At 71.1% G+C, this 111,612-nt stretch carries 115 protein-coding genes and 4 tRNA genes (2 of these 119 cut by a window edge); 74 read left to right on the forward strand and 45 right to left on the reverse strand.

The genetic code is table 11. The features are described from left to right. Positions 1–746, reverse strand: the 5' end (the start) of a protein-coding gene (locus D0Z08_RS08125; protein ID WP_182481226.1) for an HNH endonuclease signature motif containing protein. The gene continues 748 nt to the left of window position 1, outside the view; 746 of the gene's 1,494 nt are visible here — the first part of the coding sequence; its start codon is at positions 744–746; the stop codon falls past the left edge of the window. 98 nt (positions 747–844) lie between these two features. Between D0Z08_RS08125 and D0Z08_RS08130 the strand changes: the two genes are divergently transcribed. Then, on the forward strand, positions 845–1,459 hold the full coding sequence (locus D0Z08_RS08130; RefSeq protein ID WP_220454102.1) for a histidine phosphatase family protein: 615 nt from the start codon (positions 845–847) through the stop codon (positions 1,457–1,459). A gap of 25 nt (positions 1,460–1,484) precedes the next feature. Here D0Z08_RS08130 and D0Z08_RS08135 read toward each other — a convergent pair whose 3' ends face one another. Further along, positions 1,485–2,171, reverse strand: a complete 687-nt coding sequence (locus D0Z08_RS08135; protein WP_245993761.1) for a TetR/AcrR family transcriptional regulator — start codon at positions 2,169–2,171, stop codon at positions 1,485–1,487. Between the two features lie 336 nt (positions 2,172–2,507). Here D0Z08_RS08135 and D0Z08_RS08140 point away from each other — a divergent pair, with 336 nt between their 5' ends. The 7 genes from D0Z08_RS08140 to D0Z08_RS08170 all read left to right on the forward strand — a co-directional run bounded on the left by D0Z08_RS08140 (position 2,508) and on the right by D0Z08_RS08170 (position 9,933). Beyond that, the gene (locus tag D0Z08_RS08140; protein ID WP_118924484.1) at positions 2,508–3,044 is read left to right on the forward strand and encodes a hypothetical protein; all 537 of its coding nucleotides are present in this window, start codon (positions 2,508–2,510) and stop codon (positions 3,042–3,044) included. Positions 3,045–3,163: 119 nt separating this feature from the next. Next, positions 3,164–3,733 (forward strand): YqgE/AlgH family protein, encoded by a 570-nt coding sequence (locus D0Z08_RS08145; RefSeq protein ID WP_342772337.1) that lies wholly within the window; start codon positions 3,164–3,166, stop codon positions 3,731–3,733. 31 nt (positions 3,734–3,764) lie between these two features. After that, complete coding sequence (locus D0Z08_RS08150) at positions 3,765–4,031, forward strand: DUF3039 domain-containing protein (protein WP_220454110.1); 267 nt, start codon at positions 3,765–3,767, stop codon at positions 4,029–4,031. A 23-nt stretch (positions 4,032–4,054) separates the two neighbouring features. Then, complete coding sequence (locus D0Z08_RS08155; RefSeq protein ID WP_118924725.1) at positions 4,055–5,815, forward strand: DEAD/DEAH box helicase; 1,761 nt, start codon at positions 4,055–4,057, stop codon at positions 5,813–5,815. Positions 5,816–5,913: 98 nt separating this feature from the next. Further along, entirely contained in the window at positions 5,914–6,726 is an 813-nt protein-coding gene (locus D0Z08_RS08160; RefSeq protein WP_118924727.1) for an ABC transporter ATP-binding protein, read from the forward strand. A 40-nt stretch (positions 6,727–6,766) separates the two neighbouring features. After that, the gene (locus D0Z08_RS08165; RefSeq protein WP_118924486.1) at positions 6,767–7,792 is read left to right on the forward strand and encodes an ABC transporter substrate-binding protein; all 1,026 of its coding nucleotides are present in this window, start codon (positions 6,767–6,769) and stop codon (positions 7,790–7,792) included. A gap of 26 nt (positions 7,793–7,818) precedes the next feature. Next, the gene (locus D0Z08_RS08170; protein WP_118924488.1) at positions 7,819–9,933 is read left to right on the forward strand and encodes an iron ABC transporter permease; all 2,115 of its coding nucleotides are present in this window, start codon (positions 7,819–7,821) and stop codon (positions 9,931–9,933) included. On the opposite strand, the gene D0Z08_RS08175 is transcribed toward D0Z08_RS08170, so the two are convergent. Next, positions 9,906–10,424, reverse strand: coding sequence for a winged helix-turn-helix transcriptional regulator (locus D0Z08_RS08175; RefSeq protein WP_245993764.1), 519 nt, complete (start codon positions 10,422–10,424; stop codon positions 9,906–9,908). The two genes, D0Z08_RS08170 and D0Z08_RS08175, sit on opposite strands and share 28 nt — an antisense overlap. 65 nt (positions 10,425–10,489) lie before the next feature. Between D0Z08_RS08175 and D0Z08_RS08180 the strand changes: the two genes are divergently transcribed. The 3 genes from D0Z08_RS08180 (at position 10,490) to D0Z08_RS08190 (ending at position 13,087) form a co-directional block, all read left to right on the forward strand. Beyond that, positions 10,490–10,954 carry a PaaI family thioesterase gene (locus D0Z08_RS08180; protein ID WP_118924492.1) on the forward strand — a complete coding sequence of 155 codons (465 nt, stop codon included), beginning with the start codon at positions 10,490–10,492 and terminating at the stop codon, positions 10,952–10,954. 98 nt (positions 10,955–11,052) lie between these two features. Then, positions 11,053–12,537, forward strand: a complete 1,485-nt coding sequence (locus tag D0Z08_RS08185; protein WP_118924494.1) for a S28 family serine protease — start codon at positions 11,053–11,055, stop codon at positions 12,535–12,537. A gap of 13 nt (positions 12,538–12,550) precedes the next feature. Further along, the gene (locus tag D0Z08_RS08190) at positions 12,551–13,087 is read left to right on the forward strand and encodes a DUF1697 domain-containing protein (protein WP_118924496.1); all 537 of its coding nucleotides are present in this window, start codon (positions 12,551–12,553) and stop codon (positions 13,085–13,087) included. On the opposite strand, the gene D0Z08_RS08195 is transcribed toward D0Z08_RS08190, so the two are convergent. Together D0Z08_RS08195 and D0Z08_RS08200 are read right to left on the reverse strand one after the other, a co-directional pair. Continuing rightward, positions 13,056–14,300 carry an MFS transporter gene (locus D0Z08_RS08195; protein ID WP_118924497.1) on the reverse strand — a complete coding sequence of 415 codons (1,245 nt, stop codon included), beginning with the start codon at positions 14,298–14,300 and terminating at the stop codon, positions 13,056–13,058. The genes D0Z08_RS08190 and D0Z08_RS08195 overlap by 32 nt on opposite strands. Continuing rightward, a complete protein-coding gene (locus D0Z08_RS08200; protein WP_118924499.1) occupies positions 14,297–14,803 on the reverse strand; it encodes an ArsR/SmtB family transcription factor in 507 nt (168 codons plus the stop codon). The genes D0Z08_RS08195 and D0Z08_RS08200 overlap by 4 nt, the downstream gene beginning before the upstream one ends. Before the next feature lie 406 nt (positions 14,804–15,209). Here D0Z08_RS08200 and D0Z08_RS08205 point away from each other — a divergent pair, with 406 nt between their 5' ends. The 3 genes from D0Z08_RS08205 to D0Z08_RS08215 all read left to right on the forward strand — a co-directional run bounded on the left by D0Z08_RS08205 (position 15,210) and on the right by D0Z08_RS08215 (position 17,136). Then, positions 15,210–16,079, forward strand: a complete 870-nt coding sequence (locus D0Z08_RS08205; protein WP_245993766.1) for a hypothetical protein — start codon at positions 15,210–15,212, stop codon at positions 16,077–16,079. 137 nt (positions 16,080–16,216) lie between these two features. Continuing rightward, positions 16,217–16,525 (forward strand): ATP-dependent Clp protease adapter ClpS, encoded by a 309-nt coding sequence (gene clpS / locus D0Z08_RS08210; RefSeq protein ID WP_118924503.1) that lies wholly within the window; start codon positions 16,217–16,219, stop codon positions 16,523–16,525. Then, positions 16,522–17,136: a DUF2017 domain-containing protein gene (locus tag D0Z08_RS08215; RefSeq protein ID WP_245993767.1), complete on the forward strand. Its 615-nt coding sequence runs from the start codon at positions 16,522–16,524 to the stop codon at positions 17,134–17,136. Before clpS ends, D0Z08_RS08215 begins: the two co-directional genes overlap by 4 nt. A 3-nt stretch (positions 17,137–17,139) precedes the next feature. Here the strand turns inward: D0Z08_RS08215 and D0Z08_RS08220 are convergent, their stop codons facing one another. The 4 genes from D0Z08_RS08220 to D0Z08_RS08235 are packed head-to-tail and all read right to left on the reverse strand — an operon-like array spanning position 17,140 to position 20,577. Continuing rightward, on the reverse strand, positions 17,140–17,532 hold the full coding sequence (locus D0Z08_RS08220) for a universal stress protein (RefSeq protein ID WP_118924505.1): 393 nt from the start codon (positions 17,530–17,532) through the stop codon (positions 17,140–17,142). After that, positions 17,529–19,043, reverse strand: a complete 1,515-nt coding sequence (locus tag D0Z08_RS08225) for a tripartite tricarboxylate transporter permease (RefSeq protein WP_118924507.1) — start codon at positions 19,041–19,043, stop codon at positions 17,529–17,531. The genes D0Z08_RS08220 and D0Z08_RS08225 overlap by 4 nt, the downstream gene beginning before the upstream one ends. Next, positions 19,043–19,579 (reverse strand): tripartite tricarboxylate transporter TctB family protein, encoded by a 537-nt coding sequence (locus D0Z08_RS08230; RefSeq protein WP_118924509.1) that lies wholly within the window; start codon positions 19,577–19,579, stop codon positions 19,043–19,045. Before D0Z08_RS08230 ends, D0Z08_RS08225 begins: the two co-directional genes overlap by 1 nt. Then, complete coding sequence (locus D0Z08_RS08235; RefSeq protein WP_118924511.1) at positions 19,576–20,577, reverse strand: Bug family tripartite tricarboxylate transporter substrate binding protein; 1,002 nt, start codon at positions 20,575–20,577, stop codon at positions 19,576–19,578. The genes D0Z08_RS08230 and D0Z08_RS08235 overlap by 4 nt, the downstream gene beginning before the upstream one ends. A gap of 114 nt (positions 20,578–20,691) precedes the next feature. On the opposite strand from D0Z08_RS08235, the gene D0Z08_RS08240 reads away from it, so the two are divergent. Genes D0Z08_RS08240 through D0Z08_RS08270 form a run of 7 tightly spaced genes read left to right on the forward strand, consistent with a single transcriptional unit; the run spans position 20,692 to position 26,392 of the window. Next, on the forward strand, positions 20,692–22,383 hold the full coding sequence (locus D0Z08_RS08240) for a sensor histidine kinase (protein WP_220454103.1): 1,692 nt from the start codon (positions 20,692–20,694) through the stop codon (positions 22,381–22,383). Continuing rightward, positions 22,380–23,066, forward strand: a complete 687-nt coding sequence (locus D0Z08_RS08245) for a response regulator (protein WP_118924514.1) — start codon at positions 22,380–22,382, stop codon at positions 23,064–23,066. Before D0Z08_RS08240 ends, D0Z08_RS08245 begins: the two co-directional genes overlap by 4 nt. Further along, on the forward strand, positions 23,063–23,632 hold the full coding sequence (locus D0Z08_RS08250) for a sugar O-acetyltransferase (RefSeq protein WP_220454104.1): 570 nt from the start codon (positions 23,063–23,065) through the stop codon (positions 23,630–23,632). Before D0Z08_RS08245 ends, D0Z08_RS08250 begins: the two co-directional genes overlap by 4 nt. Before the next feature lie 60 nt (positions 23,633–23,692). Then, positions 23,693–24,652, forward strand: coding sequence for an acyl-CoA desaturase (locus D0Z08_RS08255; RefSeq protein ID WP_118924516.1), 960 nt, complete (start codon positions 23,693–23,695; stop codon positions 24,650–24,652). Positions 24,653–24,712: 60 nt separating this feature from the next. Then, positions 24,713–25,153, forward strand: coding sequence for a M67 family metallopeptidase (locus D0Z08_RS08260; RefSeq protein WP_118924517.1), 441 nt, complete (start codon positions 24,713–24,715; stop codon positions 25,151–25,153). 1 nt (position 25,154) lies between these two features. Next, positions 25,155–25,427 (forward strand): MoaD/ThiS family protein, encoded by a 273-nt coding sequence (locus tag D0Z08_RS08265; protein ID WP_118924519.1) that lies wholly within the window; start codon positions 25,155–25,157, stop codon positions 25,425–25,427. Then, entirely contained in the window at positions 25,427–26,392 is a 966-nt protein-coding gene (locus D0Z08_RS08270; protein ID WP_118924521.1) for a PLP-dependent cysteine synthase family protein, read from the forward strand. Before D0Z08_RS08265 ends, D0Z08_RS08270 begins: the two co-directional genes overlap by 1 nt. A 16-nt stretch (positions 26,393–26,408) precedes the next feature. Here D0Z08_RS08270 and D0Z08_RS08275 read toward each other — a convergent pair whose 3' ends face one another. After that, on the reverse strand, positions 26,409–27,482 hold the full coding sequence (locus D0Z08_RS08275) for an alkaline phosphatase family protein (protein WP_118924523.1): 1,074 nt from the start codon (positions 27,480–27,482) through the stop codon (positions 26,409–26,411). A 79-nt stretch (positions 27,483–27,561) separates the two neighbouring features. On the opposite strand from D0Z08_RS08275, the gene murI reads away from it, so the two are divergent. From murI to rdgB, 8 genes are all read left to right on the forward strand, one after another. Beyond that, entirely contained in the window at positions 27,562–28,383 is an 822-nt protein-coding gene (gene murI, locus D0Z08_RS08280) for a glutamate racemase (RefSeq protein WP_245993770.1), read from the forward strand. 8 nt (positions 28,384–28,391) lie between these two features. Then, a complete protein-coding gene (locus D0Z08_RS08285; RefSeq protein ID WP_118924527.1) occupies positions 28,392–29,186 on the forward strand; it encodes an MBL fold metallo-hydrolase in 795 nt (264 codons plus the stop codon). 48 nt (positions 29,187–29,234) lie between these two features. Next, on the forward strand, positions 29,235–30,239 hold the full coding sequence (locus tag D0Z08_RS08290) for an ABC transporter ATP-binding protein (RefSeq protein WP_182481227.1): 1,005 nt from the start codon (positions 29,235–29,237) through the stop codon (positions 30,237–30,239). Beyond that, positions 30,236–31,039, forward strand: coding sequence for an ABC transporter permease (locus D0Z08_RS08295; RefSeq protein ID WP_118924529.1), 804 nt, complete (start codon positions 30,236–30,238; stop codon positions 31,037–31,039). Before D0Z08_RS08290 ends, D0Z08_RS08295 begins: the two co-directional genes overlap by 4 nt. Before the next feature lie 94 nt (positions 31,040–31,133). After that, a complete protein-coding gene (locus tag D0Z08_RS08300; RefSeq protein ID WP_118924735.1) occupies positions 31,134–31,979 on the forward strand; it encodes an SGNH/GDSL hydrolase family protein in 846 nt (281 codons plus the stop codon). Positions 31,980–32,088: 109 nt separating this feature from the next. Then, positions 32,089–32,283, forward strand: a complete 195-nt coding sequence (locus D0Z08_RS33705; RefSeq protein WP_182481228.1) for a sulfotransferase — start codon at positions 32,089–32,091, stop codon at positions 32,281–32,283. Continuing rightward, a complete protein-coding gene (gene rph, locus D0Z08_RS08305) occupies positions 32,270–32,974 on the forward strand; it encodes a ribonuclease PH (protein WP_118924531.1) in 705 nt (234 codons plus the stop codon). The genes D0Z08_RS33705 and rph overlap by 14 nt, the downstream gene beginning before the upstream one ends. Further along, entirely contained in the window at positions 32,971–33,588 is a 618-nt protein-coding gene (rdgB, locus tag D0Z08_RS08310; protein WP_118924533.1) for an RdgB/HAM1 family non-canonical purine NTP pyrophosphatase, read from the forward strand. The genes rph and rdgB overlap by 4 nt, the downstream gene beginning before the upstream one ends. Positions 33,589–33,601: 13 nt before the next feature. Here rdgB and D0Z08_RS08315 read toward each other — a convergent pair. From D0Z08_RS08315 to bcp, 3 genes are all read right to left on the reverse strand, one after another. After that, positions 33,602–33,675, reverse strand: a tRNA-Leu gene (locus D0Z08_RS08315). A gap of 25 nt (positions 33,676–33,700) precedes the next feature. Continuing rightward, the gene (locus tag D0Z08_RS08320; RefSeq protein ID WP_118924535.1) at positions 33,701–34,990 is read right to left on the reverse strand and encodes a hypothetical protein; all 1,290 of its coding nucleotides are present in this window, start codon (positions 34,988–34,990) and stop codon (positions 33,701–33,703) included. A gap of 30 nt (positions 34,991–35,020) precedes the next feature. Beyond that, positions 35,021–35,503 (reverse strand): thioredoxin-dependent thiol peroxidase, encoded by a 483-nt coding sequence (bcp, locus tag D0Z08_RS08325; protein WP_118924537.1) that lies wholly within the window; start codon positions 35,501–35,503, stop codon positions 35,021–35,023. Between the two features lie 76 nt (positions 35,504–35,579). Here bcp and D0Z08_RS08330 point away from each other — a divergent pair, with 76 nt between their 5' ends. The 7 genes from D0Z08_RS08330 (at position 35,580) to D0Z08_RS08360 (ending at position 42,399) form a co-directional block, all read left to right on the forward strand. Next, on the forward strand, positions 35,580–36,698 hold the full coding sequence (locus tag D0Z08_RS08330) for a HoxN/HupN/NixA family nickel/cobalt transporter (protein WP_245993772.1): 1,119 nt from the start codon (positions 35,580–35,582) through the stop codon (positions 36,696–36,698). After that, entirely contained in the window at positions 36,695–36,943 is a 249-nt protein-coding gene (locus D0Z08_RS08335; RefSeq protein WP_118924539.1) for a DUF3618 domain-containing protein, read from the forward strand. Before D0Z08_RS08330 ends, D0Z08_RS08335 begins: the two co-directional genes overlap by 4 nt. Beyond that, the gene (locus tag D0Z08_RS08340; RefSeq protein WP_118924541.1) at positions 36,940–37,272 is read left to right on the forward strand and encodes a GroES family chaperonin; all 333 of its coding nucleotides are present in this window, start codon (positions 36,940–36,942) and stop codon (positions 37,270–37,272) included. Before D0Z08_RS08335 ends, D0Z08_RS08340 begins: the two co-directional genes overlap by 4 nt. Positions 37,273–37,323: 51 nt before the next feature. Next, positions 37,324–39,750, forward strand: coding sequence for a penicillin acylase family protein (locus tag D0Z08_RS08345; RefSeq protein ID WP_118924543.1), 2,427 nt, complete (start codon positions 37,324–37,326; stop codon positions 39,748–39,750). 134 nt (positions 39,751–39,884) lie between these two features. Beyond that, positions 39,885–40,850, forward strand: coding sequence for a helix-turn-helix transcriptional regulator (locus D0Z08_RS08350; protein WP_147381366.1), 966 nt, complete (start codon positions 39,885–39,887; stop codon positions 40,848–40,850). Between the two features lies 1 nt (position 40,851). Then, entirely contained in the window at positions 40,852–41,853 is a 1,002-nt protein-coding gene (locus D0Z08_RS08355; protein ID WP_118924547.1) for a helix-turn-helix transcriptional regulator, read from the forward strand. A 129-nt stretch (positions 41,854–41,982) separates the two neighbouring features. Continuing rightward, on the forward strand, positions 41,983–42,399 hold the full coding sequence (locus D0Z08_RS08360) for a limonene-1,2-epoxide hydrolase family protein (protein ID WP_118924549.1): 417 nt from the start codon (positions 41,983–41,985) through the stop codon (positions 42,397–42,399). A 9-nt stretch (positions 42,400–42,408) separates the two neighbouring features. Here the strand turns inward: D0Z08_RS08360 and D0Z08_RS08365 are convergent, their stop codons facing one another. Next, positions 42,409–43,722: a DUF2786 domain-containing protein gene (locus D0Z08_RS08365; protein ID WP_118924551.1), complete on the reverse strand. Its 1,314-nt coding sequence runs from the start codon at positions 43,720–43,722 to the stop codon at positions 42,409–42,411. Positions 43,723–43,797: 75 nt separating this feature from the next. Next, positions 43,798–46,449, reverse strand: a complete 2,652-nt coding sequence (locus tag D0Z08_RS08370; RefSeq protein ID WP_118924553.1) for a DEAD/DEAH box helicase — start codon at positions 46,447–46,449, stop codon at positions 43,798–43,800. A gap of 220 nt (positions 46,450–46,669) precedes the next feature. Between D0Z08_RS08370 and D0Z08_RS08375 the strand changes: the two genes are divergently transcribed. Next, positions 46,670–47,323, forward strand: a complete 654-nt coding sequence (locus D0Z08_RS08375) for a hypothetical protein (protein ID WP_118924555.1) — start codon at positions 46,670–46,672, stop codon at positions 47,321–47,323. Between the two features lie 296 nt (positions 47,324–47,619). Beyond that, complete coding sequence (locus D0Z08_RS31635) at positions 47,620–48,108, forward strand: hypothetical protein (RefSeq protein WP_147381367.1); 489 nt, start codon at positions 47,620–47,622, stop codon at positions 48,106–48,108. A gap of 170 nt (positions 48,109–48,278) precedes the next feature. On the opposite strand, the gene D0Z08_RS08390 is transcribed toward D0Z08_RS31635, so the two are convergent. The 4 genes from D0Z08_RS08390 to D0Z08_RS08405 all read right to left on the reverse strand — a co-directional run bounded on the left by D0Z08_RS08390 (position 48,279) and on the right by D0Z08_RS08405 (position 51,611). Continuing rightward, positions 48,279–49,250: a calcium-binding protein gene (locus D0Z08_RS08390; RefSeq protein ID WP_118924561.1), complete on the reverse strand. Its 972-nt coding sequence runs from the start codon at positions 49,248–49,250 to the stop codon at positions 48,279–48,281. Positions 49,251–49,354: 104 nt separating this feature from the next. Beyond that, positions 49,355–49,741 (reverse strand): hypothetical protein, encoded by a 387-nt coding sequence (locus D0Z08_RS08395; RefSeq protein ID WP_118924563.1) that lies wholly within the window; start codon positions 49,739–49,741, stop codon positions 49,355–49,357. Positions 49,742–49,845: 104 nt separating this feature from the next. Next, positions 49,846–49,918 (reverse strand) — tRNA-Lys (locus D0Z08_RS08400). Between the two features lie 103 nt (positions 49,919–50,021). Next, positions 50,022–51,611 (reverse strand): phytoene desaturase family protein, encoded by a 1,590-nt coding sequence (locus tag D0Z08_RS08405; protein ID WP_281271711.1) that lies wholly within the window; start codon positions 51,609–51,611, stop codon positions 50,022–50,024. Positions 51,612–51,684: 73 nt separating this feature from the next. Here D0Z08_RS08405 and D0Z08_RS08410 point away from each other — a divergent pair, with 73 nt between their 5' ends. Both D0Z08_RS08410 and D0Z08_RS08415 read left to right on the forward strand, forming a co-directional pair. Next, positions 51,685–52,632, forward strand: coding sequence for a pirin family protein (locus tag D0Z08_RS08410; RefSeq protein WP_118924739.1), 948 nt, complete (start codon positions 51,685–51,687; stop codon positions 52,630–52,632). Positions 52,633–52,650: 18 nt separating this feature from the next. Then, on the forward strand, positions 52,651–54,615 hold the full coding sequence (locus D0Z08_RS08415) for a penicillin acylase family protein (protein ID WP_118924567.1): 1,965 nt from the start codon (positions 52,651–52,653) through the stop codon (positions 54,613–54,615). Here D0Z08_RS08415 and D0Z08_RS08420 read toward each other — a convergent pair. The 4 genes from D0Z08_RS08420 to orn all read right to left on the reverse strand — a co-directional run bounded on the left by D0Z08_RS08420 (position 54,602) and on the right by orn (position 56,918). Further along, positions 54,602–55,501 carry a helix-turn-helix domain-containing GNAT family N-acetyltransferase gene (locus tag D0Z08_RS08420; RefSeq protein WP_118924569.1) on the reverse strand — a complete coding sequence of 300 codons (900 nt, stop codon included), beginning with the start codon at positions 55,499–55,501 and terminating at the stop codon, positions 54,602–54,604. The genes D0Z08_RS08415 and D0Z08_RS08420 overlap by 14 nt on opposite strands. Before the next feature lie 15 nt (positions 55,502–55,516). After that, the gene (locus tag D0Z08_RS08425; RefSeq protein WP_147381368.1) at positions 55,517–56,092 is read right to left on the reverse strand and encodes a histone deacetylase; all 576 of its coding nucleotides are present in this window, start codon (positions 56,090–56,092) and stop codon (positions 55,517–55,519) included. A gap of 67 nt (positions 56,093–56,159) precedes the next feature. Next, a tRNA-His gene (locus D0Z08_RS08430) sits at positions 56,160–56,235 on the reverse strand. Between the two features lie 35 nt (positions 56,236–56,270). After that, complete coding sequence (orn, locus tag D0Z08_RS08435) at positions 56,271–56,918, reverse strand: oligoribonuclease (protein WP_118924741.1); 648 nt, start codon at positions 56,916–56,918, stop codon at positions 56,271–56,273. A gap of 72 nt (positions 56,919–56,990) precedes the next feature. Between orn and D0Z08_RS08440 the strand changes: the two genes are divergently transcribed. From D0Z08_RS08440 to D0Z08_RS32910, 5 genes are all read left to right on the forward strand, one after another. After that, complete coding sequence (locus tag D0Z08_RS08440; protein WP_118924573.1) at positions 56,991–57,515, forward strand: MauE/DoxX family redox-associated membrane protein; 525 nt, start codon at positions 56,991–56,993, stop codon at positions 57,513–57,515. After that, positions 57,516–58,259: a DsbA family protein gene (locus D0Z08_RS08445; RefSeq protein WP_118924575.1), complete on the forward strand. Its 744-nt coding sequence runs from the start codon at positions 57,516–57,518 to the stop codon at positions 58,257–58,259. It abuts the gene before it with no gap. Continuing rightward, positions 58,256–59,287 (forward strand): adenosine deaminase, encoded by a 1,032-nt coding sequence (locus D0Z08_RS08450; protein WP_118924577.1) that lies wholly within the window; start codon positions 58,256–58,258, stop codon positions 59,285–59,287. The genes D0Z08_RS08445 and D0Z08_RS08450 overlap by 4 nt, the downstream gene beginning before the upstream one ends. A gap of 58 nt (positions 59,288–59,345) precedes the next feature. Further along, entirely contained in the window at positions 59,346–59,897 is a 552-nt protein-coding gene (locus tag D0Z08_RS32035; RefSeq protein ID WP_182481229.1) for a hypothetical protein, read from the forward strand. Positions 59,898–60,028: 131 nt separating this feature from the next. Continuing rightward, on the forward strand, positions 60,029–60,196 hold the full coding sequence (locus D0Z08_RS32910; protein WP_245993776.1) for a DUF805 domain-containing protein: 168 nt from the start codon (positions 60,029–60,031) through the stop codon (positions 60,194–60,196). Positions 60,197–60,298: 102 nt separating this feature from the next. On the opposite strand, the gene D0Z08_RS08470 is transcribed toward D0Z08_RS32910, so the two are convergent. Next, positions 60,299–60,374: transfer RNA gene (locus tag D0Z08_RS08470), tRNA-Arg, on the reverse strand. A gap of 90 nt (positions 60,375–60,464) precedes the next feature. Between D0Z08_RS08470 and D0Z08_RS08475 the strand changes: the two genes are divergently transcribed. Continuing rightward, complete coding sequence (locus D0Z08_RS08475; RefSeq protein ID WP_147381369.1) at positions 60,465–61,283, forward strand: hypothetical protein; 819 nt, start codon at positions 60,465–60,467, stop codon at positions 61,281–61,283. A 74-nt stretch (positions 61,284–61,357) separates the two neighbouring features. Here D0Z08_RS08475 and D0Z08_RS08480 read toward each other — a convergent pair whose 3' ends face one another. Further along, positions 61,358–62,770: an aminopeptidase P family protein gene (locus D0Z08_RS08480; protein WP_245993778.1), complete on the reverse strand. Its 1,413-nt coding sequence runs from the start codon at positions 62,768–62,770 to the stop codon at positions 61,358–61,360. A 71-nt stretch (positions 62,771–62,841) separates the two neighbouring features. On the opposite strand from D0Z08_RS08480, the gene D0Z08_RS08485 reads away from it, so the two are divergent. The 5 genes from D0Z08_RS08485 (at position 62,842) to ettA (ending at position 69,945) form a co-directional block, all read left to right on the forward strand. Beyond that, complete coding sequence (locus D0Z08_RS08485) at positions 62,842–63,963, forward strand: PrsW family intramembrane metalloprotease (protein ID WP_118924587.1); 1,122 nt, start codon at positions 62,842–62,844, stop codon at positions 63,961–63,963. Next, on the forward strand, positions 63,960–65,708 hold the full coding sequence (locus tag D0Z08_RS08490) for a dynamin family protein (protein WP_245993780.1): 1,749 nt from the start codon (positions 63,960–63,962) through the stop codon (positions 65,706–65,708). The genes D0Z08_RS08485 and D0Z08_RS08490 overlap by 4 nt, the downstream gene beginning before the upstream one ends. After that, positions 65,705–67,327 (forward strand): GTPase, encoded by a 1,623-nt coding sequence (locus D0Z08_RS08495; RefSeq protein ID WP_245993782.1) that lies wholly within the window; start codon positions 65,705–65,707, stop codon positions 67,325–67,327. The genes D0Z08_RS08490 and D0Z08_RS08495 overlap by 4 nt, the downstream gene beginning before the upstream one ends. 368 nt (positions 67,328–67,695) lie before the next feature. Continuing rightward, complete coding sequence (locus D0Z08_RS08500; protein ID WP_118924589.1) at positions 67,696–68,175, forward strand: single-stranded DNA-binding protein; 480 nt, start codon at positions 67,696–67,698, stop codon at positions 68,173–68,175. 87 nt (positions 68,176–68,262) lie between these two features. Continuing rightward, entirely contained in the window at positions 68,263–69,945 is a 1,683-nt protein-coding gene (ettA, locus tag D0Z08_RS08505) for an energy-dependent translational throttle protein EttA (RefSeq protein WP_118924591.1), read from the forward strand. A gap of 70 nt (positions 69,946–70,015) precedes the next feature. Here the strand turns inward: ettA and D0Z08_RS08510 are convergent, their stop codons facing one another. Genes D0Z08_RS08510 through D0Z08_RS08520 form a run of 3 tightly spaced genes read right to left on the reverse strand, consistent with a single transcriptional unit; the run spans position 70,016 to position 72,405 of the window. Beyond that, positions 70,016–70,555 (reverse strand): MarR family winged helix-turn-helix transcriptional regulator, encoded by a 540-nt coding sequence (locus D0Z08_RS08510; protein ID WP_245993784.1) that lies wholly within the window; start codon positions 70,553–70,555, stop codon positions 70,016–70,018. Between the two features lie 40 nt (positions 70,556–70,595). Further along, complete coding sequence (locus tag D0Z08_RS08515; protein ID WP_118924593.1) at positions 70,596–71,168, reverse strand: GNAT family N-acetyltransferase; 573 nt, start codon at positions 71,166–71,168, stop codon at positions 70,596–70,598. Positions 71,169–71,190: 22 nt separating this feature from the next. Then, on the reverse strand, positions 71,191–72,405 hold the full coding sequence (locus tag D0Z08_RS08520; protein ID WP_118924595.1) for an acetyl-CoA C-acetyltransferase: 1,215 nt from the start codon (positions 72,403–72,405) through the stop codon (positions 71,191–71,193). Between the two features lie 94 nt (positions 72,406–72,499). On the opposite strand from D0Z08_RS08520, the gene D0Z08_RS08525 reads away from it, so the two are divergent. Next, positions 72,500–73,375, forward strand: a complete 876-nt coding sequence (locus D0Z08_RS08525; RefSeq protein WP_118924597.1) for an acyl-CoA thioesterase — start codon at positions 72,500–72,502, stop codon at positions 73,373–73,375. Positions 73,376–73,386: 11 nt separating this feature from the next. On the opposite strand, the gene D0Z08_RS08530 is transcribed toward D0Z08_RS08525, so the two are convergent. The 4 genes from D0Z08_RS08530 to D0Z08_RS08545 form a co-directional block, all read right to left on the reverse strand. Beyond that, positions 73,387–73,950 carry an RNA polymerase sigma factor gene (locus D0Z08_RS08530; protein WP_118924599.1) on the reverse strand — a complete coding sequence of 188 codons (564 nt, stop codon included), beginning with the start codon at positions 73,948–73,950 and terminating at the stop codon, positions 73,387–73,389. 169 nt (positions 73,951–74,119) lie between these two features. Then, the gene (locus D0Z08_RS08535) at positions 74,120–74,482 is read right to left on the reverse strand and encodes a hypothetical protein (protein WP_118924601.1); all 363 of its coding nucleotides are present in this window, start codon (positions 74,480–74,482) and stop codon (positions 74,120–74,122) included. 479 nt (positions 74,483–74,961) lie between these two features. After that, positions 74,962–75,345, reverse strand: a complete 384-nt coding sequence (locus D0Z08_RS08540) for a globin (protein WP_118924603.1) — start codon at positions 75,343–75,345, stop codon at positions 74,962–74,964. A 7-nt stretch (positions 75,346–75,352) separates the two neighbouring features. Further along, positions 75,353–76,348, reverse strand: coding sequence for a mechanosensitive ion channel family protein (locus D0Z08_RS08545; protein WP_118924605.1), 996 nt, complete (start codon positions 76,346–76,348; stop codon positions 75,353–75,355). 82 nt (positions 76,349–76,430) lie between these two features. Here D0Z08_RS08545 and D0Z08_RS08550 point away from each other — a divergent pair, with 82 nt between their 5' ends. Both D0Z08_RS08550 and D0Z08_RS08555 read left to right on the forward strand, forming a co-directional pair. Continuing rightward, on the forward strand, positions 76,431–76,787 hold the full coding sequence (locus D0Z08_RS08550; RefSeq protein WP_118924607.1) for a hypothetical protein: 357 nt from the start codon (positions 76,431–76,433) through the stop codon (positions 76,785–76,787). A 6-nt stretch (positions 76,788–76,793) separates the two neighbouring features. Further along, positions 76,794–77,156, forward strand: coding sequence for a TPM domain-containing protein (locus tag D0Z08_RS08555; protein ID WP_118924608.1), 363 nt, complete (start codon positions 76,794–76,796; stop codon positions 77,154–77,156). A 24-nt stretch (positions 77,157–77,180) separates the two neighbouring features. On the opposite strand, the gene pepN is transcribed toward D0Z08_RS08555, so the two are convergent. Beyond that, entirely contained in the window at positions 77,181–79,781 is a 2,601-nt protein-coding gene (pepN, locus tag D0Z08_RS08560) for an aminopeptidase N (protein ID WP_118924610.1), read from the reverse strand. Positions 79,782–79,969: 188 nt separating this feature from the next. Between pepN and D0Z08_RS08565 the strand changes: the two genes are divergently transcribed. From D0Z08_RS08565 to D0Z08_RS08590, 6 genes are read left to right on the forward strand one after another with little or no spacing between them, the layout of a single operon-like run. Next, the gene (locus D0Z08_RS08565) at positions 79,970–81,631 is read left to right on the forward strand and encodes a CHAP domain-containing protein (protein ID WP_147381370.1); all 1,662 of its coding nucleotides are present in this window, start codon (positions 79,970–79,972) and stop codon (positions 81,629–81,631) included. A 39-nt stretch (positions 81,632–81,670) separates the two neighbouring features. After that, a complete protein-coding gene (locus D0Z08_RS08570) occupies positions 81,671–82,309 on the forward strand; it encodes a mycothiol-dependent nitroreductase Rv2466c family protein (protein ID WP_118924614.1) in 639 nt (212 codons plus the stop codon). 21 nt (positions 82,310–82,330) lie between these two features. Continuing rightward, positions 82,331–82,873: a TIGR03086 family metal-binding protein gene (locus tag D0Z08_RS08575; protein WP_118924616.1), complete on the forward strand. Its 543-nt coding sequence runs from the start codon at positions 82,331–82,333 to the stop codon at positions 82,871–82,873. 59 nt (positions 82,874–82,932) lie between these two features. Next, complete coding sequence (locus D0Z08_RS08580; protein ID WP_118924618.1) at positions 82,933–84,099, forward strand: N-acetylmuramoyl-L-alanine amidase; 1,167 nt, start codon at positions 82,933–82,935, stop codon at positions 84,097–84,099. A gap of 59 nt (positions 84,100–84,158) precedes the next feature. Then, the gene (gene metG, locus D0Z08_RS08585; protein ID WP_118924620.1) at positions 84,159–85,976 is read left to right on the forward strand and encodes a methionine--tRNA ligase; all 1,818 of its coding nucleotides are present in this window, start codon (positions 84,159–84,161) and stop codon (positions 85,974–85,976) included. Positions 85,977–86,034: 58 nt separating this feature from the next. Then, a complete protein-coding gene (locus D0Z08_RS08590) occupies positions 86,035–86,649 on the forward strand; it encodes a LysE family translocator (protein ID WP_118924621.1) in 615 nt (204 codons plus the stop codon). Positions 86,650–86,652: 3 nt separating this feature from the next. Here the strand turns inward: D0Z08_RS08590 and D0Z08_RS08595 are convergent, their stop codons facing one another. Then, positions 86,653–88,755, reverse strand: a complete 2,103-nt coding sequence (locus tag D0Z08_RS08595) for an AfsR/SARP family transcriptional regulator (protein WP_118924623.1) — start codon at positions 88,753–88,755, stop codon at positions 86,653–86,655. A gap of 111 nt (positions 88,756–88,866) precedes the next feature. On the opposite strand from D0Z08_RS08595, the gene D0Z08_RS08600 reads away from it, so the two are divergent. From D0Z08_RS08600 to secA, 4 genes are all read left to right on the forward strand, one after another. Next, positions 88,867–89,760, forward strand: a complete 894-nt coding sequence (locus D0Z08_RS08600) for a GNAT family N-acetyltransferase (protein WP_118924625.1) — start codon at positions 88,867–88,869, stop codon at positions 89,758–89,760. Positions 89,761–89,953: 193 nt separating this feature from the next. Next, positions 89,954–91,327, forward strand: coding sequence for a bifunctional folylpolyglutamate synthase/dihydrofolate synthase (locus D0Z08_RS08605; protein ID WP_118924627.1), 1,374 nt, complete (start codon positions 89,954–89,956; stop codon positions 91,325–91,327). Then, positions 91,324–91,701: a DUF4233 domain-containing protein gene (locus D0Z08_RS08610; RefSeq protein WP_118924629.1), complete on the forward strand. Its 378-nt coding sequence runs from the start codon at positions 91,324–91,326 to the stop codon at positions 91,699–91,701. Before D0Z08_RS08605 ends, D0Z08_RS08610 begins: the two co-directional genes overlap by 4 nt. Before the next feature lie 24 nt (positions 91,702–91,725). Continuing rightward, the gene (gene secA / locus D0Z08_RS08615; RefSeq protein WP_118924631.1) at positions 91,726–94,653 is read left to right on the forward strand and encodes a preprotein translocase subunit SecA; all 2,928 of its coding nucleotides are present in this window, start codon (positions 91,726–91,728) and stop codon (positions 94,651–94,653) included. A 5-nt stretch (positions 94,654–94,658) separates the two neighbouring features. Here secA and D0Z08_RS08620 read toward each other — a convergent pair whose 3' ends face one another. From D0Z08_RS08620 to D0Z08_RS08630, 3 genes are all read right to left on the reverse strand, one after another. Next, the gene (locus tag D0Z08_RS08620) at positions 94,659–95,861 is read right to left on the reverse strand and encodes an SGNH/GDSL hydrolase family protein (RefSeq protein WP_245993786.1); all 1,203 of its coding nucleotides are present in this window, start codon (positions 95,859–95,861) and stop codon (positions 94,659–94,661) included. 107 nt (positions 95,862–95,968) lie between these two features. Further along, the gene (locus D0Z08_RS08625; protein ID WP_118924633.1) at positions 95,969–96,475 is read right to left on the reverse strand and encodes an Rv3235 family protein; all 507 of its coding nucleotides are present in this window, start codon (positions 96,473–96,475) and stop codon (positions 95,969–95,971) included. Between the two features lie 39 nt (positions 96,476–96,514). Further along, positions 96,515–97,153 (reverse strand): LysM peptidoglycan-binding domain-containing protein, encoded by a 639-nt coding sequence (locus D0Z08_RS08630; protein WP_118924635.1) that lies wholly within the window; start codon positions 97,151–97,153, stop codon positions 96,515–96,517. Between the two features lie 101 nt (positions 97,154–97,254). Between D0Z08_RS08630 and D0Z08_RS08635 the strand changes: the two genes are divergently transcribed. Then, complete coding sequence (locus D0Z08_RS08635) at positions 97,255–97,791, forward strand: hypothetical protein (RefSeq protein ID WP_118924637.1); 537 nt, start codon at positions 97,255–97,257, stop codon at positions 97,789–97,791. 11 nt (positions 97,792–97,802) lie between these two features. Here the strand turns inward: D0Z08_RS08635 and D0Z08_RS08640 are convergent, their stop codons facing one another. From D0Z08_RS08640 to D0Z08_RS08665, 6 genes are all read right to left on the reverse strand, one after another. After that, positions 97,803–98,138: a sec-independent translocase gene (locus tag D0Z08_RS08640; RefSeq protein ID WP_118924639.1), complete on the reverse strand. Its 336-nt coding sequence runs from the start codon at positions 98,136–98,138 to the stop codon at positions 97,803–97,805. A 29-nt stretch (positions 98,139–98,167) separates the two neighbouring features. After that, complete coding sequence (locus D0Z08_RS08645) at positions 98,168–99,343, reverse strand: Mrp/NBP35 family ATP-binding protein (protein ID WP_118924753.1); 1,176 nt, start codon at positions 99,341–99,343, stop codon at positions 98,168–98,170. Between the two features lie 34 nt (positions 99,344–99,377). Further along, positions 99,378–99,926, reverse strand: coding sequence for a DUF1003 domain-containing protein (locus D0Z08_RS08650; protein ID WP_118924641.1), 549 nt, complete (start codon positions 99,924–99,926; stop codon positions 99,378–99,380). Next, entirely contained in the window at positions 99,919–101,169 is a 1,251-nt protein-coding gene (locus D0Z08_RS08655; RefSeq protein ID WP_118924643.1) for a magnesium transporter MgtE N-terminal domain-containing protein, read from the reverse strand. The genes D0Z08_RS08650 and D0Z08_RS08655 overlap by 8 nt, the downstream gene beginning before the upstream one ends. 78 nt (positions 101,170–101,247) lie before the next feature. After that, the gene (locus tag D0Z08_RS08660; protein ID WP_118924644.1) at positions 101,248–102,447 is read right to left on the reverse strand and encodes an acyl-CoA dehydrogenase family protein; all 1,200 of its coding nucleotides are present in this window, start codon (positions 102,445–102,447) and stop codon (positions 101,248–101,250) included. Positions 102,448–102,580: 133 nt separating this feature from the next. After that, positions 102,581–103,633, reverse strand: a complete 1,053-nt coding sequence (locus D0Z08_RS08665) for a hypothetical protein (RefSeq protein ID WP_147381371.1) — start codon at positions 103,631–103,633, stop codon at positions 102,581–102,583. A 52-nt stretch (positions 103,634–103,685) separates the two neighbouring features. On the opposite strand from D0Z08_RS08665, the gene D0Z08_RS08670 reads away from it, so the two are divergent. From D0Z08_RS08670 to D0Z08_RS08685, 4 genes are read left to right on the forward strand one after another with little or no spacing between them, the layout of a single operon-like run. Continuing rightward, positions 103,686–104,576, forward strand: coding sequence for a glycosyltransferase family 2 protein (locus tag D0Z08_RS08670; RefSeq protein ID WP_118924648.1), 891 nt, complete (start codon positions 103,686–103,688; stop codon positions 104,574–104,576). Positions 104,577–104,605: 29 nt separating this feature from the next. After that, positions 104,606–105,712 carry a hypothetical protein gene (locus D0Z08_RS08675; protein ID WP_118924650.1) on the forward strand — a complete coding sequence of 369 codons (1,107 nt, stop codon included), beginning with the start codon at positions 104,606–104,608 and terminating at the stop codon, positions 105,710–105,712. Between the two features lie 41 nt (positions 105,713–105,753). Further along, on the forward strand, positions 105,754–105,936 hold the full coding sequence (locus D0Z08_RS08680; RefSeq protein ID WP_118924652.1) for a DUF5302 domain-containing protein: 183 nt from the start codon (positions 105,754–105,756) through the stop codon (positions 105,934–105,936). A gap of 13 nt (positions 105,937–105,949) precedes the next feature. Continuing rightward, positions 105,950–107,029: a MaoC family dehydratase gene (locus D0Z08_RS08685; protein WP_118924654.1), complete on the forward strand. Its 1,080-nt coding sequence runs from the start codon at positions 105,950–105,952 to the stop codon at positions 107,027–107,029. Here D0Z08_RS08685 and D0Z08_RS08690 read toward each other — a convergent pair. Then, complete coding sequence (locus tag D0Z08_RS08690; RefSeq protein WP_118924656.1) at positions 107,016–107,507, reverse strand: DUF6174 domain-containing protein; 492 nt, start codon at positions 107,505–107,507, stop codon at positions 107,016–107,018. The two genes, D0Z08_RS08685 and D0Z08_RS08690, sit on opposite strands and share 14 nt — an antisense overlap. Before the next feature lie 62 nt (positions 107,508–107,569). Here D0Z08_RS08690 and D0Z08_RS08695 point away from each other — a divergent pair, with 62 nt between their 5' ends. From D0Z08_RS08695 to D0Z08_RS08710, 4 genes are all read left to right on the forward strand, one after another. Further along, positions 107,570–108,148 carry a histidine phosphatase family protein gene (locus tag D0Z08_RS08695; RefSeq protein WP_245993790.1) on the forward strand — a complete coding sequence of 193 codons (579 nt, stop codon included), beginning with the start codon at positions 107,570–107,572 and terminating at the stop codon, positions 108,146–108,148. Between the two features lie 76 nt (positions 108,149–108,224). Next, positions 108,225–108,872 (forward strand): DUF6758 family protein, encoded by a 648-nt coding sequence (locus D0Z08_RS08700; protein ID WP_182481230.1) that lies wholly within the window; start codon positions 108,225–108,227, stop codon positions 108,870–108,872. Between the two features lie 5 nt (positions 108,873–108,877). After that, positions 108,878–109,756: a PHP domain-containing protein gene (locus D0Z08_RS08705; RefSeq protein ID WP_118924757.1), complete on the forward strand. Its 879-nt coding sequence runs from the start codon at positions 108,878–108,880 to the stop codon at positions 109,754–109,756. Continuing rightward, on the forward strand, positions 109,753–110,370 hold the full coding sequence (locus D0Z08_RS08710) for a MarC family protein (RefSeq protein ID WP_118924659.1): 618 nt from the start codon (positions 109,753–109,755) through the stop codon (positions 110,368–110,370). Before D0Z08_RS08705 ends, D0Z08_RS08710 begins: the two co-directional genes overlap by 4 nt. A gap of 133 nt (positions 110,371–110,503) precedes the next feature. Here D0Z08_RS08710 and D0Z08_RS08715 read toward each other — a convergent pair whose 3' ends face one another. Further along, entirely contained in the window at positions 110,504–111,283 is a 780-nt protein-coding gene (locus D0Z08_RS08715; RefSeq protein WP_118924661.1) for an SDR family NAD(P)-dependent oxidoreductase, read from the reverse strand. 61 nt (positions 111,284–111,344) lie between these two features. Here D0Z08_RS08715 and D0Z08_RS08720 point away from each other — a divergent pair, with 61 nt between their 5' ends. Continuing rightward, positions 111,345–111,612 carry the 5' portion of a ParA family protein gene (locus D0Z08_RS08720; protein WP_118924663.1) on the forward strand. The gene runs 524 nt beyond the window's last position, so only the first 268 of its 792 coding nucleotides appear in the window; the start codon lies at positions 111,345–111,347; the stop codon falls past the right edge of the window.

Here is a 111,612-nt window from a genome sequence, read left to right on the forward strand (position 1 = left end):
GTCTCGTCGCGGCTGGACGGGTGGGCCGGGTCGCCGCCGCAGGCACCGGGAACGGTGGTCACCGGTGCGGCCAGCGGCATCAGGACGGTCTTGATCAGCTCGGCCTCCTCCACGGTGCCGTAGCCCTTGATCCGCACCCCGCCCAGGGTGTCGGTGGTGAAGGACAGGTGCCGGGCGCCGTGGGCGCCGCGTTCGGTCTTCTCCTTGTCCCCCTCGGCGCCCAACAGCGACCCGTCGGGGTCCAGGTTACGGACCACGGCGGGGAAGGACCGGTCCAGGTCGGTGGCGTCATAGCCGTGCTCGGCCACCAGGCCGAGCAGCTTGTCGGCGGCCTGGGTGCGCAGCTCGGGGTCCCGGGGCAGGGTGGTGACCCGGCCGGTGATCACCCCGGCCTGCGCCAACGAGATCTCCCCCGCCGCCAACGCGGCCCGGACCGCGGGCAGGTCGGTGGTCCGCTCAGCGACCCGGACGAACCCAGCCCCGGCACCCTTGCGACCACCCAGCACATGGGTCAGCAGGTCCTTGGTCGAGGCCCACCCCGCCGCGTCCGCGGCACCGGTCTCCTCCAGCCGCTCGGCGACCGCGACCAGGGCGCCGTCCACGACCGCCTTCAACCGGCCCAGCTCAACGACGGTCGCCAACGCGTCCGGACCATCCAGGCCATCCCAGTCCACGTCGGCGAGCGCCGCGGCAGCCTGGACGGCGGTGGCCGCCGTCAGCGGCTGGGGTGGATTGCATGCGCTCATCCTATCGAACATCTGTTCGAATAACAACCTCCGGAAGAGATCTTCCTTGGCTTCGAGCCTCCTGTCGGCCGTCAATGGCTCGTGGTGGAATGCCGGGCATGTCAGTGCGACACCTCTATCTCACGCGCCACGCTGAGCCGGACGACGACGGCAGGCTGACCGAGCGAGGTGTTCAGCAGGCCGTGCTGCTTGGGCGACGCCTGTCGAGTGTGCCCTTCGCATCGGTTCAGCACGGCCCGTCGACGAGGGCGACGGAAACCGCACGACTCATCTCACGGCAACTCGGCAGTCAGGTGCCGGTTACCGAGCTCGAGGCTGCCGGGGACTACGTCCCGCACGTGCCATCTCCGGGCGAGGTCGACCCAGAGCACCGCGCCGGTGTGATGGCATTCCTGGCTGGCGTTTCGTCGGAGGAGGCGGCACGGGGAGCGGAGTTCGCGGCCGAAGCCATCCGGCTGCTGACTGCGACGGGGCAGGTCGATAACGACAGCCACCATCTCGTCGTGACTCACGCTTTCACCATCGGGTGGCTGGTTCGCCATGCGTGCGCTGCTCCGCCGTGGCGTTGGCTGGGGCTCGACAACGGCCACGCCGCTCTGACGGTGCTTCGGTATTTCACGGACCGGCCTCCGACCGTAGTGGTGTTCAACGACATGTCGCACCTGCCCGCCGAGCTCCGGTGGACGGGCTTTCCAGCCCACATGAGGCTCTGACTCGCGCCAGCAGCTTGGAGACTCCTCAGTCGTCGCTGGTCCTGCTGCCACCTGACGTGGGTACGGCGGCAAGTGCGGTCGGCATCTCGACCCCGGACTCGACCATCAGCTGCACGCCGGAGAGCAGGAAGGCGATCGCGCCCTCCACCCGTTCCGCGGCCTGCTCGGTGTCCTCGGCGGTCGCGACGGACTCGCCGGCCGACGACATGGCGCCGAAGAAGATCCGGGCATAGGTCTGCAGCATCGGCTCGTCGAGCTCCCAGTCGCCGGCCTCGAGCACCGAACGCACGATGTCGAGCACGTTGGCGAAGGTCGAGCGCTCCTCCTGCTCGCGGTAGCGCTCGTAGCCGAGCACGGCCGGGCCCTCCTGGATCACGATCCGGCGGTAGCCGGGCTCCTGCACGACTGCGAGGAACGCCCGCAGGCCGGCCAGCGCCTTCACCCAGGGGTCCTTCTGCCCCTTGAGCGCCTTCTGGATCCGCTTCGAAGCATCGTCCTCGACGCGCTCGAAGACCGCCTCGAAGAGCGCCTGCTTGCCGGAGAAGTGGTGGTACAGCGCCCCCTTCGTCACCCGCGCGCCGGCGACGATCGCATCGAGCGACGCCGCGGCGTAGCCGGCGGCGGTGAAGCGCTCCTCGGCGACGTCGATCAGCGCGCGCTTCGTCGAGGCGGAGTACGCCGCCCTGCGCGTCGCCCCCGGGACATTGGGCACCTTCGGCACCTTGGGGACCAGTTTCGACACTGAAGCCTTGGCCACGGGGGCCAGCATATGTCGTGCGTCACTCCGAATCCTCAGGGCTGTGACGGGCATCAGTGGCGCGCGCCACACGAATTGCGGGAACCCCGCACCTACGGGCAATTCGCCGAATTTCAGGTGTTGGGGATCACGCGTGTGGGTGTTTGGCGTACTCGAATTCGGACGCATACTGTCAGTACGTACCAACGGTATGTCGGTGGTCCGGAACCGATTCCGAACGCGCACCACGCCGACGCAGGTCTGTTCCATCGGGGGGACTGGCTGCCGTTCACACCAGTTAAGGAGCTGACCATGACCTGGACGGCCTTTCACAACCGGGGCGAGACCCTTCGCTCCGTGATCGCCACCGCGGCGGTCCGTCGGGACGGAATCCTCCCGATGGACGTTCCCGGTGTTGCCGAGCGGTTCCACGACGAACTGGACCTCCTCGGTGCCCTGCAGCTGAAGTGGCGCACGCGCCTCGCGGGCCACATCGAGAGCGAGCTCTCCGTGCAGCCGATGGACCTCGAGTCCGCGGTCACCGCCGGTTGGGCCCGCACCGCCGAGCAGCTTCCCGGCGTGCGCATGATTCTCGACCACTACCGCGCTCACCCGACCGACGACGCCATGGCCCAGGCCGTGGTGCGGTCCACGTCGAAGGAGCACCACTACCTCGCAGCGATGGCCGGGCTTGCCGGTGTCGGGAAGGAGGAGGGCCAGCAGGTCGGCGCCGCCATCGAGGAGCGCGCCCGGACCACCGTGCCCGGAATCCCCGCGATCGACCGCGTCGAGGACGACGCGCCGCGGCTCCCTTTCATGGAGCGCCTGCGCGCGATCGTCGCCGCCTGACACACCCGGCGCTCCTCCCAGCGCCGGGTCTTCCCAGCAACGGCCCCGGGAACGACACCTCCCTCCCTCCCGTGTCGTCCCGGGGCTGTTGCCTGTTCCGGATCGGGGATGATGGGTCCGTGAACAACGTGGTCGGCGATCTCGAGGCAGGGATGCTCCTGCTGGCCAGCCCCGACCTGCTCGACCCGAACTTCGTCGACTCGGTCGTCCTCCTGCTCGACGTCAACGCCGAGGGCGCGCTCGGCGTGGTCCTGAACCGGCCCAGCGCCCTGCCCGTCTCCGAGGTGCTGGGGGAGTGGGGCGACGTCGTCGACGAGCCGGAGGTGCTGTTCCAGGGTGGCCCGGTGTCGACCGACGGAGCCCTGGCAGTCGCGCTGGCCGCCCCGGGCGGTGAGGACGCCGTCGGGTTCCGGTCGGTCACGGACCGGCTGGGGCTGCTCGACCTCGACACGCCGACGGAGCTGGTCGTCGGCACCGTGGAGAGGCTGCGGATCTTCGCCGGCTACGCCGGCTGGGGCGCCGGACAGCTCCAGGGGGAGATCGAGGAGGGCAGCTGGTACGCCGTACCCGGCCGCGCCGACGACGTCTTCCGGCTCGACACCCGCGACCTCTGGCGCGACGTGATGCGTCGTCAGCCGGGAGATCTCGCACTGCACGCCACCCGGCCTGCCGACCCCGAGCTCAACTGATCTCTGAACTAGAGTGGGACTCGTGACCACGATCGGCTTCTCGACAGAAACGGACGTCCGTGAGGACCGCCGTACCGTCCCGACCGACGAGGGTGACCACGAGCGCTTCTCGCACTACGTCGACAAGCACAAGCTCACCGAGGCGACCGTGATGGGGACGCCGGTGGTGGCACTCTGCGGCAAGGTCTGGGTGCCGAGCCGCGCGCCGGAGAAGTTCCCGGTCTGCCCGGAGTGCAAGGAGATCTTCGAGGGTCTCTCCGACGGCCCGTCCGACCCGGGCTCGGGCTCCGGCGAGTGACGGGCGGCGAATCCGCCGCCCCTCTGACGTCCCTCGGTCCGGCCTGGCCGGAGCGGGCGGCCTGGGGTACGGCGCCCTCGCTCCGCGCGTGGCAGGCAGCAGCCATGCGCGACTACCTCGACCGCACGCCGCGTGACTACCTCGCGGTCGCGACGCCCGGGGCCGGCAAGACGACCTTCGCCCTCTCGGTGGCCGCGGAGCTGCTGGGTCGCCGCATGGTCGACCGGCTGATCATCGTCGCGCCGACCGAGCACCTGAAGATGCAGTGGGCCGAGGCGGCCGCCAAGGCCGGACTGCCGATCGATCCGACGTACTCCGCAGGCAAGGGCAAGATCAGCAGCGACTACGTCGGCGTCGCCGTGACGTACGCCGGCGTCGGGGTCAACCCGCTCGCGCTGCGGATCCGCACCGAGCGCTTCAAGACCCTCGTCATCCTCGACGAGATCCACCACGCCGGTGACGCGCTCAGCTGGGGCGAGGGGGTGCGCGAGGCGTTCGAGCCGGCGGCGCGACGGCTGGCGCTGACCGGCACGCCGTTCCGCTCCGACGTCAACCCGATCCCGTTCGTCACCTACGCGCCCGGGCCGGACGGCGTCCCCCGGTCCGTCGCGGACTACACCTACGGCTACGCGCAGGCGCTCGCCGACCACGTGGTGCGGCCGGTGCTCTTCCTCGCCTACTCCGGCGAGATGCAGTGGCGCACCCGCGCGGGCGACGAGGTCGCGGCGAGCCTCGGCGAACCGCTGACGAAGGACCTGACGGCGCAGGCGCTGCGCACCGCGCTCGATCCCGAGGGCTCGTGGATGCCGTCCGTGCTCCAGGCCGCCGACAAGCGGTTGTCAGAGGTACGACGCCACGTGCCGGATGCCGGGGGTCTGGTCATCGCGACCGACCAGGACTCGGCCCGCGCCTACGCGAAGCTGCTCAAGGCGATCTCGGGGGAGTCCGCGACGATCGTGCTCTCGGACGAGAAGGCCGCGTCCAGGCGGATCTCGGAGTTCAGCGCGAACGACAGCCGCTGGCTGGTCGCCGTACGGATGGTGTCGGAGGGTGTCGACGTGCCCCGGCTCGCCGTCGGCGTCTACGCGACGACCACCGCCACGCCGCTCTTCTTCGCCCAGGCTGTCGGCCGCTTCGTGCGCGCCCGCACCCGTGGCGAGATCGCGTCGGTCTTCCTGCCGTCGGTGCCCAGGCTGCTCGGGTTCGCGGCGGAGCTCGAGGTCGAGCGCGACCACGTGCTCGGCCGGAAGATCACCGACGAGGGCGACATCTTCGCTGCGGAGGACGACCTGCTGGCCCGCGCCCAGGCGGGGGAGGCGGCGTCTGCGGACGAGCAGTCGGTGCCGTTCGAGGCGCTCGGTTCCCAGGCCCGCTTCGACCACGCCTTGTACGACGGCGCCGCGTTCGGGCACGAGGGCGAGGTGCACGTCGGGTCGGACGAGGAGATGGACTTCCTCGGCATCCCCGGCCTGCTCGAGCCGTCCCAGATGAAGGAGCTCCTGCAGCAGCGCCAGGCCAGCCGGTCGAAGCCCCGCAAGCCCGCTGCGGCTGCCGCGCCCGACACGGTCGAGCAGGTCGCGACCCATGAGCAGCTGGCCGTCATGCGGCGTGAGCTCAACGGCCTGGTCTCGGCGTGGAACCACCGGACCGGCCAGCCGCACGCGATCACCCATGCCGCGCTCCGCAAGGAGTGCGGCGGTCCGGCCGCGGCGATCGCCAACGCCGAGCAGCTGCGGGCGCGGATCGACCGGATCCGGGAGTGGGCGGTCCGCAAGTCGTCGTAGGTCTCGAGACAGTCGCTGCGCGACTTCCTCGACCAACGAAGTGACCCACCCCACAGGGAAGCCTTGCCTAACTTAGGTTAGGCTCACTCGCTGTGAACATGGCTGTGATGGACGCTGGCGCCCTGGCCGGGCACGACCTCGTCCTCGGCTACCAGCGGACGACCGTCGTGCACGGCGTCTCGGTGCGGCTCCAGGCCGGTGCCGTGACCGCGCTCATCGGCCCCAACGGCAGCGGCAAGTCGACCGTGCTGCGGTCGCTCGCCCGGCTCCAGCCGGTCGCCTCCGGTCGGGTCACGGTCGGTGCCGACGACGCGGCGCCGCTCAACGCCAAGGAGTTCGCGCGCCGGGTCACCCTGCTCTCGCAGTCGCGTCCGCACCCGTCCGGTGTGTCGGTGCGCGACGTCGTCGCGTTCGGCCGGCACCCGCACCGGAGCCGGTTCGCCGGCCTGTCCGACGCCGACCGCGCGGCGATCGACCACGCGATGAGCGTCACCGGCGTGGCGACGATGGCCGAACGATCGGTCGACCAGCTCTCGGGCGGTGAGCTGCAGCGGGTCTGGCTGGCCTCCTGCCTCGCCCAGGACACCGGGGTGCTCCTGCTCGACGAGCCGACCAACCACCTCGACCTGCGCTACCAGGTCGAGACCCTTGATCTGGTCCGCGACCTCGCGGACCACCACGGGACGGCGCTCGGCGTCGTTCTCCACGACCTGAACCACGCCGCCACCGTGGCGGACCGGGTCGTGCTGCTGCACCAGGGCCGCGTCCGAGCCGTCGGCGCACCCGTCGACGTACTGACGCCCGATCACCTGTCGGAGGTCTACGGACTTCCGATCCGCGTGCTGGTCGACCCCGAGACGGGCGCCGTACGGGTGGAGGCGCAGGGCAGGCATCACGAGCGGCGTCGCTGACAAACGGTCACGGCGCCCGCACCACAACAGTGAGGAACCGATGAAGACACGATCGATCGCGGCTGCCATGACGGCACCGCTCGCTCTGCTGCTGGTCGCCTGCGGCACCACCGAGTCCGGCGGGGACGACCAGCCGGCACCGAAGGCGAACGACTCGGCGGACTGCGCGGACGACCAGACCGCGACCGCCGAGGGCCCGGTGAGCCTCACCGACTCCTACGGCCGGAAGGTCGAGCTCGACCAGCCCGCCGAGCGGGTCGCCGTCCTGGAGTGGCAGCAGGTCGAGGACGTGCTGAGCCTGTGCCTCACGCCGGTCGCCGTCGCGGACGCCGAGGGCTACGCGACGTGGAACACCGCCGAGGAGCTGCCCGAGGGCGTCACCGACGTCGGTACCCGCGGTGAGCCGAACCTGGAGACCCTCTTCGCCACGGACCCCGACCTGGTGGTGGTCGAGGCCTACACCGCCGACGACGAGATCATCAAGCAGCTCGAGGAGTACGACGTCCCGGTGCTCGCCACCAAGGGCGCCGACGCTGCCGACCCCATCCAGAACATGCTCGACACCTTCGACCTGATCGCGACCGCGACCGGTCGCGAGGAGCGCGCCGACGTCGTGGTCGACGAGTTCAACACGTCGCTCGAGGAGGCCAAGCAGACCGTCGCGGACGCCGACGTCGCATCGGACTCGTTCGTCTACTTCGACGGGTGGATCCAGGGCGGCAACGTCGCGATCCGGCCGTTCGGCCAGGGGTCGCTGATGGGTGAGCTGGGCGAGGAGCTCGGCCTGACCAACGCCTGGAAGGGCGAGGTCGACCCGGCGTACGGCCTCGGCCAGACCGACATCGAGGGCATGAGCGAGGTCGGCGACGCGAACTTCTTCTACACCGGCACGACCGACCCTGCGGGTGACGTCAACGCCGAGCTGGCCAAGAACCGGGTCTGGAAGCAGATCCCGGCTGTCGAGGAGGGCCGCTCGTACGCCTTCCCCGAGGGCATCTGGACCTTCGGCGGCCCGCGTTCGGCCGAGCAGGTGCTCGACGCCTACGTCGACCTGCTGACCAGCTAGTCCACGAGCAGGAGCGGGGACGAGGGATGGCGGTCGAGCAGCAGCTGCGGGAGACCCGGCCAGGAGCCGGGACTCCCGCGGCTGAGCAGCCAGGGCTGGGGCGCGTCGGCGTCCTCACCGGGACCAGTGCCCTGGTGCTGCTCGCCACCTCCCTCGTCCTCGTCTCCGGCTGGCACCTGACCCAGGGCACGTCGGCCGTCGGTGCCGGCGACCTGCTCCGGTGGGCGATCGGGGACGACACCTCTCGGACGGGCGACATCCTGCTCGGGTCGCGCGTCCCGCGGCTCGCGGCGGGCATCGCGGTCGGGTTCGCGCTCGGCGTCGCGGGAGCTCTCTTCCAGTCCCTGGCGCGCAACGCGCTGGCGTCGCCCGACACGCTCGCGGTCACCGGCGGCGCCTACCTGGCCGTCACGGCCGTTGCGGCGTTCGGGCTCGCGGTGCCGCTGTGGGCGTCCGGCCTGACCGCCTTCGTCGGCGGCATCACCGCAGCCGCGCTGGTCCTCGGCCTCGCCGGCGGCGCCGGTACGTCGACCACCCGGCTGGTCCTCGCCGGGTCCGCGGTCGCCCTCGCCCTGCAGGCGGCGACCTCGACCCTTCTCATCCTCTTCGCCGAGGAGACCACCAGCCTCTTCGCGTGGGGCAGCGGCTCGCTGAGCCAGCTCGGGCTCGACGCCTTCCAGCAGGCGGCGCCGGTCGTGGTCGTTGCGACCGGCGGCGCGCTCCTGATGGCGCGGCGGCTCGATCTGCTCGGAATGGGTGACGACACCGCCGCGGTGCTCGGCGTGCCCGTCCGTACGACGCGTGCGGTGGGCACCGTCCTCGCCGTACTCCTGACGGCCGCGAGCGTCACCCTCGCCGGCCCGATCGGGTTCGTCGGCCTGTTCGCCCCAGTCGTCGTGCGGCTGGTCGGGGGAGTGGTGCCGGCGCTGAACCGGCACGCGGTCCTGATCCCCGCGGCGGGCCTGATGGGCGCGTTCGTCGTCGTACTGGCCGACGCTCTGCTGCGCGCGTTCCTCGGCGCGGACGAGGCGATCTCGATTCCCACGGGCATCACCACGACGATCGCCGGTGCGCTGGTGATGATCGTGCTGGCCCGGCGGAGCCGTGACTCCGGTCCGGCCAAGGAGCCGCCCGCAGCCCGGATCGGCGTCCGCAGCCGGCTGCGCTTCGTCGTCGTCCTCGCCATCGTCGTCGTGGCCGCAGCCGGCGTCACCCTGCTCGGGCTGCTCGGTGGCGACACGTGGCTCCGGACCGGCGACATCGGACTCTGGCTGAGCGACGAGGGCTCGCCGCTGGTCCGGTTCGCCCTCGACGAGCGCGCGCCGCGGGTCGCCGCGGCGGTCCTCGGCGGCGCCGCCCTCGCGCTGTCCGGGTCGCTCGTGCAGGCGACCTGTCGCAACCCCCTCGCCGAGCCCGGCATCCTCGGGATCACCGGCGGGGCCGGCGTCGGCGCGGTGTTCGTCGTGACCGGCAGCGTGACCGCGGCGCCGTCTGGCAACGCGGTCCTGCTCGGCGCGATCGTCGGAGCGCTGGTCTCGTTCGGCCTCGTCTACGGCCTGGCCTGGCGCCACGGCCTGGACGCCGACCGGCTGCTCCTCATCGGCATCGGCACCTGGTACGGCGCCGCCTCGCTGACGACGTACCTGCTCGTCCGCTCCAACCCGTGGGACACGCCGCGGATCTACACCTGGCTGTCCGGTACGACGTACGGGCGCACCTTCGACTCGGTGGTGCCGGTCGCGATCGTGCTGGTCCTCGCCCTGCCGCTCGCCTGGCTGGTACGGCGCGAGCTCGACCTCCTCGCGCTCGACGAGGACACCCCGCGCCTGGTCGGCGTCGGGCTCGAGCGGGTGCGGCTGCTCGTCCTGCTCGTAGGCGCGCTGCTGGCGGCGACCAGCGTCGCCGCCGTCGGGGTCGTCGGGTTCGTCGGCCTGGTGGCGCCGCACATGGCACGGGCGCTCGTCGGTGGCCGGCACGCGCGCTCGGTGCCGGTCGCCGTGCTCCTCGGGGCCGTGCTGCTCGGTGCCGCCGACCTGATCGGCCGCACGGTGATCGCACCCGCGCAGGTGCCGGCCGGCCTGGTCGTGGCGCTGATCGGGGCGCCGTACTTCGTCTACCTGCTGGCCCGCTCCCGCGCCTGACTCTCGACGAACGGCCGCGCACCGGGGCCCGGCCGGGTTGCGACCTCGCGCGGGCTCGCCACCCGGTGACCACCTGCGCAGCAGACCTGGAGCTGCAACGGCTCCTCGCAGTCGCGGTGCACGAACACCGTGGACGGGCCCTGCGGGTCGGCGAGGTGCCGGTCGCCCCACTGGGTGATCGCGAGCAGGATCGGCTGCAGCTCGAGGCCCCGGTCGGTGAGCCGGTACTCGTGACGCGTGCGCGTCCCCTCCTCGCGGTAGGGGACCTTGTGCAGCAGTCCCTGGTTGACCAGTGTCGCCAGCCGGTTGGTCAGCACCTGGCGCGGGATGCCGGCGTGCCGTCGGATGTCGTCGAAGCGGCGGACGCCGAAGAAGACCTCGCGGAGCACCACGACCGTCCATCGCTCTCCGAGGATCTCCATCGTCCTGCCGAGGGTGCAGTTGTCGACCGACCAGTCGAGGGCGGGCGGACGGGGCTGCTGTGACGGCACGCTCTCAGCATAGAGCGATCTAAGTCTCATTGACAGACCCAGCGTCCGACTGGTGTCATGGTTCCATGACTGAGTCCGCGATCCAGACCCAGGTGGACCCGACGGTCCTCGACGGGTTCGAGCAGCTCCAAGCCATGCGTCACGGTCTCCTGCCTCCGGCCCCGATCGCGGAGACGCTGGGATTCGTCGGGTTCGAGGTGCCCGAGCGGGGGACCGCGGTCTTCGAGCTCGACCCCGAGCTGCGCCACTACAACCCGATCGGCAGTGTCCACGGGGGCGTCTTCGCCACGCTCCTCGACTCTGCGTGCGGCTGCGCTGTCCACTCGATCATGGCCGTCGGCGAGACGTACACGTCGCTGGACCTGACGGTGAAGTTCTTGAAGCCCGTCACCGTCGACTCCGGGCGGTTGCGCGCGGTCGGGACGGTCATCCAGCGGGGCCGGCGCACCGCCCTCGCCGAGGCGAAGCTGTATGACGGCCGCGACCGGCTGGTCGCCTACGCCACGTCCTCCTGCATGATCCTCAGCTGACACGGGATTCCCGCGTCCGAGGCGACCGGTGCGTGACGCAACTCGCCGTTCTCCGTTGAGTCCTGAGACCTATGTCCAGTGATCAACATGGGGGATGAATGGCCGGCAGGGTGCGCGCGCTCGTCTGTGCCACGGCCAGTGTTCTCGGCCTCTCGCTCCTCGTCGCTCCGCCGGCTCCGGCGGAGGTCGCGACGACCTCGACCACTACGGGCAGCGCGATCGCCGCGGAGGCCTCGCCCCTGCTCGAGCGGATCCGCCGGATGGGCATCGTCACGCGTGCCACCGAGCTGCGCGCACCGCGGGGGACCCGGTTCTTCCGGATCACGGTCGCGGTGCCGGTCGACCATGCGCAGCCGGACGGCCCGACGTTCGAGCTGAGGGTCAACCTCCTGCACCGCGGGTTCGCGCGGCCGATGGTCGTCGAGACGTCCGGCTACCGGCTCTGGGACGCGCCCTACCGGTCCGAGGTCACCCACATCGTCGACGGCAACCAGCTCGACATCGAGCACCGGTTCTTCGCCCCGTCGTTGCCGGAGCAGCCGGACTGGGAGACCCAGCTGACGATCCGGCAGGTCGCCGACGACCACCACCGGGTGATCACGGCGTTCAAGCACCTCTACGAGGGCCGGTGGCTGAGCACCGGCGACTCCAAGGGCGGGATGGCGGCGACGTACCACCGCCGCTTCTACCCGGGCGACGTCGCGGCGACGATCGCCTACGTCGCGCCCAACGACGCCGTGGACGACCGGGACGCCTATCCCGCCTTCCTGGCCCGGGTCGGCGGACCGCGCCTCGCCGACTGTCGTGATCGGCTGGTCGCCCTCCAGCGGCGGGTGCTGCAGAGGCGCGGCTGGTTCCGCGACCGGCTTTCGGCCCACTCCTCGGAGCACGTGCTGAGCTGGAGCTACATCGGCGGGGTTGATGTCGGGCTCGAAGCCTCGGTGATCGACTTCTACTTCGGGTTCTGGCAGTACTGGGGCGCCGCGGCGTGCCGGACGGTGCCGGTCGCGCGGCGGATCTCGAACGCCCAGGTCTGGCGCTACATCGACAGCGTGAACCCCTGGAGCAACCTGTCCGACCAGCGGCGCTTCTACTCGCTGCCGTACCACTACCAGGCCGCCGCCCAGATCGGCGGGCCACAGCCGTTCGAGGGACGGCTCCGCGACCTGTTGAAGCATCCCGGCACCGACACCCCCGCGAACATCTTGCCGAAGGCGATGAAGCCGGTGCCGAACGACCCGAGCGCCATGGCCGACATCGACGCGTGGGTGCGGACCTCTGCACGCCGGATGCTCTTCGTCGACGGGCAGTTCGACCCGTGGGCGGCCGAGCCGTTCCGGTGCGGCGCCGATGCCGCGGAGCGTGAGTGCCGGCGGGTCGTCGTACCGCGCGGCACGCACGGTGCCGTCATCGCCGACCTGCCGCGGCGGGCGCGGGTCCGCACCTTGCGGGTGATCCGCGGGTGGGCGGGGGTCCGGTCGGTCCGCGGCCGGACCACGTCGTCGTACGACGACGCGCGGTGGATCCCGGAGCTCGACGGGCGCTACCTGGAGTACGTGCGCAGCGGCCGGCGTTCCGGCTGACACACTGGCCGCCATGCCGACGTACGTGGCTTTCCTGAGGGCGATCAACCTCGGCCCCAACCGCAAGTTCCCCAAGGCCGACATCGTCACCGCGACAGAGGCGGCGGGCGCCACCGACGTCGCGACCTACATCAACACTGGCAACGTGCTGCTGACGACGCCGCTGCGTTCGCGGGCGCGGGTCGAGGCCGCGCTCGAGGAGGCCTACCTCGCGCAGACCGGGTTCGCCGTACCCACGATCGTGTTCAAGCCGGCCGACCTGGCCGCGGTCGCTGCGGACGCTCAAGAGCTGACCCGGCCCGACCTGGAGCGGCACTACCTCTACCTGCTCAAGGACGAGCCCGATCCGGAGCGGGTCGAGGCGCTGCTCGCGCGCGACGGTGCGGCGGATCAGGTCGTGGTGCGCGGGCGGGCGGCCCACATCCTGCTGGGGGAGGGCTACCAAGCCGGCAGCGTCGACCCGTGGGGCGTGGAGAAGGCGCTCGGGGTGGTCGCGACCAACCGCAACCTCAACGTCGTCAGGACACTGGCGCAGAAGTGGTGCTCGTAGCGTCGGCACGCTCCATCGTCCGCACCGACCGCGATGCCAGGGTCGCCAGCGCGATCACGAAGTAGGCGACGCCCGCGGCGAGGATCATGTGCTGCAGGCCGAAGGCCGCGCCGAGCGGGCCGAACGCGAGCTGACCGGCCGGGATCGCGATGAACGAGCCGAGCATGTCGTAGGAGTAGACCCGCGACAGCATGTCCGCCGGCACGTGCTCCTGCATGGCGAGGTCCCAGCCGAGCCCGAAGATCTCGATCCCGGCGCCGCCGGCGAAGGCCGCGACCACGACGATCCACAGCTGGTCGGTGGTGCCGAGCGCGATCATCGGCGCGCCGTGCAGGGAGCAGCCGAGCATGCCCCACAGGAGCGGACGGCGCAGCGGCACGTGCAGCAGGACCAGGGAGGTCAGCACCAGTCCGCAAGCGCCGGCAGAGACGATCAGGGCCCAGCCACCGACGCCGATGGCGCTGGCTTTCGCGTACGCCGGGCCCAGGGTGCCGTTGCCGCCGCTCGAGAGCGCGTTGAGCACGCCGAAGGCGAGCACGATCACCCAGAGCCAGGTCGTGCCTCGGAAGAACGCCCAGCCGATGCGCAGGTCCTTCAGCACACCGGTTCGGTCGGCGCGGGCCGGCGGCGGCGGGAGCTTGATCGGGACCAGGAGCGCGGCCGCGACCAGGTAGGTGACGCCGTTGATCGCGATCGCCCAGCCGGCGCCGACGGTGACGACCAGGGCGCCGCCGAGCGCCGGGGCGAAGACCAGCGCGATGTTGCGGAGCAGTCCGTTGAGGACGTTGGCCTGCTGCAGCGAGTCCTTGGGGGCGAGCTGGGGGAGCAGACCGGCGAGGGCGGGCTGGTTCGCGGCCGCCGCGACGCCGTTGACGGCGGTGAGGACGACGAGCTGCCAGATCTCGGCGTGGCCGCTGAGGATGAGCGCGGCGATCGCGAGCTGGGTGACGCCGGCCGTCACGTTGCTGAGCTGGATGATCAGGGTCCGGCCGAACCGGTCGGCGAGCACGCCGCCGATCAGCAGGAAAGCGACCATCGGGATGCTGTGGGCCGCGAGCACCGCGCCGAGCGCACTCGGGGAGTCGCTGACCTCCAGTACGGCGAACGCGAGCGCGATCCCGCCCATGAAGTCACCGACCATGTCGACCGCGCGGGAGCCGAAGTACCAGCGGAACCGGCGGTCCCGGAGCGGGGCGAGAGCGGAGCCGGTCATGGCTTCTCCATCCGGAACCCCGCCACGGTGAGGTTGACCGGGATCGTGCCCTTGGTCCGCGGGCGCTGCGCCTGCTCGTGGATGAGCATCGAGCCCCGGGTGACCAGGTCGAGTGCCTGCTGCCAGATCTCCGGGGTCACCCAGAGCTCGGCGTCGGTGAAGTTGCCCTTGCCCGGCTGGCGGAGCTGGAAGCGGCGCAGCAGCTCGCTGCACATCGCCTCGACCTGCGCGCTCAGGTCGTTGTCGCTCGGGTCCGGCTCGGGCCGGTCGACGGGGTAGCGGTAGCGCTTCGCCACGCCGCCCCGGATCCGCTCCTCGCCCTCGACCACCACCAGGTCGGCGTCGAGGAGCTGACGGAGGTGGTACGACGCGTTCGCGTGGCTGATGTCCAGCTCCCGCGCCACCTCGGCCGCGCTCATCGCGCTGCCGGTCAGCAGCGACAGCATCCGCAGCCGCAGCGGGTGCGCCGTCGCCCTGAGCGAGGTGATCCGCTCGTCCGTCATCCTGTGCTCCTGCTACTGCCAAAGGCTCGTTGGGGAGTCGTCTGGCGGTAGTAGATCACCCCGGTCGCCGTACTGTCAAAGGGTTATTGGGCAGTGCTCGTAGCCGCGGGAGGTTCTTGTGCGCGAGTCGGCTCATCTCGGGTGCCGTACGGCGCCGAGTCGGCTCGTCTCCGGTGCCATACGGCGCCGAGTCGGTCCGTTCTGAGATGCGCCGACTCGGCGTGTTGCGCCTTCGTCAGGCTCGTTTCCACAGGGCCAGAAGAGCCAGGTGTCGAGGAAGCATCCGTCCGGGCAACCGACCAGGATGAATCGCTTATCCCTGATCGGCCAGCCCTTCTTGCCCGCCGACTTTCCGCTCCCTCTTGATCGCCCCTTCACCTATCGCCTTGCGCAGCGAGAAGCCGGGTTGGACAGCAAGGATCTGCAGTGGCTGGTGACCAACGGCTTCCTGGTCCGTCCGATCAAGGGCGTGTACGTCGCAGCGCAGGTTCCCGACTCGGTGGACCTTCGCTGCGCTTGCCTTCGCCTGGTCGTGCCGCCCGATGCCGTCGTCTGCGATCGGCATGCGGGGTGGTTGCACGGCGCGGAGATGGTGCTGGCGCCGGGCGAGCACCTCGCCCTCGCCCCGATTCGCATCTTCCTGCCGGCAGGTCGCGGGCGACTCCGCAATGGCCTCGCCGACAGCGGAGAGCGCTTCTTCCGCCGCGATGACATCGTCGAGATCAACGGGCTCCGGATAACGACGCCGCTCCGCACGGCTTGGGACCTGGGCCGGAACCGATGGACCGAGCGATCGCTCGCGGGTCTGGACCAGATGCTCCGACTCGATGTCTTCAGCAAGGAGGAGCTGGTCGCCGGAGTTGAACGATTCCGTGGCATGCGGTGGGTCCGGGTTCTTCGAGTGATGGTGTCGATCGCCGATGGCCGAGCCGAGTCGCCGCCGGAGTCGGTCCTGAGGCTCCGGTGGATCGAGGTGCTCGTGTTCGCGCCGATCCCTCAGTTCGAGGTCTGGGCGGGTGGCGAGTTCCTTGCCCGACTGGACCTCGCTTGCGAGGAGCTTCGTTGGGGCGCCGAGTACGACGGCGTCGAGTGGCACCACACTCCCGAGCAGCGGGCCCACGACCGGAAGCGTCGGAAGCTGTGCCGAGAGCGCGCGGACTGGCTTATCACGCCGTTCCAGAAGGAGAACCTCTTCGGGCCCAAGCAGGATGCCGAACGGCTTCTCCGCGTGGGCGTCGCCGAGGCGCGCTCCAGGTTCGGGATCCGCTTGCCCTGACCTTGTCGCCGAGTCGTCGCATCTCAGGATCGGCCGACTCGGCGTCCTACGGCACCTGAGATGAGCCGACTCGGCGTCGTGCGAGACCAGAGACGGGCCGGGTCGGCGCCGTACGGGCGCTGTGCCACCATGGGCGGGTGACGACCGCGAGCCCTGTCGAGGTGGATCCGGGAGTCGAGAAGGACCTGACCCCGGACGAGGTCACGCTTGCCGACACACCGTGGGTGACCGTGGTCTGGAACGACCCGGTCAACCTGATGTCCTACGTCAGCTACGTGTTCCAGAAGTACTTCGGCTACTCGAAGAAGAAGGCGGAGAAGCTGATGCTCGAGGTGCACGAGGACGGCAAGTCGGCCGTGAGCAGCGGGTCCCGCGAGGAGATGGAGCGCGACGTCCAGGCGATGCACGAGTACGGCCTGTGGGCCACGCTCTCGAAGAGCGAGTGACGGGGGCCGACGACACCATGGCGGGATTCGTCCGACACCGCCGGAGCAAGCGCATCATCGCGACCCTGTCCGGGTTCGAGGCCGACCTGCTGCGCTCGCTCGCAGCCCAGCTGGTCGAGCTGCTGCGCAACGAGGCCGCGGTGCCGAGCGAGAGCGCGGACCCGCTGGAGGCGATGTTCTCCGGCGGCGAGTTCTCCGGGCCGACCACGGAGCCCGACGACCCGGTGCTCGCCCGGCTCTTCCCCAACGCCTACCGCGAGGACGGCGAGGCGGCGGCGGAGTTCCGTCGCTACACGGAGGGCTCGCTCCGCGACGGGAAGGCCCGGGCCGCGGGGACGATCATCGACACCCTCGAGGAGGCCGGTCTGCCGGCCGAGCCCGGTGCCGACGAGCTGACCATCGACGTCGACCTCGACCCCGCGACCGCGGAGGTGTGGATGCGGGCGCTCACCGACCTGCGGCTCGCGCTCGGCACCCGGCTCGAGGTCGAGGAGGGCGACGAGGAGTACTGGTACTCCCTTCCCGACGACGACCCCCGCGGGCAGGCCCACCACATCTACGAGTGGCTCGGCTACCTGCAGGAGACGCTGGTCCACGCCGTCGCCGGCTGACCATCACCGCGGAGGCTTGACCGCCAGCACCGGGCACAGCGCATCGAGGATGACGCGCTGCGTGACGCTGCCGAGGAGGAGCTTCCCGACCGGGCTGCGGTGCCGGACGCCGACCACGATCAACGTGCCCTGCTCCTCGTCGGCGGCGGCGAGCACCGCGTCGGCGACGTCGGGTACGACGTCGTGCCGTACGGCGACCTCGAGCCCCTCGCCGGCCAGCTTGTCGCGGACGGCGACGACCTCCTCGTCCGCCGCGAAGTGCGTGTCGACGTAGCTGTCGCCACGGGTGGCGTTGACGATGACCAGCCTCGTCCCCGCGCTGCGCGCGGCTGCCGCCGCGTGCTCGAGCGCGGCCCGGCCGTACTTGTCGGGGGTGTAGGCGGCGATGACGCTCATCGGTTGACCAGCTCCTCGGTGTTCTCGGTGGTGTCTTCGGTGGCGGCATCGGGCCGCCGGATGCCCCGGACGCCCATCGCCACCAGGAGCAGGGCCATGACGGCGTAGACCACGACCGCGACCGGCTCGCCCCACAGCGTGCTGACGTCACCTTGCGAGAGCGCGAGTGCCTGGGTGAGCTGCTCCTCGATCTTCGGGCCGAGGATCACGCCCACGATCAGGGGCAGCACCGGCACTCCGAACCGTCGCATCGCCAGGCCGAGCACACCGAACACCAGCAGCAGTGCGACGTCGAACGCCTGGAAGTTGACGGTGTAGGCGCCGAGTGAGGCGAAGAACAGGATGCCCGCGTAGAGGTAGGGCCGCGGGATCTGCAGGATCTTCGCCCACAGCGGGGCCATCGGCAGGTTGATCACGAGCAGCAGCGTGTTCGCGACGATGAGGCTGGCGAGCAGCGCCCAGACCAGGTCGGGCTCGTTCTCCAGCAGCAGCGGTCCGGGCTGGATGCCGAAGCTCGTGATGGCGACCAGGATGATCGCGGCCGTCGCGGTGGTGGGCAGGCCCAGCGTGAGCAGCGGCAGCAGGGTGCCCGCGGCGGACGCGTTGTTGGCGGCCTCCGGTCCGGCGACGCCCTCGATCGCACCCTTGCCGAACTCCTCGGGGTGCTTGCTCAGCTTCTTCTCCGTGATGTAGGAGAGGACGGTCGGCACCTCGGCACCGCCGGCCGGCAGCGCGCCGAACGGGAAGCCGAACGCCGTGCCGCGCAGCCACGGCTTCCAGGAGCGACCCCAGTCCGTCTTGCTCATCCACGGCTGTCCGACCGGGATGACGTCCAGCGGCTTGCGGCGCAGGTGCGCCGCAACCCAGAGCGCCTCACCGATCGCGAAGATCGCGACGGCGACGACGACGATGTCGATGCCGTCGGCCAGGAGCGGCTGGTCGAAGGTCAGGCGCGCCTGGCCCGTGGTGGTGCCGACCAGGCCGATCGCCAGGCCGAGGAAGAGGGCGATGAAGCCGCGCAGCTTCGACGATCCGAGCACGGCGCTGACCGCGAACAGCGCCAGCAGCATGATGGCGAAGTACGACGGCGCGCCGAGCTTGACGACGACGTCGGCGACCGTGGGGACGAGCACCCACAGCAGCACGGTGCCGATCGTGCCGGCCACGAACGAGCCGATCGCGGCGGTTGCGAGCGCTTGGGCGGCCCGGCCGGACTTGGCCATCTTGTTGCCCTCGATGGCCGTGACCACCGACGAGGACTCACCTGGAGTGTTGAGGAGGATCGACGTGGTGGATCCGCCGTACATGCCGCCGTAGTAGATGCCGGCGAACATGATGATCGCGCTGTCCGGGCCCATGGTGAGGGCGACCGGGAGCAGCAGGGCGAGGGTCATCGCGGGGCCGATGCCGGGCAGTACGCCGACAGCGGTGCCGAGCAGCACGCCCAGTGTCGCGAAGAGCAGGTTCTCGGGGGTCAGTGCGGCCTGGAAGCCGCTGAGCAGCAGGTCCATCAGAGCACTCCGTCCAGGATGCCGGCGGGGATCGGGATCGCGAGGACGACGTAGAAGAAGTACCAGCTGCCGACCGAGAGCGCGGTCCCGACCGCCAGGTCCCGGATGTGGGACCGGCTGCCGAGCACGCCGGCGCAGCCCGCGAAGAGCAGCGCGCCCGTGATCGCCCAGCCGAGCCAGTCGATGAGCAGGATGTTGGCGATCAGGACCGCGGCCAGCAGGCCGACGGTGCGGACGTCCGTGCCCTGGGTGAGGTCGATGTCCTCGCCCTCCTCGGCCTCCGGCTGGTCGCCCCGGGCGGTGGCGACCGCCAGCAGGACGCCGAGGAGCAGCAGCACGGCCCCGACGACGTACGGGAGGGCGTAGGGCTGGACGGGCTGGTCGGCGAAGCCGTCCTCGAGCCCGACGGCGTCGTACAGGACGTAGCCGCCGGTCAGGACCAGAAAGGCGGCGAGGCCGTACTGGGCCTTGTCGACGACCGGGCGGCTGCCCGGCTCGTGCCCCGATGCGGGGTGGGGTTCGGTGGTGGTGCTCATGCCAGTCCCAGCTCCTTGAGGGTGTCTGCCACGCGGGTGTCCTGCTCGACGAGGAAGTCCTCGAACTCCTCGCCGGTGGCGAAGTTGTCGGTCCAGCCGTTGCTCTCGAGCGCGGCCTGCCAGTCATCGGTCTCGTGCATCTCGGTGAACAGGTCGACGAGGTACTCGCGCTGCTCGTCGGTGATTCCCGGGGGCGCGAGCACGCCGCGCCAGTTGGTGAAGACCAGGTCGACACCCTCCTCGGTCAGGGTCGGGGCATCGACGCCGTCGAGCCGCTCGTCACCCGAGACCGCGAGCACGCGGAGCGTGCCCTCCGCGATCTGGCCCTCGAACTCGCCGAGGCCCGACATCCCGACGTCGACCTTCTCGCCGAGCAGCGCGGTCGTCAGGGGACCGCCGCCGTCGTACGAGATGTAGTTGACGTCCGTGGGGTCGATCCCGACCTCGTCCGCGAGCTGCATGGGGAACAGGTGGTCGGGTCCGCCCGGGCTGGAGCCACCGCCGACCGAGACCGACCCGGGGTCCGCCTTCCAGGCCTCGACCAGGTCGTCGACCGTCTTGAAGGGCGAGTCGGCGGGCACCAGGATGCCCTCCTGCTCCTCGACCAGGCGGGCGATCGGCGTCATCTCCCGCGGCGTCGCCTCCGACTTGTTCGTGTAGACGGCACCCACGACGCCGAGCCCCATCACCATCACCAGGTCGTCGGCGCCCTCCTCGTTGAGGAGGCGCTGCATGGCCACGGTGCCGCTGGCGCCGAGGACGTTCGTGATCTCGAAGCGACCGGTGAGCTCGTTGTCCTCCAGGGCCGTCGCAGCGGCGCGACCGGTGAGGTCGTAGCCGCCGCCGGGGCTGTTGGGGATCATCATCCGCAGCCGGCGGTTGTTCGGGTCGTCCGATCCGCGGGTGACCCCGCAGCCAGTGGCGACGCCGATGAGGGCCAGCGCGGTGACGAGCACGACCAGGACGCGGCGGGCGCGTGCCAGGCGACTCGGATGCATGGAGAACCTCCAGGAGACTCAGGTGTTCGTGGTCGTGACAGGCGTCACGCTCGATCCGTGCCAGCATGTCTGCCACCTGTGGCGGCCGTCACTCTTGCGAACGCAAAGGAGGTTGTGGACGTTGTGGTCGCACTGACGCACACCCTCCGGGATCGCATCGGCTGGCACCGTGGCGAGCTCACGCTCGCCGCGAAGGTGCTGCTGCTGCAGCTCGTGGTGATCGCCGTCCTGCTCACGGCCGTCGGGGTGCTGAGCATCCGGCAGTCCAACGCCGACTTCGCCGACGACCAGGGCGCACAGATGCGATCGGTGGCCGAGTACGTCGCGACCCTGCCGGAGGTCCGCGGCGCGTTGGAGCGCGTGCGCGACGGTGAGGACCCGGCGAGCGGCCTGCCGCGCGGCCTCGCGCCGTACGCCGACCGTGGCGTCGCTCTGTCGTCGAGCGCGACCGACGTGATGATCGTGTCGCCGGAGGGCAGCGTGCTGGCCGCGACCGACCCGAGCCGGGTGGGTGACCGCGCCGACCTCGGCGACAGCGACGGGCTCGAGGGACGTGGCTGGACCGGCGACGTCGAGCCGGACGGCGAGCGGGCCGTGGCCCACCACGCGCCGATCATCTCCGAGGACGACGGTTCCCTGCTGGGGATCGTGGCGGCCGAGGAGACCTACCCGTCCGTCGGCGACCAGGTCGCGAACGCGGCGCCGGAGCTGGCGCTTTTCCTGGGACTGGGTGCGCTGCTCGGGCTCGCCGGGACCTGGGTCGTTTCCCGGATGGTGCGCCGCTCGACCCGCGGCCTCGGCACCACCGAGCTCGCAAACCTCGCTGACCACCGCGAGGCGCTGCTGCACGCGATCCGGGAGGGCGTCGTCGGCGTCGGCAACGACGGCCGGGTCACCGCCATGAACGACGCTGCCCGCGCCACGCTCGGGCTCGACCACATCCCCGACCCGGTCGGCCGCCCCGTGGCGGACCTCGGCCTTGATCCGCACGTGGTCGCGCTGCTGACGGGGGAGGGCGACGACGTACGGGATGCGTTGGCACTGGTCGGCACCCGTGCCGTTGTCTTCAACCGCGGCCGTGCGTCGACCGGCGGGCGCGGCATCGGCACCGTGACCACGCTGCGCGACCGCACCGAGCTGGTGTCCCTGCAGAGCCAGCTCAGCTCGAACCTCTCGATCACCGACACCCTCCGTGCGCAGACCCACGAGTTCGACAACCGGCTGCACACGATCTCGGGCCTCGTCCAGCTGGGGGAGTACGACGAGGTGGCCGCCCTGGTCGGCACGCTGACCCGGCATCGCGCGGACGTGAGCGAGCGGGTGTCGAAGCGGTTGCTCGACCCGGCCGTGGCGGCTCTCGTCATCGCCAAGGACGCGGTGGCCGACGAGCGCGGCGTCACCCTGGAGCTCGACCCGGGCTCGCGGCTCCCCGCGCTCGCACCGGACGAGGTGGCCGACCTGACGGCGGTGCTCGGCAACCTCGTCGACAACGCGATCGACGCGACGTCGGGCAGACCGGACCCGCTGGTCGAGCTGTGGGTGCTGGCCGACGACGACACGGTGCGGGTGCGGGTGCGTGACAACGGGCCCGGGGTGCCCGCGGACCTGCGGGAAGCGATCTTCGTGCGCGGCTTCTCGACCAAGCCCGACGTGCTCGGCGGCCGGGGGATCGGCCTCCCCCTGGTGCGGCTGATCTGCGCCCAGCGGGGTGGCTCCGTGACTGTCGACGAGGCCGACACGGGTGGCGCGGAGTTCCTGGTGACGATGCCGATCACCGGATCAGTCAGCCAGGATGGTGAGTCATGATCCGGGTGCTGGTCGTCGACGACGACTTCATGGTGGCGCGGATCCACACCGCCTTCGTCGAGCGCACCGAGGGCTTCGAGGTCGTCGGCACCGCCCGGACCGGCGCCGAGGCGCTCGACCTGGCGGCCGCGCTCGCGCCCGACCTGGTGTTGCTCGACGTCCACCTCCCGGACCTGTCCGGGCTCGAGGTGCTCGAGCGCCTCCGGAGCACCGGCCGGGAGGTCGCGGTGGTGATGGTGACCGCGGAGCGTGGCGCGGCCGCGGTCCGGGCCGCCCTGCACGGCGGCGCGATGCAGTACCTCGTCAAGCCCTTCGAGTACGACGACCTCGCCGACCGGCTGCGCCAGGTCGCCGCCGCGCTGGCCAGCCTCCCGGCGGGGGACGCCGAGGAGCACGTCGACCAGGCCGCGATCGACCAGGCGTTCGGCGCCGGACGGGCCGCGGTCGACGTACCGGTGCTGCCGAAGGGCCTCAGCCCCGAGACCGCCGAGCTCGTCCTCGCCGCCGCCCGGGCGGCCGAGGAGATCTCGGCGTCGGAGGCCGCCGACGCGGTCGGGCTGTCCCGGGTGACGGCGCGGCGCTACCTCGAGCACTTCGTCGACACCGGAGCGGCCGAGGTCCGGCTGCGGTACGGCGGGACCGGGCGACCCGAGCGTCGCTATCGGGTAGGAAGGGGACGATGACCACCGACGCGCGGACCATGAAGCAGCGGATGCTCGCGGGCGAGCCGTACATCACCGACGCCGAGCTCCTCGGTGACCAGGCGCGCTCGCAGGAGCTGATGGCGGCCTACAACGCGGCCGCACCCGGGGACGCGGACCAGCGCCGGCGGCTGCTCGAGGAGCTGCTCGGCTCGGTCGGGGAGGAGACCGAGATCCGGCCGCCGTTCTACGTCGACTACGGAACCCACATCACGATCGGTGAGCGTTGCTTCGCCAACTTCGGGCTGACCGCGCTCGACGTCGCGGCGATCACGATCGGCGACGATGTCCAGATCGGGCCCTACGTCCAGCTGCTCACGCCGACCCACCCGGTCGACCCCGAGCAACGCAAGGCGAAGTGGGAGTCCGCCCTGCCCATCACCATCGGCGACAACGTCTGGCTCGGCGGCGGTGTGATCGTGCTGGCCGGCGTCACCATCGGCGCGGACACCGTCGTCGGCGCCGGGGCGGTCGTCACCAAGGACCTCCCCGCGGGTGTGCTGGCGCTCGGCAACCCGGCCCGCGTCGTGAGGTCGTTGCACGGTTGACCGTCCACGTTAACGTCGCGGGCCTGTCGCGGGTTCTTGCCGTGGCTTAGGCTCGACTTGATGAGCGCGATCGACCAGGCAGACCAAGCCCCATCCCAGCCCGAGCGGGCGACCCTCGGCGGTGACACGCAGTCGCGATGGGAGCAGTTCGCACTCGCGCTCTTCATCGTCGTCCCGTTCGTCGCCTTCCTCGCCGCCATCCCCGTCGCGTGGGGCGGCTGGCTGGGGTGGAGCGACGTCCTGATCACCTTCGTGATGTACGCGATCACGCTCCACGGCGTCACTGTCGGCTACCACCGGCTGTTCACCCACAAGGCGTTCAAGCCGAACCGCGCCGTCAAGATCACGCTCGCGATCCTCGGGTCGATGGCGATCGAGGGCCCGGTCGCGCGCTGGGTCGCCGACCACCGCAAGCACCACAAGTACTCCGACCGTGACGGTGACCCGCACTCGCCGTGGCGCTACGGCAACAGCCTCGGCGGGCTCGTCAAGGGCTTCGTGTGGGCGCACTTCGGGTGGCTCTTCGACCCGGAGCAGACGCCGCAGCAGAAGTACGCCCCCGACCTGCTCAAGGACCGTGACCTGGTCCGGATCTCACGGCTGTTCTGGATGTGGGTGCTGGTCTCGATCCTGCTCCCGCCCGCCGCGGGCTTCCTGCTCACCTGGTCGTGGCAGGGCGCGGCGACCGCCTTCTTCTGGGGCACCGTCGTCCGGATCGGCCTCCTCCACCACGTCACCTGGTCGATCAACTCGATCTGCCACACCCTCGGCGAGCGACCGTTCACCTCGCGCGACTTCTCCGGCAACGTCTGGTGGCTCGCGATCCCGTCCGGCGGTGAGTCGTGGCACAACCTCCACCACGCCGACCCGACCAGCGCCCGGCACGGGGTGAAGCGCTGGCAGTTCGACACGTCAGCCCGCGTGATCTGGATCATGGAGAAGTTCGGCTGGGTGCGCGACGTGCGCTGGCCGACCCCCGAGCGGATCGCTGCCAAGACCGCACCGCGCCAGCCCGCCTGAGTCCCGTCCGGGAGGCGGGAGGATTCCGGCCGCCGGAGCCGCAGCCCCTACGCTGGAGCGGTGCTGACCATCGCCCAGGCGACGTACGACGCCATCGTCGCCCATGCCAAGCGGGACCACCCCGTCGAGGCGTGCGGCATCGTCGCGGGCCCGGAGGGCAGCGACCGGCCCGAGCGGTTCGTCGAGATGGTGAACGCGGCCGGCAGCCCGACTTTCTACGAGTACGACTCCACCGACCTGCTCGAGCTGTACAAGGACCTCGACCAGCGCGACGAGGAGCCGGTGGTGATCTACCACTCCCACTCGGCCACCGAGGCCTACCCGAGCGTCACCGACATCAACCTGGCGAGCGAGCCGGGCGCCCACTACGTGCTCGTCAGCACTCGCGAGCACGGGAATAACGACGGCCCGGTGGAGTTCAGGTCCTATCGAATCGTCGACGGCGTCGTGACCGAGGAAGAGGTCACTATCGTCCCCACTCTCACGAGGAGCGAGTCCTAGCATGGCCATCGAGGTCCGGATCCCGACCATCCTGCGCACCTACACCGACGGGGAGAAGGCGGTCACCGCCGACGGGGGCAGCCTGGGCGCGCTGATCGACTCGCTCGAGGCCGACCACCCGGGCATCAAGGAGAGGCTCGTCGAGAACGGCGACCTGCGCCGGTTCATCAACATCTACGTCAACGACGAGGACGTCCGGTTCATCGGCGGCCTCGAGGCCGAGCTGAGCGACGGGGACCAGGTCGTCGTACTGCCCGCAGTGGCCGGCGGCTGATGGCCCGCTACGACAACCTCCTGGCCTCCGTCGGCAACACGCCGTTGGTGGGGCTGCCGAGGCTGTCGCCCGGTGTCCAGCAGAACGGGACTGAGGTGCGGCTCTGGGCCAAGCTCGAGGACCGCAACCCGACCGGGTCGATCAAGGACCGCCCGGCGCTGCGGATGATCGAGGAGGCCGAGAAGAACGGCACCCTCCGTCCCGGCTGCACGATCCTCGAGCCCACCTCCGGCAACACCGGGATCTCGATCGCGATGGCGGCCCAGCTCAAGGGCTACCGCACCGTCTTCGTGATGCCGGAGAACACCAGCGACGAGCGCCGCCAGATCCTGCGGATGTGGGGCGCCGAGATCTTCTCCAGCCCCGCTGCCGGCGGTTCCAACGAGGCGGTCCGGGTCGCGAAGCAGATGGCGGCCGAGCACCCCGACTGGGTGATGCTCTACCAGTACGGCAACGACGCCAACGCCCTCGCGCACGAGGAGGGCACCGGGCCGGAGATCCTCGCCGACCTCCCGTCGATCACGCACTTCGTCGCCGGCCTCGGCACCACCGGCACCCTGATGGGTGTCTCCCGCTTCTTCCGCAAGGCCAAGCCGGACGTCAAGATCGTCGCCGCCGAGCCGCGCTACGGCGAGCTCGTCTACGGCCTGCGCAACCTCGACGAGGGCTTCGTCCCCGAGCTGTACGACGCCTCGCTGATCGACTCCCGCTTCTCCGTGGGCCCGCGCGACGCCGTACGGCGGGTGCGCGAGCTGCTCGAGCTCGAGGGCATCTTCGCCGGCATCTCGACCGGCGCGATCCTGCACGCCGCGCTCGGCCAGGCGGCCAAGGCGATCAAGGCCGGCGAGTCCGCCGACATCGCCTTCGTGATCGCCGACGGCGGCTGGAAGTACCTCTCCACCGGCGCCTACGAGGGCACCATCGACGAGGCCGAGGACCGGCTCGAGGGCCAGCTCTGGGCCTGAGCGGCTTGCGGCCGCGTCAGCGGTGCCAGGTGAGCGTCTGGTCGAAGCCCCACAGGCTGTCGGGGACGGGCCCCAGCCCCAGGATGTCGGCGCTCAGGTTGGCGAGGTCGCCGTTGCGGATCGGCTGGGTGCCCGCGAACGAGATCTGTGCCCGACCGGGGTCGGCGTACGTCGGGTTCATCGCGTAGAGGTCGCCGCGGTCGACGCCGCGGCCCCAGACCAGGAACGGCACCCGGTAGTTGCACAGGCAGGTCTCGTCGTTGTGGAGCCGGGTACGGGGCTTGCCCCCGTGGTCGGCGGTCAGCACGATCACCACGTCCCCGAGCCGCCGGGGGTGGTCGCGGATCGTGCGCCACAGCTCGCCGATCAGCCCGTCGACCTTCTTGACGGCGTTCAGGTACGGCCGGCTGAGCCACCCGTGCGCGTGACCGGCCTCGTCAGGGGCACCGAGGTGGAGAAAAGTGAACGCCCGGCTGCGGCGCAGCAGGTCGCGCCGTACGGCGTCGGCGACGGCCTCGTCGCCGTCCTGCACGATCGTCGACCGGTTGATCGAGCGCGGCCATGACCGCTCGAAGAGCGAGAACTTCGACTCGGTGGCGAACAGGGCGGTGCTGCCGCCGGCACGGTGGACCCGCGTGAAGATCGATCCGACCTCCTCACCCGCGGCCTCCTGCACGGTCACGCGGGCGCGGTCGTAGTTCCAGACGACGCCGTGGCCACCCTCGACCGCATCGATCCGGCGGCCCGTCAGCATGCTCGTGTGGTTGGGGAGCGTCACCGTCATCTCGACCTGGGTCCGTGCGTTGCGGGTGCTCGCGCCCTGACGGAGCAGCCGCAGCAGGTTCGGCGCACCCGCGCGCTTGAGCCTGCGGAGTGCGCGCACGTGGAGCCCGTCGACCGAGATCGCGAGCACCTGGCGGTGCGCGAGACGCGCCTCGACAGGCTCGGCGAGACGCGCCGCAGCAGGCTCGGCGGGCGTGGGCTCGGCGTGGGTCGAGGCGGTCGGGGTGGCCGACAGGGTGACGGCCAGCGCGAGGCCGGCGACAACCGCCGCGAGCCGCCGACCCCGGACGTGGGCGGTGATGGTCACGGCCGGTCACGCTATCCCGCGACGTGACCTCCATCGCGAATCCGGCGCTAAGAGCGGGCGAACGCTTACGCTGTCAGTCGTGCCACCGCTGACCGCCCGCGACGTCGACGCGCCCATCGGGATCTTCGACTCCGGGTTCGGTGGACTCACCGTGGCCCGATCGGTCATCGACCAGCTGCCGCACGAGTCGCTGCTCTACGTCGGCGACACCGCGCGCCAGCCCTACGGGCCGAAGCCGATCGGGGAGGTGCGCGAGTACGCCCTCGAGTGCCTCGACCACCTGGTCGAGCAGGGCGTGAAGGCGCTGGTCATCGCCTGCAACTCCGCGAGCGCGGCCATGCTCCGCGACGCCCGGGAGCGGTACGACGTCCCGGTGGTCGAGGTGATCCTGCCGGCCGCGCGGAGGTCGGTGGCCGCGACCAAGAACGGCCGGATCGGCGTCATCTGCACGCGGTCCACGGCGGAGTCGCTGGCCTATGACGACGCCTTCGCCGCCGCTCCGCACATCGAGCTGACGACGCGGGCGTGCCCCCGGTTCGTCGACTTCGTCGAGGCGGGCATCACCGCCGGTGACGACCTGCTGGCGGTGGCGCACGAGTACCTCGACCCGCTGACCGAGCTCGGCGTCGACACCCTGATCCTCGGCTGCACCCACTACCCCCTGCTCACCGGCGCCATCTCCTACGTGATGGGCGACCAGGTGACCCTCGTGAGCAGCGCGGAGGAGTGCGCGAAGGACGTCTACCGGGTGCTTGCCGACACCGGTCTGATGCGGGAGAGCGGCGTGCCGTCGTACTCCTTCGTGACCACGGGCTCGCCCGCGGAGTTCGAGACGATCGGACGGCGTTTCCTGGGTCCGGAACTCGCCGCTGCTGACCAGTTCGTCGGCGGACTGGCATGATCGGTCAGATGGGGACCCAATCGACGGCGGGGTCGTTCCGGATGACGGTGGTCGGGTGCTCGGGCTCGTACCCGGGACCTGACTCACCGGCGAGCTGCTACCTGGTCCAGGCGGAGCACGGCGGCCGCACCTGGAGCCTGGTGGTCGACCTCGGCAACGGGGCGCTCGGCGCGCTCCAGCGGTACGTCGACCCGCTCGAGGTCGACGCCGTCCTGCTGAGCCACCTGCACGCCGACCACTGCGTCGACATGACCAGCTACTACGTGCTGCGGAAGTACCACCCGGCCGGCACCCAGCCGATGATCCCGGTCTGGGGTCCGAGCGGCACCGCGAAACGGCTCGCGAAGGCCTACGACCTGCCCACCAACCCGGGGATGCGCGAGGAGTTCGAGTTCCACACGTACGACGCGCCGTTCTCGGTCGGGCCGTTCGACATCGAGGCGTTCGCGGTCGACCATCCCGTCGAGGCCTACGGCATGCGGATCTCGGCCGAGACCGACGCCGGTCGCCGTACCCTCGCCTACAGCGGTGACACCGGGCCGACCCCGTCGCTGCTCGACATCGCGGCCGACGCGGACCTGTTCCTCTCCGAGGCGTCCTTCCGGCACGGCGACGACAACCCGCCCAGCCTGCACCTGACCGGCACCGAGTGCGGCGAGACGGCGGCGAAGTGCCGGTCGAAGCGACTCGTCCTCACCCATGTGCCGCCGTGGCACGAGCCGCAGGGGATGCTCGCGGAGGCGGTCGCCGTCTACGACGGCCCCACCGAGCTCGCGGTCCAGGGCGCGGTCTACGAGATCTGAGAGCCCCCTTGCGGGTTTCTCTTGCCCACGTCGGGCAGGCTGTGGCCCATGATCACTGTTGATCACCTCACCAAGGCGTACGGCAGCTTCCGGGCCGTCGACGACGTCAGCTTCGTCTGCCGGCAGGGCCGGGTGACCGGCTTCCTCGGCCCCAACGGCGCCGGCAAGACCACGACGATGCGGGTGATGGCCGGGCTCACGGGCGCGACCAGCGGCCGCGTCACGATCGGCGGCCTCGACTACTCCGCGATCCCCAACCCGGGCCGTCATGTCGGCGTGCTGCTGGACGCCTCGGCCCAGCACGGTGGCCGGACCGGCCGCGAGATCCTGACCCTCGGCGCCCTCGCGATGGGGCTCCCGTCGGCACGCGTCGACGAGATGCTCGCGCTGGTCGGCCTCAGCGATGTCGAGGCGAGCCGGCGGATGCGGAACTACTCGCTCGGCATGAAGCAGCGGCTCGGCATCGCGCACGCTCTCCTCGGCGACCCCGAGGTGCTGATCCTCGACGAGCCGGCCAACGGGCTCGACCCGGCGGGCATCCGGTGGATGCGCGGCCTGCTCAAGTCGTACGCCGACCGAGGCGGCACCGTGCTGCTCTCCAGCCACCTGCTCAACGAGGTCGAGCTGATCGCCGACGAGATGATCCTCATCGGCCACGGCCGGATCGTCGCCCAAGGTGACAAGAAGTCCCTGCTCGCCGGCGCCCAGGGGGCGGCGACGTCCCTGGTCATGTCGCTCGACAACACCGCGCTGGCCACCGAGCTCGCCCAGCGTGGCCACCTGGTCGACCCGCTCGGCGACGGGCTGAAGGTGAACGCACCGACCGAGGAGGTCGGGCGCGCGGCGCTCGCGGCCGGCATCGTGCTGACCGACCTCCGGACCGGCGGAGTGGGCCTGGAGGACCTGTTCCTCGAGCTGACCTCCGGCACGGCACGGGACGGTGCGGGCGCCGTACCTCCGCCTCCACCGCCGGGGCACGGTGTGCACGTCCCGCCGACGCCGAACATGCCGCCCGTCGACTCGCCGCTCACCCCTCCCGGAGGCCACCGATGACCGCCGCCGCCCCGACCCTCGACGTCTCCGGCACCCAGCCGATCCCGTTCTGGCGGTTGGTGCTCGTCGAGTTCCGCAAGTCCTACGACACCCGCGCCGGCTTCTGGCTGCTGTTCACGATCGGGTTGTTGATCTCGCTGCTGCAGGTCGTGTTCCTGATCTCGTTCCTGGTCCAGGACTTCGTCTACGCCACCTTCACCGACTTCACGGGGAACGTCTGGCTGGTGTCCCTCGTGCTCGTGCCGATGTTGCCGATCCTCCTCGTCACGACCGAGTGGTCCCAGCGCTCGGCGGTGGTGACGTTCGCGATCGAGCCCAAGCGGGTCCGGGTGATCCTTGCCAAGCTCGCCGTGGCCGTCCTGCTCGCCCTGGCGGCGGTGGTCCTGATGTTCGTGGTCGCTGCGGTGTGCACGGCATTCGCCGACCTGGTGAAGCCCGACTTCACCGAGTGGCGGGTCGAGACCGAGTTCCTGTTCCTCGGTGCGCCGCTGACGGTGCTGACGACAACCGTCTTCGGTTTCGCGGTTGCCTGCCTGCTGCTCAACACCCCGGCGGCGATCGTGCTGTTCCTGCTGTCGTGGTACGCCTCCGTCGGGGTCTTCGCTGCCATCGCAGCGCTGATCCCGGCCTTTGCCGACCTGCTGCCGTGGATCACGCTGCAGGTCAACGTCCTGCTGCTGGCCGACGGGCTGCCGAGCGGCGGCGAGGAGTGGGGGAACCTCCTGGTGAGCCTGGTGCTCTGGATCGGGCTCCCGATCGGTGTCGGGTTGTGGCGGATCCTCAACGCCGAGGTGAAGTAGCGGCCTGACCGCCGCGCCAGCCCTTCACCGAGGGTTGCCGGACACGTCACCCGCCGGGGGCTTGCGCGTACCGCAGTCCGCGACGGTGAAGGCCGTGACCAGCCACAGCGGCAGCAGCGGCAGCAGGTACCTCCGATACGCCGCGCTCGGCGACAGCACCACGGTCGGCATCGGCGACCCGGTCCCCGGCGCCGACGGGCGCCAGCTCAACCGGCTGCGAGGGGAGTGGCGCGGATGGGCGCGGCTGCTCGCCGAGTCGCTGGCGACGTCGTACGACGTGAGCTTCTGCAACGTCGCGATCTCCGGCGCGACCGCTGCGATCGTCCGTGAGCAGCAGCTGGCCGACGCGCTCGCGCACCGGCCCGACCTGGCGTCGCTGATCGTGGGCGTCAACGACACGATGCGCTCGACGTGGGACGCGGGGCGGGTACGCGACGACCTGCTGACGGTCGCGTCCCGGCTCGACGCGGTCGGCGCCACCCTGATGACGGTGCGCTTCCACGACCACGGCGCGATGATCGGGCTGCCGAGGATGATCAGCCGTCCGATGTCCGCGCGGATCGACCACGTCAACGCGGTCTACGACGAGATCCACGACCGTTGGGGCGGGGTACGCCTGGACCTGGCCGGCCGGGCCGAGCTGCACCGGCGCGACTGCTGGTCGATCGACCGGTTCCACCCGTCCGAGGTCGGCCACCGCGCCCTGGCGCGGGCGTTCGCGGAGCGCCTCGACAGTCACGGCTACGACGTCGTCCTGCCGAGCCTCGAGTCGGCGGGTGGCCTGCCGCCGAGCTGGAAGCGTGACCTGGGCTGGATGGTCGCCGAAGGAGCCCCGTGGATGGGCCGTCGGGCCAAGGACCTCGGGCCGTGGGTCGGCCGGAGAGCATGGGAGGAGATGCAACAGCTTCTGCCTCGCCGCGCGACGAATCTTGTCGGCTAGGCCAACCTTTCGCCGCCCAGGTGGAGAGCCCTTGCGCCGCAGGCGTGCTGGGCTACGAGCGCCACAACGCGCACGTCCGTGCCACGGTGCCGCCCGAACGGCTGATCGAGTGGAGCCCGGGGACGGTTGGAGCCCGCTCTGCGCAGCGCTCGACCTGCCGGTGCCGGACGAGCCGTTCCCGCGCGTCAACACCTCCGCCGACTGGGACCCGGCTCCGGATCGGGAATCTCGGCGTCCGGGTCAGGGAGCGGGTACGGCGCTGAGGCTGACGTGGCCTAGGCTCGCGGGCCATGACTACTCGTGAGGACGGCCGCGCGGACGACGAGCTGCGGCCCGTCAAGATCACCCGGAACTGGCTCGACCACCCGGCGGGGTCGGTGCTGATCGAGTTCGGCAAGACGCGGGTGCTGTGTGCTGCGTCGGCGTCCGAGGGCGTGCCGCGGTGGCGGAAGGGCAGCGGCCTGGGCTGGGTGACGGCGGAGTACGCCATGCTCCCCGCGTCCACCAACACCCGCTCGGACCGTGAGTCGGTCAAGGGCCGGATCGGCGGCCGCACCCACGAGATCAGCCGGCTCATCGGGCGCTCCCTGCGCGCGGTGATCGACTACAAGGCGCTCGGCGAGAACACCATCCAGCTGGACTGCGACGTACTCCAGGCCGACGGCGGCACCCGCACCGCGGCGATCACCGGCGCGTACATCGCGCTCGCCGACGCGTGTGCCCACCTCGGCGTCACGCAGGCACTCACCGGCTCGGTCGCCGCGATCAGCGTCGGGATCATCGACGGGGTCCCGCGGCTCGACCTGCCGTACGTCGAGGACGTGCGCGCCGAGACCGACATGAACGTCGTGATGACCGGTGCCGGCAGCTTCGTGGAGGTGCAGGGCACCGCCGAGGGCGCAGCGTTCTCGCGCGCCGAGCTCGACGCGCTGCTCGTGCTCGCCGAGAAGGGCTGCGCCGACCTCACCCGGATGCAGCAGGAGGCGCTCGCGTGAAGGTGCTCGTCGCCTCACGCAACGCCAAGAAGCTCGAGGAGATGCAGCGGATCCTCCGCGAGCACCTCACCGACGTCGAGGTCCTGGGCCTCGATGACGTCGCGCCCTACGACGAGCCGGTCGAGGACCAGCCGACCTTCGAGGGCAACGCCCTGCTGAAGGCGCGGGCCGGGGTGGCCAGCAGCGGGCTGCCGACCCTCGCCGACGACTCCGGCCTCTGTGTCGACGCGCTCAACGGCATGCCGGGCGTGCTGTCGGCCCGGTGGAGCGGCCCACCACGGGGTTCGAAGGAAAGGGCTGACGACCGCAACAACGAGCTGCTGCTCGCCCAGCTCGCGGACGTGCCCGACGAGCGGCGTACGGCGTACTTCACCTGCGCCGTCGCGCTCGTCCTGCCCGACGGCACCGAGCGGGTCGTCGAGGGCCGGATGGACGGCGTCATCACCCGCGCGGTGCGGGGCAGCGGCGGCTTCGGCTACGACGTGGTGTTCGAGGCCGACGACCGGCCGGGGGTCACCACCGCCGAGCTGACGCCCGCCGACAAGGACGCGATCTCGCACCGCGGCAAGGCGCTGCGTGAGATCGCGCCGATCGTTGCCGACCTGCTGCGCTGACGCAGCATCCGGGTGCGCCCGGTGAGATTCGAACTCACACTGGCACGGACCTAAACCGTGTGCCTCTACCAGTTGGGCTACGGGCGCGCGCGTCGGAGTCTAGGGTCCCGCGTCACTCTTCCCAGACCCACGTGGCCAGCACGTCCTCGAAGGTCTGCCTGAAGCCGGAGTCGCCCTGCCGGAAGCTCGCGGTGATGGAGTACTGCTCGTCGCCCGAGATCACCAGGTAGGCGACCTGGTGGACCTTGAAGTCGTTGGCGTTGGTCCACTTGAGCTCGACGCCGCGGGCCTCCTTGCCGCCGATCGTCGTCGACCCGATGTCGGACGGGGTGGCGCCGGTGGACCCGGTCAGCACCCGCTTCCAGTCGTCGACGACCTCGTCGACGTCGGTCACCCCGTAGGCCGAGGACGACTCGACCAGGATGTTGCCGCGCGCCGTCTCGATCGCGCCGCCGGGGGCGGCGATGGTGTCGATCGTGCCCGTGGTGTCGGGGGTGTCGGCGGTCAGGTCCTTCCAGTCGTCGTTGGGGAACTGGTAGGTGTAGCCGGTGCCCTGCAGGGTCAGCGCGGAGTCGGTCGTGATCGGGGTGGTCGGCGGGGTGGTGGTCGTCGGTGGGGTGGTGGTCGGCGGTGAGGTGGTCTCGCCGCCGGTGTCCTTGGCCGACGGGTCGTCGTCATCGCCGCCGGACAGCGCGATGATGCCGATGATCGCCAGGATGCCGATGACCAGGACCGCCGCGATGGCGCCGATGATCGGACCGTTCGAGGACTTCTTCGCCGGCGGTGGCGTGCCGTAGCCCGGGCTGGCGGTGAAGGCGTACGGCGCTGCCGGCGCGCTGTAGCCGCCGGCGGACTGCGAGGGCGGGGCCGGCGCCGACGCCGGGGGCTGCGGGTACTGGGATGCGGCGGGCGCGCTCGCCGCCGGCCACTGCTGGGGCGGTGACTGCGTCGGACCGACGGCGCTGGTCGGTGCGGTCGGCGGTGACACCGACGGTCGCGCGGACGTCGATCCGGTGCCGGTGCCGGTGCTCGATGGCGGCTCGGCGGTGAAGGCATCGGGACGGAGCCGGGTCGCCAGGGAGACCGGCACCTTGCCGAGCGCGAAGCCGAGCACGGCGCAGGCCCATTGCGATCCGGCGACGTCGGCACTGCCGCGGTCGCGCGCGAGCCGGCGGCCCGCGGTCTCGACCGCGTCCTCGACGCCGGCGCCGGTGTCGAGCATGGCCAGCATGCCCTGCAGCGCACCGAGCCGGACGGCGTCGGTCAGCAGGTTGATGGTGCCGGTGGAGGCACTGCCCTCGTCGAGGTAGTCGTCGAGCGCGCCGCGGAACGCGTCGGCCTCGGTGAACAGCGACTCACCATGGTCGCGCGCCAGCTGGGCGAGGCTCTCGTGCAGCTCCATCGGTATCCCCTTCAGGGCGGTCTCCGCCGATCAGGCGACGCCCAGCTCCTTGCGCAGCTTCGCGACGTGTCCCGTCGCCTTCACGTTGTACTGCGCGACCTCAATCTTGCCGTCCTCACCAACGACGAAGGTCGACCGGATCACGCCTTCCACGATCTTGCCGTAGAGCTTCTTCTCGCCAAAGGTGCCGTAGGCGTCATGTGCCACCAGCTCCGGGTCCGAGAGGAGGGTGATGGTGAGCCCGTCGCGCTCGCGGAACTTCGCCAGCTTCGACGGCGCGTCCTTGGAGATCCCGAGCACCGTGAAGCCTGCCGCCTGCAGCGAGTCGAGCGAGTCGGTGAAGTCGCAGGCCTGCGTCGCGCAGCCCGGGGTCATCGCCGCGGGGTAGAAGTACACGATGACCTTCTTCCCCTCCTTGAGCAGGTCGTAGAGGTTGACCTCGCCCTCGGAGTCCGTGGCAAGGGTGAAGTCGGGGGCGGTGTCGCCCACCTCCAGTCGGGCAGGTCCGGACATCGGCTCTCCTGTCGGGTCGGACGGTTTGGTGGCCTACCGTTTGTTATTGCAAGGAAGTCGCAATAACGTACGGCGCGTGCCTCACCATCACATCACCTCACCTGCCCCGGAGGTGCACCCGCCCGGCGGAAAGGCAGCCGATCGGCGAGCGTTGATCGGTCTGCTGAGCGCCGTACTCGGGATCAACGTGGTCGGCTGGGGTGTGCTGCTGCTGGTCGTGGCGCCGCAGGAGCTCAGCATGGGCGACTCGCGGGTGTTCGGCGTCGGCGTCGGCCTGACCGCGTTCCTGCTGGGTGCCCGGCACGCGTTCGACGCCGACCACATCGCGATCATCGACAACACGACCCGCAAGCTGGTCGGCGAGGGCACCCGTTCGCTCGGCACCGGGTTCTGGTTCGCGCTCGGCCACTCGAGCGTCGTGTTCGGCCTGTCGCTGGTGCTCGCGCTCGGTGTCCGTGCGCTCGCCGATCCCGTCCAGGACGGCGGCTCGACGCTCCAGCACTCGCTCGGCATCGTCGGCTCGCTCGCCGCCGGCACCTTCCTGATCCTGATCGGCCTGATGAACCTCAGCGCCCTGGTCGGCATCCTGCACGTCTACCGCCACCTCCGGGCCGGGACGTTCGACGAGGAGGAGCTGCACCACCACCTGCACAACCGGGGGTTCTTCGCCCGGCTGTTCAAGGGTGCGATCGCCCGCGTCCGCAAGCCGTGGCACCTCTACCCGGTCGGCCTGCTGATGGGCCTCGGCTTCGACACCGCGACCCAGGTCGCCCTGCTGGTGCTCGCCGGCGGCACCGCCGCCTACGCGCTGCCCTGGTACGCCGTCCTCGTGCTGCCGGTGCTCTTCACCGCCGGGATGACGCTGTTCGACACCATCGACGGCCTGTTCATGACCCGGGCGTACCGGTGGGCCGTGCTCGACCCGGCGCGCAAGCTCTTCTACAACTTCAGCGTCACGGCGCTCTCGGTCGCGATCGCGTTGTCGATCGGCGCGATCGTGCTGCTCCAGCTCGTCGCGGAGGAGTTCGACCCCGCCGGGCTGCGGTGGGTCGCCGGTCTGGACCTCAACTACGTCGGCTTCCTGCTGGTCGCGGTGTTCGTCGTGGCGTGGGTCGCGAGCATCGGCGCCTTCCAGCTTCTCGGCAGGCGGCGGGCAGCGGCGGCGACCATGGCCGTTGATAGCCTGCCCCGGTGAGCAACCAGCCGTCTGACATCGAGCGCGAGATCGAAGAGGCCCGGGAGCGCCTGGCCGGCACGATCGACCAGCTCCTCTACCGATCGAGCCCGAAGACGATCATCAGTCGCGAGATCGCTCAGGTGAAGGCGCACTACGTCGACGCCGAGACCGGGCAGCCGCGCACCGACAACATCATCAAGACGGTCGGCGGGGTCGTGGGCGTGATCGCGGTGTTCGTCGTGATCCGCAAGATCGTCCGATGACCAAGGGGTCGGACAAGACCCCGATCAAGATGCTCCACGACCGCATCCTGTGCGAGTCGGACACCGAGGCGGGGGAGCGCCGCTCGTCGGGAGGCATCGTGATCCCGGCGACCGCAGCGATGGGTGCGCGTCGCCTGGCCTGGTCGCGGGTCGTCGCCGTCGGGCCGCACGCCCGCGCGGTCGAGGCCGGCGACAAGGTGCTCTACGACCCGGAGGACAAGGCGGAGGTCGAGGTCTCGGGCGAGCTCTACGTCGTGATGCGGGAGCGCGACGTGCACGCGGTCGCAGCCGGCCGGCTCGCCGACGAGACCGCGGGGCTGTACCTGTAGGTCGATCTGTAGGTCGCGTGACCTTATCGGCGTAGAACGCGTTACCTCCCCGTGAGACGCCTCGCGCTGACCCTTGCTGCCCTGCTCGTCGTGCCGTTGCTGGCGACCCAGGTGTCGGGACCCGCGGGTGCCGGACCGGCTCCGGGCCGGGCGGAGCAGACCCGGGCGGCGGCGCCGCCGACGTACGACGCGACCGTTCGGATCACCCGGCACGGCATCCCGCACGTCGTCGCAGACGACTGGGGGTCGCTCGGCTACGGCAGTGGCTGGGCCACCGCGAGCTCCTCGATCTGCAACCTCGCCGACACCCTGCTCACCGCGCGCGGGGAGCGCTCGAAGTACCTCGGTCCCGACGCCCGGTACGACGACCGGGTGACCCTCGACGCCACCAACCTCGAGGTCGACGCCCTCGTCACCGACCTGCACAACCGCAAGGTCGTCGAGACGCTGCTTGCCTCACCGGCCGGGCCGTCCGCGCGGGCGAAGAAGCTCGTCCGTGGCTACGTCGCCGGCATCAACCGGTGGATCCGCGACAACGAGATCACCGACCCGGCCTGCGCCGGCTCGGAGTGGATCACGCCGACCGCGACCCCGCTGGACCTCTGGTACGGCGTCTACCTGGCCAACCTGCTCGCCTCGACCGGGGTCTTCGTCAAGGAGATCGTCGGGGCCGACCCGGCGACGCTCGACGACCCCGGGCTGCCGGACCTCGGGCTGCCGACGACCAACGCCGAGGCGCGTGAGCTCGCAAAGACCGTCGACCGCGAGGCGCTGCTGACGGCGCTCGGGCAGAACAGCGACTTCGGGTCCAACGCGACCGCGATCGGCGGCAACGACAGCTCGACCCGCCGCGGCCTGCTGCTCGGCAACCCGCACTTCCCGTGGGCCGGGCGCTACCGGTTCACCCAGCAGCACCTCACGATCCCCGGCGTGTACGACGTCGCCGGCGCCTCGCTGGTCGGCTCGCCGGCCGTGAACATCGGCTGGAACAAGGACGTCGCGTGGAGCCACACCGTGTCCACGGCGTACCGGTTCACGCCGTACGAGTACCTGACGGTCGGGCCCGGTACGACGTACCTCTCCGCCAACGGGCTCGTGAAGAAGGCCGAGCACCGGTTCGTCGAGGTCGAGGCGCTGCAGGCCGACGGTTCTGTCCGGACCGTCGAGGAGGACCTCTACCGGGTGCCGCAGGGGTACGTGATCGATGCGCCCGCGATGTTCATGGGGTGGCTCCCGACCAGCTTCTGGGCGATCCGCGACGCCAACGCCGAGCACCTGCGGACCATCGACACGTTCCTGTCGATGGGCAGCGCGGCGAGCGTCCGCGACCTGCTGGCCCGGCAGGACGCCGGCGGCGGCATGCCCTGGGTCAACACGACGGCCGCCGACCGCCACGGTGACGCCCTGTACGCCGACCACAGCGTGGTGCCGCACGTGACCGACCAGATGGCGACCCGCTGCATGACCCCGGTCGGGCTGCTCCTCAACCAGGTCGCCGGCCTGCCCGGCCTCAACGGCACGCTCGCCGACTCGCTCTGCAAGTGGGGCACCGACGCGGACGCGCAGCGGCCCGGCATCCTCGGCCCGGGCAAGCTGCCCGAGGTGGTCACCCGCGACTGGGTGATGAACGCGAACGACTCCTACTGGGCGCCGAGCGACACCATCCGGCTCGAGGGCCATCCGTCGATCATCGGCTGCGAGCGGTGCGTGCGGACGATGCGCACCCGGATGGTCATGCAGTACGTCGTCGACCGGCTCGCCGACGGCAGAGAGACGCCGTCCACGCTGCGGTCGCACGAGTACGAGAACCGGGTGCGAGCGGCCGAGGTGATGCGGGAGGACGGCCGCCTCGACCAGGTCTGTTCCGCGACCGGTGAGGCCGAGGCGTGCGCCGTACTCGCTGCCTGGGACGGCCACTCGGACGCCACGTCCGTGGGCACCCACCTCTTCGAGGTCTTCGTGCAGCGCGCGCCGACGGGCAACGCGCTGTGGCAGGTGCCGTTCGACCCGGACGACCCGCTCAACACACCACGCGGTCTGAAGACCACCAAGCCGGTGGTCGACGCGATGAGGGCGGCGATCGAGTCCGTGCGGGCGTCGGGGGTCGCGTTCGACGCGGCATGGGGAAGCCTCCAGGTCGCGGCGGACCGCGGCTCGCCGGCGTACCCGCAGGGCGGTGGCGAGGGCGACCTCGCCGGCAACGCCAACGCGCTCGCGTCCCGGAAGCCGTCGACCAACACCTCCCGCTACAAGCCGATCACCTACGGCTCCTCGCACATCCAGGCGGTCTCGTTCCTGGCCGACGGGACGGTCCAGCCGCTCACGATCCTCACCTACAGCCAGCACGAGGACCCCGCCTCGCCGTGGTCGTCCGACCAGACCCGGATGTTCTCGCGGGAGCAGTGGGTGAGCTTCGCGTGGACGCCCGCGCAGATCCAGCAGCAGCTGGTCAGCACGGTCGAGCTCACCGGCCCATAACGCGAATCCGCCCGAATCCGCCGCGAGTCCGGCCAGATCCGCGCCGAGTCGGCCGGACTCGCTGTGGATTCGCCGGATTCGCGGGCGCGGTCGCGAGACACTAGGCGCGTCGACACGTCGGGGGAGGAGCGCTCGTGGCCAAGTCACCGGGGACACCGGGCCGGGACCAGCGCGCACCCATGGAACGACTGGTGCGGATCGCTGCGACCCTCCGCGAGCGCGGCGTGGTCGGCGAGACCGGCGAGCGCCTCGCCGAGATCGCCGGGTTCGACGGTGAGCGGTCGATGGACCAGCTCAAGCGCGACATCCGCGCGCTGACCGACCAGGGCTGGCAGATCGACAACATCGCCGGTCAGGGCGAGCCCGCGCGCTACCGGATGCGCACCGTCGACAACCGGCTCCGGGTCCGGCTGACGCCGCCCCAGCAGCGCGCGCTCCAGCGCGCCGTACTCCTGGCCGACCGCAACGACCTCATCGACCGTCTCGGGCTCGGCGACAGCGCACCGGGCGTTGCGTCGCCACCAGAAGCAGGTGTCGTGGCCGGTGTCCCCACCACCGGCCACGACGCCCTTCTCGCGACCGTGCTGCGAGCGGTCCGGATGGGCAGCCTGCTGCGGTTCACCTACAAGGGCACACCGCGCGTCGTACACCCGGAATCGGTGCGGTCGCAGAACGGCACCTGGTACCTCCGCGGTCAGGAGGACGGTGCCTCCGGCGGCGGCACCGACAGCGAGGCGCCGGTCAAGGCGTTCGTCGTCGCCCGGATGAGCGACGTGACCGCGGATCCGCCGCGGACCGCCCGGCCGGTTCGTGCGGCCCGGCATCCGGGGCTGCACCCGATGAGCTGGGAGATCGACCCACCCGTCGAGGTCACCCTGCGGACCACGACCGACCACCAGCCCGACGTACGGCGCTGGCTCGGGGAGCCAGCCTCGGAGGAGCTCGACGGCGACCAGGTGACGATGCGGTACGTCGTCACCCACCGAGCGGCGCTCCGCGCCCGCCTGTACGAGCTCGGCCGCCGCGTGGTGCTCGTCGGCCCCGAGGCGATCCGCCGCGAGCTGCTCGACGATCTCCACGACCTGAAGGGGGGCGACTGACGTGACGGGCAAGTCCACCCCCAAGTACGCCGCACGCTTCGGACGGCTGCCGGCGGTCTTCGAGCTGCTGCTCGCCCATCCCGACGGCGTCCCGCTCGCCACGCTCGCCGAGGAGGTCGGGGTGCCGGCCGAAGAGCTGCGCGAGGACCTGCTGGCGTTCTACACCGCCGACCCGCTCGAGAACGACCGGATGCTCGGGCTGTGGCGTCCGCCGGTGCTGGAGTTCCTCGGCCCCGACGGCGACGCCGACATCGAGCCGGGCGAGGCCGAGGTCATCCGCGCGGTCAACGACCGGCCGACCGAGGAGCTCGGCGTCGAGTACGTCGACGCCTCCGAGCTCGCGCTCGTCCACACCGCGGCCGTGGCCCTGCACGACGTCGAGCCCGACGAGGACCTCGCCGCCGCGATCGACGTACTCACCGAGACCATGGTCGGCGCCACCGGTGGCCAGCCGGAGCGGCCCGCGTGGAACGAGCCCCTGCGGCCGCTGCAGGAGGCCCAGCGGCACCGCCGCGCGGTCCGGATCGTCTACTCCCGCACCTGGCAGCACGGCGTCTCGACGCGGGTGATCCACCCCTACCGGCTCGTCCAGACCCGACGGGGCTGGGAGGTCGACGCCGGCCCGCCCGACTCGGCAGGCCGGCTCCGCACCTTCCTGCTCTCCGGCATCCGCGACGTCGAGAGCCTCGAGCAGACCTTCGAGCTCCCCGACGGCCTCGCCGCGATGCTCGACGCGCAGCGCGCCACGAGCCCGGTCCGGATGGTGCTGCCGCACGGCTCGCGCTGGGCCGCCGACATGTACGCCGAGACCGTCACCGTGCTCCGCGCCGACGAGGACGACGTCGAGGTGGAGCTCGGGCTGCTGCCCCCGTTGGCGGACCGGGTCGGGATGCTGCTGCTCGCGGCCGGGGCGGGTGCGTTCGTGCTCGACCCGCCGGACCTCGCGAACGCGGGGGCGGTGCTCGCCGAGGAGCTGCTCGTGCACCACGCGATCCGGTCCTGAGCCCGCGAAGTGTCAAGGCTGGCGCCTCGAGGTGTCACGGTTGGTCTCGCCAACCCTCGACACTTCGGCCCGCCAACCTCGACACTTCGCGCGACCAGGAGTGGCACTTCGCGGGCTATCGTCGGAGGCATGACTGCTCCGTCGCATCTCGTGATCACCGATTCCGCGTCCATCGTGCGGGCGTTCTTCGCGGCGCTCGAGGATCGTTCGGTCAAGCAGGCACTGGAGCTGACCGACGACCGGATCGTGTGGCGCAACACCTCGTTGCCGACGGTGCGCGGCAAGCTGGTCGGCCGCCTGCTGCGGGGGATGGACAAGGACTGGTTGGGGATCCGGGCGGACTTCCGCCACATCGCGGCCGACGGCGACGTGGTGCTGACGGAGCGCACCGACTACCTGCGCATCGGGCCGCTCGAGATCGACTTCTGGGTGTGCGGCACGTTCGAGCTGAAGAACGGCCGGATCGTGCTCTGGCACGACTACTTCAGCTGGGGCAACGTGCTGGGCGGCACGGTGCGCGGGCTGTTCCGGATGCGTCAACGCTGACGTGCGACCTCAGCCCGTCTCGCCGAGCGCCTTCTCGTCGCTGAGCCGGGCCCGGTCGGCAGCGCGGAGGCCCTCTTCGGCGGCCCGGGGTGCGTCGTTGACCTTGGTACGGCGGTCGGCGGTCCAGGTGCCGCGGATGTTGTTGCGGCGCAGTGCCTCGGCGAAGAAGTCGTGGACGTCGAGCTCCTTCTGGCGCACGGCCAGCGCGGTCTCGTTGGAGGTCTCGCCGGTGGAGGCTGCGCCGGCAGCGGCGAGTGTGGCCTGGCGGGCCTCGTCGAGGCGCTCGCCGATGCGCCAGGCGTAGGCCTCGTAGAACGCCAGCCGGGCGGTGATGGTCGCGACGGGGCGGGCGACGTAGCGCCGCCGGGACGAGTCCCACACGGTGCGCTCGTCGCGCACGCCGGAGCCGAGGTGGCGCTCGCAGTCGGCCACCATCTGCACCAGGAGCGACTCGTAGATCGCCTTGGTGACAGCGATGTCGGACGGGAAGCCGTGCATCGTCAGCGCGGTCGAGTCGTGGCTGATCGTGCACCGGACGTCGTTGGCGTGGGCGATGTTGAGCAGCAGCCGGACGTAGCGCGCAAGCCCCTTCTTGCCGCGCTCGCCGATCCGGTAGTTCTCGGCGGCCGGCTCCTCGCGGCCCTCCTCCTTCGCCGTGTGCGCGCGGGCGACGGCGAGCGCGACCGAGTGCCGGGTCGCGAGCGCCTGGGCCTTGGAGAGGAAGGCCGCACGCTCGTGCTCGTTGCTCGCCCGCTCCGCCTGGCGCAACAGCTTGGCCAGCCGGGCGAGGGTGCCGTCGTCGACGGTGTGATCGACCTGGTCGAGACCCTCCGCCGCGTAGGCGAGCTGGAGCAGCTGCGCGGTCACCGGGAGCCCCGCGTCCTCCAGCAGCCGCAGGAAGGTCGCGCGCCAGACCGGCGTGTGGTGCTGCTCGCCGGACAGGTGGTGCGTGAGCTCGTGCAGCGCGACGGTCGCGCGCAGCGCCCAGCGACCACCGACCGCGAACGGCGGGAGCGCGATCGTGCGGGTCGGCGCGTCGTACGTCGCCATCCGCGCCCCCGCCCGCGGCCGCACGGTCACGTCCTGCTGCTCACGGCCGCCGTAGTCGGCACCGGCTGCACGGAGCCGGGTGAGCACGGCCTCGACGTACGTCGCAGCGGCGGCCGGTTCGGTGAACCGCAGGTCGGGTCCGGGCTCGTAGGTCTGGCCGTCGACCGTCACGGTCGGCCGCTCGGGCGTCGTCGCGTCGAGCCACGCCGTCAGCCGGTCCTCGGCGGCGTAGACCGCGCGCTGGTCGGGGTCTCGCGGCAATCCAGCGGTCATGGCGCCGAGTCTGCCCGACGACCCCGACAGTCCGGGGACGGCCGCGCTGGCCTGTGGACAGCGCGTGTCGTGTGCTCAGGCGTCGTCCGGAGCCGGCACGGCGGGCGCCTGGTAGAGCAGCCGTTCCCGCTCGGCGGCCAGCACCTGGCGGGCGATCTCCGCGTCGGTGGCCTCCGGAGCTGCGTCGGCGGTGGCACTGTTCTCGGCGTACTCCTCGAACAGCCGGCGCTTCTGCGCGAGCAGCTCGTGGATCCGCTCGTCGACGGTGTCCTCGGAGAGCAGGCGGTGGACCTGGACCGAGCTCAGCTGCCCCATCCGGTGGGCCCGGGCGATCGCCTGCGCCTCGAGGGCGGGGTTGAGCTGCGGCTCGCACAGGACGACGACCGACGCGGCCTGGATGTTCAGCCCGACCCCGCCCGTGCTGATCTGCGCGAGCAGCGCCGCGCCGCCCTCGGCCGCGGAGAACTCGTCGACCAGCCGCTGCCGCGCACCCGCCGCGACCGAGCCGTCGAGCGGGCCGTGGACCGGGCCGGTGAGCACCTCGCGCACGGCGGCGAGCACCTCGTTGAAGTACGAGTAGACGATGACCCGGCGGCCGTTGTCCTCGGCCTCCTCGACGATCTCGACCAGGCGGTCGACCTTGGGGGAGTCGAGGCCGTGGATCATGGCCGCCCGCCGCATCTGCATCAGGTTCCCGGCGGCAACGCCGGCGCGGTACGCCGCGAGGTCCCGTGGCCCCATCGGCAGCCACTCCTCGACCTCCACCAGGCCGGGCAGCTCGGCGAGCACGTCCTCCTGGTTGCGGCGGAGGTACGCCGGAGCCACCGCCCGCCGGAAGAGTCGCGGGGCGAGCTCCTCGCGACCGGCCACCAGCGCCGGCTGCAGGTAGGAGACCAGCGTCCGGAACTCGCCCACGTGGTTCTGCATCGGCGTGCCGGTGAGCAGGATCGCCCGCTCGACGCCGGCCACGAGCGCCGCCGTACGACGGGACCGCTGCGCCTCGGGGTTCTTGACGTACTGCGCCTCGTCGACCACCACGCACGCGATGGTCGGGCCCTGCGCCCAGGCGCCGGACTCCATCCAGGTCGTGTCGTACGTCGTCACGGCCACGCCGCCGCCGGCCACCCACGCCGCAGCCGCCTCCTGCCACCCGTCACCGTGGATGCGATGCGCGGGGAGTGTCGACCGGGCGGCGATCTCGCGCAGCCAGTTCACGAGCACGCCCGGCGGGCACACGACCAGGAAGTGCGACGCACCCGTCGCCCACAGGTGGGCCAGCACCGCGAGCGCCTCGATCGTCTTCCCGAGCCCCATCTCGTCGCCGAGGATCACCTTGCGCTGCACGAGGGCGAACCGCGCGCCGAAGCTCTGGTACCCCCGCAGCGCCACCGTCAGCGCCTCGGTCCGCAGCGCCTGCTCGCGCACCGACTCGACCAGACCTGCCGGGAGCTCGCCGTGGCTCGCCTCCTCGTCCTCGGTCAGGTAGCCGAGCGCGCCGAGCATCGCGTAGTAGTCCGCCGGCCGCGAGGTGAAGTCCGCCCAGGCGTCGGCGGGCACGCCGCGCGGCGTGGTCGTGGCCACGACATCGGCCCGGTGGACCACGGTCGCGATCGCGTCCGCCAGCCCGGACGCCGGCACCGACCGGGTCGGCACGACCAGCAGCCGCGCGACGCGGTCGTCGACGACCGCAGCGAGCGCCCGGAGGTCGTCGGCGACCGCGAGATCGCCTTCGGCGCCTCGAGTACGGCGCACGCCGTCCCATCGAGCGAGCGCGACCACCACCGCCTCGGACGCCGGGTCCGGCGTTCCCGCGAGCCGGACGGGCTGCTGGTCGGCGGTCAGGCGAGCGAGCGTGTGGGCGGCGTCCACCAGGTGCCCGTAGGAGCCCGAGCCGATGCCGTGGAGCTGACGGAGCTCGCGCTTCCGGTCGAGCACGGCCTGCACGCTGGTGATCCCGGCGGCGTCCAGCGGGCCGAGGCGCAGCGAGCCGGTCGTCACCTCCTTGAGCGTCTCCAGCGGCATCGTCCCGAGCGCTGCGTTCACGGTCGGTGCCCGGAAGTCGGCGACAGCGTCCAAGACGGCCTCGCGTGCGGAACGCTCCGCCTCGACCGCGCCCCTGAGGTCGGCCATGGAGCGCGGCAGCTCGCCGAACGCGGTCGGGTGCAAGAGACCGGCGGGTGGGTCGATGTGCGCGAGCAGGCCGAGCCGCGGGTCGAGCAGGTCGTCGATGGTGAACGCGGTGCCGGCGAGCTCGCCGGTCGGCTGCAGCAGCCGGTCCAGGCTGTCGGCGACCTGCGCCTGCAGGCCCCAGGCGAAGAGCTCGCGGAGGTGGGCGACCTGGACCCCGACCTGCTCCCGCCGACGCCGCGACGTGAACAGCCAGCGCAGCGGCGTGAGGACACGCCTCGCCGCGATCGCAGCGGCCATCCGCTCGTCGGTGAGCCGCCCGAGCGCCGAAGCCTCCTGGGCAGTGGTCGCGGGCAGGTCGGCGCGGGCGACCAGCGCGGCGATCAGCCGGTCACCGTCGGCCTGGCTCATCAGCGCGACCTGCCACGCGGTCTCGCCCCGGCGTGCGACCGGGATCGCTTGCGCCAGCAGGGCGGCGCGATCGCGTCGTACGGCGTCGTGCGTGGCGTGGTGCCATGCCTCGACCTGCTGCGCGCGCACGGACCACGCGGCCACGGCCCGTGCTGCATCGCGCGCCTCGCGTCGCTCCTGCTTGTCCATCGCCGCCCATCTTCGTGGGCGGGCAGGCCGGACGGCTACCGCCGCCACGGGGTCCTGGTTCGTTGGGACTAGCACCCGGGGCGTCCGGCTCGACCTCGCCGTACTCACTCCCGGTGGACGTTCCGAGCCGCTACGTTCTCACCACATCGGCTGGGAAGGCGTGGATGTGGGGACTTGGGGAGAGGCGTACCTGACGCGACTGCGCGGGTGCGCAGTGCGAATGGGGCGCGAGCTCGGCGAGATCAGTGACCGCGACCGGGCGGTGCGTCTCGTCGAGGCGGACGCGAAGTCGGTCGAGCAAGGGTTCGGCCAGGGGCTCCTGAGCATGGAGTCGGCCAGCCGGGTCCGGAGCCTGGACCCGATGCAGGCCACGACGTGGCTGGTCGAGGGCGACCCCGCGCAGCCGCGGTGGCAGTCGCTGGCCCAGCTGGCGGCGTACGTCGAGCTGCTGGCCGCCGGCTACCCCGAGGCTGCGGTGCGGTTCGCGACGCCTGACGGCGAGCTGGGGCTCGACCTCGCCGTCGTCAACGACGAGGGTCAGGTCCTGCTGCTGGGCGTCGCCCGGGCGGAGTCGTTGGAGCTCGCCAGGCTCGAGGCGCTGGTGCCGACCTTCGACGGTGAGAGCGTGCGGTCGGTCCACATCGTTCCCGGCCGGGAGCCACAGCTGCTCGCCCGCCAGCTGTGGGCGACCCGGGCGCCGTACCTCTGGTTGGTCGCGGCGGGCGCCCGACGCCTGTACCGGGTGAAGTACGGCCGAACGATCAAGCTGCTGCCGGCGCGGGTGATGCCCATGCCGGAGGACCTGTGGCCGGTCGGTTTCAACGGCCCGACGCCGCGCGTCGCCGTGGTCGCGCCCGAGGCGGTTGCCGGCTGACATGGGCGACGTCTGCGCTGACCTCCTCATCGGGCTGTTGGACGTGGACGCCACAGCTCGCACCCGCAGTGGTCTCGAGGCCGCGGTCACGTCCCACGAGCGTCATCGGACGGGGCGCTTCGGTGAGGCCGTCGGTGCCCTGGCGGTCGATGTCGCGGACCTCGACGTCCTTGCTGAGCTGACCGCCGACGGCGTCCCCGCGTCCCTCGGGATCACTCTCGGGGTGCACGGGCACACCCGGCTCGCCGAGGCGCTCGACGTCGCCGAGGCCGTCCCGTCGCTCCGCATCGACCGGGTTGCCGTCGACGTGCCTGCGGGGGAGGACGCCATGGCGGTGGCGGACGCGGTCCGCCGGGAGCCGGGAGCTCGACGGGCGGCCCGTTCCCTTCGCGATCCGCCTCGATGCCGAGCTCCCCACCGGGTTCGCCGGGGATCCGCCGGGCCTGGCGAGCGACCTGACGACCCTTGTCGCCGCCGGCGTGCCGGTGGCGGTCGGCGGCGTGGAGTGCGCGGTCGCCGACAGCAGCGGCGGTCCCTGGGGAGAGCGGACCGGCGTGCTCAACGTGCTGCTCGCCGCCGATGCCGTCCGCGACGGCGCCGGCGTCGACGAGGTCAAGCAGATCCTCGCGATCCCGGACGGCCTGATCGAGGCCGTGCTGCTGCTGGACGGCACGGTGCGCCAGGTGCTGCCGGCGATCAGTACGGCGCATCTCGACGACGTCGTCGACGACCTCGCCGGGCTGGGCCTGCTCTCCGCCGATGGCCGGGGCAGCGCCGCCGGCTGAGGGCCGGAGTGCCCTGAAAACGTAAGGCACCCGCAGGCGTCTCGGGTCACCTGCGGGTGCACTTTGAATTATGCACGGATGCTGGTTGCTTGTCGTCCGGTTCGAGTCGGAAAACCAAGATTTTGCCTAGCCGGACCTGCTCCGGCAACGGTCCGCCTGAACCAGCAGGATCAGTGCTCGCAGCGGACCGTGGACTCACCGCCGACGCACAGGTCGATGCCACCGGCTCCGTCGAGCCGGTCCGCCCCGGGACCGCCGTACAGCGCGTCGTTGCCGGGGCCGCCGTCGATCCCGTCGCGGCCGTCCCCTCCGAGCACGGTGTCGTCACCCGCTCCTGTGGCCACGGTGTCGTTGCCGCCGTCGCCCCTGATCCGGTCGTGGCCCCCGACGCTGGAGAACCGGTCGTTCCCGGAGCCGCCGGCGGCGATCAGCCGGCCGCGGGTGACCGTCACGTCGTCCGCCGTACCAGCGCCGGCGTAGTCGACCCAGATCGCCCACTGGTTCCGCCACGAGGTGAAGACGAACGCGTCGATGCCGCGGACGGTGCCGTTGCCGGGCGCGCGACGCGACCGGATCGTGTCCCGTCGCGCATCGGCGTCGACGGGGAGGTTGGCCCGGGTGTCGCGGGCGACGACCTTGAGCCGGTCCGGGTCGCGATCGGACCTGGCGGGCTCGTTGCCGTCGACCCGGATCGTGTTGAGACCAGCCCCGTCGCCGGCGATCTGGACGACGAAGGTGTCCTCGTCCGGTCCGCCGTACGCCCGGTCGCCGGCACCGCCGTAGACCTGCACCCAGTCGTCGCCCTCGCCGCCGCGGAACTCGTCCGCCCCGCCGCCGAGGGAGACGGCGTCGCGACCGGACCCGGCGAAGATCGCGTCGTCGCCCGGGCCGGCGCACACGGTGTCCTCACCGGCGAGGGCGCGGATCGTGTCGTCGCCCCCGAGACCGAAGATGACGTCGGCCCCGGGTGTGCCCACCAGGGTGTCGTCGCCGTTGGTGCCGTTGATGGTCGGCGCTGCGTCGCACGGTCCGCCAGGACCCTCGCCACGCAGCGGTGGGTCCGCGACGGCACCGGTCGGCGCGATCAGGACGCCGGCAGTCAGTACGACGCACGCCGCGCGGGCGCAGGACACGAGTCTCATGGGGCCTTCCTGGTTCGAGGTGTCACCCAGGGTGACGCACGCCGTCGACAATGCGTTGCACGGCCGCCCGGAGTTTCGTGCCGGCGCGGTTCTCGGCCCGTCCGCTAGTGGTGGGCGCCCAGGAACCGTCGGCCGTGCTCGAGTCGCTCGGCCTTGCTCAGTCGCGCCGCGTTCCGCGCGCGGTCCCGCTCGACCTGCTGACGCCGCTCGCGGGCGACGGCGTGGAGGCGGTCGGCCTCCGCCTGCAGCTGGTCGGCCTCGGCCTCCAGTCGGCGGGCCTCGGCGTCCTTCGCCCCGATCCGGGCGTTCTGGCGGTTGGCGTCGGTGCGGATCGCGTCGGCGTGCTTGCGGTCGAGGTCGCGCTTCTTCGCCAGGGCGAAGCCGATCAGCGCACTGATGGCAATCACGACGAGAAGGGCGGCCAGCGCGATCCAGATCCAGTGGTCGTTCGCGGCCCAGAACTGCTCGATGTCGGTCCAGAAATCGTTCATGTCCTCAGTCCTCCTTTGCGGAGCAGTAACCGGCTGGGGAGGACGGATACGGGGGCATGAAAGAAGGCCCCTGGCCAGCGGTGCTGGTCAGAGGCCTTCTGCGGTACACCCCCTCGGACTCGAACCGAGAACCCGCTGATTAAGAGTCAGCTGCTCTGCCAATTGAGCTAGGGGTGCTAGCGGTGAAGCGAGGGCAAACGTTACCAGCGTGCGACCGCCGCGGAAAAATCGGACAGCACCGGTCGGCGTCGCCGGAGACATGCTCGGCCCATCAAAATAGTCAGCGCGACTCGAGGACGGCCTGCGCGGCGTTGTGGCCGGCGATGCCCGAGACCGCGCCACCGCGGCGTGCGCCGGAGCCGCAGAGCAGCACCGACGGATGGTCGGTCTGAACTCCCCATCGCTCGGCCGGCGACTCCAGGCGCGCGCGATCGGGCGCCCACGGCCACTCCAGGTCGCCGTGGAAGATGTGGCCGCCCGGCATCGCCAGGTCGCGCTCGATGTCCTGCGGGATCTTCGCCTCGATGCACGGCCGGCCCTGGACGTCGCGCGCCACGCACGACTCGAGGGGCTCGACCAGGTGGGCGTCGAGGGAGGCGATCGCGCGTCGTACCGCCTCTTCCTTGGTGCCCTCGGGGTCGGCATCGAAGATCGATGCCGGCGTGTGGAGGCCGAAGTAGGTCAGCGTGTGGGTGCCCGCCGGCTCGCCACTGACGATGCTGGGATCGGTCAGCGAGTGGCAGTAGACCTCGCCCGGCAGCGGGTCCGGCAGGCGGCCGGCGGCCGCGGCGCCGTACGCCGAGAGCAGCTCGCCGTAGCCCTCCGACAGGTGCAGGGTGCCGGCGAACGCGACCTCGGGGTCGACGCCGGACCTGAGCTGCGGCAGCCGGTCGAGGAGGAAGTTGACCTTGAGCTGCGCACCCTCCGGCTTCGTCGTCTCGTCGTGCGGCTCGCCGAGCAGGAGGCCGAGCACCCACGGCGCGACATTGGCGAGTACGACGCCCGCCCGCAGGCCGTGCTCGACATGACCGTCGTGGTAGCGGATCTCGGCCCCGTCGTCGCCGGGCTCGATCGCGCGCACTCCCGCACCGGTGACGATCTCGCCGCCCGCGTCGAGAGCGGCTTTGGTCAGGGCGTCGGTGACCGCCCCCATGCCGCCGATCGGCACCCGCCACTCGCCGGTGCCGTTGCCGATCAGGTGGTAGAGGAAGCAGCGGTTCTGCACGAGCGACGGGTCGTGGAGGGAGGCGAAGGTGCCGATCAGGGCATCGGTGGCGACGACCCCGCGGATCGTGTCGTCGGCGAAGCGGCGCTCGATCGTCTCGCCCAGCGGGGCGACGACGAGGTCGTTCCACGTCTCCGCACCGACCTGGGCCCGGATCCTGCTCGCGCGCGGCAGGGGCTGGAGCAGGGTGGGGGCGACCACCCAGCCGAGCCGGGCGACGTCGGTGTAGAACACCCGCCAGGCGTCGTACTCGTCGTCGGAGCCGGTGAGCTCGCGGAACGACTCGCGGGTCGCGTCGCCCTCGACCCGCTCGACGAGCAGGCCGCCGGGCTTGCCGTCGCGGGTCGTCGGCGTGTACGACGCGGTCGGGCGCGACACCAGGCCGATGTCGAGCCCGAGGTCGCCGACGATCTGGTCGGGGAGCAGCGAGACCAGGTAGGAGTAGCGGGAGAGCCGGGTCGGGCGCCCGTCGAAGGCCTCGGCACTGACGGCGGCACCTCCGACGTGCCCGAGGCGCTCGAGCACGACCACCGACAGCCCTGCCTTCGCAAGGTAGGCCGCGGCGGTCAGGCCGTTGTGCCCGGCGCCGACGATCGCGACGTCGTAGCTGCTCCGAGATGTCACTCGCTGACAGTAGCGGGCCACCGGGGAATGCCTCAGTGGGTGATATGGTTGACCTGTCAACTATCCACCGATTGACACCTGGGAGGTGGGCGACATGCCCGCAATCACCGTCGATGACCTCACTGTTCTCGAGCGGCTGAAGGAGCCGGGCCTGGGCGACCAGCCCCGCCCGGTCTGGGAGGTCGTCACCGCGCCCCAGGGTTATGAGGGGGAGGGGTTCCCCGTGCGTCGGGCGTTCGCCGGCATCGACCTGCGCCAGCTCGACCCGTTCATCATGATGGACCAGATGGGCGAGGTGGACTACGCGCCCGGAGAGGCCAAGGGCACGTCCTGGCACCCGCACCGCGGCTTCGAGACCGTGACCTACATCATCGACGGCGTCTTCGACCACCAGGACTCCCACGGCGGTGGCGGCACCATCACCAACGGCGACACCCAGTGGATGACCGCCGGCAGCGGCCTGCTCCACATCGAGGCCCCGCCGGAGTGGCTGGTCGAGAAGGGCGGCCTCTTCCACGGCATCCAGCTCTGGGTGAACCTCCCGCGCGACGCCAAGAAGAACGACCCGCGCTACCAGGACATCCGCTCCGGCCAGGTCGCGTTGCTCAGCACGCCCGACGCCGGTGCGCTGGTCCGTGTGATCGCCGGATCGGTCGACGGCCACGAGGGCCCCGGCTCGACCTTCACGCCGATGTCGCTCGTGCACGCCACGATCGAGCCCGGTGCGCGCCTCGACCTGCCCTGGGCGCCGGACTACAACGCGCTGGTCTACGTCCTCAACGGTCGCGGCACGGTCGGTCTCGACGGTCGCCCGATCGCGATGGGCCAGTCCGCCGTGCTCGGTGCCGGCGACTACCTGACGATCTCCGCCGACGGCAGCCAGGAGAGCCGCTCGCCGAAGCTGGACGTGATCGTCGTCGGCGGTCGCCCGATCAACGAGCCGATCGCGTGGGTCGGGCCGTTCGTGATGAACACCAAGTCCGAGGTGATGGAGGCCTACACCGACTTCCAGAAGGGCCGGTTCGGGCAGCTTCCCGCCTGACCCATAGGGTCCGAAGGCATGGCCCGCCTCTACCGTGACGCGTTCGGAATCCCGCACCTGAGGGCGGACTCGATCCTCGATCTCGCGCATGCGCAGGGGCGGGTGACCGTCGCCGACCGCGCGTGGCAGCTCGAGTGGCTGCGCCGCCGCGCGAACGGCACGACCGCGGAGGTCGTGGGGGAGCCGGGCCTGTCGTGGGACCGGTTCTCCCGCCGGATGCGGACCGTCGAGACCGCACAGCGGGCGTTCGCGGCGTGCACGGACGAGACGCAGCGGTTCGTGTCGTCGTACGTCGACGGGGTCAACGAGGCGCTGGCGGTGCTCGACCCCGGCACGGTGCCCGAGCTGGCGAAGGCGGGCATCGAGCCGGGGGAGTGGGAGCCGTGGATGCCGCTGGCGACGTTCCTCGCCCAGCACCTGCTCTTCGCCAACATCGGCGGGCTGCTGTGGAAGCGGCTCGCCGCCGACGTGCTCGGCGACGAGGTGCGGTTCCTGTCGCACCAGGACCCGACCGCGTCGGGCAGCAACGCCTGGGCTGCGGGCGGCGGGCGGACGGCCAGCGGGCTGCCGCTCATCGGCGGCGACCCGCACCGGATCATCGAGCAGCCCGGTGTCTACCAGCAGGTGCGGCTCGCCTGCGAGGACCCCACGGACTCGTTCGACGTGGTCGGCTACACGTTCGTCGGGGTGCCGGGTGTGCAGCACTTCGCGCACGCGGGAGACGTGGCGTGGGCGATCACCAACGCCTGCGCCGACTACCAGGACGTGACCGAGGACGACGGCTCCGACGTCGTCGAGCGGCACACCGAGACGATCGCGGTGCTCGGCGGGGACGCGGTCGAGATCGACGTCGTCCAGACCGCCCGGGGACTGGTCTTCGAGGACGGCCTGGCCGTCCGTACGACGTCCTGGGAGCTCGGCGATCTCGGTTTCGACGCGATCCTCGGGCTGCTCCGCGCGCGGTCCGTCGACGACGTCGACCGGGTGCTCGACGCCTGGGTCGAACCGGTCAACAACGCAGTGATCGCCGACCGGTCGGGCAACCTGCGCTACCGGATCGCCGGCCGGGTGCCGGTGCGCGACGAGAGTGGTGCGTGGGTCGGTTGGCTGGCCGAGCCCAACCGGGCCGAGATCGCCACCGACGGCCACGTCGTGACGGCCAACGAGCGGCGCGGACCCGAGTCCGACGCGATCGGCAGCGTCTTCGCGGCGCCGTACCGTGCCGACCGGCTGCACACGCTGCTGGACGGCCACACCGACCTGACCACCGACGACTACGTGGCGTTCCACAACGATGCGCTGCTGCAGACGGTGCCGATGGTGACCGCGCTGGTGCCGGGCGCCTTCGACGACTTCGACGGGATCATGGCGGCCGGCTCGGCCGAGGCCGCTCGCTACGCAGCGTTCCGCAGTGCTCTGGTCCGGCGGATCTGCGAGGAGCCGGTGTTCGCCGCGCTGTTCGAGCCGCCGGCGGGCCACCGGCACGAGGAGATCTTCGCGCCCTGGCTCAACGCGACCTACCGGCTGGGGCTTGCGCTGCCGCGGCTCGCCAACGAGAACGTCGCGGGGAACCGGCCGTTCGGGATCGACCTCGTCGCGCACGCGCAGGCCGCGCTCGCGGAGGTGGATGCCGCCGGCTCCGATGCCGCGACCTGGGGCGACACCCATGTCACGGACCCGGTGCACTGGTTCGGCTACCTCACCGATCACGACTACGACGGGCTGCCCCGCCTGGCGCTCTCCGGCGACGCCGACTGTGTCCGCTGCTGCGTGTCCTACCCGGCGCTCACCGACGAGTGCAGCCGCGGCTCGGTCGCCCGCTACGTCTGGGACCTCGCCGACCGCACGGCCGGTGGCTGGGTGGTGCCGGTCGGCGCCCACGGGTTGCCCGGCGACCCGCACCACCACGACCAGTTGGCGCTATGGGCTGCCGGTGAGCTCGCGCCGATCGTGACCGACTGGGAGGAGCTCACCGAGGCGTGAGCACCTTCTCGAAGTAGTGGGTGGCGTGGGGGTCGCTGCCGGGATAGCGGTCGATCGCGCGGTAGCCCGCCCGCCCGTACATCGCGATCGCCTCCTCGAGGACGCCGTTCGTGTCGAGGACGATCCGCGTGGCGCCCTGCTTCCGCGCCAGGTCCTCCAGGTGGCGGAGCATCCGTGACCCGAGCCCGGCGCCGCGCCAGTCGGCGTGCACCCACATCCGCTTGATCTCGATGGTGGTCTCGCCGAGCGCCGGCGCTGGCCGGAGGCCGCCGTACGCCACCGGCTCGCCGTCACTGGTCGCGAGGACGTACGTCGACCCCGGCTCGGTCGCTGCTGCCGCGACCGGACCGTCGACCTGGTAGCCGGTCGGGAACCGGGCGTCGATCTCGGCGAGGTAGTGCCCGAGCGCGGCCCGGCCGAGCGGGTCGTCCGGCGGTACCTCGCGCAGGTGGACCGTCGCTGCGCGCACGAGCAGATCGGCGGTGGCCAGGGCCGAGGCGAGCCGCTCGCGCTGGCGGTCGGTGAGGGGCGCGACGATCCGCGCAGCGAGCTCCTCGGACCGGTCGTCGAGCTCCTGCCGTGCGGCCCGCCCCTCCTCGGTGAGGAGTACGACGCGCCGGCGCTGGTCCGCCGGGTCGGGCGATGTCGCCACCAGTCCCTCGTTCTCCAGCCGGCGGAGCATCCGGGACAGGTGGCCACTGTCGAGGTCGAGCCGCTCCCGCAGGTCACGCACGGTGACGCCGTCGCCTGGACCGCCAGCGCCGATCTCGAACAGCAGCCGGCTGACTGCGAGCGGTCGTCCGGTGCCGAGGAAGGACTCCTCGAGCACCCCGATCCGCTGGGTGTAGGTCCGGTTGAAGCGGCGCAGGACTGCCGTCGTACTCACAATGTCTGACTTTAGTCAGAGAATTGACGGCGTGAAAGCCCGACCGTGACCGACCTGCGCGAGCCCGGCGGCGATGGTCGTGAGGTAGCCGGGGCTCGGGCGCGTGCGCTCGCGGTGGGGATGGGCCCGGTCCGCGGTGAAGGTGACGACGGGGGTGCCGTCGAGGCTGCGGGTCGTGACCAGCGTCTCGTAGCGGCCGGTGCCGAGCCGGTGGACGCCCTCGCCCGATCGACGCACGATGGCGAGGACCCGGCGCTCGAGATCGGGGCGGCTGCCGGGCTCGCCGTGCATCTCCTGGGTGATGAGGTCGGCGAGCTGCTGCACGGTGATCAGCCAGCCACGAGCGGCCACCGGGCCGGAGCCGGCCGGATCGTAGAAGGCCATGCCGCCACCCCAGACGGTCGAGCTCCCTGCGAAGTAGACGCTGCCGGGCAGCCAGAGGGCCTTGGTGTCGACCGGTGCGCTGGTGTCCCGGCAGCCGGGATGGGTGCGCGCGCCGCCGGCGGGACAGCCTCCGCGCAGGTAGCAGTCGAACCGCGCGGCTTCCGTGTTGGAGCCGTACGCGGCGTACCACACGCGACGGGTCGACATCCGGACGAGGTTAACCCGGAAACGCACGAGAGCCGGATCCCGTCGGGATCCGGCTCTCGTGAACGTCTGGGGTGAGTAACGGGACTTGAACCCGCGACATCCGCGACCACAACGCGGCGCTCTACCAGCTGAGCTATACCCACCATGGGCCTCACGGCCGGGGACGAGTGTAGTGGTCTCAGGCCTCCGCAGCAGAATTGGGATCTGCCTGCGGACCGCCGAGCCCGGTGATCGACCCACCATGGCGCGCGGCCGCGACCTTGGCCGCCTCGCTGTCGGGGCCGGGCAGGGGCACGAAGACGGTGTCGCGGTAGTAGCGGAGCTCCTCGATGCTCTCCTGGATGTCCGCGAGCGCCCGGTGGTTGCCCCGCTTGGTGGGGGCGCCGAAGTAGGCCCGCGGGTACCACCGGCGGGAGAGCTCCTTGATCGAGCTCACGTCGACGATCCGGTAGTGCAGGAACGCGTCGAGCGCCGGCATGTCCCGTGCCAGGAAGGCCCGGTCGGTCGCGACCGAGTTGCCGGCGAGCGGTGGGCGGCTCTCGGGCGGGCAGTGCTGGGCGAGGTAGGCCATCACCTGCTCCTCGGCCTCGGCGAGGGTGACGCCGCCGGCCAGCTCGTCAAGCAGGCCGGACGTCTCGTGCATGGTGCGGACGAAGTCGATCATCTGGTCGAGGGCCTCGGCAGGAGGCTTGACGACGATGTCGATGCCGTCGCCGAGGACGTTGAGGTCGAAATCGGTGACCAGTGCGGCGACCTCGATCAACGCGTCGGCTCCCAGGTCGAGCCCCGTCATCTCGCAGTCGATCCAGACCAGTCGCTCGTTCACGAACGGCACCCTACGCCGTCGGGCCGACTCTCCTCAGGGTTGGCTCAGGACGGTGTCCTACGCTCACGATCCATGGAAGGCAGGGCGCTGGAGTGGCTGGGGCTGGTCGCGCGCCTGGTCACGGGCGGAGTCTGGATCGTCGCCGGAGCCCTCAAGATCACCGACCCGGCCGCGAGCATGGCTGCCGTCCGCGCCTACGAGCTGCTGCCCGGCTCGCTCGTCGAGCCCGTCGGCGTCGCCCTGCCCGCGGTCGAGCTGGTCGTGGGTCTCGCGCTCGTCGTGGGCGCGTTCACGCGAGGCGCCGCGCTGGTCTCGGCGCTGCTGTTCGTCGCGTTCATCATCGGCATCGCCTCGGTGTGGGCGCGCGGCATCGAGATCGACTGCGGGTGCTTCGGGGGTGGTGGCCCGAAGGAGGACGCCGCGTCGTCGTACCCCTGGGAGATCGCGCGCGACGTCGGCCTGCTGGCCGCCTCCTGCTACCTCGTGGTCGTACGGCGGACCCGGCTCGCCGTCGACAACCTGCTCTTCCCGAACCGTGCCCCCGGCACCGCTGGCGGCTCCGTCTCCGATCCCGACCCCGTCGAGCAAGGAAGCTGAATGTCCTCGAAGTCGTCGCCCACCAACAAGTCCGCCGCGCGCGCCGCCAAGGCCGCCGAGCTGCGCGCCGAGCAGCAGCGTGCCGAGAAGCGCCGTCGCATCCTGATGATCGGCGGCGTCGCGGCACTGTTCCTGGTGATCGTCGGCGGCGCCATCGTGGTGACCGTCCTCAACAAGGAGGAGGTCGACGCACCCGCCGCCGGCGAGAGCGAGTACGGCGTCACGATCGGCGAGCCCGAAGCCGACCACACCGTGGTGATCTACGAGGACTTCCTCTGCCCCTTCTGCGGGCAGCTGGAGGCCCAGACCTCCGAGCAGCTCGCCGAGCTCGCGGCGGACGGCAAGGTGTTCGTGGACTACCGGCCGTTCGACCTGCTGAGCTCCAGCTTCGGTGACTACCCGGTCCGCGCGGCCAACGCGTTCGCGGTGGTGCTCGAGGAGTCGGGTGCCGAGGTCGCCAAGGAGCTTCACGACCTGCTCTACGACAACCAGCCTGCCGAGGGTGGCCCGTACCCCTCGGACGACGACCTGGTCGATCTCGCCGTGGAGGCCGGCGCCGAGGAGGCCGACGTTCGTGAGGGCATCGAGTCGCTGGCGATGGAGGACTGGGTGACCGGCGCCACCAAGGCCGCGCAGGACGCCAACGTCGAAGGGACGCCGACGGTGCTCCTCGACGGCGAGCAGGTCACCGGCTACAGCTCGGTGGAGGACCTCGCCGACCAGATCCTCGAGGCCGTCGAGTGAGCAGGCTTCGGGACGGCTTCGTCGCCGGTCTGCCCAAGGCCGAGCTGCACGTCCACCACGTCGGCTCCGCGTCGCCCCGGATCGTCAGCGAGCTCGCCGCCCGGCACCCGGGCACGGTTCCGAGCGACCTGGAGGACCTGCGCCGGTTCTTCGAGTTCCGCGACTTCGCCCACTTCATCGAGGTCTACCTGGCGGTCGTCGACCTGGTGAGGACCCCGGAGGACATCCGCTACCTCACCTACGAGATCGCGCGTGAGCTCGCGGAGGCACAGTCGGTGCGCTACGCGGAGCTGACGTGCACGCCGTACACCTCCGTGCTGCCGCGCGACCCCGGCCGTGGGATGCCGATCGAGGCCTACACCGAGGCGATCGAGGACGCCCGGGTCGCCGCGGAGCGCGACTTCGGGCTGGTGCTGCGCTGGATCTACGACATCCCGGGTGAGTCCGGGCTCCCGGCGGCCGACGAGACGCTGCGGTTCGCGCTCGACCACGCGCCGGCCGGGCTGGTCGGCTTCGGTCTCGGCGGGCCCGAGGTCGGCGTCGACCGCCCGCAGTTCAAGGACGTCTTCGACGCGGCCCGCGCCGCCGGGCTCCACTCGGTGCCGCACGCCGGCGAGACCACCGGCCCGGAGACGATCTGGTCGGCGATCCACGACCTGGGTGCCGAGCGGATCGGCCACGGCACCTCAGCGGCCCAGGATCCTGCCCTGCTGACCTACCTGGCCGAGCACGGCATCGCGCTCGAGGTGTGCCCGTCGTCCAACGTCGCCACCCGCGCCGTCGCGTCGCTCGCTGAGCACCCGCTCCCGACGTTCGTCGAGGCCGGTGTCGTGGTGACCATCAACTCCGACGACCCGCCGATGTTCGGCACCACCCTCAACAAGGAGTACGACGTCGCCGCCGATCTCCTGGACCTCGACGAGGCGGGCGTCGCCGGTCTCGCGCGGGCAGCGGTCACGGCCTCCTGGGCCCCGGCGGACGTGCAGCAGCGGATCCTTGGGGAGATCGACGCGTACGTCGCCTCCTGACGGTCGCGCAGGCCGCGCCTCGTTGCTAGTTTCCGGGAGGAGGACGAGGAGGTCTTCGATGCACGCGACGCGGCGGGTACGACACCAGGCGCTGAGGTCGGCTGCCGCGATCGCGGTGGTGCTCCTCGCCACTGCGTGCGTGGACGACGTGGACGATCCGGAGGAGGCGGAGGACCCGGGTGGCGCCTCGGAGTCGAGCATCGAGAGCCCGGGCGAGTACACCTGCCTGCTGTCCCCGGAGGAGGTCACCGAGATCATCGACTTCGACGTCACCGGCGTCGAGCCGGGCGGGGAAGACGTCGAGACCTCCGGCGGCTCGCTGGTGTGGGAAGGCTGTGAGTTCGAGACCGACAGCGACGCGACCGTCGAGCTGTCCACGATCGTCGACGAGTCCGGCGAGCCCGACGTCGCGTCGTACGACGCCTTCGCGGCCAGCGGTGACGTCGTCCCGGTCGACGGCGTCGGCGACTCGGCCGTCCGGTTCCGGGGCTCGCTCTTCGTCAAGAGCGGCGACACGGCGTACGTCGTCAGCGGCGACAACCAGCACGGCGAGCCGCTCGAGCTCGAGGTGCTCGAGGAGCTTGCTGCCGCGGTCATCAACGCCGCCTGAGCGCGTCCTCGAAAATGGCTCGGGCCCCGGGGGCTCATACTCCCCGGGGCCAGGGCAATCCTGACCTGGCGCGTTTCCCGATCGTCGGAGGCGCGCCGCTGTCAGGGTCGCGTCCGCCGCGGCAGGGGGTCGTGGCCGCGATCCTTGGCTTCGCGCTCGGCACGGTCCCCGAGGGCGGGAGCACCGGGCTGCTCGGTCTCGTCCTGGCCTTGTTCCTGCCCAGCCTCGCGCTCACGGTGCGGCGGATCCACGACACCGGCAAGAGCGGGTGGTGGGCGCTGATCCTGCTGGTGCCGTGAATCGGGATCATCGCGTGGTTCGTGTTCGCCCTGCAGGAGAGCGACGGGGACAACCAGTGGGGGCCGATCCCGGCCTGACCGCGTCGCGGTCGAGCGACGATCTGGCGCCCCCGGCAGGAGTCGAACCCGCAACCGTTGGAGTAGAAATCCACTGCGCTATCCATTGCGCCACGGGGGCTAGTGCTGGGTCTGAGTATCCCATTCGCGTGTTGTGGACAACGGGATTGGGTGGTTCCGATCCGGCAGCGCACGGCGCAGGCTGCCGCGCATGGACGAAGGAATCAGGTCGCTGGCATCGGCGCAGAGCGGGGTCTTGGCCCGACGCCAGCTGACCGCTCTCGGGATGAACTGGAACGCCGTGGATCGTCAGGTCCGCAGCGGACGATGGGCCGAGCGGACGCCGCGGGTCGTCAGCATCTTCAGCGGGCCACTCGGCGAGGAGCAGCGCCGATGGGTCGGTGTGCTGCACGCTGGGCCGCGCAGCATGCTCGGGGGTCTCACAGCTGGCGCGCGGAGCGGTTTGGTCGGCTGGTCGCGCTCGGACGTCACGGTGATCGTCGATGATGAGCTGAGCTTCGAGGAAGTGCCCGGCGTCCGGTTCTTCCGGTCGCGGCGACCGTTCGAGGTGCTTCGCGACCCACGACCCGGCATTCCGTGCTGCCGGCTCGAGCACGCGCTCCTGTTGTGGGGAGGGTACGACGCACCACTCCGGCCGGCGTACGGCGTACTCGCGGCGTCAGTCCAGCAGCGGCTCACCACGGCCGCGCGGCTCGGCCGGGCGATCGTCCAGCTGAAGCCGCTGCGCCGCGCGAAGGCCTTCCGCGGTCTGGTCAAGGACATCGAGGGCGGCGTGCACTCAGGCGCCGAGCGCGATGTCGGTCGACTCTGTCGCGAGTTCGCGATCCCGCTGCCCGTTCGCCAGGTGCCGCGGCTCGACAGCGAGGGCAAACGGCGATGGACGGACTGCGAGTGGGTCCGGGCCGACGGGACCGTGGTGGTGCTCGCGGTCGAGAACTCCGCGGTCGTGTGCCTCAGGGATCGCAATTCCGATGGCTCAGGCACACGACGGGAGGCACGCAGGGTCTGAGGCACACGACTGGCCGACCTAACGTTCCCTGAGGCACACGACTGGCCGACCAGCGTGCCCTGAGGCACACGACCTCACCCCCGCAGCCGGCCCATCCACTCCTCGACAGCGTCGGCCTCACGGGGGAGGGCGGCCGACAGGTTGCGGACACCGTCGGCAGTGACGACGACGTCGTCCTCGATCCGGATGCCGATGCCGCGGAGCTCCTCGGGGACGAGCAGGTCGTCCTCCTGGAAGTACAGCCCGGGCTCGACGGTCAGCACCATGCCCTCGGCGAGGGTGCCGTCGCGGTAGGACTCGGGCGCGGCGCGTCCGCAGTCGTGGACGTCCATGCCGAGCATGTGGCTGGTGCCGTGCAGGGTCCAGCGGGCGTAGAGCTTGGACTCCGGGTCGAGCGCCTCCTCGACCGAGACGGGCAGCAGTCCGAGGTCGCCGAGCCCCTGCGCGAGCACGGCCATGGCCGCATCGTGGCCGGCGAGGAACGGCACGTCGGGCCGGAGCGCTGCGATGCCGGCCTCCTGCGCGCGCAGGACCAGCGTGTAGAGGTCGCGCTGCAGCGGGCTGAAGGTGCCGTTGACCGGGAGCGTCCGGGTGACGTCGGCCGTGTAGAGGTTGTGACCCTCGACGCCCATGTCGAGCAGAACCAGCTCGCCGGGGACGACCGGGCCGGAGTTCTCGATCCAGTGCAGCGTGGTCGCGTGCGAGCCGCCGGCCACGATGGAGTCGTAGCCGAGGTCGTTGCCCATCGCGCGGGCCCGCCGGAAGAAGGTGCCCTCGAGCCAGCGCTCGCCGTGCTCGAGCACGTTGGCCCACTCGGCGACGGAGTCCTCGAAGCCCAGCGTGGTGATGTCGCACGCGGTCTGGAGCTCGCCCAGCTCCCACTCGTCCTTCACCAGGCGCATCTCCGAGATCACCCGGGCGAAGTCGTCGTCGAGGGACTCGTCGGCGGGCACCAGCGCATCGACGGTGGCCGAGAGGCCGCGGTGCACGCGGGTCTTCGCGGACACGGCGAGGACGTCGGGAAGCTCGTCAACGTGCTTGACCGGAAGGCCGAGCGCGGCCTCGAGCTCACCGAGCGACGGACGGCGACCGGCCCAGAGCGCGCCGTACTGCCGGTCCCGGAAGAACTCGTCGCTGTCCCGCCCGGACCGCGGCCGCGCGTAGAGGGTCGAGGAGCCGTCCGGCTCGACGACGAGTACGGCGTCCGACGTCTGGTTGCCGGAGAAGTAGCTGTGCGCGGTGTCGGGCCGGAACCGGTAGTCGGTGTCGGCGGCGCGCACCTTGAACGTGCCGGCAGGGAGCACGAGTCGCTCGCCTGGGAAGGTCGCGGCCAGCCGAGCCCGGCGCGCGGCAGCCCACGATGTGATCGGGTGCGGCGAGACCTCCCGCTCGCGGTCGTCCCAGCCGGTCCGCATGAAGGCGGCGTACGCCTCCGGGACGGCAGGGTCGTGGGACTCGGTCTTCAGCTCCTTGGGGGCGTCGTTCACGCCCCCACTGTAACTTCCACGGGTTCACGCCGGATCGGCCGGAAACATCGCGCCCCGATAGGCTTCTGCCCATGCCAGGAGCCCGTCGTGACAGCGTCGCCTTCACGGTCGTGGTGACCGTGGCGGTGGTTGTCGGCGCGCTGCTGATGCTCGCGATCCTCGCTCTTTCGGGTGCTCCCAGCATCCTGCTGCTGGCCACGGCGCTGGCCGCGCTGCCGGTCGGACCGGTCGTCGCCGTCTACCTCTGGCTCGACCGCTACGAGCCGGAGCCGAAGCTGCTGCTCAGCTACGCCCTGCTGTGGGGGGCGTTCGTGGCGACGATCGCCGCGCTCGTCGTCCAGGGGATCGGCGGCTTCGTGGTGGGTATCACCGACGACGTGTCGCTGGCCGTCGTCGCGCCGCTGACCGAGGAGGCCAGCAAGGGAGCCTTCCTGCTGCTCCTCCTGTGGTGGCGCCGTGCCGAGCTGGACGGTGTCCTCGACGGGATCGTCTATGCCGGCCTGGTCGGTGTCGGGTTCGCGTTCACCGAGAACATCCTCTACCTCGCGGCGGCGTACGGCGGGACGGACGGCACCGGGCCCGGAGGGGTCGCCGGCGTGACCACGATCTTCGTGATCCGCTGCGTCTTCAGCCCGTTCGCCCACCCGCTGTTCACGGCATTCACCGGCATCGGACTCGGTCTCGCTGTGATGTCCCGCACGCCGGCGGTCCGGATCCTGGCGCCGATCGGCGGCTATCTCTGCGCGGTCGCCGCCCATGCGTTGTGGAACGGCTCGACCCTGTTCGGGTTCGGCAGCTTCCTCCTCGCGTACGCCGTCCTGATGGTTCCCGCCTTCGTCGGCATGATCTGCCTCGCGGTGTGGGCGCGGACCAGAGAGCGGCAGATGCTCACGATGGCCCTCGACGACGCCGCCTCCCGAGGCCTGATCCCGGCAACCGACATCGGCTGGCTCGTGGATCTCAGGGCTCGGCGCATCGCACGTCGTCATGCCCGAACCGAGGGCGGTGACCCGGCCGTCAAGGCGATGCGGGACTATCAACAGGCCGCGATCGAGCTCGGGTTCCTGCACCATCGCCTGCTGCGCGGCACTGCACCGAAGGACTGGCAGGCGCGTGGCCAGGAGTTCCTGGCGCGCATCCAGGCGTCCCGTCCGGGATTCGCCTTCCCCGGACAGGTGGTACCCCAACGATGAGCACGTCCCACAGGGGCAAGAGCGGCGACGAGATCACCGGCAGCCAGATGCTGACCGGCCTGATCCGGCTCCGTGGTGCCCTGCAGGCGGCCGCTCTGCCTCTCGATCTCCCTGGCGTCGCGGCTCTGCGCGAGCACCGCCAGCAGGTCATCGACCAGCTCGAGGACTACGTGATCCCGCGGCTGATGTCGCTGGACGCGCCTCTCCTCACCGTCGTCGGCGGCTCGACCGGCGCCGGCAAGTCCACCCTGGTCAACACCCTCGTCGGACACCGGGTGACCGCACCGGGCGTCCTGCGCCCCACCACGCGCTCGCCCGTGCTGGCCCACCACCCGGACGACGGCAAGTGGTTCGGGCAGGACCGGCTGCTGCCGGACCTCAAGCGCGTCGACCACCCGACCAACGACCATGACTGCATCCAGCTGGTCCCGACCGCCTCGGTGCCCAAGGGGATCGCGATCCTCGACGCGCCGGACGTCGACTCGGTCGAGGAGCGCAACCGGATCCTCGCCGGGCAGCTGCTGTCGGCCGCCGACCTGTGGCTGTTCGTGACGTCGGCCGCGCGCTACAGCGACCAGGTCCCGTGGGACTACCTCAAGCTGGCAGCGGACCGCTCCACCTCCGTCGCGCTGGTGCTGGACCGTACGCCGCCGGAGTCGGTCGAGACCGTCTCCGGTCACCTCGCGCGGATGATGGCGTCCCGCGGGCTCAAGGACTCGCCGCTCTTCGGCGTCGCCGAGGGGACGGTCAGCGACGACGGGCTGCTCCCGGCCGGCCACGTCGCCGAGATCCGCGCCTGGCTCGAGGCACTCGCCGCCGATGCCGGCGCCCGCAACGCGATCGTGCACCAGACCGTCGGCGGCTCGATCCGGATCCTGACCCGTCGGGTCTACCCGGTCGCCGACGCGGCCGAGGAGCAGCTGGTCGCCATCGGCGACCTCACCACGCTCGTCGAGCGTCAGTACGACATCGTGAGCAAGCACCTGCTCACCTCGGCGTCCGACGGCACCCTGCTGCGGGGCGACCTGCTCACCCGCTGGCAGGAGTTCGTCGGCAGCGGTGAGCTGCTCCGCTCCCTCGAGGCCAAGGTCGGCTTCGTCCGCGAGCGCCTGATGAACGCCATCAAGGGCAAGCCGCAGCAGGCCGAGCGGGTCGCGGTCGCGATCGAGACCGGGCTCGAGACGCTCGTCGTCGAGCATGGCGAGCAGGCGGCTGCCCGGGCCGCGGCCGCCTGGCGGGCGACGCCGTACGGCGCCCAGCTCATCGACGCCGCGACCGAGGACCTCACCCGGGCGGGCCGTGACCTGCGCCGCCGCGCGGTGGCCGAGGTCCAGGCCTGGCAGTCCGAGCTGCAGGACCTGGTCCGCAGTGAGAGCGGCGACGTCCGCACGTCTGCCCGGTTCCTCGCCGTCGGCGTGCGCGGGCTGGCGGTCACCCTGGCGGTCGTCGTGCTCGGGGGCGAGCAGCCGCCGGTCGCGGCCAGCGACTCGCTGCGGCTCGGTGTCCGCCTCCTCGAGACCGTCGTGGGGCCGGGTACTGCCGGCATGCTCCGACGTCGCGCCCGCACCTCGCTCGACGACCGGCTGGGCGCTTTGCTCGCCGCGGAGCGCACCCGTTACGTTGCACCGGCGGATCAGTGGCAGCCGACCAAGGACGCGGGGGAGAACCTGCGAACGGCCGCCCGGCGGGTGGACGACCTGCGGTACGCCGCCACGATGCAGAAGGGCACTGGAGGACACCTGTGACTCAGACGGATGGGGAGACGCGCGCACTGCGCGACCTCGCCACCCGCGGCACCATGATCGGCGCGCGCCTCCAGGGGCTCGAGCAGGCGGTGGCGGCGGCGCGCGGGCGGCTCGACGACGCACTGCTCGACGAGACGCTGGCCACTGTCGAGCGCGCGACCGGGCGGCTGAAGCTGTCGGCGCACCACACCGTGGTCGCGATCGCCGGTGCCACCGGATCCGGCAAGTCCTCGACCTACAACGCGCTCACCGGGCTCGAGCTGTCGTCGACCGGCGTGCGCCGGCCGACGACCTCATGGGCGACCGCGTGCGTCTGGGGGAGCGAGGGGGCCGAGGAGGTGCTCGACTGGCTCGGCATCCCGCCGCGGCACCAGACCATGCGCGACTCGATGCTCGACACCAAGCACGACGACGAGGCCCTCGCCGGCGTCGTCCTAATGGACCTGCCCGACCACGACTCGACGGAGGTGGCCCACCACCTCGAGGTCGACCGCCTCGTCGAGCTCGCCGACCTGCTGGTGTGGGTGGTCGACCCTCAGAAGTACGCCGACGCCGCCCTCCACGACCGCTACCTGGCGCCCTACAACACCCACGCCGGCGTGATGCTCGTCGTGCTCAACCACATCGACACGATCGCCCCCGAGAAGCGCCAGGGCATGGTCGACGACGTCAAGCGGCTCCTCGCGGCAGACGGGTTGAGCTCGGTGAAGGTGATCCCGCTCAGCGCCCGTGAGGGCATCGGCGTCGACGAGCTGCGGCAGGAGATCGCATCCCGGGTCGAGCAGAAGCGCAGCACGACCGTCCGCGTCGAGGCCGACGTCGCGGCCGCCGCCGGCCGGCTCGTCCGCGCGGGTGGTGACGCCCCGGCGCGCGAGATCACCGCGCAGCGGGCCCGCGCGCTGGAGGACCGGGTTGCCGAGGCCGCCGGCGTGCCCACGATCGTCGGCGCCGTCGAACGGACCATCCGGACCCGTGCTGCGCGGGCGGTCGCGTGGCCGCCGGTCGCCGTGGTCGCCGGGCTCGGCCGCCGCCGTACCGATGATCGTCTTGCCGGCTACCGGGCCGGATCGCAGCCGCAGGCCGTGGCTGTGCAGCGGGCCGCCGTCGACAACGGCATCCGCGAGCTGGCCGACGAGACCGCGCAGGGCCTCGGTGCGCCGTGGGCCACCGCGGTCCTCCAGACCGCGACGGGGCGGCTCGAGGAGACCGACGACGCGCTCGACCGGGGGCTGACCTCGGTCGACCTCCGGGCCGACCGGCTGCCCGGGTGGGTCGGCGTCGTCCGGGTGCTCCAGTGGCTGCTCTTCCTCGCGGCGGTCGGCGGTGGTGCCTGGTGGGCGCTGCTGGCGGTGCAGGGCACGCTCGACGGCGCCCCCGAGGTCGCCGGCTTCCCGCTTCCGCCGGTCCTGCTGGCTGCCGGGTTGGTGCTCGGGCTGCTGCTCTCGCTGGTGGCGCGGCCGCTGGTCGGTGGCGCTGCTCGCGCCCGAGCGGACGAGGCCGACCACGCGCTGCGCGAGGTTCTCTCCGACGTGCTGGCGAAGCAGGTCGTCACGCCGACGAACGGCGTCCTCTCGTCGTACGCCGAGTTCCGCATGGGCATCGCCCACGCCCAGCAGTAGCAATTGCCCGAGCGCGTCGCAGATCGTCCGGCACCGCCCGGGCCATCGCTTCGCTCGGCCCAGGGGCGCCGGACGATGCGGCTGCGCCGCTATGCGCCGCGCAGCCGGGCCGCGGTTGACGCGGTCAGGGGTTGCGGCAGCTTGGCGGCTCACCGGGGTATCACCGCGTCCCACCGCGGCTTACCGCGCCTCAGCCTCACCGCGTCCTACGTTCCGCGCCTCGCCGCGTGCCACCAACCGTCCACAGGTCGTCCACCGGTCGCCGTTCTCCACAGGCTCGGTGGTGGGCGCGGGCCGTTCGTCGGCGGGCCCGCGTGAAATCCGAGGCAGCCGGTCGCGAGCGCGGCCGGGGATACCGGAGGCATGACATGACGAACGACACGATGGTGACCGTCCAGGGCTGGATGGGCAACGAGCCGCAGCTGCGCGAGGTCGCGGGCACGAGCGTGGCCAACTTCCGTCTGGGCTGCACGCCGAGGCGCTTCCACCGCGGCCGCCAGGAGTGGGTGGACGGCCCGACGCAGTGGTACGGCGTGAGCGCGTGGCGGGCGCTCGGCGAGCACTGCAAGCGGTCCCTGCACGTGGGCGACCCGGTGATCGTGCACGGCCGGCTCAACCAGCGCAGCTACGTCCGCGACGGCGTCGAGGTGACCGTCCTCGAGATCGAGGCGCTGGTCGTGGGCCCCGACCTCACCAAGGGCGTCTGCTCGTTCAGCAAGACGGTCGGCACGACGCGACGCGACGACCGGCCCCAGGAGCCGGCGGCGACGGAGGAGAGGCCGGCCGCCGACCCGTGGTCGGTGCCGGGCGCCTCGGCGGCGACACCGGAGGTGGCCGGCGCGGCGTGAGAAGGCCTGGGCGGCCGGGACCGGTGGGCGGGTCCGCACCGGTCCCGGTTCGGTCCGGTGCATGGTGCGGCACTAGGCTCGGTCAACGTGGCTGAGTATGTCTTTACCCTGCGCAACGTCCGCAAGGCTCACGGTGACAAGGTCGTCCTTGACAACGTGACCCTGTCGTTCCTCCACGGTGCCAAGATCGGTGTGGTCGGGCCCAACGGAGCGGGCAAGTCGACGCTGCTCAAGATCATGGCCGGGCTCGAGCACGCCAACAACGGCGACGCCATCATCGATCCCGACGCGACCGTCGGCATGCTCCAGCAGGAGCCGCCGCTGACGGAGGGCAAGACCGTCCTCGAGAACGTCGAGGAGGCCGCCGGTGAGATCAAGCGGAAGCTCGACCGCTTCAACCAGATCTCCGAAGAGCTCGCCAACCCCGACGCCGACTACGACTCGCTGCTCGCCGAGATGGGCGACCTGCAGACCGACCTCGACCACGCCAGTGCCTGGGACCTCGACAGCCGCCTGGACCAGGCGATGGACGCCCTGCGCTGCCCGCCGCCGGACGCGATCGTCGACAACCTGTCCGGTGGTGAGCGACGCCGGGTGGCGCTGTGCAAGCTGCTGCTCCAGCAGCCCGACCTGCTGCTCCTCGACGAGCCGACGAACCACCTCGACGCCGAGTCGGTCCAGTGGCTCGAGGGCCACCTGAAGAGCTACCCCGGCGCCGTCCTGGCGATCACTCACGACCGTTACTTCCTCGACAATGTCGCCGAGTGGATCCTCGAGCTCGACCGGGGCAAGACGCACCCCTACGAGGGCAACTACTCGACCTACCTCGAGACGAAGAAGGACCGCCTCAAGATCGAGGGCCAGAAGGACGCGAAGCGCGCCAAGATGCTCGAGAAGGAACTCGAGTGGGTGCGCTCCAACGCCAAGGCTCGCCAGACCAAGTCGAAGTCGCGTCTTGCTCGCTACGAGGAGCTCGCGGCCGAGGCCGACAAGGCCCGCAAGATCGACACGGCCGACATCAACATCCCGCCCGGCCCGCGCCTGGGTGACGTCGTGCTCGAGGGCCGGCACCTCACGAAGGGCTTCGAGGACCGGCTGCTCTGGAACGACATCTCCTTCACCCTGCCGCGCGCCGGCATCGTCGGCATCGTCGGCCCCAACGGCGTCGGCAAGACGACCCTCTTCCGGATGATCACCGCCAGCGAGCAGGCCGACTCGGGAGAGCTCGTGGTCGGCCAGACGGTCAAGCTGTCCTACGTCGACCAGAGCCGCGGCGGCATCGACCCGCAGAAGAACGTCTGGGAGGTCGTCTCCGACGGCCTGGACTTCATCAAGGTCGCCAACTTCGAGATGAACTCGCGCGCCTACGTCGCGTCGTTCGGCTTCAAGGGCCCCGACCAGCAGAAGAAGGCCGGGGTGCTCTCCGGTGGTGAGCGGAACCGTCTCAACCTGGCCCTCACCCTGAAGCAGGGCGGCAACGTGCTGCTCCTCGACGAGCCCACCAACGACCTCGACGTCGAGACGCTGTCGGCGCTCGAGGACGCGCTGCTCGACTTCCCGGGCTGTGCGGTGGTCACCTCGCACGACCGGTGGTTCCTCGACCGCATCGCCACCCACATCCTCGCCTGGGAGGGCAACGAGGAGGACGGCGGCAAGTGGTTCTGGTTCGAGGGCAACTTCGCGTCCTACGAGGAGAACAAGGTCGAGCGGCTCGGCATCGAGGCCGCCCGCCCGCACCGGGTCACCCACCGCCGCCTCACCCGCGACTGACTTCAATGGCGCGAGCGTGTCGCGGTCGGCGCGGTGAGCTGTTGCGGTGGCCGTGCGGCGACCGGGCCCGTCAGTCGGAGCGGCGGTCGTCCCGCAACTCGCGCTCGGGGTGGTCACTGATCAGCCGGTCGGCGACCGCGTCCATCACCCGGCCGAGCGCAGCGAAGTCCTCCGCGTCAACCAGGTCGACGAGGTAGTCGCGGACGCCGGTGACGTGGGTCGGAGCGACGTTGCGGAGCAGCAGGTCGCCCCGCTCGGTCATCCGGCAGATGACGCCACGGCCGTCCTCGGGCGAGCCGCACCGCGAGACGAGGCCGTCGCCCTCCATCCGCTTGACCGTGTGGGTCACCCTGCTGCGGCTGTGTGCCAGCGAGTCGGCGAGCCGAGCCATCCGCAGCTCGCGCCCCTCGGCCTCGGACAGCCGGACCAGGATCTCGTACTCGACGAGTGACAGGCCGTGCTGCTGGCGCAGGTCGTCGTCCAGTCGGTCGAAGAGCAGCGTGTTCCCGAGCACGAGGGCGCGCCACGCCCGCTGCTGACGGTCGTCGAGCCAGCGAGGTTCGCGACGACGCCAGGCCTCGCGCTTGGCTTCCAGGTCGGGCTCGGTCACCCTCGTAGTTTAGGTCCGTCGCGACCGGCGGCGTGTCGGCTCACCGCAGGTCGATGCGCAAGAGCACTCGCGGGAAGCCGGCGAGCACCGATGTCGTCTCGGCCGCGAACTCGAAGCCGGCGGCCTCGAAGTTCTTGCGCAGGCCCGGGTAGGCCATCGTCAGGTCGACCTTCGCGCCGCGGTTGTCGAGCGGGTAGGCCTCGACCGCCGGCGCCTCGCGACTGCGGGCGAACTCCACCGCCCCGTCGATCAGGGCGTGCGAGATGCCCTGGCCACGGTGACCCGGGCGGACCCGGACGCACCACAGAGACCACACGGGCAGGTCGTCGACGTGCGGGATCTTCCGGCTGGTCGCGAACGACGTGTCGGCGCGCGGCGCTACCGCCGCCCAGCCGACCGCCTCGTCGCCGTCGTACGCCAGGACGCCGGGCGGCGGGTCGGCCCGCACCAGCCCGGCGACGTACTCACCCCGGGCGGGGCCACGGAGCTCGTTGTTCAGCTTCGACGGGATCCGGTAGCTGAGGCACCAGCACACGTTGGCGTCGGGCCGCTTCGGACCGACGAGCGCCCGGACGTCGTCGAAGACGGTCGCCGGGCGGACGTCGATGCTCATGTCACCGCCAGCTGCCGAAGCGTCAGCTCAGCCGTTCGAGGATCATCGCCATGCCCTGGCCGCCGCCCACGCACATGGTGATGAGGCCGGTGCTCTTGTCGTGCCAGTCCAGCGAGTTGAGCATCGTGTTCTGGAGCCGGGCGCCGGTCATGCCGAACGGGTGGCCGACCGCGATCGCACCGCCGTTGACGTTCAGCCGGTCGAGGTCGATGCCGAGGTCCTGGTACGACGGCACGACCTGGGCCGCGAACGCCTCGTTGATCTCGACCAGGTCGATGTCGCCGATCGTCATGTTCGCGTTGGCGAGCGCCTTCTTGGTCGCCTCGACCGGGCCGAGGCCCATGATCTCGGGGGAGAGGCCGCTCACGCCGGTGGAGACGATCCGGGCCAGCGGGGTCAGGCCGAGCTCGGCGGCCTTGGTGTCGGACATGATGACGACCGCGGCGGCGCCGTCGTTGAGCGGGCAGCAGTTGCCCGCCGTGACCACGCCGTCCGGGCGGAAGACCGGGTCCAGCTGCGAGATCCCGTCGTACGTCACGCCCGCGCGCGGGCCGTCGTCCTTGGTGACCACGGTGCCGTCGGCGAGGGTGACCGGGGTGATCTCGCGGGCCCAGAAGCCGTCGGCGATGGCCTTCTCGGCGAGGTTCTGCGAACGTACGGCGAACTCGTCGAGCTCCTTGCGGTCGAGGCCGCGCATCCGGGCGACGTTCTCGGCGGTCTGGCCCATGGCGATGTAGATGTCGGGGAGCAGACCGTCCTCGCGTGGGTCGTGCCAGTCCTTCCCGCCCTGGGCGTAGTCCTCGGTGCGCTGCTGCGCATCCGCGAACAGCGGGTTCTTGGTGTCGGGGATGTGGTCCGACGTGCCGAACTGGAAGCGCGAGACCGCCTCGACGCCGGCCGAGATGAACACGTCGCCCTCGCCCGCCTTGATCGCGTGGAAGGCCATCCGCGAGGTCTGCACGGAGGAGGAGCAGTAGCGGGTGATCGTCGCGCCCGGGATCTCGTAGCCGAGCAGCGTGGTCACGATCCGCGCCATGTTGTTGCCGGCCTCGCCACCGGGCAGGCCGCAGCCGAGGTAGAGGTCCTCGACGTCGTTCGGGTCGAGCGCCGGGATCTTGTCGAGTGCAGCCTTGATGATCAGGGCCGAGAGGTCGTCGGGGCGGAAGTCCTTCAGCGAACCCTTGTTCGCCCGGCCGATCGGCGTACGGGCGGCAGAAACGATGACGGCCTCGGGCATGGGGCACTCCTCGGTGAGCGATGACGGAACCTCCCCAGACTAGTAGGGGCGTGCTGGAACCTGTTGCAGTGGTCGGCCATGGAACGATGCTGACGTGCGGCACCGCTATGCCTGTCCGATCCGTTGGGCCGATCTCGACCTACTCGGCCACGTCAACAACGTCCGCTACGTCGACTACCTCCAGGAGGCGCGGGTCGACCTGCTCCGCGCCCACCGGTGGTCGGGGACGTCGGGGAGCGACGACGCGACCGACGCGCTCGTCGACGCGATCGTCGTCAGCCGCCACGAGGTCACCTACCGGGCCCCGCTGCCGTTCGGCGAGCGGCCGGTCCTGATCGAGTGCTGGGTCACCGATCTCCGCGCCGGGTCGTTCACGCTCGCCTACGAGATCTTCCACGAGGACGAGGCCGGAGACCGGGTCGTCTACGCCGAGGCCAGCACCGTGCTGGCGCCGTACCGCTTCGACACGGAGAGCCCGCGCCGGCTGACTCCGGAGGAGCGCGCGGCGCTGGAGGTCTACCTCGAGCCGGTTCCGCGCGTCCGCCCGGAGCGCGTGGTCATCGACCGCGACCGTGCCGGGCACTACCCGGTGCAGGTGCGGTTCAGCGACGTCGACGTCTACCGCCACGTCAACAACGTCGTCTACTTCGAGTACTTCCAGGAGGCGCGGATCCGGCACTTCATGGAGCTCGGTCGCGGCAGGTCCCGGGGGCACACGCTCGGGGTGGTCGTCGCGCGCACCGACGTCGACTACCTGGCGCCGATCACGCTCCGCGCCGAGCCGTACGACTGCTGGACGCAGATCGCCCACGTCGGGCGGACGTCGGTGGTCCTGGAGTCGGAGATCGCCCATGACGGCCGGGCGCTCGCGCGGGCGCGGGTGGTGCTCGTGTTCTTCGACGGCGAGACGCAGCGGCCGACCGAGCCGCCCGCTGACTACCTCGAGCGGCTCCGCGCGGCGCTGGCCTGAGGCTCGCCGCGCTACTCCGTGGCGGTCCGGGGTCCCGCGACGGCGGGGGGCGGCGGCAGCGCGCCCCGGAGCTTCTTGAGGCCCCGGTGCCGCGCGACCCGTACGGCGACCGCGGAGATGCCGAGCGCCTCGGCCGTTGCCGCGACGTCGAGCTGGAGCACCTCGAGGCAGGTCACGACGTCGCGCTCCCGATCGGGCAGTGCCCGGAGCACCTCCCGCACCCACTCGGCGCCGGCGTACGCCATCTCGGGTCCGGGCACGAGGTGGTCGTCGGCGGGGATCGCGGCGCTCGCGGCCTGGCGGCGGCCGCTGCGTCGGCGGGAGTTGGCGGCGTGGTTGCGGGCGATGCCGAACAGCCAGCCGGCGAACTCGGACGAGGTGCCGTGGAAGTCCGCGACCTTCTGCGCCGCGACCAGCCAGGCCTCGGCCGCGAGGTCGTCGGGGCTGTCGTCGAGACCGGTCGCCCGGGTCTCCAACCACAACAGCAATCGCCCAGCGTGAGCTCGGTACAGCTCACGCCAGGCGTCAGGGTCGCCGCCCTTGGCCGCAGCGACAAGGTCGTCGTCGGACCTCACCGGGCGTGATCAGCTCCCATTCCCCTCGTGCGCACGTTCCGATGGACCGCGGATGCGGTTGGAACCTCCAGGTGCGCTGCTCCCATTGTGCAACCGGATGATGCCGTGCGCGTCCCGATCTCGCGCACTTCCTACCACCGGATCCGAGGAGGAGCCTCTCGTCGCTCGGCTAGCGGGGCCCCCTTCCGTGACCCTTCGCCTTGCCGTGACCCTTCGCCTTGCCGTAGCCGTGACCCTTGCCGTTGCCGTGACCCTTGCCGTTGCCGTGACCCTTGCCGTTGCCGTGACCCTTGCCGTTGCCGTGACCCTTGGCCTTGCCGTGGCTCTCGGTCTTGGCGTGGCCCTTGGCATGACCCCTGCCGCGGTCCGAGCTGTCGGCGTGGACCGGCGGTGTCTTGGTGTGACCGAAGGCGTGGCCCCGACCGTGGCCGTTGCCCGTGCCGTCGCCCTTGCCCTTGCCCTTGTCCGACCCCTTGCCGGGGTGGTCCTTGGCCGGTTGCTCGCCGGGAGGGTTCGGAACGCGGATCGTCACGTAAGTCTCAGTGCCTGGCAGCTCCGGGGACCAGGAGCTGCCAGGCGCGGAGGGTTCGACGTCGGATTGTGGGGTCCCGGCGTCAGTTCCTCCTGGACTCGGCACACCGGACGCTTCGTGGGTGGAGCGCGCTTCCGGACCGACCCCGAGATCGGACCCTGGCGCTGCTCCGGCCACCCACGTCGTCCCGCCGATGACGGCAACAGTGGCCGCACCGGCCAGCGCGCGAACGCCGGCGTACCGAGCGGTCCGAACGGACGGTGACGAGCTCGCACTGAGCTCCGCCAGCTGGTGAAGCAACACAGGGCCCGGCTCCAGGGTCGGTGGGGCGACCCGGGGCAGTGGGGTGGACCGTCGCGTCATTTCGTCTTCCGTTCGAACTCGTCGTGCACCCTTACCTGTCGCGAGGCGGCGCCGCCGTTACGCGGCGTCGAAAAAAGGTTGAAGTGGTCTGGACCACTTCCCGCCGGGAGCCGCGATCAGCCGGGGGTGTTGATCATGAACGTCGCCGCGTGGGTGACGTAGGCCCAGAACTGGGCGTCCTGCTCGGGGGTGAGGTCGACGGAGTCGAGAGCCGCCCGGAAATGGGAGAGCCAGCGGTCCCGGGCCTGCTGGTCCACGGGGAACGGCGCGTGCCGCATCCGCAGCCGGGGGTGGCCGCGACGCTCGGAGTACGTCGTCGGCCCGCCCCAGTACTGCACCAGGAAGAGGAGGAAGCGCTCCTCGGCCGGGCCCAGGTCCTCGTCGGGGTAGAGCGGACGGAGCACCTCGTCGTCCGCGACCCCTTCGTAGAACCTCGCGACGATCCGACGGAAGGTCTCGAACCCGCCGATCTCCTCGTAGAACGTCTGCGCTTCCGTCACGGAGCCATCATCCCGCGGGGGTGGTCGAGGGGTCGGCGTCGGGGCCACTCTCCGCGGCAGCGGTACGACGGTCCTCGCGGTGCCAGACCACCCGCTGGGCGAACGGGATCTCGATGCCCTCGTGGTCGAACCTGGCCTTGATCCGCTGGCGGAGGGTGCGGGCGACCGCCCACTGCTGGAGCGGGGCGGTCTTGATCATCACCCGGATCGTCACCGAGTCGGCTGCGAGCATCTCGACGCCGGTCACCTCGGGCTCCTCGATGATGATGCCCTTGAAGTCCTCGTCCTCCCACAGGTCGTGGGCGACCTCGCGGAGGACCCGCTGCACCCGCGCCAGGTCCTCGGAGTATCCGACGCCGACGTCGACCACGGCGCGCGACCAGTTCTTGCTCTGGTTGCCGACGCGCAGGATCTCGCCGTTGGGGACGAACCAGACGGTCCCGTTGACGTCGCGCAGCCGGGTCATCCGCAGCGTCACCGCCTCGACCGAGCCGATCGCCTCTCCGAGGTCGACGACGTCGCCGACGCCGTACTGGTCCTCCATGAAGATGAAGATCCCGGTCAGGAAGTCACGGACCAGCGACTGAGCGCCGAAGCCGAGCGCGATGCCGATGATGCCGGCGCTGGCGATGATCGGGGCGATGTTGACGCCGATCTCGCTGAGGATCATGGTGCCGATGACCGCGATCACGACGACGGTGATGATGCTCTGGAAGATGCCGGCCATCGTCTCGGCGCGTTGCGCCCGGCGGGCCGCAGCCAGGGCGTCGAGCCGGTCGGGCATCACGCCCCTCTCCGCGCGGCGGGCGATCCGTGCGACCACCTTGTGCAGCAGCCACCGGACGACCGCTCCCAGGAGGATCAGTCCGATGATCGCCAGCGGCGTGCCGATCAGGACGTCTGCCCAGTCGGCGAGCCGGGCGTTGTCGGTCCAGTCGTAGACGAGGTCGCACACCTGCTCGCCATCGGCGCAGGGGGCGGCGGCCAGGGGGAGAGAGGACATCCCCCGAGTGTGGCAAAGTCCGCCCGTTGGATCGAACCGGCGTGGGTGTCCGCTCGGGAACCGGAGCCGATATCCTGCGCGCGTGACCAGCAACGCCGTACGCCGACTGCTCGCCGCCGCCGTTCCCGCGGGACTCGCGGTGGCAGCCATCCTCGCCACTGCCGCGCCCGCGTCGGCCGACACCCCGGAGGGCTGGCCGGACGAGCCGGCCATCGACTTCGTCGAGATGCTCCTGATCCTGGGCGGGATCCCGCTGCTGGTCTTCATCGTGATCGTGGCGCTCGTCTACGGCCCGCCGCTCGCTCGCGGAGAGTCGGTCAAGCCGGGTGCGCAGCCGCTGGAGAGCCAGTGGCTCGGCGGCCCCCGCAAGTCCGGCGGCGAGCTCGCCGCTCCCGATGCCGAGGGCTCCAAGGCCGGCGGCGCCAGCGGTTCCTGGTAGCGGGCCATGTCCGCGACGGCACTGTCCAGCGCCCAGCAGGCCGCCCTCGACGCGACGATCCGGGCGGCCGAGCAGCAGTGCCGTGCCGAGATCTCGGTCTTCGTCGGCCCGATCGAGGGCCACGACCCGCGCGCGTTCGCGACCAGCCTGCACAACACCCTGGTGCTGCCGTCGCGCAGCATCCTGGTCATGGTCGACCCGACGCTGCGGGCGGTCGAGGTCGTCACGGGCGGGGAGGTCCGCCGTACCCTCACCGACGCCGAGGCCGCGCTCGCGGTCGAGGAGATGACCCGGTCGTTCGCCGAGGGTGACCTCGCCGGCGGTCTGACCCGGGGCATCCGCCTGCTCGGCGAGCACGCCCGGGCCTGACCGCCTGCGTCAGCTCCCGCTGGGTCAGCTCGCGCTGGCCGCGTCCGTGGCCTGGGCAGCGAGGGCGCGGGCCATGTCGGAGCGGCCCTCCTTGACGAACCGCAGCGCCCCCGGGTTGACGCCGTCGGCCTGGTTGGCGAGCCAGGCGTCGACCTTGGCGAGCGCCTCGTCGGACGCCAGCACCCGCGGGAAGATGTACTCCAGCGACACCGCTGCGCGGTGGGCACCGAGCCGTTCCCAGGCCAGCGGGGCGTCGGCGAGGAAGCGGTCGACGTACGGCGCCAGCACGTCCTGCTGGCCGTCGCGCATGAAGGACAGCACGACCTGCTTCGCGGTCTCGTTGGGGACCGAACCGTCGACCATCGCCTGGATCCAGGCCCGCGCCTTCGCCTCGGCGGTCGGCATCGCGGCCAGGGCGGCGGCGGCGTGCTCCTTGCCCGAGATCGTGTTGTCCTTGGCCAGCTCGGCGTCGATCCGGGCGTCGTCGGCCCGGCCGAGCCGCGCCAGGTTGTTGAGGAGCGTCCAGCGCAGGTCCTGGTCGATCGTCAGCCCGTCGAACGACAGCGAGCCGTCGAGGAGCGCCTCGAGGTCCGCGATCGCCTCCTCGCTGTGGGCGGCGCCGGCGTAGGAGCGGACGAACGTCAGCTGGTGGTCGGTGCCGGGCTCCGCGGCCGCGAGCAGGTCCCGCAGACCCCGCTCCCAGCGCTCACGCAGCGCGGCCTTGTTGGCCGGAGCGGCGTACTGCGTCACGGCCTGCGCGGCGAACGCCGGGAACGCCGTGAGGCCCCACGAGTCGGTCTCGGCGCCGATGTTGCCGAGCACCAGCGCGACGAAGTCGGTCGCCGACATCTCGGCGTCGCGGGTCATGTCCCACGCGGCGCTCCAGATCAGGGCGCGGGTGAGCGAGTCGTCGCAGGCGCCGAGGCTCGCGACGGCGGTGGCCAGCGAGCGCTCGTCGAGACGGACCTTGGCGAACGTGAGGTCGCCGTCGTTGAGGAGGAGCAGGTCGGGCTGGGCCTTGCCGACCAGCTCGTCGATCTCGGTGAGCCCGCCCACCACGTCGACCTCGACGTACTCGCTCCGGACCAGCCTGCCGTCCGCCCCAGAATCGGACACCGTGTTGTTGTAGAGGCCGATGCCGAGCCGGTGCCGGCGCAGGGTCGGCTGCTCTTCGATCGCGGTCTGCTTCACCGCGAACGAGGAGTACGCGCCATCCTCGGAGAGCTCGAACACCGGCGCGATCGTGTTGACGCCGGCGGTCTGCAGCCACTCCTGCGCCCACCCGGTCAGCTCGCGGCCCGACGCCTTCTCGAGCGCGGTCAGCAGGTCGATGAACTCGGTGTTGTCGTAGGCGTGGTCGCGGAAGTACTCCCGCAGGCCTTCGAGGAACGGCTCGAGCCCGACCCACGCGACCAGCTGCTTGAGCACCGCCGCGCCCTTGGCGTAGGTGATCATGTCGAAGTTCACCTCGACCGCGTGCAGGTCGACCATGTCGGTGGCGATGGGGTGCGTGCTGGGCAGCTGGTCGGAGCGGTAGCCGCGCTGCTTGCGCATGTTGGCGAAGCCGGTCCAGGCGTCGGTGTACGACGTCGCCTCGGCCTCGGCGTGGTAGCAGGCCCACTCGGCGAACGACTCGTTGAGCCAGAGGTCGTCCCACCAGCGCATCGTCACCAGGTTGCCGAACCACATGTGCGCCATCTCGTGGAGGATCACCGAGGCCCGGAACTCGTAGAACGAGCGCGGCTGGCGCGAGCGCGGGATGTACTCGTCACGCAGGGTCACGCAGCCGGCGTTCTCCATCGCGCCCATGTTGTACTCGGGCACGTAGAGCTGGTCGTACTTCACGAACGGGTAGGGGAAGCCGAAGGCCTCCTCGAAGAACTCGAAGCCCTGCCGGGTGAGCAGCACGAGCTCCTCGCGGTCGCGGTCGAGCTCGGCCTTGAGCGACTGGCGCGAGTAGTGGCCCATCGGGATGGTGCCGTACTTGCCCTCGTAGACGTCCTGGACCTCGTAGTACTCACCGGCGACGACCGCGGTGATGTAGGTGGACATCCGCTTGGTGGTCGGGAAGGACCACAGCGCGTTGCCGACTCCCTTGTCGGGGGCCGGGGTCGGCGCGGGGGTCGAGGCGTTCGAGACGACCTTCCAGTGCGCGGGGGCGGTCACGTTGAAGTTGAAGACCGACTTGAGGTCGGGCTGCTCGAAGCAGGCGAAGACGCGCCGGGCGTCCGGCACCTCGAACTGCGAGTAGAGGTAGACCTTGCCATCCGCGGGGTCCACGAAGTGGTGGAGGCCCTCGCCGGTGTGCGAGTAGGTGCAGTCGGCGCGGACCACCACCGTGTTCTCGGCCTGGAGGCCGGTCAGCGGGATCCGGCTGTCGACGTACGACGCGACGTCGACCGGATGGCCGTTGAGGACGATCTCGTGGACGGTCGCGTCCACGAGGTCGACCCAGGTCTCGGCCCCCGGCTCGCGGCAGGTGAACGAGATCGTGGAGGTCGATCCGAAGGTCTGGATGCCGTCTTCTTCGGCCTGGGTGAGGTCGAGGTCGACGGTGTACGACGTGACGTCGATCAGCGCGGCGCGGGCGGTGGCCTCGTCGCGCGTGAGGTTGGTTCCGGGCATGCCCGTCATCCTCGCATCGGAGCCCAGATTGTCAGACATCGGGCAGCGACCTGCGTCACAATGGAGGTGCCGCGGCGACGAACCACAACGGTGTAACTCAAGAAAGTCAAGCGCGACACGCCTGTGACCCCTGTGTTTTTGGGGGTTTTTGTTGCGCTGTGGGGCAAAAGTGACCCAGAGTGTTCGCCATGCGCCCCAGACGTTCGCTCTGGCGCGGGGGAACCGCGCTGCTCACCAGCACGCTTGTGGCGACCCTTCTCGTCGTTGCCGGACTGCAGCAGCAGGCCGGACCGCCGACCCCGATCCAGAGTCCCGACACCACCGCAGCGTCCGGGTCGACGTACCTCTGCACCGGCTACACCGGCTGTCGCAACGCCGGCTACTCCGACGCGGGTTACGGCGCCGTCAACAACCGGATGTACTGGCGCATGTACAGCGGCCACAACTGCACCAACTACGTCGCCTACCGGATGATCCGGGCCGGCATGTCGACCGAGCGGCCGTGGGACGGCACCGGCATGGCCTACAACTGGGGTCACGCGCGGTCGGACATCACCAACAACCGTCCGAGCGTCGGAGCCGTCGCGTGGTGGGACCGCTACGACAACGGCATCGGCTCCAGCGGCCACGTGGCGTACGTCGAGCGCGTGGTCTCCGCCGACGAGATCGTCATCAGCGAGGACTCCTGGAGCGGCGACTTCCACTGGCGGACGATCACCCGTGACAGCGGACGCTGGCCCACCGGCTTCATCCACTTCGTCGACAAGGCCGTCCAGAACACGGCGGCCCCGGCGATCTCCGGCACCCCGCAGGTCGGCGTCGAGCTGACCGTCTCCCGCGGGAGCTGGTCGCCCAACCGCGAGCTCAACTTCGGCTGGCAGTGGTACGCCGACGGCACGCCCGTCGCCGGCGCGACGGCGCGGACCTTCACGCCGACCGCGGAGGAGAAGGGCAAGGCGGTCACGGTCGAGGTCACGGCGCGACGCCCCGGCTTCACCCCGGCGACCATCACGACGGCGCCGACCGCGCTCGTCGCGCGCGGCGAGTTCACCGTCGTCGCCCCGCCGACGATCACCGGCGACCCCACGGTCGACGAGGTGCTGACGGCCACCCCCGCGACCTGGTCGCCGGCATCGGAGGACACCCTCTACCGCTGGAAGGCGGACGGAGTCCTCATCGAGGGCGCGACCGGTCGGACCCTCACCCTCACCCGGGCGCTGCTCGGCAAGACCATCGTCGTGGGTACCCACGCCCGGGCACCCGGCTACCGGAACTCCCCGGTCCGCTCGGCGCCCATCGGCCCCGTCGTCGTCGGCGAGATCGTGGCCAGCACGCCTTCGACCCTCATCGGTCGGCTCCGCGTCGGCCAGGTGCTGACGGCGCAGCCCGGCGCGGTCGAGCCGTCCGACGCGACGGTGACCTACCAGTGGCTCCGCAACGGCACGCCGGTCACCGGCGCGACCACCGAGACGTACTCGCTGACGGCCTCCGACCTCGGTGCCACGATGGCGGTCCGGGTCACCCGCTCGCGGCGCAACTACGCCGACCTCGTAGAGACGGTCACCGCCACCCGCGCGGTCACGGTCAAGCCGACGGTCACCCTGACCGCCGTGGGGCGCTCCCGGCGGGCCGTGGTCCGGGTCCAGGTCACGGCTCCCGACATCACCGTGACGGGCGACGCCACGGTCAAGGTCGGCGCGCAGCTCGCCACCGCCACGCTCGTCGACGGCCGCGCCCGCGTGGTCGTCACCGGCGTCGAGCCCGGCGAGCGCCGGGTGCGGGCGTGGTACGCCGGCAACGGGTCGGTCCTCCGGGCCAGGGCGGAGTCAACGGTGCACGTTCTGCCCTGACCGGGAATGCGGACCGCGGTCCGCCTTGTTGTGAGCGATATGACCATCTCGGAGAACGTCCGTGACCGCGCGGACTTCTGGTTCGACCCGCTCTGCCCGTTCGCGTGGATCACGTCCCGCTGGATGCTCGAGGTGGAGCAGGTGCGCGACGTCGACGTCGAGTGGCACGTGATGAGCCTCGCCTACCTCAACCAGGACAGGGACATCCCCGACGCCTACCGCACGCTGCTGGCGCCGGCATGGGGGCCCGTGCGAGTGCTCGTCGCCGCCGAGGAGCGGCACGGCAACGAGGCGTTGCTGCCGCTCTACACGGCGCTCGGCAACCGCATCCACCTCGAGCAGCGTCCGCTCCACCAGGAGCCCGACGCCGGCCGCTCCCTGGTCGCCGCGGCGCTCGCGGAGGCCGGCCTCGATGCCGACCTGATCGACGCGATGGACGACCAGTCCTACGACCACGCGGTGGTCAAGTCGCACCACGAGGGCATGGACCAGGTCGGCGACGACGTCGGTACGCCGACCATCGCCGTGAACGGATCGGCGTTCTTCGGTCCGGTGCTCTCGAGGATCCCGCGCGGCGAGGACGCCGGCCGGCTCTGGGACGGCGCCGTCGCGCTGGCGTCGTTCCCCTACTTCTACGAGCTCAAGCGGAGCCGCACGGGCGACCTGGATTTCGGCTGATTCGGGAGTAACGTCGGCGACATGGCCACGTCGACGACGACGACCGATGCCGTGCGAGTCTTGGTGCACGCGCTCGACCAGGCCGGCGACGTACTGGATCACGTCTACGCCGACCGGGTCGCAAACCCGACGCCCTGCCGAGAGTGGGACGTCGGCGCGTTGGCCGACCACCTGGTCCACGCGCCGGAGCTCTTCCTGGCGATGATGCGCGGTGAGCAGCCGGACTGGTCGGCCCCGACGCCGCACCTCACCGAGGGTTGGGCGGCTGCCTACCGGGTGCACGCCGACGACCTCCTCCATGCCTGGCACGAGCTCGACGGCGAGCCGCCACTCCCGGCAGAGTGGCAGATCGCCGAGCTCGCGATCCACGCCTGGGACCTCGCGGTGGCGGTCGGCTTCCCGATCGACCGCCTCGACCCGCAGGTCGCCGAGGTCGGTCTCGGCTTCCTGCGCGAGACCATGACACCTGAGCGCCGCGGCCAGTGGTTCGGCCCGGAGGTCGAGCCTCCCGCGGACGCGGGTCCATACGACGCGCTCGCCGCCTTCGCCGGTCGTCAGGTCTGACACGCCACGCACCTAAGGGTTCGCCTCTTCGGGCCCGAGATGTCGCATGCTCGATACCCATGGGCTTCTCGGATCTGCCTGTTCGTCGTCGTGACGCCACCCGACTCGCGGCGGTGGCCGCGGCTGCCGTTGCGGGTGTCTCCATCGCCCGGCCGGCTGCTGCCGACCGCCGCCACCGGCTGCGCGCCCAGCCCGACGGGGTCGACGCCCTCGAGCTCGCGGTCGCCGGGCTGGCCGGAACCGCTCGGCGGGCCGGCGGCCTGCGGACCCCGGTCGTGGCCACGACCCGGTTCGCCGCCCTCGGGGTGACCTGGGGCCGTGGGGACGGCCGGGTGCGCGCTCGCTGGCGCCGGGAGCGGAACGGCTGGACCGAGTGGCGCACCCTGCCGCGGCTCGCGCACGGCCCGGACCCCGACTCCGACGAGGCGGCAGCCGCGACGTCGGCGACCGACCTGGTCTGGACGGAGCCGAGCGACGCGGTGCAGCTCGAGCTCACCGGTGACCAGCGCGACCCCGTGCTGGTCCTGCTACGTCCCCGCCGTCGCAAGGGCGACGGCCGGGTCGAGCAGCCCGCCCCCGTCGTCACCGACGTCGGCGCCCGCGAGGTGGGCAGCGTGCCGATGCCCGGCCTGCTCTTCCGCAAGGCCTGGGGTCCGGACCCCCGCCTCCGCAACGGGCGTCCGTCGTACAACAACAGGATCCGGCAGGTGCACGTCCACCACACGGTGAACAGCAACGACTACGCGCGGGCGGACGTGCCCGGCATGATCCGCGCGATGTACCGGTACCACACGCGCAACCTCGGCTGGTCCGACCTCGGCTACAACTTCCTCGTCGACCGGTTCGGGCGGCTGTGGGAGGGACGGGCCGGCGGCCCGCGGCGCGCCGTGCGGGGTGCGCACACGCTGGGCTTCAACCACGCGTCCGTGGGCGTCGCGGCGATCGGCAACCTCGAGAGCGGGGCGGTCGGGAAGCGCATGATCCGGGCATTGGTACGGGTCGCGGCCTGGAAGCTCGACATGTACGGCGGCAACCCGCACCGCACGATCTGGATCCGCTCGTCGGGGAGCGACCGGTTCCCCTACGGCGCCATGGTCGAGCTCCCGACGATCGACGGCCACCGCGACACCAACCAGACCGCGTGCCCGGGGCAGCACCTCTACGACGCGCTCCCGGCGGTACGACGACGCACCGCGCGCCGGATCCGCGAGTTCCGCGCCGGGTAGTGGCGGGTGGTTGAGGTGCGAGCGGACCGCGCCCCGAAACCACCAATAGGATCCGCTGCATGACTCGAGTCCTCTCCGCCGTCGCCTGGCCCTACGCCAACGGGCCCCGCCACATCGGCCACGTGGCCGGTTTCGGCGTGCCCTCCGACGTGTTCTCGCGCTACATGCGGATGGCCGGCCACGACGTGCTCATGGTCTCCGGGTCCGACGAGCACGGCACGCCGATCCTGATCGCGGCCGACGAGGCGGGAGTCTCGCCACAGGAGCTCGCCGACCAGAACCACCGGCTGATCGTCGAGGACTTCGTCGCGCTCGGACTGACCTACGACCTCTACACGCGGACGACGACGCGCAACCACCACGCGACGGTGCAGGAGCTGTTCCTCGGGGTCTACGAGAACGGCTACTTCCTGGAGGAGACGACGTTCGGCGCGATCTCGCCGTCGACCGGGCGCACCCTCCCGGATCGCTACATCGAGGGCACCTGCCCGATCTGTGGCTACGACGGCGCGCGCGGCGACCAGTGTGACAACTGCGGCAACCAGCTCGACCCGCAGGACCTCAAGAACCCGCGCAGCCGGATCAACGGCGAGACGCCGAAGTTCGTCGAGACCCAGCACTTCTTCCTCGACCTGCCGGCACTGGCCGACGCCCTCGGGGAGTGGCTCGACGACCGTGAGGCGACCGGCCTGTGGCGGCCGAACGTGATCCGCTTCTCCAAGAACATCCTCGACGAGATCCGGCCGCGGGCGATGACCCGTGACATCGACTGGGGCATCGCGATCCCGCTCGACGGCTGGCGGGAGAACCCGACCAAGAAGCTCTACGTCTGGTTCGACGCGGTCATCGGCTACCTGTCCGCGTCGATCGAGTGGGCACGCCGCCTCGCCGAAACCGAGGGAACCAGCCCCGAGCGCTGGCGCGAGTGGTGGAACGATCCCGAGGCGCTGTCCTACTACTTCATGGGCAAGGACAACATCACCTTCCACAGCCAGATCTGGCCGGCCGAGCTCCTGGCGTACGACGGCAAGGGCACGAAGGGCGGCAGCCCCGGACGGTACGGCGCACTGAACCTGCCGACCGAGGTCGTCAGCTCGGAGTTCCTCACCATGGAGGGCAAGAAGTTCTCGTCGTCGAAGAAGGTCGTGATCTACGTTCGCGAGCTGCTGAGCCGTTACCAGCCCGACGCGTTCCGCTACTTCGTCGCCGCCGCCGGCCCGGAGAACCAGGACAGCGACTTCACCTGGGCGGAGTTCGTGCGTCGTACCAACGACGAGCTGGTCGCCGGCTGGGGCAACCTCGTCAACCGGACGGCGAACCTGATCCACAAGAACTTCGGGGAGATCCCGGCTGCGGGTGAGCTGACCGAGGGCGACGAGGCGGTGCTCGACGCCACCGAGGCCGCGTTCGGGACCGTCGGCGACCTGATCGGCCGCAACCGGATGCGACAGGCGATCGGCGAGGCGATGCGGGCCGTGGGCGACGTCAACAAGTACGTCTCCGACCACGAGCCGTGGAAGCTCGCCAAGAGCACAGCCGAGGACGAGCGCGAGCGCCTTCGGACCATCCTGCACGTCGCGGCCCAGTGCGTCGCGGACCTCAACCTGGTGCTGTCGCCGTTCCTCCCGTTCTCCGCCAATGAGGTCGACCGCGCGCTCGGCGGGCCGGGCGCGGTCGCTCCGATGCCGCGGCTCGAGGAGGCCGACGACCTCGACGGCGGGGCGCCGTACCCGATCATCACGGGGGAGTACTCCGGCTTCCCCGCGTGGCGGCGGCACCCGATCGAGCCGGGCACTCCGGTGGGCAAGCCGACGCCGATCTTCACCAAGCTCGACCCGTCGGTCGTCGAGGAGGAGCTGGCCCGCCTGGAGGCGTAGGACGGATACGCCCGTCGGCGGACGATGATTCTGCCGACTCGGCCTAGTCTCCTTGCGCATGACCATCGCGTTCCTGCTCACCTCGCTGGTGATCGTCGCGACGCCCGGCACGGGTGCGCTCTACACGATCGCGGCGGGTCTCACCCGCGGGGCACGGGCCAGCGTGCTCGCGGCCTTCGCCTGCACGCTCGGCACGGTGCCGCACCTGCTGGCAGCCATCACCGGACTTGCTGCGCTGCTGCACGCGAGCGGTGTCGCGTTCGCGGTCCTCAAGTACGCGGGCGTCGCGTACCTGCTCTACATGGCCTGGGCCACGTGGCGCGACCACGGCGCGCTGTCCGTCGACGACGGTGAGACCGACGTACGCCGATCGGTCTGGACCGTCCTCGGCGCCGGCATCACGCTCAACCTCCTCAATCCCAAGCTGACGATCTTCTTCTTCGCCTTCCTGCCGCAGTTCGTCCCGGCGGGGGACGGCGCGGTGCCGGCGATGCTCGTGCTCAGCACGGTCTTCATGGCGATGACGTTCGTCGTGTTTGCCGCGTACGGCGTCTTCGCGGCCGCCGTCCGCGACCACGTGCTGCGCCGGCCGCGGGTGCTCGACGCGGTGCGGAAGGTGTTCGCCGCGACCTTCGCCGCCCTGGCGGGTCGGCTGGCGTTCGAATCGCGCTGACGTTCAGCCGACGATCTCGTCGAACGGCACCAGCGCGACGTCGAGCTCGGACATCCGCGCGGCGAACACCCGGTAGGCGCGTCGGGCCTCGCCGTGGCGCCGGGCGTCGGCGAGGACCCGGACCAGCTCGTGGTGGGTGGGCTCGTCGTAGGGGTCCTCGGTGATGACCGCCATCAGCCAGCCGACGGCCTGCTCGGTCTCGCCGGCTTCGACCAGGCGCGAGGCCAGCGTCCGCTTGACCTCGATCGCCAGCCGCAGCATCTCGTCGCGGACCTCGTCGGCCCACTCGTCGACGGACTCGTCGGCCAGGAACGGGGCGGGGTGCAACGAGGCGGCCGCCTGCAGCAGGGGTACGGCGTCCGCCGATCCCGATCGGACCGCGTCCAGCGCTGCCCTCGCGAGCCGCTCGAACTCGACGATGTCGATGCTCACCGCGGTGGGGTCGAGACGCGCGTTGCTGCGGTCCGAGGCGAGGTAGCGGTCGGCGTCGTGCTGCCGGCCCGGATCGAGCACCGCCCGTGCCGTCGACAGCGCGACCGACAGCCGGCCGGACGTGTCCCTGACCCCTGGCCACAGCAGCTCGGCGAGCGCGGCCCGGCTCATCGCCCGGCCTCTCCGCGCGGCCAGCACCTGCACCAGCTGCCGGCTCTTGCGCGACGGCCAGTCCGAGGCCGGCACCGGTGTGCCGGCGACCGAGACGGCGAAGGTGCCGAAGGTGCGGATGGCGACCTCGGGCGCGCCCAGCGCCCCCAGCACGTGGAGGGGGCCGGCGATCCGGTCGGCGTCGGCCCGTACCCCGAGCGCCTGGAGGGCCTGCCGCCCCGCCTCCTCGGCGCCGCGGTCGCCCAGCAGGCGTGCGGAGATGACCCGGTTGACCGCGCACCGGATCGCGCTGCCGACCTCGCGCCAGGCGTCCGCTGCCTCCGCGAGCTGGCCGAGGGCGTCGTGCGCGTCGCCGGTGGTGGCCCAGCGGATGAGGGCCCGCAGCTCGAGGGCGTCGGCCAGCTCGCCGAGCTGGTCGCGGCGTCCGGCCTCCGCCAGCGCCCGGGCCGCCCACATCTCCGCGGCCTCGAGGTCGCCCTGGCCGAGTGCGACCCAGCCCGCGGCCCGGAGCGCGATGACGTCACCGACGGTGTGGGGCTGGTCGAGTGCCCGCTTCGCGTGGGCGCGCGACGAGGCCGGGTCGTCGGCGACCACCGTCTCCGCCAGCCCGGCCATCGCGGGGCCGAGGACCTGGGCGTTGCCGGACGCCTCGGCGCGCTCGACCGCCTCGACGTACTTCGCGTGTGCGCGGGTCGCGTTGCCGCGGACCCGGTGCGCGTCGGCCTCGAGCAGCAACGCGAAGGCGAGCAGGTGTGCGGCCTCGGCGGCGCGGAACTTGTCGGTCGCGATCGCGATCTCGCCGACGGCCTCCTCCAGCCTGCCGAGCCCGAGCAGTGCCTCCGCGCGGTTGACGCTCACCATCGCGCTGGCCAGACCGACGCAGTGGTCCTCGCTGATGGCGACCGCGTGATCGAGCTCGTCGAGGGCCTGTCGGAACCGGCCCGCTTCGACGTGGCGGGAGCCGAGGTTGTTGCGCACCCGGACGACCGTGACCGCGTCGCCGGCGCGCTCGGCGTGCGCCAGGGCCTTCTCGTAGGCGAGCAGGTTGGCGGAGCGGTCACCGGCGTGGGCCTGCACCAAGCCGTTGGCCACCCACGCCGCCCCGATGGCGCCGTCGTCGCCACACGCGCAGGCAGCCGCCATCGCCTCGTCCGCGACCCGACGCCCGGCCTCGGCGTTGCCCTGGGCCCAGAGCACGGAAGCGTGTCCGGCCAGGAACCGGGCGCGGTCGACGGGGTCGGGGTCGGGGTCGCTGAGAGCAGCCTCGAAGTACGCGAGCGCGTCCGGGTACTCACCGCGGTAGTGGTGGGCGGTCCCCAGCCGCCAAGCCGCCGCCATCGGCAGTACGCCGCCGCCCGCCAGGACCTCGCCCAGCAGCAGGGCTCCGCGGTCGAGCAGGTCCCTGCGGGTGCCGCCGATCAGCTCGTCGCCGTGCGCGAGCACGAGCGCCACGGCCGCGGTTGCAGCCGCCGCGGCGTCGACTTTGGAGAAGTCTTCGGGCACGACACCCCTTCGTCCTGAAGGTGGGTTCGCTGGGAGACTAGACCGGTTGACGGCGCCCTGTTCGCGGAATCCGGTTGCTCGCCCGAATCCGTTGATGTGACGCTCGCGCCCATGGCAGGCGATTTCAGCATCACGTTCGAGGACGATGCGGCGCGGTTCCTGGAGCGGGCCGGAGACCGGCTCGCTGCCGAGCCGGTGGTGTCGACCGTGATCGCGACCGTCGCCGCACGGATGACGCAGTCGGCCCCGAGCACCCCGTTGGCGCCGTACTGCTGGTTCGTCGTGGTCACCGACCCTGCCGGGGAGATCGCCGGGGTCGCGATGCGGACGGCGCCGTTCCCGCCGTACCCGGCCTACCTGCTGGCGATGCCCGACGCCGCGGCCGTCGCCCTCGCCGACGCGCTCGTCGAGCGGGGCGAGATGGTCGGCGGCGTCAACGGCGCCCTGCCGGCGACCAGGGTCGTCGCGGAGCGGATCGCCGAGCGCGTCGGCGGCGAGGTCGAGGTCGACATGCACACCCGGCTGTTCGAGCTGGGGACCCTTGTCGAGCCCGGGCCGACGCGCGGCCGGCTGCGTCCGGCGTACGACGACGAGGCGCCGCTCGCGCTCGAGTGGTTCCACCAGTTCCACGTCGATGCCGACGAGCAGGCCGGGCACGACGGTCGAGCCGATCGCTCCGAGGCGACCACGCTGGACGACGTCCGCGGGCGGATCCGGCAGGGACGGATCTGGATGTGGGTCGACGACGGCGACACCCCGCGACACCTGACGGGCGCCAACCCGCCGGCGTACGGCGTCGCCCGGATCGGCCCGGTGTTCACGCCGAAGGAGCATCGCGGTCGTGGCTACGCCAGCGCAGCCGTGGCCGAGGTGTCCCGGCTGCTGCTCGCGGAGGGCAGCCGGGTCACCCTGTTCACCGACCAGGCCAACCCGACCTCGAACCGGATCTACACCGCGCTCGGCTTCGAGCCCGTGGTCGACATGGTCGAGCTGACGATCCGGTAGTCGCGGCGGGGCGCCCCTAGGAGTGTGCTGAACAATCCGGCCGTAGCGAGCGGCGCTCCGCGGGATGCTCCGCAAGGCGCGGTCGCGACGACGCTGTGGTCCATCTTCGAGCGGCCGCAACGCCGCGGAGCGCCCGCGGGGCGTCGCGCAGTAGGGCGGATTGTTCAGCAGGCTCCTAGACTCAGCCCTTGCCATGACCGATACCCCTGACGACTCCACTGACGGGGCCCGCCCCGCCGAGACCTTCGCCGAGGCCGAGGACGCCCTGCTCAGCCGCTGGCCCGAGACCCGGCTCGAGCCTTCGCTCGACCGGATCCGCGCGTTCACCGAGCTGCTCGGCGACCCGCAGCGCACCTACCGCTCGGTCCACCTGACCGGGACCAACGGCAAGACGTCGACGGCGCGGATGATCGACGGCTTGCTGCGCACGCTCGACCTGCGCACCGGCCGGTTCACCAGTCCGCACGTGGAGCGGATGAGCGAGCGGATCAGCATCGACGGCGAGCCGCTCGACGACGACGCCTTCGTGCGGGCCTTCAACGACGTCGCGCCCTACACCCACCTGGTGGACGAGGCCGAGCCCTTCCCGTTGTCGTTCTTCGAGGCGATCGTCGGGATGGCGTACGCCGCGTTCGCCGACGCCCCTGTCGACGTCGCGGTGGTCGAGGTCGGCATGGGTGGGTCCTGGGACGCGACCAACGTGATCGACGCCGACGTCGCGGTGGTCACGCCGATCGCGATCGACCACGCCAACTACCTCGGCACGACCATCACTGCGATCGCGCAGGAGAAGGCCGGGATCATCAAGGCCGGTAGCACCGCGGTCCTGGCCCAGCAGCCGGCCGAGGTGGCCGAGGTGCTGCTGCGCCGGGCCGAGGAGGTCGGCGCCACCGTGGTCCGGGAGGGCGTCGACTTCGGCGTCGTCGACCGGGCGCCTGCCGTCGGTGGCCAGGTCGTGACGATCCGCGGCCTGCGCGGGCAGTACGACGAGCTCTTCCTCCCGCTCTACGGCGCCCACCAGGCGCAGAACGCCGCCACGGCGCTGGCCGCGGTCGAGGCCCTCCTCGGCAACGACCCCCTCGCCGACGACGTGGTCCGTCAGGCGTTCGCGGAGGCGACCTCGCCCGGGCGGCTCGAGGTCGTCCGCCGCAGCCCGACGATCGTGCTCGACGCCGCCCACAACCCGGCGGGCGCCGAGGCGACCGCTGCCGCGCTCGACGACTCCTTCCGGTTCGACCCGCTGATCGGGGTCTTCGGCGTCATGGGCGACAAGGACGCAGAGGGTCTGCTGGCGGCCTTCGAGCCGCACCTCTCCCATGTCGTGATCACCCAGAACTCCACGGCCCGGGCGATGCCGGCCGAGCAGCTCGCGGTGACGGCGATCGAGGTCTACGGCGAGGACCGGGTCACGGTCGTGCCGCGGCTCGGCGACGCCCTCGACGCCGCGGCCGCCCTCGCCGAGGCCGACTCCGGGAGGGGCGACCCGCTCGGCGCCGGCGCGGTGCTCGTCACCGGGTCGGTGGTCACGGTCGGTGAGGCGCGCCTGCTGTTGGGCGGCCGCAAATGAGGTCGGTACGCCGCTCGCTGTGCGCCACCGTGCTGTCGGTCGAGGCGATCACCCTCGGGCTGACGACCCCGGTGATGATCGAGCTCACCGACGTGTCCACGGGCACGGCGCTGGCGATCGGCCTCGGCCTCGCGGCCGCGTGCCTGGTGACCGCCGGCCTGCTGCGCGCCGAGTGGGGCTACCTGCTCGGGCACACGATCCAGGTCGTGGCGGTCGGGCTCGGCTTCGTCGTACCGATGATGTTCGTGCTCGGGCCGATACTCGCCCTGCTGTGGGGCACCGCCTACGGGGTCGGCCGCAAGATCGAGCGCGAGCGGGCCGAAGCCCACGCCGTCTCAGGGGAGAGCGATGCCGAGCGCGAATCGGATGTGTAACTCCCGCTAGGTAGAGTTGCCGCCGTGCCAGTGATCATCGACAAGCTCCTCCGTATCGGAGAGGGCAAGATCCTCCGCCAGCTCGAGGCGGTCGCGAAGGCCGTCAACGCCATCGAGGACGACTTCGTCGCGATGTCCGACGACGAGCTGCGCGGGATGACCGACGAGTTCAAGAAGCGGCTGGCCGACGGTGAGACGCTCGACGACCTCATGCCGGAGGCGTTCGCCACGGTCCGTGAGGCGGCCAAGCGGGTCATCGGCCAGCGCCACTTCGACGTGCAGATCATGGGTGGCGCGGCCCTCCACATGGGCAACATCGCCGAGATGAAGACCGGTGAGGGCAAGACCCTGGTCGCCACGCTGCCGTCCTACCTCAACGCCCTCGCGGGTGAGGGCGTCCATGTCGTCACCGTCAACGACTACCTGGCGAAGTACCACGCGGAGTGGATGGGCCGGATCCACCACTTCCTGGGCCTGTCCACCGGCGTGATCCTGCCGCAGATGCGGCCGGCGCAGCGGCGCGAGGCCTACGCCTGCGACATCACCTACGGCACCAACAACGAGCTCGGCTTCGACTACCTGCGCGACAACATGGCGGGGTCGATCGAGGACTGCGTCCAGCGCAAGCACTTCTTCGCCGTGGTCGACGAGGTCGACTCGATCCTCATCGACGAGGCGCGGACCCCGCTCATCATCAGCGGTCCGACCCAGGACGAGGTGAAGTGGTACGGCGAGTTCGCCAAGATCGCCCAGAAGCTCACCAAGGACACCGACTACGAGGTCGACGAGAAGAAGCGCACCATCTCGGTCCTCGAGCCCGGCATCACGAAGGTCGAGGACCACCTCGGCATCGACAACCTCTACGAGTCGGCGAACACGCCGCTCATCTCGTTCCTCCACAACTCCATCAAGGCCAAGGAGCTGTTCCGGAACGACAAGGAGTACGTCGTCATGAACGGCGAGGTGCTCATCGTCGACGAGCACACCGGCCGGATGCTGGCCGGTCGCCGCTACAACGACGGCCTCCACCAGGCGATCGAGGCCAAGGAGGGCGTGAAGGTCCGCGAGGAGTACCAGACGCTGGCCACCGTCACCCTCCAGAACTACTTCCGCCTCTACGAGAAGCTCTCCGGCATGACCGGCACGGCGCTCACCGAGGCGTCCGAGTTCGACAAGATCTACGGCCTCGGCGTGGTCCCGATCCCGACGAACAAGGAGATGGTCCGCAAGGACCAGCCCGACCTCGTCTACCGCACCGAGGAGGCGAAGTACGACGCCGTCGTCGACGACATCGCCGAACGCAACGAGAAGGGCCAGCCGATCCTGGTCGGCACCGTGTCGGTCGAGAAGTCGGAGTACCTCTCCAACGCGCTCAAGAAGCGCGGCGTCCCGCACTCGGTCCTCAACGCGAAGGTGCACGCCGAGGAGGCGAAGATCGTCGCGCTCGCCGGCCACAAGGGCGCCGTCACCGTCGCCACCAACATGGCCGGCCGTGGCACCGACATCATGCTCGGTGGCTCGATCGAGTTCCTCGCCGACCAGGAGCTGCGCAAGCAGGGCCTCGAGCCGACCGGCGAGACCGCCGACGAGTACGACGCCGCGTGGCCCGCCATGATCGAGCAGATCAAGGAGCAGGTCGCTGCGGAGCACGACGAGGTCCGCGAGCTCGGCGGCCTCTACGTGATCGGCACCGAGCGGCACGAGTCGCGCCGCATCGACAACCAGCTGCGTGGTCGCTCCGGCCGCCAGGGAGACCCGGGCGAGTCCCGCTTCTACCTGTCGCTGCAGGACGAGCTGATGCGGCTCTTCAAGTCCGACTGGGTCGACCGCGTGCTCGTCATGCTGAAGATCCCGGACGACGTCCCGATCGAGAACAAGCGGGTCACCAACGCGATCGCCAACGCCCAGGGCCAGGTCGAGTCGCAGAACTTCGAGTCCCGCAAGAACGTCCTCAAGTACGACGACGTGATGGACCGCCAGCGCAAGGTGATCTACGGCGAGCGCCGCGAGGTGCTCGAGGGCGTCAACCTCGAGGAGCAGATCCGCACCTTCATCGACGACGTCGTCACCGGCTTCGTCGGCGGCTCGCTCGACCAGTACTCCGAGGAGTGGGACCTCGAGCAGCTGTGGACCGATCTCAAGCAGTTCTGGCCGGTGTCGCTCTCCCACGAGGCGGTGGCCGAGGAGATCGGCAACCACGCGGTGCTGCACAAGGAAGAGCTGATCGAGACGCTCAAGGCCGACGCGCACGCCGCCTACGACCGCCGCGAGGAGGAGGTCGGCGAGGAGGTCATGCGCGAGCTCGAGCGTCGGGTCCTGCTCTCGGTGCTCGACCGCAAGTGGCGCGAGCACCTCTACGAGATGGACTACCTCCGCGAGGGCATCTACCTGCGCGCGTACTCCCAGCGTGACCCGCTGGTCGAGTACCAGCGCGAGGGCTACGACATGTTCGCCGCGATGATGGACGGCATCAAGGAGGAGACCGTCGGCTTCCTCTTCAACCTGGAGGTCCAGGTCGAGGACGACGAGCCGGAGTTCCACTACCACGCCGACGGCTCCCGTCACGAGGGCCCGATGCACGAGGGCGCGCTCGCCGAGCCGCCCGTCGGACTGGGTGCGCAGGGCCCCGGCCTCGGCGACATCGCGGCCGCGCTTGGTGCCGCGTCGGCCGGGGAGGAGGAGCCGATGCGCCGTACCCTGCCCTCGCAGACCGGTCCGCTGATCAGGGCCAAGGGCCTGGAGGCTCCGAAGCAGCCGCAGTTCCTGTCCTACTCGGCGCCGAGTGACGTGACCGGCGAGCCCGAGGTCCGCGGGGCCACGGCCTCCAACGCCGACGACGAGTTCGCCGAGATCGGCCGCAACCAGCTGTGCCCTTGCGGTTCGGGCAAGAAGTACAAGCGCTGCCACGGCGCTCCGGGTGGCCCCAGCGGCCTCACCGCCCGCATCAGCTAGCCCGGCTACTGCAGCGTCATCCTGGGCTCACCGTTGAGCAGCCCGGTGCCCGTGCGGGTGCAGGTGCCGCCGCGCGGCGTACCACCGTTGTAGGCCTGGCGGACGCACGAGCGCACCGCGAGCTGGCCCCAGTAGTTCGGGTGCAGCGACTCCTGGATGTAGTACGGGCTGCTGGAGCAGCACGTCGAGACCGTGCGGATCTGGTTGACCCACTCCGTCCGGTCCACTGCTCCTGTCGACTGCCAGCTGGCGATGCCGACCTCCTCGTAGAGCCCGACGCCCGACTCGCAGAGCCGGCGGCCGGCGAAGGTGTTGGCGAGGTTGAGGACGGAGGCGTTGGTGACGCCGGCCTGGCTGATCGCGCCGGTCACCGTGTTGTTGATGGTCGGCAGCGCGTAGCTGTTGGCCCAGTCGGCGTCGGCGTTCCAGAAGCCACAGCCACCCGTGCTCTGGCGCGTGTAGCCGCTCTGGCTGTACCGGAAGCCCGACCCGTTCGGGATCGGGGACGGGTAGGTCTGGACGAGCATCCGCCACTGGCTGTCGGCGTACCCGGCGTTGCGCATCGCGGTGCGCACGTTGGTGAGGGCGGTCGCGATCCGGGTCTTCACGGCGCTGATGTTGCTGCTGGTGAAGTTGCTCGTGACGCTGCTGTCGTCCTTGCAGTAGTCCGGCCACCACGACGGCGACGCCAGGAAGTCGGTGACGCACTGCTGGACGATGCCGGCGAAGTTGAAGTCGTTGCCGCCGATGCTGACGACGACCATCCGCACGTTGTGGGTGGACGCGAACGTCTGCAACGCCCGCGCCTGACCGACACCTGCGGTGCCTGAGTAGAAGTCGATCCCCGGCTTGAAGTAGTCGCCGGTAGCGGTCGCCGTCTTGGCGCCCGAGCAGGCGAGGTTGAGGCTGTTGACCCCGCCGCCGATGTGGATCTCGGCGCTCTTGCTGCGGTGGCAGCGCGCGATCGCCTCACCGGTGCCGGAGGCGTTGTCGTAATAGGCCGTCGAGCCGAGCGCGTCGGCCCGGGAGCTGCTGGAGTTCGAGGACCCGGCCCAGCGGCCGGCCTCACCGGAGATGTAGGAGTCGCCGACCGACACGACCCAGGGCGTGCCGACCCCGGGTCCGTCGGCATGGGCCGATGGTGCTGGGAGCGGGGCGAGCAACGTCGCTGCGGCGACCGCGAACGGGGCCACGAACGTGCGGAACATCAAGGTGATCTCCTCGGGGTCTTCCCTCCCAGGGGTCCGCACGGACCCGCGCCGAAGATAGTGACGGCGGTCACCTTTGGGAAGATCTCCGGTGAAACCGGTCCGGATCAGGAAAAGTCAAGGGCGGCGCAGATCCAGCGCTGCTCGATCCGTTCGAACCGGGCGGCGAGGGCGCGCGAGCGGGCGCCGTACCGCACGTGGACGGCCGCCTCGACCGCGTCCGGCCGGACGAAGCACGTGTGGACGCTCAGCACCCGGGGACGCACCGGCTGGACCCGTGCGAGGCCGGGCTGGTGGCCGCCGGCGCGGGCGACCAGCAGTGCCCGTCGTCGGAGGTCGTCGTAGACGTCGGGCAGCGTCCAACGCAGCAGCTGCGAGACCGGGCGGTCGCCGCCGACGATCTCGACGGCCGCCTGGGCGAAGCGGCGCGTCCACTCCTCGACGACGGCCCGTTGGCGACGGTCGATCGCCACGACCGTGGCGCCGGTGTGGGCCTCGCCCTCGGGGATCGGAGGCTCGCTGCGGGGGAGCAGGGCGAGCGCGAGCATGCCCTGGGTGGCGGCGACCGGCACGGGCAGCCGGACACCCATCAATGGGTGCAGGGTGGTGGTCATTGGTCCTCCTCGAGCGGACGCTGGTGACGGTTGGTGGGTTCAGCCGGTCGGCGGCAGCTCCAAGAGCTGGCCGGGCAGGATCAGGTCCGGGTCGGGGCCGATGACGTCGGTGTTGTGGTCGTAGATCCGGTGCCAGTAGCCGACGATCTCGACGACCGTGGCGCGCGGTCCGAGCCGCTGCTCGGCGATCGCCCAGAGGGAGTCGCCGGGGCGGACGCGCACCTGGCGGGATCCGTCGTCCGCGCGATCGGGCAGCGGAGCGTCGCTGGTCGCGCGATCGGGGAGCGGGAGACCGGCGAGTGACGACGGGGCGACCGGCGGCCGGTCGTCGGCGGCTGCCGGAGTGCCGAGCGCGACCACGCCGCACGCGGCGAGGAGTACGGCGCGCAGCGCGCCGGGACGCCGTACGGCGACGCCTCCGTCGCCCGGCCCCGTGCGGAGGACCCGGACGACGACATCCGTCGTCATCGCCCACAGCCAGCCTGCGGCGACGGCCATCGCCGCCGCGCAAACGGTGACGAGCAGGTCGGCGAACTCCGGCCCGGTCGAGAGCAGCTCGGGGCTGGTGGCGAGCGTCGGGAGGGTGGTCCAGGCGATGCCGGCCGCTGCCGCGGTGGTCGCGCACCACAGCGCTCCGCTCCTGATCCACACCACACCTACGCGCGTCGACCGGATCATCCCCGAGAACCTTCTGTTTGCTTGCGTTTGCCTCAGTCTGCTGGCGTTCACGAGGCGCGTCAATATGCTTTCCACAGCCCCGATGTGATGAGGTGGGCCCCATGGGTTGGGAGGACGATCTCTTCGCGCTCTTCGACGATCTCGAGGGCCAGGCCGGCGCGCTCGCAGCCGCCGAGCGGGGCGCCGAGCACGCCGATCGGAGTCGCGCGGAGTACCAGACCGTCACCCTCGCCAGCCGGCTGATGGCCTCCGCGGGCACCGAGCTCACGATCGGGATCGCCGGGGTCGGCACCGTGACCGGCACCGTCGACCGGGTCGCCGACGACTGGCTGCTCCTGTCGGCCGGTCAGCACGACTGGGTGGTCAGCGCCGACGCGGTGACGACGGTCGAGAGGGCTTCGGTGCGCTCCATCCCCGAGGTCGCCTGGTCACCGCTCACCCGGCTCGGGCTCGGCTCCGCCCTGCGCCGGATCGCCGAGGCCGGCGAGCGGTGCCTGCTGCACCTGCGCGACGGCTCCCGCCACGAGGGCAACCTGCGCCGGGTCGGCGCGGACTTCTGCGAGCTCGTCGAGGGCGACGACCGGCGGATGATCCTGGTGCCGTTCGCGGCACTCGCAGCCGCTCAGTCGCGGGCGTAGGGCTACGTCGCCTACGTCGCCTCGAGGTCGTACGGCGGACGCTCGCCCGCCTCGAGCGGCCGCTGCTCCGGCTTGGCGTGGCTGACGACCTCGTCGTCCTCATCGGCGAGCGCCTCGGCGATGTGCTTCCGCACGATCACTCGGGGATCGAGGTCGGTCAGCTCGAGGTCGGCGAACTCGGGACCGAGCTCGGAGCGCAGCTCGTCGCGGGCGTTGTTGGCGAACGTGCGCAGCTTGCGCACGACCTGACCGGCCTGCTTGGCCAGCTCCGGCAGCTTGTCGGGACCGAAGACGAGGACGGCGAGGAACGCGATGACGACGAGCTCACCGAACCCGATCCCGAACACCGCTCGCCCCCGCTGTCCGCGCTACCCGGTCAGAACTTGTTGCTCGGGGTCAGGCCCAGCTGCATGCCGGCCAGGCCACGGCTCCGGCCGTCGAGCCGGTCGGCGATCGCCGTCAGCGTGACCGCGGCCGGCGCGGTCGGGTTGGACTCGACGACCGGCTTGCCGTCGTCGCCGCCCTCGCGGAGCGACATGTCGAGCGGGACGGTGCCGAGGAGCGGAACGTCGTAGCCGAAGCGCTGGGACAGCGTGGCCGCGACCCGCTCGCCGCCGCCGGACCCGAAGACCTCGAACCGGTGGTCCTTGCCCTCCGCCGCGCAGTGGGGGCAGGCGAGGTAGCTCATGTTCTCGATGACGCCGACGACCCGCTGGTGCATCATCGAGGCCATCGTGCCGGCCCGCTCGGCGACCTCGGCCGCGGCCTCCTGCGGCGTGGTCACGACGACCACCTCCGCACCGGGGAGGTGCTGGCCCAGCGAGATCGCGATGTCGCCGGTGCCCGGCGGCAGGTCGAGGAGCAGAACGTCGAGGTCGCCCCAGTAGACGTCGGACAGCATCTGGACGAGGGCCCGGTCGAGCATCGGTCCGCGCCACGCGATGACCTGGTCGCGTCGGGGCTTGAGCATGCCGACCGAGATGACCGAGACGCCGCTGGCGGTCGGAACCGGCATGATCAGGTCTTCGACCTGGGTGGGCCGCGCGTCCGCGACGCCGAGCATCGCGGGCACCGAGTGTCCGTAGATGTCGGCGTCGACCACGCCGACCTTGCGGCCGGCGGCGGCCAGCGCGAGGGCCAGGTTGACGGTGACCGAGGACTTGCCGACCCCGCCCTTGCCGCTGGCGATCGCGAACACCTTGGTCAGCGAGCCGGGCTGGGCGAACTGGATCTCCCGCTGCGCCTGGCCGCCACGGAGCTGCTCGTGCAGGGTGCCGCGCTGCTCCGACGTCATCACGCCGAGGTCGAGGTCGACCCGGGTGACGCCGTCGAGCGCGCTGACCGCAGCGGTCACGTCGCGGTTGATGGTGTCCTTGAGCGGACAGCCGGCGACGGTCAGGAGCACGCGCACCTTCACGGTGCCGTCGTCCTCGACCGACACGGTGTCGACCATCCCGAGATCGGTGATCGGGCGCTTGATCTCGGGGTCGTTGACGGTGGCCAGGGCGGCGTGGACCTGGTCGAGCGTGGGGAGGGCAGACGTCGTACTCATCACCACGAGTCTACGGAGCGACGGCTGCCGATCGTTACTCGCGGCCCCCGTGAGACGCCCCACCCTCGGCGCCCTCGTTGCCGGCGTCGCGCTCGTCGCGCTCCTCGAGGTCGGCCAGCAGCGCCCGCAGCTCCGAGCGCAGGTAGTCGCGGGTCGCGACCTCACCCATCGACATCCGCAGCGACGCGACCTCCCGCGCAAGGAACTCCATGTCGGCGTGCGCCCGGGAGGCGGCGTCGCGGTCCTGGCTGGCGATCACCCGGTCGCGGTCCTCCTGGCGGTTCTGCGCGAGCAGGATCAGCGGCGCGGCGTACGACGCCTGCAGGCTCAACATCAGGGTCAGGAAGATGAGCGGGTACTCGTCGAACCGCCAGTCGCGGGGCGCGAGGAAGTTCCACAGCACCCACGCGATGACGAAGACGGTCATCCACATCAGGAACTTCGCGGTGCCCATGAACCGCGCGAACCGCTCGGCGAAGACGCCGAACGCATCGGTGTCGTACGACGGCCGCCAGGAGATCTGGCGGCGGATCGCCTGCGGAGTGTCGAGCCGCTCCCCGGTCCGGCGATGACGCTCAACCACGGCGTTCCGCCGCTCGCTCGCGCCAGTTGTCCGGGAGCATGTGGTCGAGGAGGTCGTCGACCGTCACCGCGCCGAGCAGCCGGCGGTTCTCGTCGACGACGGGCGCCGCGACCAGGTTGTAGGTCGCCAGGTGCGCGGCGACGTCGTCGATCGTCGCCTCGGGCCGGAGCACCTCGAGCTCGTCGTCGAGGACGCCCGCGACCAGCGTCGACGGCGGCTCGCGCAGCAGCCGCTGGATGTGGGCGAGGCCGAGCAGCTTGCCGGTCGGGCACTCGAGAGGCTGGCGGCACACGTAGACCAGGGAGGCCAGCGCGGGCGTCAGCTCGGGGTTGCGGACGTGCGCGAGCGCGTCGGCGACGGTGGCATCGGGGCCGAGGATCACCGGCTCGGGCGTCATCATGCCGCCGGCGGTGTTCTCGACGTACTTCATCAGCCGACGGACGTCCTCGGCCTCCTCCGGCTCCATCAGCTGGAGGAGGATCTCGGCGGTCTCCGGCGGCAGGTCGGCGATCAGGTCGGCGGCGTCGTCTGCCGACATCTCCTCCAGCACGTCGGCCGCGCGCTCGGAGTCGAGTCGCTCGAGGATGCCGACCTGGTCCTCCTCGGGCAGCTCCTCGAGCACGTCGGCGAGCCGCTCGTCGTCGAGCGCCATCGCGACAGCGTTACGACGCTCGAACGGCAGGTCGTGCAGCATGCTGGCCGCGTCGGCCGGGCGCATCTCGTTGATCGCGGCGACCAGGTGGGTGGCCCCCTGCCGGTCGTCCTCACGGGCGAGGCCGACGACGTCGTCCCACTCGACGACGTGGGTCTGCCCGCGCCGGCGGAGACCCTTGTTCGGCTCCCGGATCGCGACCCGGCTGAGCACCCAGTCGCGGGTGCGTGCCCGCTCCATCGCCACGTCGTAGACGGTGCCGCTGACGCCGCTGCTCTTGATCGTGACGGTGCGGTCGAGCATCTGCCCCATGACGAGGGTCTCGGTCGAGCGCTGCTCGAACCGGCGCATGTTGAGCAGGCCGGTCGTGTAGACCTGACCGCTGTCGATCGTGGTGACGCGGGTCATCGGCAGGAACACCCGCCGGCGCCCGAACACCTCCGCGACCATCCCCAGCACCCGCGGCTGCGCACCCTCGATCCGCATGGACACGACGAGGTCGCGGACCTTGCCGACCTGGTCGCCCTGAGGGTCGAAGATCGGCAGTCCCACCAGCCTGGCGGCATAGACACGGGTAGGCGCGACGCTCACGGGTCGAGGTTATCGCCCGGAAAGCGCAGAGCCGGTGACCCGCGCGGGGTCACCGGCTCCGATGTGCTGAGCGAGGCTTCAGCTCTTGAGCTTGTAGTCCTCGAGCATCGCGCGGCCGATGATCATCTTCTGGATGTCGGAGGTGCCCTCGCCGATGAGCATGAAGGCGACCTCGCGGTAGAGCCGCTCGATCTCGTACTCCTTGGAGTAGCCGTAGCCGCCGTGGATCCGGAAGGAGTCCTCGACGACCTCGTGGGCGTACTCGGAGGCGACCATCTTGGCCATGCCGGCCTCGACGTCCATCCGCTCGCCGCTGTCCTTCATCCGGGCGGCCTTCACCATCATGGTGTGGGCGACCTCGACCTTGGTGGCCATCTCGGCGATCCGGAAGAGCACGGCCTGGTGGGCGGCGATCGGCTTGCCGAAGGTGTGGCGCTGCTGGGCGTAGGCGACGCCGAGCTCGAAGCCCCGCCAGGCCAGGCCGCAGGCGCGGGCGGCGACGTTGACGCGGCCGACCTCGACGCCGTCCATCATCTGGTAGAAGCCCTTGCCGGTCTCGCCGCCGAGGACCTGGTCGGCGCGGACCACGTGACCGTCGAGGATCATCTCGGTGGTCTCGACGCCCTTGTAGCCCATCTTGTCGATCTTGCCGGGGATGGTGAGGCCCGGGGCGGTCTCGCCGAAGCCGGCCTCCTTCTCGATGAGGAAGGTGGTCATGTTCTTGTAGACCGAGTCGTTGCCGTCGTCGGTCTTGCACAGCGTCGCGACCAGGCGCGACTGGGCGCCGTTGGTCAGCCACATCTTCGAGCCGGTGATCTTGTAGCTGCCGTCGTCCTGCTTGACCGCCTTGGTGGAGACCGCGGAGACGTCGGAGCCGAGGCCAGGCTCGGACATCGAGAACGCGCCGCGCATCTCGCCGGAGGCCATCTGGGGGAGGTACTTCTGCTTCTGCTCCTCGGTGCCGTGCTGCATCACCATGTAGGCCACGATGAAGTGGGTGTTGATGACGCCGGAGACGCTCATCCAGCCGCGGGCGATCTCCTCGACGCACAGGGCGTAGGTGAGGAGCGACTCGCCGAGGCCGCCGTACTCCTCAGGGATCATCAGGCCGAAGACGCCGAGCTCCTTGAGGCCCTCGACGATGTCGGTGGGGTACTCGTCGGCGTGCTCGAGCTCCTGGGCAACCGGGATGATCTGCTCGTCGACGAACACCCGGACGGCCTTGAGGATCTCGGTCTGGTCCTCGGTCAGGCCATCGGTCTCACACAGGCGCGGCATCGGTTCCCCTTCATTTGATGTACTCGGTCGCTCCGGCAGGGGCTGGGCAACGGTTCATGGGCCACAATTCATGGGCCATCCGACTCTAATGCCGGATCGTGCGATCGCCCGCCTTCGCCCTGGTCGCGAGACGTCAGGAGGGCTTCCGCCGCGCGGCGCTCGCGGCGTAGTTGGCCAACGCTGTGATCGACGCCTCAGCCACCGCGGCCTCGTCGTACGCCGGAAGCGGGCGCGCGCTGTCGTCGCCCGGGACGAGCGCGTCGAGGTCGCCGTGGACGGGGTAGCCGCGCTCGCGGACCGTGGCGACCGTCTGCCGGGCCCGCTCCTGGACCCAGCCGAGGTGGTCCGGCGGCAGGGTGAGCTTGGGGCTCGCGCTGCGGGCGAGGACGCCGTGCGCGAACGGCCAGCGGACGGCGTCGGTGTAGTCGCGCTTGTAGTCGGGGAGCCGGTCGCCCAGCGCGGCGTTGACCCGGCGGAACACCTCGGACTCGACCACGCCGAACGACGCGTTGACCGAGCCCTTCGGACGGGTCACCGCGGCACTGGGGAAGCCGACGACCTCGCCCATCAGGTTGAAGACACCCTCCGGGTCCTGGGAGTACGACGGGACGACGATCACGTGCATCCGCGATGCGTCGACCGCCCGCCCCCAGCGGTCGAGGATGTCGATGGGGTCCTGGCGGCGCCAGAACTGGTCCGCCCAGGGGCCGCGCCGCTCCTTCACGTCTCCGAGGAAGTCCGGGTAGCTGTCGGCCAGTCGGTGCTTGAGGAACTGCTGGTAGTCCGACGGCAGCTGCTGGGCCCAGTCCCGGACGGTCAGCACCAGGTGCAGGTCGACGCCGGCCTCGTCGCAGCGTTCGGCGATCGCGTCGACGTCTTCGGGACGGACCTCGGCAAGGTCCTCGTTGCTGACCAGCAGCAGGTCGCCCGCGGTGTCGCGGATCGTGGCCGGGACCTTCGCGAGCGCCTTCGCGCGGTGCTCGCCGGCGAAGCCCTCGACCGGGCGCCAGCCGAGGGGGCGCAGCAGGCCGGCGATGTGGGCGGGCCGGCCGACGTACGGCAGCCCGACACCCTCGGCGGCGAGCGCCTCCACCGACATCCACAACCCGGCCTGGAGCGACGAGGTGCCGGTCTTGCTGCAGCCGACGTGCATCCAGAGCGGACGGCGTCCCGGTTGATTGCTCACGGCCGTTAGCGTGCCAGACTCTCGACCGCAGACGAGTGAGAGAGGGGCGGGGATGCGCTCGACCACCGGGCGGCCAGAGGTCGCGGTGATCACGATGGCACGCGACGAGGGCGACCTGCTGTCCCTGTGGGTCTCGCACTACGCCCGCCACGTCGGCATCGACAACCTGGTGGTGCTCGACGACAACTCCGTCGACGGCTCGACCGAGGGCCTCGGCTGCACCGTGCACCGGGTGCCGCAGCTCAAGGGTGGGCTGGCCTTCGAGCCGGTGCGGATGCGGCTGATGAACGGCATCGCCTCGGGCCTGCTCGCGGCCTACGACTACGTCGTCTTCGTGGACGTCGACGAGTTCCTGGTCACCGACCCGGCCGTCTACCCGACCTTGCCCGACCTGCTCGAGGATCGCGGCCGGCCGGAGGCGGTCGGCGTGATGGGCCTCAACGTGCTGCACATCCCGAGCGTCGAGCCGGAGCCGCTGGACCTGGGCCGACCGCTGCTCGAGCAGCGGAGCTTCGCCAAGTTCACCCCGCTCATGTGCAAGCCGTCGATCAAGCGGGTCAATGCCGGCTGGGCGGTGTCGTCACACGGGCTGAAGGCGCCGTACGCGATCGATCCCGAGCTGTTCATGCTCCACCTCAAGTTCGCCGACCGGTCCCGGCTGGCCGAGGTAGCCCGGCTCCGCAACGAGGTCAGCAAGGCCGACGGCCGGGCCGAGGAAGCCAGCTGGGGCAAGGAAGCCGACCAGGTGCTCGCGATCTTCGATGCCGTCGTGGCGGACGTCGACCCGGCCGCCGTACCGGAGTTCGACCCGGCGACGGCCGACCTCGACGACATGGTGATCTTCCTCAACGGACGGCACCGGACGCCCAAGCAGGGGCAGATCGCCGCGTTGAGGAACCAGCCGCTGACGCGCATTCCGCAGCGGCTGGTCGGCAGCATCTGACGCAGGCTGCTGTGCGAGGATCGACGACCGTGACGTCATCGCCGGCCAAGGTCTTTCTCCACGTGGGGACGCGCAAGAGCGGCACCACGTCGTTGCAGAAGTCGCTCCTGTCCTCCGCCGGTGTGCTCGCCGACCACGGCGTCCACGTGCTGTTCCCCGACCGGGCGGTGGCGCGGGTGCAGCTGATGGCGGGGCTGCGCCGCCTTCGCGACCACGGCGAGGAGGCGCCGGCGGCCGAGGCCGTCCGTGGCCTGGTCGAGGAGGTCCGCGGACACGACGCCCCGGCGCACGTGCTGTCCCTCGAGACGCTCGCCGAGATGCCGCGGCCGGTGACCGACCTCGTCGTCGGCGCACTCGCTGACTTCGAGGTGCACGTCATCGTCACCGCGCGCCACTGGGGACTCACGATCCCGTCGGAATGGCAGCAGGGCATCAAGAGCCGGTGGAAGGTCAGCTACGCCGACTTCATCGAGGCGATCCGGGTCCGCGACGAGCAGGCGGCCGGCTTCCTGGCACGACAGGACCTCGGGGACATCATCGACCGCTGGGGGGCGCTGCTGCCCCGCGAGCAGGTCCACGTGGTGGCGTGCCCGCCGCGATCGAGGACCGAGGGCACGCTCTTCGAGCTGTTCGCCGCCGTCGTCGGCTTCGACCCCGCCCTCCTCGGGTCGGGCGACGTCAGCCACAACACCTCGCTCTCGCTCGCGCAGGCGGAGATGCTGCGCCGGGTCAACTCGGTCCTGGGTGAGCGGCTGCAGCTGTCGACGGGGGAGTACCAGCAGGCGATCCGGCGGTGGTTGGTCCGCCGCAGCGGGATCCGGCACGAGGGGACCTCGATCGCCGTGCCGGACGGCTTCGCAGGCTGGGTCGCCGACGAGGCCCGTAGCCAGCTCGACGCCGTGCGGACCCGTGGCGTCGACATCGTTGGGCAGGCCGAGGACCTGCTGCCTCCGGACGAGATGAGGACCGGGCCGATCTCGGTGGCCGACGACGAGGTCGCCGTCACCGCGATCGAGACCATCGCCGACCTCGCCGACCGCTACGTCGCCGACGTCACCGAGCTCGAGGGCAAGGTGGCGCGCCTGAAGGCCGAGCGCAAGCGCCTGCGGGCCGAGCTGCGTCAGCTTGGCAAGTAGGGTGGGCAGACCACTCCGAACCACCCGCGAGGAGAGCAGTGATGGCTGAGCAGGACCCCAACGAGGATCTCAAGGCAAAGATGCGGGCAGCGCTCGACCGCAAGAACAACCGCGAGCAGGGCGTCCACTCGGACGGCCCGGTCCCCGAGAAGGCGCACGGATCCGAGGTCATCGGCGGCGCCCCGAAGATGCACCGGCGCAAGGCCGGGGGCGGCGGCAGCTGACACCACCGGCAGAATGCCGCCCGTGAGCAAGACGACTGCGTCCAAGACAAACACGGGCAACTTCTTCGAGGACTTCACCGTCGGCCAGGTGATCGAGCACGCGACGCCGCGCACGGTCACCGAGGGTGACCGAGCGCTGTACGGCGCGCTCTATCCCACCCGGTTCGCCGTCCCGAGCTCGGCTGCGTTCGCTGCGTCGGTCGGTCTCGACCCGCACCCGGTCGAGGAGCTGATCGCGTTCCACATCGCGTTCGGCAAGACCGTCCCCGACATCTCGCTCAACGCGGTTGCCAACCTCGGCTACGCCGAGCTCCGCTTCCACCAGCCGGTGCACCCGGGCGACACCCTGTCGACGAGGTCCGAGGTCATCGGCCTCAAGCAGAACTCCAACGGCAGGTCCGGGGTCGTCTACGTCCGGTCCACCGCCACCAACCAGCGGGGCGAGGTCGCCCTGGACTGGTGCCGCTGGGTGATGGTGCACAAGCGCACGGCGGCGACCGAGGGGGGCGACCTCGATGCGCCGGAGACGGTGCTGCCCGAGCTGAAGAAGACGCTCGCCCCCGAGGACCTGGTGGTTCCCGCCGGCCTCGACTTCTCGTCGTACGACTTCAGCGCGGCAGGTGAGCCGCACCGGTTCGACGACTACGAGATCGGCGAGCTGATCGATCACGTCGACGGAGTCACGCTCACCGACCCGGAGCACATGATGGCCACCCGGCTGTGGCAGAACACCGCCAAGGTGCACTTCAACACCGAGGCCCGCCCCGACGGCAACCGGCTGATCTACGGCGGTCACGTGATCTCGATGGCGCGGGCCCTGTCGTTCAACGGGCTCGCCAACGCCCAGCTCATCGCCGCGATCAACGGCGGCTCCCACGTCGCGCCGGCGTTCGCGGGCGACACGGTCTACGCGTGGTCCGAGGTCCTCGACAAGGCGGCGGTCCCCGGGGCCGGCGACAGCGTCGGCGCACTGCGACTGCGGCTGGTCGCCACCAAGGGCCGCGACGAGTCGATGACGCTCCGCACCGACGAGGGCAAGTACGCCGACGGCGTACTCCTCGACCTCGACTACTGGGCCCTCATCCCTCGCTGAGCTGCACGTTGCGGACGACGTAGGTGACCTCGTCGTCCGTGGCGCGCTCGACCTGGTCCACGGCCACGGACGTCGGCCAGTCCTGGCCCTCGGGCCAGGTCACGTCGACCTTGTCCGCCTTGGTGTCGTTGGCCTTGGCGATGACGTCGTTGATGGTGATCCAGAGGTAGTCCGGCGCGTCGTCGCCCTTCTCGAGCCCGCGGCCGCCCTTGGCGTACACGGCGGACGTGACCTCGCCGTCCTCGACGGTGACCTTGACCGGTCCGGCGATCGGGCAGTAGCAGATCTGCTCCAGCACGTAGGTGTAGTCGGTGGCCTCCAGCTCCGGGTAGCTGCCGACCGTCGGCGAATCGGTCGGATCGCTCGTGGCGGGGGTCGTGCTCTCCGGGTCCTCGGCGGTCGTGGTGTCGTCGCCGCTGCAGCCGGCGAGGGCGGCGAGGGCGACAGCCGTTGCGGCAGCACTGAGCAGGATCTTCATGGTGATCCGACGGTATCGGCGCGCGTGCGGTTCCGCTGGCGGCACGCTGGCAGGCTGTCGCCATGAGTGAAGTCGCCATGAGTGAAACCGAGCTGTGGGTGGTCCGGCATGGTGCGACCGAGTGGAGTACCGCCGGCCGGCACACCTCGATCACCGACCTGCCGCTGCTGCCCGACGGGGAGGAGACGGCGGTCGCGCTCGGTGCCCGCCTTGCGGAAGTGGACTTCCGGCTGGTGCTGACCAGCCCGCGGCGGCGCGCGCGCCACACCGCGGAGCTCGCCGGCTTCCCCGACGCCGAGGTCACCGACGACCTGGCCGAGTGGGCGTACGGCGACTACGAGGGGCTGACGACCGCCCAGATCCGCGAAGCCGTGCCCGGGTGGACCATCTGGACCGGCGTCTCCCCGGGTGGGGAGACCGGTGCCGAGGTCGCCGCGCGGCTCGACCGGGTCGTGGCCCGGGCCCGCGAGGCCGGCGGGCGGACCCTCGTGTTCGCGCACGGCCACTCCCTGCGCGTCCTCGCGGCGCGGTGGCTGGGGCTGCCGCCGGAAGGCGGACGGCTGCTGCGCCTCGACACCGCGACCCTCTCGGTGCTCGGCTTCGAGCGCGAGACGGCGGTCGTGCTGCGCTGGAACACCTGACGGTGGGTGGCGGCCGGTGGTGCGCGGCATGCATGTCGGCTTGACGACGGAGGCCCGACACAGCACGGTGTGACGCATGTCTCTGAGCGTCGGCTGCCCGCGCTGCCCGGCGCCGGTGGCCGAGACCGGCGACGGCGGCTGGGCCTGCCCCGAGCACGGCGTGGTGGTGCCGCTGTGGCGACCGGACGCGGCGTCGTACGACGACTTCGCCGCTCATCTCGGACACGCCGGGTCGTTCCCGACGTACCTCCCGTGGCCGCTCGGCCCGGGTTGGATCGTGACCGACTTCGCCGTTGTCGCGGCCGACGGGCGGGACGGCCGCGCGACGATGACCTGCGTGTCGGGCACGAGCGCGCTGGACGGCCCGGTCGACGTGCTCGTCATCAGCGAGGAGGCCGGCACCGGCCTTGGCGCGCGGCTCGCCGGGTTCGGTGCGGACGGCCGGGTCGATCCTGGTGAGGAGGTCGGCGACGGGCCTGCGACGGTCAAGGTGCGGATCGGCAGCTTCCCGGTCGGCCTGTGGCCGGTGTCGGTGAGCGGGTCGGAAGGTGAGTGGGACCGCTCGGTCGTCGTCGGCGAGGCCGAGGGCCGCTGGCTGTGGATCGTGCTCCGGCCCGCGTCCGCGATCCTGCTGCTGCGCGACGACTGGATCCTGCGCGACGTGTCCGAGACGGGCCCGCAGCTGGTTGCGCTCCCGTTCGGCGGCCCGGCGCCCCCGTGGTGACCAGGGTGCGGATCGACCTCCACACCCACTCCCGGGTCAGCGACGGCACCCAGGCGCCGGCGGACCTGGTCCGCGCTGCCGCGGCGGCGGGCCTGGACGTCGTCGCACTGACCGACCACGACATCACCGCGGGCTGGGACGAGGCGGCCGAGGCGGCCGAGGACGCCGGCATCGGGCTGGTGCGCGGGATCGAGATCAGCACCCGGTTCCGGGGAACGGGGGTCCACCTCCTGGCCTACCTGCCGGACCCGGCCGACCCCGGCCTGGTCGCCGAGCTCGAACGGATCCTGGTGGGTCGCGAGGACCGGGTGCCGGCCATGCTCGCGCGGCTGCGCGCGCTCGGCATCGACGGGGCAACCGAGGCGGCGCTGGCCGAGGTGACCGTCGACGCCGGCGCGACCGGCCGCCCGCACGTCGCCGACCTGCTGGTGCGGCTCGGCGCGGTGGCCGACCGGGACCAGGCGTTCGCGGAGTACCTCGCGCAGGGACGACCGGCGTACGTCGACCGCTACGCCGCCGACCTGGTGCGGATGCTCGGCGTGGTGACGGCCGCGCGCGGCGTGCCGGTGCTGGCGCACCCGTGGGGGCGGGGGAGTGCGGAGGTGCTCGACGAGGCGACGTTCGCCGTACTCGCGGATGCCGGGCTGTTCGGGATCGAGGTCGACCACCTCGACCACGACGCAGGCCAGCGGGAACGGCTGCGCGCGATCGCGTCCCGGCTCGGGCTGGCGGTCACCGGCTCCAGCGACCACCACGGCACCGGCAAGGTCGACCACCACCTCGGTGTCGAGACCACCGCGCCCGACCAGCTCGAGCGGATCCTCAGCCGCGCCGCCGAGCTCGGCTCCCCGACGAGGTTGGTAGGCCCGGTGATGAGGCCATGAACGACGTGCTCGACACCGTGCTCCTGGTCGAGGTGTTCGTGACCCTCTTCGTGATCATGGACCCGGTCGGCACGGTGCCGATCTTCCTGACGCTCACCAGCGGCCGCAGTCCCGCGACCTCGCGTCGCTACGCCTGGCAGGCGGTCGCCGTCTCGTTCCTGGTGATCACGGCGTTCGCGTTCTTCGGGCAGCAGATCCTCAGCTACCTCCACATCTCGCTGCCGGCCCTGCAGTGCGCCGGCGGGCTGCTCCTGCTGCTCGTCGCGCTCGAGCTGCTCACCGGCAACGAGGCCGAGCCGAAGGCCAACCAGGACGCCAACGTCGCGCTGGTCCCGCTCGGCACCCCGCTGCTGGCCGGACCGGGCGCGATCGTCGCCACCATGCTCTTCGTCGAGGCCATCGACAACGCGGCGGAGCTCATCGCCGTCGCGCTCGGCATCATCGGCGTGCACGCCTCGCTCTGGGCGGCGATGCGCTACTCGCTGCCGATCCTCAAGGTGATCCGCGAGGGTGGCGTCATGCTCGTGACCCGGATCGCCGGTCTGCTGCTGTCGGCCATCGCCGTACAGCTCGTCGCCGACGCCGTCCGCGCCTTTATCGCCGGCGAGGGCTGACCGCCGAAGTGTCAGGGTTGGCCGCGCGAAGTGTCAGGGTCGGTCGCGCGAAGTGTCAGCGGCGGTGCGCCCAGGAGTGACACCTCGCGCGACCAAGACCGACACTTCGAGAGTCGAGGAGTGACACTTCGCGCTATTTGCGGCCGAGCCCCTGGAACATCTGCAGGACCGGACGCGGTACGACGCGGGTGGCGGTAACGATCGCCTTGTAGCGCTTGCTCGGGATCGACATGGCCTTTCCGCGGTCGAAGTCGGCGAGGGCGTCGCGGACCAGGCGGTCGGCCTCGAGCCACAGCACCTTCGGTGCGCTGGCGTCGCGGTCGACACCGAGCCGCTGGTGGAACTCGGTCTTCACGAAGCCGGGGCACAGCGCCATCACGGTGACCCCGCGGTCGGCGTACTCCTGGTGCGCCCACGCGCTGAAGCTGTTGACCCACGCCTTCGCGGCGCTGTAGGTGCCGCGGGGGAGGAAGGCGGCCACGCTCGAGACGTTGATGACGCCGCCCCCGACAACACCGTCGCGCTCGGCCCTTTCGACCATCGGTCCCAGGGCGGCGTGCGTCAGACGGAGCACGGCGCGGACCAGGACGTCCTGCTGCGCCTGCTCGGTCTCGATGTCGTTGTCGAGGAAGCTGCCCTTGAGCCCGAACCCGGCGTTGTTGACGAGGAGGTCGACCGGCCGCTCGCGATCGGCCAGTCGGGCCGCGACCGCGTCGAGCTGCGCGAGGTCGGTGAGGTCGGCGGTGAGGACCTCGGCGGCGATGCCGTACGTCGACCGCAGGTCGGCCGCGACCTCCTCCAGTCGGGCGGTGTCCCGTGCGACGAGGACCAGGTCGTCGCCGCGGGCGGCGAGCTGACGGGCGAACTCATGGCCGATCCCGGCTGTTGCGCCGGTGACAAGGGACGTCGACATGTGGAAAGTCAAACAGGTCGGTGACGCACTGCCGCCGCCCCGTCCGGCATGATGTCCCTCGATGAGCAAAAGGGACCCCCGCCCCCACGTCCTCGCCGTCGCCAACCAGAAGGGTGGCGTGGCGAAGACCACGAGCGTCGCATCGATCGGCGCCGCGCTGGCCGAGCTCGGCCAGAAGGTCCTGCTCGTGGACCTCGACCCCCAGTCGTGCCTGACGTTCTCGCTCGGGATCGACCCCGAGGACCTCGAGATCTCGGTCCACCACGTGCTGACGAAGGGCGTCGACGCCACCGAGGTGATCCTCGAGACCGACGACGGCGTCGACCTGC

The sequence above is a fragment of the Nocardioides immobilis genome (assembly GCF_003515065.1).
Lineage (GTDB): Bacteria > Actinomycetota > Actinomycetes > Propionibacteriales > Nocardioidaceae > Nocardioides > Nocardioides immobilis.

Excerpts from the sequence above, each read along its gene's own strand:
- D0Z08_RS08200 (WP_118924499.1), bottom strand. The coding sequence starts at position 14,803 with ATGACGGACGAGCGGATCACCTCGCTCAGGGCGACGGCGCACCCGCTG.
- D0Z08_RS32035 (WP_182481229.1), top strand. The coding sequence starts at position 59,346 with ATGCACGCGACGCGGCGGGTACGACACCAGGCGCTGAGGTCGGCTGCC.
- D0Z08_RS08170 (WP_118924488.1), top strand. The coding sequence starts at position 7,819 with ATGGCGGTCGAGCAGCAGCTGCGGGAGACCCGGCCAGGAGCCGGGACT.
- D0Z08_RS08425 (WP_147381368.1), bottom strand. The coding sequence starts at position 56,092 with ATGTCGACCCGTCGCGTGTGGTACGCCGCGTACGGCTCCAACACGGAA.
- D0Z08_RS08555 (WP_118924608.1), top strand. The coding sequence starts at position 76,794 with ATGTCCGCGACGGCACTGTCCAGCGCCCAGCAGGCCGCCCTCGACGCG.
- D0Z08_RS08360 (WP_118924549.1), top strand. The coding sequence starts at position 41,983 with ATGACTGCTCCGTCGCATCTCGTGATCACCGATTCCGCGTCCATCGTG.
- D0Z08_RS08680 (WP_118924652.1), top strand. The coding sequence starts at position 105,754 with ATGGCTGAGCAGGACCCCAACGAGGATCTCAAGGCAAAGATGCGGGCA.
- D0Z08_RS08635 (WP_118924637.1), top strand. The coding sequence starts at position 97,255 with ATGGGTTGGGAGGACGATCTCTTCGCGCTCTTCGACGATCTCGAGGGC.
- D0Z08_RS08195 (WP_118924497.1), bottom strand. The coding sequence starts at position 14,300 with ATGACCGGCTCCGCTCTCGCCCCGCTCCGGGACCGCCGGTTCCGCTGG.
- D0Z08_RS08370 (WP_118924553.1), bottom strand. The coding sequence starts at position 46,449 with ATGGACAAGCAGGAGCGACGCGAGGCGCGCGATGCAGCACGGGCCGTG.
- D0Z08_RS08140 (WP_118924484.1), top strand. The coding sequence starts at position 2,508 with ATGACCTGGACGGCCTTTCACAACCGGGGCGAGACCCTTCGCTCCGTG.
- D0Z08_RS08700 (WP_182481230.1), top strand. The coding sequence starts at position 108,225 with ATGTCTCTGAGCGTCGGCTGCCCGCGCTGCCCGGCGCCGGTGGCCGAG.
- metG (WP_118924620.1), top strand. The coding sequence starts at position 84,159 with ATGACTCGAGTCCTCTCCGCCGTCGCCTGGCCCTACGCCAACGGGCCC.
- D0Z08_RS08250 (WP_220454104.1), top strand. The coding sequence starts at position 23,063 with ATGACCACCGACGCGCGGACCATGAAGCAGCGGATGCTCGCGGGCGAG.
- D0Z08_RS08255 (WP_118924516.1), top strand. The coding sequence starts at position 23,693 with ATGAGCGCGATCGACCAGGCAGACCAAGCCCCATCCCAGCCCGAGCGG.
- rph (WP_118924531.1), top strand. The coding sequence starts at position 32,270 with ATGACTACTCGTGAGGACGGCCGCGCGGACGACGAGCTGCGGCCCGTC.
- D0Z08_RS08565 (WP_147381370.1), top strand. The coding sequence starts at position 79,970 with ATGCGCCCCAGACGTTCGCTCTGGCGCGGGGGAACCGCGCTGCTCACC.
- D0Z08_RS08220 (WP_118924505.1), bottom strand. The coding sequence starts at position 17,532 with ATGAGCGTCATCGCCGCCTACACCCCCGACAAGTACGGCCGGGCCGCG.
- D0Z08_RS08245 (WP_118924514.1), top strand. The coding sequence starts at position 22,380 with ATGATCCGGGTGCTGGTCGTCGACGACGACTTCATGGTGGCGCGGATC.
- D0Z08_RS08625 (WP_118924633.1), bottom strand. The coding sequence starts at position 96,475 with ATGACCACCACCCTGCACCCATTGATGGGTGTCCGGCTGCCCGTGCCG.
- D0Z08_RS08445 (WP_118924575.1), top strand. The coding sequence starts at position 57,516 with ATGTCCTCGAAGTCGTCGCCCACCAACAAGTCCGCCGCGCGCGCCGCC.
- D0Z08_RS08710 (WP_118924659.1), top strand. The coding sequence starts at position 109,753 with ATGAACGACGTGCTCGACACCGTGCTCCTGGTCGAGGTGTTCGTGACC.
- D0Z08_RS08485 (WP_118924587.1), top strand. The coding sequence starts at position 62,842 with ATGCCAGGAGCCCGTCGTGACAGCGTCGCCTTCACGGTCGTGGTGACC.
- D0Z08_RS08365 (WP_118924551.1), bottom strand. The coding sequence starts at position 43,722 with ATGACCGCTGGATTGCCGCGAGACCCCGACCAGCGCGCGGTCTACGCC.
- D0Z08_RS08490 (WP_245993780.1), top strand. The coding sequence starts at position 63,960 with ATGAGCACGTCCCACAGGGGCAAGAGCGGCGACGAGATCACCGGCAGC.
- D0Z08_RS08645 (WP_118924753.1), bottom strand. The coding sequence starts at position 99,343 with ATGAGTACGACGTCTGCCCTCCCCACGCTCGACCAGGTCCACGCCGCC.
- D0Z08_RS08295 (WP_118924529.1), top strand. The coding sequence starts at position 30,236 with ATGACCGCCGCCGCCCCGACCCTCGACGTCTCCGGCACCCAGCCGATC.
- bcp (WP_118924537.1), bottom strand. The coding sequence starts at position 35,503 with ATGTCCGGACCTGCCCGACTGGAGGTGGGCGACACCGCCCCCGACTTC.
- D0Z08_RS08690 (WP_118924656.1), bottom strand. The coding sequence starts at position 107,507 with ATGAAGATCCTGCTCAGTGCTGCCGCAACGGCTGTCGCCCTCGCCGCC.
- D0Z08_RS08225 (WP_118924507.1), bottom strand. The coding sequence starts at position 19,043 with ATGGACCTGCTGCTCAGCGGCTTCCAGGCCGCACTGACCCCCGAGAAC.
- D0Z08_RS08230 (WP_118924509.1), bottom strand. The coding sequence starts at position 19,579 with ATGAGCACCACCACCGAACCCCACCCCGCATCGGGGCACGAGCCGGGC.
- D0Z08_RS08685 (WP_118924654.1), top strand. The coding sequence starts at position 105,950 with ATGCCGCCCGTGAGCAAGACGACTGCGTCCAAGACAAACACGGGCAAC.
- D0Z08_RS08180 (WP_118924492.1), top strand. The coding sequence starts at position 10,490 with ATGACTGAGTCCGCGATCCAGACCCAGGTGGACCCGACGGTCCTCGAC.
- D0Z08_RS08590 (WP_118924621.1), top strand. The coding sequence starts at position 86,035 with ATGACCATCGCGTTCCTGCTCACCTCGCTGGTGATCGTCGCGACGCCC.
- D0Z08_RS08475 (WP_147381369.1), top strand. The coding sequence starts at position 60,465 with ATGGACGAAGGAATCAGGTCGCTGGCATCGGCGCAGAGCGGGGTCTTG.
- D0Z08_RS08270 (WP_118924521.1), top strand. The coding sequence starts at position 25,427 with ATGGCCCGCTACGACAACCTCCTGGCCTCCGTCGGCAACACGCCGTTG.
- D0Z08_RS08185 (WP_118924494.1), top strand. The coding sequence starts at position 11,053 with ATGGCCGGCAGGGTGCGCGCGCTCGTCTGTGCCACGGCCAGTGTTCTC.
- D0Z08_RS08290 (WP_182481227.1), top strand. The coding sequence starts at position 29,235 with ATGATCACTGTTGATCACCTCACCAAGGCGTACGGCAGCTTCCGGGCC.
- D0Z08_RS08620 (WP_245993786.1), bottom strand. The coding sequence starts at position 95,861 with ATGTTCCGCACGTTCGTGGCCCCGTTCGCGGTCGCCGCAGCGACGTTG.
- D0Z08_RS08660 (WP_118924644.1), bottom strand. The coding sequence starts at position 102,447 with ATGCCGCGCCTGTGTGAGACCGATGGCCTGACCGAGGACCAGACCGAG.
- D0Z08_RS08235 (WP_118924511.1), bottom strand. The coding sequence starts at position 20,577 with ATGCATCCGAGTCGCCTGGCACGCGCCCGCCGCGTCCTGGTCGTGCTC.
- D0Z08_RS08320 (WP_118924535.1), bottom strand. The coding sequence starts at position 34,990 with ATGGAGCTGCACGAGAGCCTCGCCCAGCTGGCGCGCGACCATGGTGAG.
- D0Z08_RS08605 (WP_118924627.1), top strand. The coding sequence starts at position 89,954 with ATGACCGATACCCCTGACGACTCCACTGACGGGGCCCGCCCCGCCGAG.
- D0Z08_RS08190 (WP_118924496.1), top strand. The coding sequence starts at position 12,551 with ATGCCGACGTACGTGGCTTTCCTGAGGGCGATCAACCTCGGCCCCAAC.
- D0Z08_RS08630 (WP_118924635.1), bottom strand. The coding sequence starts at position 97,153 with ATGATCCGGTCGACGCGCGTAGGTGTGGTGTGGATCAGGAGCGGAGCG.
- D0Z08_RS08440 (WP_118924573.1), top strand. The coding sequence starts at position 56,991 with ATGGAAGGCAGGGCGCTGGAGTGGCTGGGGCTGGTCGCGCGCCTGGTC.
- D0Z08_RS08715 (WP_118924661.1), bottom strand. The coding sequence starts at position 111,283 with ATGTCGACGTCCCTTGTCACCGGCGCAACAGCCGGGATCGGCCATGAG.
- D0Z08_RS08375 (WP_118924555.1), top strand. The coding sequence starts at position 46,670 with ATGGGGCGCGAGCTCGGCGAGATCAGTGACCGCGACCGGGCGGTGCGT.
- D0Z08_RS08610 (WP_118924629.1), top strand. The coding sequence starts at position 91,324 with ATGAGGTCGGTACGCCGCTCGCTGTGCGCCACCGTGCTGTCGGTCGAG.
- D0Z08_RS08415 (WP_118924567.1), top strand. The coding sequence starts at position 52,651 with ATGGCCCGCCTCTACCGTGACGCGTTCGGAATCCCGCACCTGAGGGCG.
- D0Z08_RS08340 (WP_118924541.1), top strand. The coding sequence starts at position 36,940 with ATGACCAAGGGGTCGGACAAGACCCCGATCAAGATGCTCCACGACCGC.
- D0Z08_RS08600 (WP_118924625.1), top strand. The coding sequence starts at position 88,867 with ATGGCAGGCGATTTCAGCATCACGTTCGAGGACGATGCGGCGCGGTTC.
- D0Z08_RS08165 (WP_118924486.1), top strand. The coding sequence starts at position 6,767 with ATGAAGACACGATCGATCGCGGCTGCCATGACGGCACCGCTCGCTCTG.
- D0Z08_RS08515 (WP_118924593.1), bottom strand. The coding sequence starts at position 71,168 with ATGAGCATCGACGTCCGCCCGGCGACCGTCTTCGACGACGTCCGGGCG.
- D0Z08_RS08695 (WP_245993790.1), top strand. The coding sequence starts at position 107,570 with ATGAGTGAAGTCGCCATGAGTGAAACCGAGCTGTGGGTGGTCCGGCAT.
- D0Z08_RS08575 (WP_118924616.1), top strand. The coding sequence starts at position 82,331 with ATGGCCACGTCGACGACGACGACCGATGCCGTGCGAGTCTTGGTGCAC.
- D0Z08_RS08395 (WP_118924563.1), bottom strand. The coding sequence starts at position 49,741 with ATGAACGATTTCTGGACCGACATCGAGCAGTTCTGGGCCGCGAACGAC.
- pepN (WP_118924610.1), bottom strand. The coding sequence starts at position 79,781 with ATGCCCGGAACCAACCTCACGCGCGACGAGGCCACCGCCCGCGCCGCG.
- D0Z08_RS08390 (WP_118924561.1), bottom strand. The coding sequence starts at position 49,250 with ATGAGACTCGTGTCCTGCGCCCGCGCGGCGTGCGTCGTACTGACTGCC.
- D0Z08_RS08670 (WP_118924648.1), top strand. The coding sequence starts at position 103,686 with ATGCGCTCGACCACCGGGCGGCCAGAGGTCGCGGTGATCACGATGGCA.
- D0Z08_RS08130 (WP_220454102.1), top strand. The coding sequence starts at position 845 with ATGTCAGTGCGACACCTCTATCTCACGCGCCACGCTGAGCCGGACGAC.
- D0Z08_RS08545 (WP_118924605.1), bottom strand. The coding sequence starts at position 76,348 with ATGTCCTCTCTCCCCCTGGCCGCCGCCCCCTGCGCCGATGGCGAGCAG.
- D0Z08_RS08410 (WP_118924739.1), top strand. The coding sequence starts at position 51,685 with ATGCCCGCAATCACCGTCGATGACCTCACTGTTCTCGAGCGGCTGAAG.
- D0Z08_RS08285 (WP_118924527.1), top strand. The coding sequence starts at position 28,392 with ATGGGGACCCAATCGACGGCGGGGTCGTTCCGGATGACGGTGGTCGGG.
- D0Z08_RS08160 (WP_118924727.1), top strand. The coding sequence starts at position 5,914 with ATGGCTGTGATGGACGCTGGCGCCCTGGCCGGGCACGACCTCGTCCTC.
- D0Z08_RS08265 (WP_118924519.1), top strand. The coding sequence starts at position 25,155 with ATGGCCATCGAGGTCCGGATCCCGACCATCCTGCGCACCTACACCGAC.
- D0Z08_RS08500 (WP_118924589.1), top strand. The coding sequence starts at position 67,696 with ATGACGAACGACACGATGGTGACCGTCCAGGGCTGGATGGGCAACGAG.
- D0Z08_RS08570 (WP_118924614.1), top strand. The coding sequence starts at position 81,671 with ATGACCATCTCGGAGAACGTCCGTGACCGCGCGGACTTCTGGTTCGAC.
- D0Z08_RS08580 (WP_118924618.1), top strand. The coding sequence starts at position 82,933 with ATGGGCTTCTCGGATCTGCCTGTTCGTCGTCGTGACGCCACCCGACTC.
- D0Z08_RS08520 (WP_118924595.1), bottom strand. The coding sequence starts at position 72,405 with ATGCCCGAGGCCGTCATCGTTTCTGCCGCCCGTACGCCGATCGGCCGG.